Origin of the sequence: Micromonospora sp. NPDC049049 (genome assembly GCF_040649115.1) — a bacterium.
Classification (GTDB): Bacteria; Actinomycetota; Actinomycetes; order Mycobacteriales; family Micromonosporaceae; genus Micromonospora.
In genome coordinates, this window is the sequence record NZ_JBEZEX010000012.1 from 1 (window position 1) to 114556 (window position 114556).

A 114556-nucleotide genomic window follows, 5' to 3' on the forward strand; every position below is an offset into this window, starting at 1 on the left:
AGCCAGCAAAAACTGACCAGTCCGGGGTATAAATCATAATTGGCACTGGCTTTACAAGCACCCTGTTGAGTTCTCAAAGAACAACCACACACCGATCAAAGCACCACACTCAGTGGAACCCATCACGGGGCTTTTACCGCTTCGCGCCCCGCGCTTTCAGCGCCAGGCACTTTTACTACGTTACCCGCTCGTTTCCGCTGTGTCAAACCGATATTTCGCGGTTCGTCATGCTTCAACCCGATAACGCGGGCACCATGTCGCAACCGGCTTGCGCCGCTCTCGTCATGGGTTCGGCAGGCCGGCCGTCGCGATTTCCCGCGACCCGCCCGGTGCCCTGCCGGTTCGTAACCATACCCGGTCGGTTTCGCAGCGCCAAATCCGCCTCGCGGCGTTTCTGGCGGCACCTCCCGGTTGGGGCTCCGGTGGGCGTGCCCACCCGACCCCCAGGCCGTTGGCCTACGCTCCGGCCGCTTCAAGCTTTCGCCTGTTTCGTCCGTTCCGCGTTGGCAGAGAGAAAGTTACGCGTCCGGCGGGATGATCGTCAAATCCGCCGGACGCGTCCCCCGTCACATCGTCGACAGGTGGCTATTCACCCAGCTCAACGCCCGCGAACGAACGCTTCCCCCGGCGCAGCACCAGGTATCGCCCATGCAGCAGGTCGGCCGGCGACACTCCGGCGTCCACAGCGGTCACCCGGTTGTTGTTGACGTAGGCGCCGCCTTCGGCGATCACCCGCCGAGCCTCCTTGAGGCCACTCACCAGACCGGAGTCCCGCAGCAGACCCGCCACATCCGGCAATTCGCCGGTGAGGCGTACGAGGCCCGCCTCGGCCAGGGCCGCGCGCAGGGTCTCCGGCGACAACTCGTCCAACGATCCACGGCCGAAGAGCGCCTGACTGGCGGCGATCGCCTGTCGGGTCTCGTCGGCACCGTGCACCAGTGTGGTCAGCTCCTCGGCGAGCGCCCGCTGCGCCAGCCGGGCCGCCGGCCGTTCGGCTGTCGCCTTGGCCAGCTCTTCCAGCTGGTCCCGGGTGCGGAAGCTGAAGTACCGCAGGTAGCGGTCGACCTCCTGGTCCTCGACATTGAGCCAGAACTGGTAGAAGGAGTACGGGCTGGTCATCGTCGGGTCGAGCCAGACAGCACCGCCCTCGCTCTTACCGAACTTCGTACCGTCGGACTTGGTGACGAGCGGCGTGGTGAAGGCCTGGACCGGCCCCGCGCCCCGTCGGCGTACGTAGTCGACGCCGGCGGTGATGTTGCCCCACTGGTCGGAGCCACCGAACTGGAGCTGACAGCCGTGCCGGCGGTGCAGCTCGAAGAAGTCGTTGGCCTGGAGCAGTTGGTAGCTGAACTCGGTGTAGCTGATGCCGGTCTCCAGCCGGGCCCGCACCACCTCCCGCGCGAGCATCTTGTTCACCGGGAAGTGTTTGCCCACGTCGCGGAGGAACTCGACGATCGACATCTCGCCGGTCCAGTCCAGGTTGTTGACCAACTGCGCCGCGTTCTCGCCGGAGTACGACACGAAGGGCGCAAGCTGGTCGCGGATCCGCTCGACCCAGCCGGCGATCACCTCGGTCGGGTTGAGCGCCCGCTCGGCGCTCTCCTTCGGGTCACCGATCTGCCCGGTCGCTCCGCCGACCAGCAGCAACGGGCGATGGCCGGCGAGTTGCAGCCGGCGGGCCATGAGGACCTGCATGAGGTTGCCGACGTGCAGGCTCGGCGCGGTGGGGTCGAAGCCCACGTAGTACGTGGCGGCACTCCCACCGTCGAGCAGCTCGCGCAGCTCGTCGAGGCCGGTCGAGTCCTGTATCAGGCCACGCCAGAGCAGGTCATCGGTCAGGGAGTCCCGCCCGGGCGGCGGAGGGCTGCTGTCGGTCACGGTCACCGATTCTCCCCCATCGCCGGCACCAACCCGTACCGGGTTTGGCGCAACCCGCCCCGGCTAGGCTTGCGCCAGTTGATCGAGGAGGGCCTTGCCATGGAGATTCCGGACCTGACGGGTGGCTTCGTCGCCCTGCTCGGCCTCAAGTTCGAGGAGGCCAGCGCCGACCGGGTGGTCATCAGCTGGCAGGTCGGCCCGCAGCTGCACCAGCCGTTCGGCATCCAGCATGGCGGGGTGTACTGCTCGGTCGTGGAGACCGCGGCCAGCGTGGGTGGCGCCCTCTGGCTGGCCGACCGGGGCACTGTGGTCGGGGTGTCGAACCAGACCGACTTCCTGCGGGCCGTCCGGGAAGGCGAGCTGAGGGCGATCGGCACCCCGGTGCACCGGGGCCGCAGCCAGCAGCTCTGGCAGGTGGAGATCACCGACGCCGACGAGCAGCTGGTCGCCCGTGGTCAGGTCCGGCTACAGAACCTCTCGCCCGCCTGAGCGACGGCGTTCGCCGCACCGGTCAACTGCGGGCCTCGTCCAGCACCGGCTCCGTGGGCTGGTCGGCGTCGCCGTCGCCGTCGGCTTCATCGGGTACGCGGCTGAGCCGTACCTCGGTGATCGCCCGGTGGTCGATGCCGGCCACCATCAGCACCCAACCGTCGAGCGTGACGTCCTCCCCGGCGACGGTGGGGATGTGCCCGAGCCGGGCCAGCACCAGCCCGGCGACTGTCGTGTAGTCACCGGCCGGGCGCGACGGCAGCTCCACGCCGATGTCCGGCAGGTCGTGCACCGGGAAGGTGCCGGGCAGCACCAGCGCACCGTCGGGGTCACGCCGCACCGAGCGCACATCCCGGTCGGTCTCGTCGTAGATCTCGCCGACAATCTCCTCCAGGATGTCCTCCAGCGTCACGATGCCGTCGACGGCGCCGCGCTCGTCCACGACGAGCGCGATGTGCTGACGCTCGGCCTTGAACTGGCGCAACGCTTCCACCACCGGCAGCGAGTCGGGCAGCAGCATCGGCGGTCGGGCGATCTCGTCGACCGGGCGGTCGTCGGGCACGCCCACCAGGTCACGCAGGTGGATCACTCCGGCCGTGTCGTCCAGGCCGCCGTGGCGCACGACCGGAGCCCGGGAGTGCCCGGTGGCGGCCAGCACGAGCCGCGCGGCCTCCGCCGTGGTCCCGCTGTCGAGCGTGAAGACCTGCAACCGGGGTACGAGGACAGCCCGCAACCGCCGGTCGGCGATCTCCACCGCACCCGCGATGATGGTGCGCTGCTCCTTGGTGAAGCCGTGGTTGCCGGCGACGATGTCGCGCAGCTCGTCCGGGCCGATCTCCTCCGGCTCGTGTTTCGGGTTGAGCCCGACCAGGCGGACCACCACGTCGCTGGTGGCGCCGAGGGCCCAGACGGCCGGCCGGGTGAGGCTGGCGAGCAGGTCGAGCGGGCGGGCCACCAACAGCGCCCACCGTTCGGCGGACTGCATGGCGATCCGCTTGGGCGCCAGCTCGCCGAAGACCAGGGTGACGAAGGTCAGCGCGAGGGTGACCGCCACGATCGCCACCGTCTCGGCGGCGCCACCGAAGACCCCGAGCAACGGCACCAGGGGTTTCGCCAGGGAGACCGCCGCGGCGGCGGAGGCCAGGAAACCGGCGAGGGTGATGCCGATCTGGATGGTGGCCAGGAAGCGGTTCGGGTCCTTGGCGAGCCTGGCCAGCACCCGTCCGGCCCGGCTGGTGCGCTCCAGCCGCTGGATCTGGCTGTCTCGCAGCGACACCAACGCCATCTCGCTGCCCGCGAAGAGCGCGTTGATCACGACCAGGACTCCGACCAGGGCCAGTTGGCTCCCGTAGCTCTGCACGCCCGGTTCGCTCCCTCTCCGGTGGTGACGCCGGTCGGTCCGCGCGGCGCCTGCCGGTCGGTGGACCCGCCCGGCGTAGGCGTTGTCTGTGCCCCGTTTGACCCTGGCCGAATCCTGCCCGGGTGACGCAAACGCCGAGTGCGCGTGGAGGTTATCCGGACGGACTCTCTTGCGCGGATAGGTCTGTAATGCAAAGCTCACTTCATGACAGACGAATCTGCTCCCCAGGCAGACGGGCCTCACGAGCTGTTGGCGGCCGTGCGCGACCTGACACGCCAGGTCCGTGTCGCCCAGCGCGGCACATGGTTTCCGCTGCTGGTCTTCGCGGTGATCACCCTGGTCGCCATACCCGTCTACCGGTACGCCCCCTACGTCGACCTATTCGACACCTGCCGATCCCGCCCGCAGCACACGGTCTGCGTGGCGCCCAACCCGGCGGAGCTCGGGTATTGGACGGTCGCGCTGGTGCTCGCATACGCGGCGATCGCAGGCTTCTACGTACGGCAGTCCCGACGGCGTGGCGTGGGCACCCCGATCCGCCCCTACGTCGTCGTCGGCGTCGCGTTGGCCATTCTGATGGCGGCCGTGTCGATCTGGCAGACGTTCCACCCGCTCATCCCCGTCCCCGCCGACCCCTTCTCCACCGACCCGGTCGATATCGAGGTCGGGCCGGCGGCGTGGCTCATCAACGGGCTGGCCAGTCCGATAGCGGTCATCGCGCTGGCGCTGCTGGTGCTCGCGTGGGTCGAACGCAACTGGGCGCTGCTGGCGTACAGCCTCGTCTACCTGGCGATCGTGATGGTGCAGGGCAGCCAGTTCATCCACTCGGCCTCGCCGTGGTTCTTCCTGCCGCACCTGCTCGTCCCGGCGGCGCTGCTGCTGCTCGGCAGCGCCGCCTTCGCCCTGTTCCGGCCGACCCCCGAGGTTCCGGCGCGATGACCGACCATCCCACCAACGGCCTCGACGACGTGGTCCACCAGCGCGTCCGATTGGGCATCCTGACCATCGCGCACCAGGCCCGCCGGGTCGAGTTCGGTTTCCTGCGCACCACTCTGCAGCTGACCGCAGGCAACCTCGGGCAGCACCTGACCGTCCTGGAGAAGGCCGAGCTGATCCAGATCGAGAAGGGCTACGAGGGCAAGCGCCCACGCACCTGGGTGACTCTCACGGCTGCCGGCGAGGCGGCCCTGCGCGATGAGATCGCCTACCTCAAGCAACTCATCCAACAGGTCGAACAAGCGGAGACGGCGCCGACCGCCGACCGGTGACCGGCGGGCACGGGACCCGGCGCTGCGCCCGGAAGCAACGGCTCCAGCACAGCAAGGTCGGCGTTGCTCAAGTCTCCACGGGCCATACCCGTCTAACGAACGAGGTTCATGATCCCCGAGATAGGCCCTACGCCGTCGCGTTGGTCGGTGACGTCGGCAGGTCGAGGACGTACGAGTCGCCCTCGGGGCGGAAGCCGAGCCGGTGGTAGTAGGGGGCGACCATCCGGGGCGGGCTGACCACCCGGTGGAAGCCGCGTTCGGTGAACAGTTGGCTGCGCCGGTAGACGAACTCACCCGGGGTGAAGTCACGGAACTTCGGGGTCACATAGTCCAGGTCAATCTGGGCGACGCCGGGCGCCTCGGCGTGCGCCAGCACCACCCCGACCACCTCGTCGGCAGTGACCACGAGGAACGCCGAGCGCCCTGACGCCTCCGGATCCCAGCGGAAGCCGGGATTGAACCGGGCGATGTCGGCGGCGTGCACCCGCAGCGTGTGCGCGAGGAACTGGTCGCCGACGCCGACCTCCACCACCTGGTACGTCTTCTCGTCGTGCCGGGTGGCGAGCATCCCGCGCAGGTACCAGATGTTGATCACCGCGAGCACGACGTTGAGCCCGACCATGGGCCAGACCTCGATCGCGGCGTTGTAGCCGATCAGCACGACGCAGCCGACGAGGTTGATCGCGCGCAGTCGCAACACACGCGACTGCAGCAGCGACCAGACCAGCACCGCGGAGCCGGCCCAGCCGACGAGATCCAACCAGTTCACGTCGCGAGACTAGTGCCCGCCCAGGTCAGGGGCGTCGGCGGGCAGCTCCAGCAGCCACTCCTCGACGTCTTCGCCGCGACCGTTGGCGTACCCCGAGTCCTCACCGACCACCACGAACCCGCACTTGCGCAGCACCGCGAGGGAGGCGGCGTTGTCCTTGGCGGCGCGGGCGTGCACCGGCCGGGGCAGCTCGCGCAGCAGGGCGGCCAGGGCCGACGTGGCGTGGCCCCGACCCCAACGTGCCGGGTCGATCCAGTAGCTGACCTCGGTCTGGTCGCCGACCGGGAAGGCGGTCACGTAGCCGACCACCTCGCCGTCGACCTCGGCGGTGCGGACCAGGTTCTGCGGGTTGGTGAGCACCCGGGCCCAGTGTGCGGCGAACTCCCGACGGTCGGACGGGTCCTTCGGGCCGAACGCGGCCATCCGGTTGGCCTCCGGGTCCTGCTGGTGCAGGAAGAACTCGACGAGGTCGTCCTCACGGACCGGGCGCAGCAGCAGATCGGAGGTCATCGGCCGAGGGTACGCAACGGCGGTGACGACACGCCGCGCGTGGAGTCAGCCGACGACGGCCACGACCGCCAGCACGGCGGCGCCCAGGGAACTCGCCACCGACAGCAGTCGACGCCACGGCACCCGCGCGTCGACCACCGGCAGGGCGCGCCACCGGGTCGCCGCCAGGGCCACCCCGGCCGCCGACAGGCCGGCGCCGAGCGGCCACAGCCAGGCCGGCACTATCGACCAGTCCCCCATCCGGTGCCCCAGGCCGAGGTAGGCGAACGCCCAGACCGCCGCCGCCAGCAGCGTCACCTGGTCCAGTTGGCGACGGCGGGCGGTGCCGAGCAGGGAGAGGCCGCCGAGGAAGGTGAAGGCAACCGCGAGGCCGGCGCCGATCCACGGCAGCACCATCGACGTCGCCGAGTCGGCCTCCTTCGGTGGCACCCCGAGCAGCCGCAGCCCGATCGGCTCGACGCCCTTGTCCGTGTTACCGAGCACCACCACCGCCCGCCCGGTCGCCCGTTCGAGGCCGACGTAGGACCGGAAACCGCCGGTAGCGCCGTTGTGCCAGACGATCTCGCGGTCGCCGTGCCGGGTGGTGAACCAGCCGTACCCGATGCGGGTGTCGTCGTCCTCGCGGAAACGGGCGGTGGCGGCGTCGGCACCGGGTGCGGTGCCGGCGAGAGTCGCGGCGAGCAACCTGCCCAGATCCTCGGCCGTCGACCAGGGGCCGGCGCCGGCAGGGGCGTAGCCGGCTCCTGCCCACGGGTCGAGCGGCCGGCCGCCGGCCCGGCTGCCCTGGGCGCGATCGGCCGGCAGGTCGTCGACGCGGGTGGCGACAGTGGTGGCCGTCATGTCGAGCGGCCGTAGCAGCCGGTCGTGCAGCAATTCGGGGTACGCGACGCCGGCATTCGCGGCGAGCGCGTGGCCGAGCACGGACGGCCCGAGGTTGGAGTAGTGGACCTCGCCGCGCTCGTCGTCGTCGGTGTCGACCCGGTCGGTGGCGCTGCGAACGGCGTCGACGCCCTGCCCGGCGTAGGGGTTTGCGCCGGAGACGTTGGACCAGAGGATGCGTGCCCACCCCAATGGGGAGCCGGGGGCCAGCCGGGGCAGGCCGGCGCGGTGGCTGGCGAGTTCGGCGAGCGTGACGTCGCGGGCGGGGCCGGTGATCTCGGGCCAGGTGGCGCCGAGCCGGTCGTCCGGGCCGACGACACCGGCGGCGACCTGGTCGGCGAGGAGCATGCCGGTCAACGCCTTGGTGACCGAGCCGATCTCGAACGGGGTGCCCGGCTCCACGGGTCGACCGGCGAGGTCCCGGTCACCCAGTCCGGCGGTGCGGATCCGGCCGTTCTCGACCAGGGCGACGGCGAGCCCACGCAGCCCTGACTGGTCGGGCGTGGCCGAACGGGCGGCGGCGGCCAGGTCGCGGTCGCCGGTGCTCTGCCCGCCGAGTCGGGGCACCCGGGGCATCAACGCCACCCCGACCAGGCCGGCGATCAGCGCGACGGCGAGGACGGTGACTGTCGTCCGGCGCATGGTGGTTCCTCCGTGGGGTCGTCGGATGGGAGGCCGAGCCGCGTCTGGTCAGCGGCCGGCGGCGGTGAGGATGGTCAGCAGCGGCACCACGCGTTCGGCGGGGACGGCCCACCGACCCCGGCCGGCGCTGCGCAGCCAGCCGGCGGCGGTGATCTGGCGCAGGTGGTGGTGGAGTTGGCCGGTGGTGCCCAGCTCCTCGATCTCGGCGAGCTCGCTGGTGCTGTGCCGGCCGTCGAGGATCTCGCGCAGCAGCCGCAGCCGCACCGGGTGGGCCAACGCGGAGAGCGTGCTGGCCAGCTCCGTCCAGTCCGTGGCGAGCACGTCGTCGACGGTGCGGCCGTACTGCCAGTCGTAGTGCTGCCCGGCGACGCGGACGGTGCCGGTGTAGAGGACCGCGCCGGTGCCCTCGGGTGGCAGGCGCTGCTTGAGGCCGTCGAGGGCCCAGAAGGTGCCCTCGGATGCGGGTGGCGCTGGTGGCGCCGCCGTCAGGCGCTCGTTCAACGCGGCGACCTGAGTCTCCAGCGCGGCGAGCCGCGACTCCGTGGTGGTCATAGGTCGATGCTACGTACAAACGTACTTCCGTACAACCCGGACCCGGGTCTTTGGTCCCGAGCCCGTCGGGCGCAACGCCTCTGCCCTGGGTGATCACGCAGCGGCATGGTGAGACGGACGGCGTGCCGGTGACGCGCCGCGCAGGACGGGGAGGTCACTGGTGGCGAAGACGGGCGGTCCGGGCCGGACGCTGGAGGGCACGATCGAGGTGCCCGTCGCGGTCGGGCTCGACGCGGCAGAGGCCGCCGCCCGGTTACGGGCGAACGGACCCAACGCGGTGGCGCCACCGCCGCGCCGGCATGCGGCCGTACGGGTGCTGCACCAGCTCACCGACCCCCTGGTGGCCCTGCTGCTCGCCGCCGCGGTGGTGACCACTGTGCTCGGCGATTACCCGGACACCGCGGTGATCGTCCTGGTCGTGCTGGTGAACACGATCATCGGGGTGGTGCAGGAGATCCGCGCCGACCGCGCCATCGCGGCGCTGGGCCAGCTCGCCGCCCCCACCGCCCGGGTGGTCCGGGACGGCCGGGACCTGGCCGTCCCCGCCGCCGACCTGGTCCACGGCGACCTCGTCCGGATCGAGGCCGGCGACATCGTGCCGGCCGACCTGCTGCTGGTCGAGGCGAACCGGCTGCAACTGGATGAATCCGCGTTGAGTGGTGAATCGGTACCGGTGGGGCGGACCGTCGGTCAGGAGGCGCTGGCCGGGACGGTGGTCACCACCGGACGCGCGGACGGCACGGTGATCCGGACGGGGCCGGCGAGCGCGTTGGGCCGGATCAGCGCCCTGGTGGCGGGCACGCGGCCTGGCGCCACTCCCCTGCAGCGCCGGCTCTCCGCCCTGGGCCGCACGCTCGGGTTGGTCGCGGTCGTGCTCTCGGGGCTGGTCTTCGCGATCGGGGTGATCAGCGGGCGGCCGGTGGTCGACATGGCCATCACGGCGGTGAGCCTGGTCGTTGCGGCGGTACCCGAGTCGCTGCCGGCGGTGGTGACCCTGGCGCTGGCGCTGGGCGCGCGCCGGATGGCCGCCGCGCACGCCATCCCGCGTCGGCTGCACGCGGTGGAGACACTCGGCTCGGTGACCGTGATCGCCTCCGACAAGACGGGCACCCTCACCGAGGGGCGCATGGCGGTGCAGCAGGTCGCCACCACCGACGGGGCGCGGTACGAGGTCACCGGCAGCGGGTACGCCCCGCACGGCGCCGTGCACCAGGATGGCGCGCGGGTGGCCGTACCGGAGGAACTCCGCCGGCTGGCGCGGGCCGGGCTGCTGTGCAACGACGCCGCCCTGTCACCCCCGGACGACGAACGACGCGACTGGGGCGCCGTGGGGGATCCTCTCGAAGCGGCGCTCGTGGCCTTCGCGGCCCGGTGCGGCCTAGACCCGCAGGACACCCGCGCGGCCTGGCCACGGGTCGCCGAGCACCCGTTCGACCAGGCCCAACGGCGGATGGTCACCGTGCACCGCTCCTGCGACCAGCGTTACCTCGTGGTCTGCAAGGGCGCCCCGGAGAGCGTCCTCACCACGTCCCTGCTCGACGCCACCGACGATGAGATCGCCGCGCTGACCCGCACCGCCCACCGGCTCGCCGGGGAGGGCCTGCGGGTGCTCGCCGTCGCCGCCGCCCTGGCGGACACGTCGCCGGACCCTGCCGCGCCGACCGGCCTGCGCCCGCTCGGGCTGGTCGCCGTCGGTGACCCGCTGCGCGCCGGCGCCCCCGAGATCGCCGAGAGCCTCGACGCCGCCGGGGTACGGCTGCTGCTGATCACCGGCGATCACCCGGCCACCGCCGCCGCGATCGGCTCCCAGCTGGGCCTGTGGCACGACGGTGATCCTCTCGCCCGCGGCGACGACGACTCGACGGCGCACCCGGACACCCGCGTCTTCGCCCGGACCCAACCGGAACAGAAGCTCGACATCATCGCGGGCCTGCAGGCCCGCGGTCACGTGGTCGCGATGACCGGCGACGGAGTCAACGACGCGCCGGCGCTGCGCCGCGCCGACATCGGGGTGGCGATGGGTGGCGGCACCGAGGTCGCCCGGCAGGCCGCCGATTTGGTCCTCGTCGACGACGACCTGTCCACAGTGGCCGCCGCCATCGGTGAGGGCCGCCGCATCTACGACAACATTCGCCGGTTCCTGCGCTACGCCCTCTCCGGCGGGGTGGCCGAGATCCTGGTGATGCTCATCGGCCCGCTGTTCGGGCTGGCCGTACCACTGCAACCCGCACAGATCCTCTGGATCAACCTGCTGACCCACGGGGTGCCCGGGGTGGCCCTCGGTGCCGAGCCGGCCGAACCCGGCACCCTGCGCCGGACGCCCCGTTCGCCACAGGAGTCGGTGCTCGGCGCCGGGCTCGGTCGGGACGTCCTGGTCACCGGCGCGCTGATCGCCGCCGTGGTGCTGGGCGCCGGTGTGGTCGCCGCCGACCGGGACCTGCCCTGGCAGTCGGTGGTCTTCGTGGTGCTCGGGCTGGCCCAGCTCGGCGTGGCACTGGCCGTCCGGGCGCCCCGGCCGGCAGGCGCGCGGCGCGGCAACCCCGGCCTCCTCGTCGCGGTCGCGGTGTCGGCGCTGCTGCAGGTCGGCGGGGTGCTGTTCGCCCCGCTGCGGGACCTGCTCGGCACCGACCCCCTGGCACCGACCGTACTGCTGGCCTGCGCGGTGGTCAGCGCCCTGCCCGGGTTGGTGCTGTTGCTGGCCCGTCGCCGTCCGACCCCGCCGAGCGACCGGGTCGACGGGACCAATGGCCCCCGGTCCCTTACCGTCCGCCCCTGACCGTCCGGCCCGCATTGCAGGAGGATGAAAACGGAACGAAGGAGGACGTGATGACCAACAGATCCGGTGCCCCAGTGGTGGTGGCTGTGGACGGCTCGACATCGGCGCTGGAGGCGGTGCGTGTCGCCGCCCGGGAGGCCGCGACGCGGGGCCGCCCGCTGCGGGTGGTGCACGCGTTCATCTGGTCGCTCTACGGCGTGTCGTTGGAGCCGGCGCCGGGCGCTCCCGTCAACGCCGGGTTCCGGCGCCAGGCGGAGCAGCTGGTCGCCGAGGCGGTGACCGAGGCCGGCAAGGTCGCACCGGAGCTCGCCGTCACCGGCGCGATCGTCGAGGGCGCGCCCACGCCGATGCTGCTGGTCGAGGCCCGGGACGCGGCGCTGCTGGTGCTCGGCAGCCGGGGCCTGGGCGGCTTCGGCGGGCTGCTGATCGGCTCGGTGGCGGTGCAGGTCTCCGCCCGCGCCGACTGCCCGGTGCTGGTCGTCAAGGGTGAGGCGCGCGCCGACGGGCCGGTCCTGGTCGGGGTAGACGGTTCGGACCTGTCCGCCCAGGCGTTGGGGTTCGCCTTCGAGGAAGCCTCGTTGCGGGGCACCGACCTGGTGGCCGTGCACGCCTGGATCATCCCGGTCGCGCCGAGCGACCTCCTGCCGGTGGCCTTCGACGTGGAGGCGCTCGCCGCGGAGGAGGAGCGGGTGCTCGCCGAGGCGATCGCCGGCTGGTCCGAGCGCTACCCCGACGTGCCGGTGCGGCGCCGAGTGGCGTACGGCGCGCCGGCGCGGATGCTCGTGGAGGAGTCGGCCTCAGCGCAGCTCACCGTGGTCGGTGCACGCGGCCGTGGCGCGCTGGCCGGCATGCTGCTCGGCTCGGTGAGTCACACGGTGCTGCACCACTCGCACAGCCCGGTGGTGGTCGTTCGGCACCGCCGCGAGGACCGCAAGGACTGACCCCTCGTCCCGTCCGCGCCGGCCGTTCCCCCCACGGCCGGCGCGGACCCGCGTCCGGTGTCACGTCACCCGCCTGGCCGGTCGGCCGGTGCCGGCGCGTTCGGCGTCGTGACGGCTGCGCACCGCCGACAATGGGCTGACCGACCCAGGGAGTGCCGATGAACCGACCTGTCGTGGTGGGCGTGGACGGATCGCCGTCCAGCCTCGTCGCCGCGGAGCACGCCGCCCACGCCGCGCTGCTCCGGTCCCGGACGCTGCGCCTGGTGCACGGCTACCTGCACCCCTTCGGCTACGGCGTGCCGCTCAACCCGTACGACATCGGGGTGCCGGCGCCCTCCGAGGAGGCGCAGAAGATGCTGGAACGTACCGCCGCGGAGCTGGCCGACCGGTGGCCCGGCCTGGCCGTCGAGGTACGCCAGGTCGCCGGCGGCCCCGGCATCACCCTGATCGAGGAGTCCCGCCAGGCCGACCTCGTCGTGGTGGGCAGTCGAGGGCTGGGCGGCTTCGCCGGGCTGCTGCTCGGCTCGGTCGGCACGCAGGTGGCCGCTCACGCGCACTGCCCGGTGCTGGTGGTCCGCCCCGACGAACAGCCGATCCCGGTGGACGCCCCGGTGCTCGTCGGCGTCGACGGGTCCGAGTCGTCCCGGCTCGCCGCGGGCTACGCGGCCGACGAGGCGGCGCTGCGGGAGGTGCCGCTCGTACTGGTGCACGTCGGCCCGCCGCAGCAGGGCCGGACGGTGCCGGAGGAGATCGAGGAGTCGCAGGCCGCGTACCAGGCCGACACGGTACGGCTGCTCGCCGACGTCTCCACCGCGGTCCGCGCCGAGCATCCCGACCTCGTGGTGCGCGAGCACCCGGTCCGGGCGGACGGCGCGGCCCGAGGGCTCATCGAGGCCAGCGGCGGCGCGTCGCTGCTGGTCGTGGGCACCCGGGGCCGGGCCGGATTCACCGGGATGCTGCTCGGTTCGGTCAGCCAGGCGGCGATCCAGCACGCGCACTGCCCGGTGCTGGTCGCCCACCCGTATCCGGTCAGCTGACCGGCGCGTCGTCTCCTCGGCCGAGCATCTGCAGGAAGTCGGTGGTGAGGGCGAACGGGTCGGCGGGGCCGCCGTTCGGCGGCCGACGCTCGATCTGGTCGGCCAACTCCCCGGCGGCACGCCGGATCCGGGCACGCAACGCGCCGTCGGCGGTGCCGTCGGACCAGTCCTCCGGAGCGGCGAAGACCGCCGTCGGGACGACCACCGACCGAAGGTAGGCGAACATCGGGCGGACGGCGTGCTCCAGTGCCAACGAGTGCCGGGCGGTGCCGCCGGTCGCGCCGATCAGCACCGGCCGGTCGACCAGCGACTCGGAATCCAACACGTCGAAGAAGGACTTGAACAGCCCGTTGTACGAGGCGCTGAAGATCGGGGTGACGGCGATGAGCCCGTCCGCCCCGGTCACCGTGTCGACGACCTCGCGCAGCGCTGCCGGCGCGAACCCGGTGAGCATGTTGTTCACCACGTCGTGGGCGTACTCGCGCAGGTCGACGACGTGCAGCTGCACGTCGGAGCCGCGCCGGACCAACTCGTCGCGGGTGGCCGCGGCGAGCTGGTCGGCGAGCAGCCGGGTCGACGAGGGCTGACTCAGCCCCGCCGAGATCACGGCCAGGGTGCGGTGAGTCATCGGGTCGCCCCCTCCGGCGCCTTGCCCGTCACGTCGTCGACGGCGTGCACTGTGCTGTCCTTGGCGCCGCCCGCGGCGGCGACCAGCGAGGCGTGCGTCGGCGCCGCCGGCACGTGCGCCGGACGTCTCGCGGCGAACTCCTTGCGCAGCACCGGCACGACCTCCTCGCCGAGCAGGTCGAGCTGCTCCAGCACGGTCTTCAGCGGCAACCCGGCGTGGTCCATCAGGAACAGCTGCCGCTGGTAGTCACCGACGTACTCCCGGAAGCCGAGCGTACGGTCGATGACCTGCTGCGGGCTGCCCACGGTCAGCGGGGTCTCCCGGGTGAAGTCCTCCAGCGACGGCCCGTGCCCGTAGACCGGGGCGTTGTCGAAGTAGGGCCGGAACTCCCGGACCGCGTCCTGCGAGTTGCGGCGCATGAACACCTGCCCACCGAGGCCGACGATGGCCTGGTCGGCGGAGCCGTGGCCGTAGTGCGCGTACCGCTGGCGGTAGAGCGCGATCATCCGCTGGGTGTGCTCCTTGGGCCAGAAGATGTGGTTGGCGAAGAAGCCGTCACCGTAGTAGGCGGCCTGCTCGGCGATCTCCGGGCTGCGGATCGAGCCGTGCCAGACGAACGGGGGCACGCCGTCGAGCGGGCGCGGCGTCGAGGTGAACGACTGCAGTGGGGTGCGGTACTTGCCCTTCCAGTCGACCACGTCCTCGCGCCACAGCCGGTGCAGCAGGTCGTAGTTCTCGATGGCCAGGGGGATGCCGGCGCGGATGTCCTTGCCGAACCACGGGTAGACCGGGCCGGTGTTGCCGCGGCCCATCATGAGGTCCACCCGGCCGTCGGAGAGGTGCTGGAGCATCGCGTAGTCCTCGGCGATCTTCACCGGGTCGTTCGTGGTGATCAGCGTGGTGGCGGTGGACAGCAGCAGCCGCTCGGTACGCGCCGCGATGTAGCCGAGCATGGTGGTCGGTGACGACGGCACGAACGGCGGGTTGTGGTGCTCGCCGGTGGCGAAGACATCCAGGCCGACCTCCTCGGCCTTCAACGCGATGGCGACCATCGCGTTGATCCGCTCACGCTCGGTCGGCTCCCGACCGGTGGTCGGATCGACCGTGACGTCACCGACGGTGAAGATTCCGAACTGCATGACCAGCTCCTCGCGTGTCAACCGGGTGCCGTCGTGGTACCCGGACGCAGCTCACAACTTATTTGACGACGCAACTATTCCGTCGGCGGTACGCCTCGCAGTGGCGCCGGTCACCTCCGTAAGCGGACATCAGGTCGATGGCCTCCCCTCGGTGTCGGCCCTCTCAGCCGCCCGCCACCGACGGCAGCACCTGCACCTCCGCGCCGTCCTCCACGGGGGTGGCCAGGCCACCGGAGTGCCGGCAGTCTTCCCCGTCGACGAAGACGTTGACGTAGCGGCGCAGCTCACCACGCTCGTCGCGGATGCGCCGGCCCAGCCGGGGGTGCGCGACGGCCATCTCGTCGAGGACCGCCCGCAGCGTCCCGGCGGCGGTGACGGTCAGCCGACTCGCGCCCCCGGCCTCGCCGCGCAGCGGGCCGGGCAGCAGCACGGTGACCACGCTCAGACCTCCGCGGCGCGGACGCAGAGCACGTCGGGCAGGTGCGCCGCAATCAGGGACCAGGAGTCACCCTCGTCGCGGCTGGCGAAGACCGAGCCGGAGCGGGTGCCGAAGTAGACCCCACCGGGGCTGGCGTCGTCGGTGCACATCGCGTCGCGCAGCACCGCCGGATAGAACGGGCCCTCGGGCAGCCCCACCGACAGCGGCTCCCACTTGCCGCCGGCGTCGACGGAACGGAACACCCGGCAGCGGTGGTCGGTCGGGAACCGCTCGCCGTCGGCCACCAACGGGAAGGTCCACACAGTGCCGCCGCGCCCCGGGTGGGCCACCATCGGGAAGCCGAAGTCGCTGGGCAGCCCGTCGGCGATCGAGGACCAGGTGCGCCCGTCGTCGTCGGAACGGTAGACGCCGTGGTGGTTCTGCGCGTACAGCCGCTCGGGGTTGGCCGCGTCCCGGGCGACCTTGTGCACGCACTGGCCGAACTCCGGCCACTCGTCGGGCATGAAGTAGGCGCGGATGCCGGTGTTGCCCGGCGCCCAGCTCGCGCCCGCGTCCTCCGAGCGGTAGACCCCGCCGGTGGACATGGCGACCAGCAGCCGAGCCGGGTCACGCGGGTGAGGCAGCACCGTGTGCACGGCCTGACCACCGAAGCCGCCCTCCCACTGCGGGCGGTGCGGATGGTCCCAGAGGGAACGGACCAGCTCGAAGCTGCGGCCACCGTCGGTGGACCTGAACAACGCGGAGGGCTCGGTGCCGGCCCAGACCACGTCCGGCTCGTCGGGGCCGGCCGGCGTCAACTGCCACACCCGGCCGAGGGAGACGCCGGTGTCGGCCGGAAACGCGACCGGCGCCTGGTCGGGCTCGTCCCAGGAAGCGCCGAGGTCGTCGCTGGTGGCGACGCTGGGGCCGAAGTGGGAGCTGGTCATGCCCGCGAGCAGCCGCGGGGTGGACCGACGGGTGTCGACGGCGACCGCGTAGACACCCGTCATCGGAAAGTGCGGACCGGTGATCTCCCAACTGCGCCGCTCGTCGGTGCTGGTGGCGAGAAACAATCCCTTGGCTGTGCCGATCGCGAGCAGTGTCGCCATGACGTCCTCCGAACCGTCGGTGAGCAGGTCCGGTGATTATGGCCACACCCTCCGACAACCCCCGCCGCCCACGCCGCGGGTCGGTCAGCTTCGGACGCGCGGCACGTGCCGGCGGTACGCGCTGACCGTCGGGTCGCCGTCCAGCCAGAACCGCCAGGGCAGATCGTGCGCGCCGGTCACCCCGACCCGGGGACCCGCCACCACCGTCTCCGGCGGCACCGGATCGGCCGGCGGCCGCAGGCGGACCGGGCCGTCGCCGAGCAGGTCCGCCCCGTACGCCTCACGGTCGATGCCGAGCGCGGAGCAGAGCCGGGCGGGCCCGCGGGCCAGATCCACCTCCCGCCGGACGGCCGGCCGGCGCTCCCGTGCCGTGGCCAGCCCGTCGACCACCGCGCCGGCGCGCAGCAGCACGGCGGAAGCCTCCCCCTCGACCCCGGTGACCACGTTCACGCACCAGTGCATGCCGTAGGTGAAGTAGACGTAGGCGTGCCCGGCGGGGCCGAACATCACGGCGTTGCGCGGGGTGCGGCCCCGATGGGCGTGCGAGGCGGGATCGCCACCACTGCCCGCGTACGCCTCGACCTCGGTGATCCGGACGGTGACCCCGCCGGCGGACAGCCGGCAGCCCAGCAGCCCACGCGCCGCCGGCAGCACCGGACCGGCGAGCAGGTCCGCCAGCGCCGCCAGGTCGGTGTCGGTGCTGCGGTCACCGGACGACAGGGCCATGTCTCCGACGGTACCCATCCCGGTTTCCCGGCACCCGGCCGGGCGCGCCGACCACTGAGCGCCGGCCCGAACAAGGCTCACGTCGCACACCAGACAGTCGGCCGAACAGTGAAACCGGACCCTCGGCTCGGGAGTGTTCCCGATGTCGTCGCACGGGGCGACGACATCACGGGAGGAATTCACCATGACCGTACGGAGCATCCGGCTACCACTGATCGCCACCGGCCTGATCGCGGCAGCCGCGACCCTGGCCTTCACCCCGTCGGCCAGCGCGAGCGTCCCGCTGCGGGCCGCGGCGCAGGCCGACAACGCGGCGCTGCCCACGATCGCTGTCGGCGCAACGGGCAAGATCGAGGCGAACGGCGCGGCGGCGATCGTGCCGGTCAGCGTGACCTGCTCGAAGGCCCTCGAGTTCGACGTCACTGTCAAGGTCGCGCAGGCGGTCGGCCAGACGATGCGCGCGGGCACGACGGTTCGGAGGGTCACCTGCGCGGAGGGCACCCAGGAGGTGCGGGTCGCGGTGATCCCGGTCGAGCGTCCGTTCGCAGCGGGCGTCGCGTTCGGTGTGGTGACCGCGAGCCCCTGTGACCCGTACTGCACACCCATCTTCGGCGAGCGCCAGTTCAACCTGGTGCGCTGAGGCGTCGCCTGGCGGCACGGCATGCCCGTGCCGCCAGGCTTCAACATTCTGTTGACAACCAGGCGTTCATGCGATGTGCTCGGGGTATGACGACCGAGGACATCTTCACCGCGCCGGACCCGGGCCGGGCCCGCGCCCACCGCACCCACGAGGCATTGCAGCGGATCAGCGAACGGCACGCCGGCACCGACACGCGGCGGGGCCGGTGGGCCCACCCGTACGTGCTCGACCCGTGGGAGGCGGTCGCCCTGGTCACCGCGCTGGCCGCCGGCGGGGCCGAGCGCGAACCCGCTGAGGAGCCGATCGACGCCGCCGACCTGACCGCTGCGCTGACCCTGCTGCCCCACGTCCGCGCCGAACTGGACGCCCTGGAGGCCGGCCTGCTGACGCTGGCCCGCGACCGAGGGCTGACCTGGCAGGCGATCGCGTACGGGCTGGGGTTGGGCAGCGCGCAGGCGGCCCGGCAGCGCTACGAGCGGGTCGCCGCCCGCTCGGCCGAGCAGACCTCCTGACGACCGCGCCCGTCGGACCGGCACGGCGCGTGTGCGCCAGCAGTCGGGCGGGCACACTGTGCGCACGACGAGGAGGCACCCATGGAGCGCGCGGAGATGCTGGCGTACTGCCTGGCCAAGCCGGGAGCGTGGCTGGACCAGCCGTGGGAGGGCGACGAGGTGGTGAAGGTGGGCAGCCGCATCTTCGCGTTCCTCGGCAGTGACAGCGGCAAGCCGACGGTCGGCATCAAGTGCGGGGCGACCCGGGAGGTGGCCGACGAGTGGCTGCACCGGCACCCCGACGACGCCAGCGTGATGGCCTACATCGGCCGATCCGGATGGAACACTCTGCGCCTCAACGGCGGGATCGACGACGACGAGCTGACCGAGGCTGTCGACTCGTCGTACGACATGGTGGTGGCCAAGCTCCCCAAGCGGGAGCGCCCGACGGCCTGAACCGCCGCGGCGCCGGCGGCAGGCGCCGACGCCACGGCACGGCTCAGCGCGGAACGACCCGCTCGGTGGCCCACTCCCGCCAGCCGGCCAGCCGGTCCGCCGCGGCGGCGAGCTGGTCGGCGACCGGGCCGGGGCCGGTGGAACCGGGGGTGGTCCGGGCCGCGAGAGCCGAACGGACCGAGAGCACGTCGCGCACCGACGGGTCGAGGTGCCCGCTGATCGTGGCCAGGTCCTCGTCGGAGACGTCGTTGAGCTCGCACTCCCGAGCAGCGCAGAGCGCCACCAACTGGCCGGTGATCTCGTGCGCGTCGCGGAACGGCACATTACGTCGGACCAGCCAGTCGGCGACCTCGGTGGCGAGGGAGAAGCCGACCGGGGCGGCGGCGACGAGGCGGTCCACCCGGACCGTCATCGTGGAGATCATTCCCGCCAGGGCCGGAAGCAGCAGCTCCAGGGTGTCGACCGCGTCGAAGGCCGGCTCCTTGTCCTCCTGCATGTCCCGGTCATAGGTCATCGGCAGGCCCTTGAGCATGGTGAGCACTGTCATCAGGCCGCCGACCAGACGCCCGGACTTGCCCCGGGCCAGCTCGGCGATGTCCGCGTTCTTCTTCTGCGGCATGATCGACGAGCCGGTGGCGAAGGAGTCGTCCAGCTCCACCCAGCCGAACTCGTGCGAGGTCCAGAGCACCACCTCCTCGCCGAGCCGGGACAGGTGCACCCCGATCAGGGCGGTGGTGAAGAGGAACTCGGCCACGAAGTCCCGGTCGGCGACGGCGTCCATCGAGTTGGCGAACGACGTACGGAAGCCCAACTCCTTGGCCACCGCCACCGGGTCCAGCGGGAGCCCCGAACCGGCCAGGGCGCCCGCGCCGAGCGGGCTGATCGCTGCCCGGTGGTCCCAGTCGCGCAGCCGTTCGAGGTCGCGCAGCAGCGGCTGCACGTGGGCGAGCAGCCAGTGCCCGAAGGTGACCGGCTGGGCGTGCTGGAGGTGGGTCATGCCCGGCGCGGCGGTGTCGATGTGCCGCTCGGCCTGCTCGACCAGCGCCTCCGCCAACTCGACCAGGCGGCTGGCCACGCCCCGGGCGTGGTCGCGCAGGTAGAGCCGCAGGTCGGTGGCGACCTGGTCGTTGCGGGACCGGCCGGCGCGCAGCTTGCCGCCGAGGCTGCCGAGACGCTCCAGCAGACCGCGCTCCAGCGCGGTGTGCACGTCCTCGTCGTCGATGGTGGGGCGGAACGTTCCGGAGGCGCAGGCGGCCTCCAGGTCGTCCAACGCGGCCAGCATCCGGCCCAGTTCCTCCGGATCGAGCAGGCCGGCGCCGGCCAGGACCCGGGCGTGCGCCCGGGAACCGGCGATGTCGTACGGGGCCAGGCGCCAGTCGAACTGCACGCTCACCGACAGTCGGGCGAGCGCCTCGGCGGGGCCACCCGCGAACCGGCCACCCCAGAGGCTCGTCCGGTTGGTGGCGGCGCTGTTCTCGGTCAGGCTCTTGTCGTCCACGTCGCCCATCATTGCGTTGGTTGCCTTCCGCTCGCGACTGCGGGGCCCGCTTGCCGCGTTTGATCAGTCTCCGCGCTCACACGTGTCACTGTCCGCCACCACCCAACCGGGCGTCCCGAGCCGCGGCCATCCGGCTCGGCAGCCCCCACAGCTGCACGAAGCCCTTCGCCAGGGACTGGTCGAAGGTGTCGCCGGTGTCGTAGGTGGCCATCTGGAAGTCGTAGAGGCTCGCCTCGGAGCGCCGGCCGGTCACCGTGGCCCGGCCGCCGTGCAGGATCATCCGCACCTCGCCGCTCACGTGCCGCTGCGCGTCGTCGATGAACGCGTCCAGCGACGCCTTCAGCGGCGAGAACCACAGCCCGTCGTAGACGAGTTCGCCCCAGCGCTGATCGACGCCCTTCTTGAACCGGGCCAGGTCCCGCTCGACGGTCACCGCCTCCAGCTCCTGATGGGCGGTGATCAGGGCGATCGCGCCGGGCGCCTCGTACACCTCGCGGCTCTTGATGCCGACCAGGCGGTCCTCGACCATGTCGAGCCGACCCACGCCCTGAGCGCCGGCGCGCCGGTTGAGCTCCAGGATCGCCTGGTACGGGGTGACCGTCTCACCGTCGATCGCCACCGGCACACCGCCGTCGAAGGTGATCACGACCTCGTCGGGGTCGCGCTCCGGGGTCGGGTCGGAGGTGTACGAGTAGAGGTCCTCGACGGGGGCGTTCCAGATGTCCTCCAGGAAGCCGGTCTCCACCGCGCGGCCCCACAGGTTCTGGTCGATGGAGTACGGCGACCTGGCCGACACGTCGATCGGCAGCCCCTTCTCCTCGGCGAAGGCGATCGCCTTGTCCCGGGTCCAGGCGAAGTCCCGGGCCGGCGCGATGATCTTCAGGTCGGGGGCGAGCGCGTTCAGGCCCACCTCGAACCGGACCTGGTCGTTGCCCTTGCCGGTGCAGCCGTGCGACACGATCGTGCCGCCGTGCGTGCGCGCCGCCGCCACCAGGTGCTTGACGATCAGCGGCCGGGACAGCGCCGACACCAGTGGGTAGCGGTCCATGTAGAGCGCGTTGGCCCGGATCGCCGGCAGGCAGTAGTCGGCGGCGAACTCGTCGCGCGCGTCCACCACCTCGGACTCGGCGGCGCCGCAGTCCAGGGCACGCTGCCGGATGGCGTCGAGATCCTCACCGCCCTGCCCGACGTCGACCGCGACCGCGATCACCTCGGCGCCGGTCTGCTCCGACAGGTACGGAATGGCGACGGAGGTGTCCAACCCGCCGGAGTACGCGAGCACGACCCGCTCGGTCATGACGTGGTGTTCCCTTCAGCGGTGTCGTCCCGGCGGGCCCAACCGGCGAGCTTGTCTCCGAGCGCGGCCCCGCCGACGGCCTCACGGGCCACGACGAGGATGGTGTCGTCGCCGGCGATGGTGCCGACGATCTCGGGCAGGCCTGCCCGGTCCAACGCGCTGGCCAGGTACTGGGCTGCGCCCGGCGGTGTCCGCAGCACGGCGATGTTGCCGCTGGAGTCGACCCCGTTGAGCAGTTCGCGCAGCAGCCGTACCAACCGGGCCGGCGCGGCCTCGGCGTCGCGCAACGGCCGCTGCCCGTCCTCGGGGATCAGGTAGACGGCCGGACCGTCGCCGCCGCGCACCTTGACCGCGCCCAACTCCTCCAGGTCCCGCGAGAGGGTGGCCTGGGTGACGCCGACGCCGTCGGCGGCGAGCAGATCCGCCAGCTCGGTCTGCGACCGGATCGGCCGGTCGCGGATCAGCTCCACGATCCGGGCGTGCCGGGCCGCGCGAGTCAGCGGCGCGGTCATCGTGGCCCTCCGGTGGCGGCATCGCCGTTCGCGGGTTCCAGCAGGAACGTCAGCAGCGCCTTCTGGGCGTGCAGCCGGTTCTCCGCCTGGTCGAAGACAGCGCTCTGCGGGCCGTCGAGCACCTCGTCGGTGATCTCCTCACCGCGGTGTGCGGGCAGGCAGTGCAGCACTATCGCGTCCGGTGCGGCCTGACCGAGCAGCTCCTTGTTGACCTGGTACGGCAGGAACGGGGTGATCCGGTCCAACCCGTCGGACTCCTGCCCCATCGACGTCCAGGTGTCGGTGGCCAGCACGTCGGCGTCGCGTACCGCCTGGGCCGGGTCGGTCAGCACCCGCACCGACCCGCCGGTCTCCGCGGCGATCTCAGCGGCCCGTCGCACCACCGCCTCGTCCGGCGCGAACCCGGCCGGGCCGGCGATCCGCACGTGCATCCCCGCCGTCGCCCCGGCCAGCAGGTACGACTGCGCCATGTTGTTCGCGCCGTCCCCCACGTACGCCAGGGTGCGCCCGGCCGTGCCACCGCACCGCTCCCGGATGGTGAGCAGGTCGGCCAGCAGCTGGCACGGGTGGAAACCGTCGGTGAGCGCGTTGACCACCGGCACGGTCGCGCCCGCAGCCACCTCGGCGATCCGCTCGTCACCGTGTGTCCGCAGCACGATCGCCGCGACGTAGCGGGACAGCACCCGCCCCGCGTCGGCGAGCGACTCCCCGCGACCGAAGTGGGTGACCTGCGTGTCCACCACCAGGGGGTGCCCGCCCAGCTCGGCGATCCCGGCGTCGAACGAGATCCTGGTCCGCAGGCTCTGCTTGTCGAAGAGCACCGCGACCGAGCGGGGGCCGACCAGCGGCCGGTGGCCGAACCGGTCCGCCTTCATGCCCGCCGCCAGGTCAAGGACAGCGGACTGTTCAGCCGGCGAGAGGTCGTCGTCGCGCAGGAAGTGCCGGGTCATCGAGTCGTCCCCGTCGTGGTGGTCAGTGTGGCTGGTGCGGTCTGCGCGCCGGCAGCGGCCGGGGCGGTCGCGTCCAGTGCTGCGGGCAACGCCGCGAGGAAGGTGTCCGCCTGGGCGGCGGTGAGGATCAGCGGTGGGGCCAGCCGGATCACACCCGGCTGCACCGGGTTGACCAGGAAGCCGGCTTCCCTCAGCGCCTCGGCCAGCACCGACGACACCGGCGCGGTGAGCGCCACACCGAGCAGCAGCCCGGACCCGCGTACCTCGCCGATCAGCGGGTGGCCCAGCGCCTCGATGCCGCGCCGCAACCGCTCGCCGACCCGCTTGACGTTGTCGAGCAGGCCCTCGTTGGCGATGGTCGCCACCACGGCGAGCGCCGCCGCGCAACTGACCGGGTTGCCGCCGAACGTGGTGCCGTGCGAGCCGGGCGTGAGCAGGTCCGCGGCGGGGCCGAAGGCCAGCGTCGCACCGATGGGCAGACCGCCCCCCAGCCCCTTGGCCAGGGTGACCACGTCCGGTTCCACACCCTCGGCCTGGTGCGCGAACCAGTGCCCGGTACGCCCGACACCGGTCTGCACCTCGTCGAGGACCAGCAGCGCGCCGTGCCGGGCGGTGATCCGCCGGGCCTCGGCGAGGTAGCCGGCCGGCGGGACCAGCACGCCGTTCTCCCCCTGGACCGGTTCCAGGATCACCATGGCGGTCGCCTCGGAGACGGCCGCTTCAAGGGCGGCGACATCGCCGTAGTCGACGTGGGTCACCTCGCCGGGCAGCGGCCGGAACGGGTCGGCCTTGGCCGGTTGACCGGTCAGCGCCAGGGCGCCCATGGTGCGGCCGTGGAAGCCGCCCCTGGTGGCCACCACCTGGGTGCGGCCGGTGCGCCGGGAGAGCTTGAACGCCGCCTCGTTAGCCTCCGCGCCCGAGTTGGCGAAGAACACCCGGCCCGGTCGGCCGGCGAGCGCCAACAGCAGTTCGGCGAGGGCCACCGGCGGCTCGGCCACGTAGAGGTTGGAGACGTGCCCAAGGGTCGCGACCTGCTTCGACACCGCCGCCACCACCGCCGGGTGGGCGTGACCGAGGGCGTTGACCGCAATGCCACCCACCAGGTCCAGGTACTCCCGGCCGGCGTCGTCGACCACGACGGCGCCCTGACCGGAGACCAACGCCATCGGCGGCGTGCCGTAGTTGTCCATCATGGACTGCTTCCACCGCTGCGCCAACGTGCTCATGTCGCGTCCGTCCCGTCTCCCGGCACCACCATCGTTCCGAACCCTTCCGAGGTGAACACCTCAAGCAACGTGGAGTGCGCCACCCGGCCGTCGACGACGTGCGCGGCGGGCACTCCCCCACGCACCGCTCGCAGGCACGCCTCCATCTTCGGCACCATGCCCGACTCCAGGCTGGGCAGCAGCTTCGCCAGATCGTCCGCGACGATCTCGGAGACCAGGCTGCTGGTGTCCGGCCAGTCCGCGTACAGGCCGGCCACGTCGGTGAGCACGACCAGCTTGCGGGCCTGCAACGCGATGGCCAGCGCGGCGGCGGCGGTGTCCGCGTTGAGGTTGTGCAGCACCCCCTCCACGTCCGGCGCCACCGTGGAGATCACCGGAATCCGACCCGCCTCGATCAGGTCGGTCACCGCGGACACGTCGACCGACTCGACGTCCCCGACCTGACCCACGTCGACCGGCACCCCGTCCACGTACGCCGGACGCCGCACCGCGGTGAACAGCCGGGCGTCCTCGCCGGAGAGGCCGACGGCGTACGGGCCGTGCGAGTTGATCAGACCCACCAACTCCCGGCCCACCTGACCGACCAGCACCATCCGGACCACGTCCATCGCCTCGGCGGTGGTCACCCGCAGACCACCCCGGAACTCGCTGGCGATGCCGAGGCGACCCAGCATGGCGGAGATCTGCGGACCGCCGCCGTGCACCACCACCGGCTTCAGGCCGGCGTAACGCAGGAAGACCATGTCGGCCGCGAACGCCCGTTGCAACTCCGGCTCGGTCATCGCGTTGCCGCCGTACTTGACCACGACCGTCGAGCCGGTGAAGCGCGCCAACCAGGGCAACGCCTCGATCAACGTCTCCGCCTTGACCTGGGCACGAGCCAGATCGCTGCTCAGGCTCACCGCACCGGCCTTTCGTTCGCGACTGCGGGACTCCGCTGCGCTGCGTTCCTCGCGCTCATGTGGAGTACGCCGAGTTCTCGTGCACGTACGCGTGGGACAGGTCGTTGGTCCAGATCGTGGCGGCCGACGTACCCGCGTGCAGGTCGATCCGGATGGCCACGTCCCGCCCGGTCAGGTCGACCTTCGAGCGGTCCTCGGCGGCGGCGCCGCCCCGGCACACCCACACCCCGTTGACCGCCACGTCCACCTCGTCCGGCTCGAACGCGGCAGCGGTGGTGCCGACGGCGGCGAGGATCCGACCCCAGTTCGGGTCGTTGCCGAACAGCGCCGTCTTGACCAGGTTGTTACGGGCCACCGCACGGCCCACCTCGACCGCCTCGTCCTCGTCCGCCGCGCCGACCACGTCGATGGTGATCTGCTTGGTGGCGCCCTCGGCGTCGGCCACCAACTGCTGGGCCAGGTCGTGACAGGCCGCGGTGACGGCGGCGGCCAGCTCGGCCGGCGTCGGCTCGATGCCGCTCGCGCCGCTGGCCAGCAGCAACACCGTGTCGTTCGTTGACATGCAGCCGTCGGAGTCGACCCGGTCGAAACTGACCCGGGTGGCCGCCCGCAACGCCTCGTCCAACGTCGCCGGCCCGGCCACCGCGTCGGTGGTCAACACGCAGAGCATGGTGGCCATCCCGGGCGCGAGCATCCCCGCGCCCTTGGCCATGCCGCCGACCGTCCAGCCGCTCCCCCGGGTCACAGTGGTCTTCGGCCGGGTGTCCGTGGTCATGATCGCCTCGGCGGCGGCCGGGCCACCGTCGCGGGACAGCCGTCGGATCGCCGAGCGGACGCCCGGCAGCAGCTTCGGCATCGGCAGCCGCTCGCCGATGAGGCCGGTCGAGCAGACCGCCACATCACCGGCGCCGAGGATCAACCGGGGGCTGACCGAGGTCAGCACGGCGGCGGTGTGCTCGGCGGTGGCGTGCGTGTCCTGGAAGCCGGCCGGACCGGTGCAGGCGTTGGCGCCACCGGAGTTGAGCACCACGGCGCGGACCACACCGCCCTGCACGACCTGCTGGGTCCAGAGCACCGGCGCGGCCCTGACCCGGTTGGTGGTGAAGACACCGGCGACACCGGCGTCCGGGCCGTCGTTGACCACCAGGGCCACGTCCGCGCCGCCGCCGGCCTTGAGGCCGGCGGCCACACCGGCCGCCCGGAATCCCCGAGGGGCGGTGACACTCAAGGGGTGACCCCCCAGATCGACAGGCCCGTCGTCTCCGGCAGGCCGAGCATCAGGTTGGCGTTCTGCACGGCCTGACCGGCCGCGCCCTTGCCCAGGTTGTCCAACGCGCTGACCACGATCAGACGACCCGAGTCGACGTCGACGGTGGCCTGGAGGTGACACGAGTTGGAGCCGAGGGTCGCGGCCGTGTGCGGCCAGCGACCCTCAGGCAGCACGTGCACGAACGACGCGTCCGCGTACGCCCGGGCCAGCACCTCCTGCGGGTCGGCGCCACGCGCCGGCACCGCTGTGACGGTGGCCAGGATGCCGCGCGGCATCGGCGCCAGAACCGGGGTGAACGACAGCCCGGTCGCGCCGGTGGCCTGCTTGATCTCCGGGACGTGCTGGTGGGTGCCCACCCGGTACGGCGACAGGTCGCCCATCACCTCGCTGGCCAACAGGTGCGCCTTGGCCGCCCGGCCGGCGCCGGAGGTGCCGGAGGCGGCGACCACCACCACGTCGGCGGGGTTGGCCGCGCCGTCGGCGATCAGCGGCGCGAGCGCCAGGGTGATCGCTGCGGCGTAGCAACCGGTGTTCGCCACCCGGGTGGAGCCGGCGATCAGCTCCCGCTGACCGGGCAACTCGGGCAGGCCGTAGGTCCACTGCCCGGCGTGCGTGCCGCCGTAGTACTGCGCCCAGGCGTACGGGTCGGCCAGCCGGTGGTCGGCACCCAGGTCGACGATCCGCACCTCGGCCGGGAGCTGGGCCGCGAGAGCCGCCGACTGGCCGTGCGGCAGGGCGAGGAACACCAGGTCCGCATCGGCCAGGATCGCCGGATCGGTCTCGCCGAGCACCAGGTCGAGCCCGGTGAGCTGCGGGTGCACCACGTCGACGCGGTGCCCGGCCTGGCTGTGCGCGGTGGCGGCGACCAGGTCGAACTCCGGGTGCCCGGCGATCAGGCGCAGCAGCTCGCCCCCGGCGTACCCGCTCGCACCGGCGACCGCGACTCGGATCCCCATACTCACCTCCGCATGACTATGCAGCGAAGGCTAGCAGCAGGACGCGATGACTGCAATTTTATGTGAAGCACTGCATGAAAGTGCAGCCGGTGGGTGCGCTGGGATGACGGTCGAAGAAGTACGGCAGCCAACGCCGACAGAACGCGCCGAACGGCCGGACCGCCGGACAGACCCGCCGGTTGAGGCCGGACAGGGACACCACGTCCCGCCGGTCGGCCTGGTTGAACAGGCCGATGGTGACGTCGAAGACCCCTCGTTGCACGGCTGCCTGGACACCTGCGGCCAGAATATCCGCATCCACCTCGTCGACGGTGGCGTCCCGCCTCAGCAACTCGCCGGCCACGGCCGGCAACAGGTTGTTGCTGATGACCGTGATCAGTTTCGGGTTCGGCGCGAGATCGACGACTGACGACGAGTAGCCCGAGACGTTGACGAAGGCCTCGGTGAAGGGCAGCAGGACCTTCGCCGTGCCCCAACCGTCGACCAGTTCCGCCGCCGACCGCGACACCTCGGAGACCAGGTACAGGTGGGTGGCGAGGACGGCGTACCGGACCCGCGGATCAGCGGCCAGCAACTGCGCGATCCGGAACTCCTCAGCGCTGAAACAGAGCCGGGCGAGCATGTACACGCGGGCCAACTCCCGCGCCTCGGCGGTCGTCAACAACACCTCGGCCGACCCCGCCCCCTGCGCGGGACCGCCCGGCGACGGCCGGCGCGAGCGCCGGCCCTCCTCGCCCGCGACGCCGATCGCGTCGTCAAGCGTCGAGAGGATGCGCTCGGCCGGCAGCGGTACGGCGTCCGGGCCGCCCCGACACCGTCGGGCAAGGTCCGGCCAGTGCGTCGACAAGCGGGTCATGACATCCCGGCACGCCTCGGCGTGAGACTGGCCCCGTCGTGACGCGAGCCGCTCGATGCCGCGGAGCAGGTGCGCGGCCGGCGAGCCCGGGGTGGTCTCCTCGCGTAGCCGAGCGACAGCGTCCGGCAGGCTCCGGCCGGCCGTCAGCCCGAAGTAACCGTCGAGGGTGTCGAGATCCGCAGCGCCGAAGCGCACCGCCACCGACTTCCCGGCCACGACCCGCTCCCAGTAGTACGCGCTGAGCGCGGCGGGATCCGCCAGCAGCGCGCCGAGGTCGCCGGACTCCGGCGAGGGTCGCCCCGGCGGCAACACACCCCGCAGCAGCATGCGAACGAAATCGTCGTTGCGCGCGGTCACCTCGGCTGAAGCGGCCTGAAACCAGACCTCGGATGCCAGCTTGGCGGTCTGCCTCTCCTCGTTCACGGATTCGAGATAGGTGTCCAGCTTCTCCTTCTCCGGATGCGCCGGGCATCGTTCGCCCAGCGAGGGAGCCGCCAACCGGATGTACATCCCGAACAACTCGCCGGTGATTTCGCGGCCCGGGGCGCCCAGGTCGAAAAGGTCGTCGGCCAGCACGGAGCCGAGGGCACCGAACACACACCCGGTGGCCAGGGACGCGTCGTCGGCGATGTCAGCGGCCGCGACGCACAGATCGACGATGAAGCGTCGCAGGGACAGCGCGGCCGCGTTCCCGTCGGTCGAACCCCAGACCGGGCCGGCGGGCCGGGACGCGACCGCCGTCGACAGGAGCTGCCGCAGAGCTACCAGCGCGTCGTGCAGCTCATCGGCGAGTTCGCTGACCGGCCGGCGTGGCGCCGCGGACTCCGCGAGCAGGACCGCACCGAGGTCGTGCCGCGTGACGATGTCCTGGATGTGCTCCGGCGTCATCTCCCGGATCACGATCCGCGCCCGCTTGCGCACCTCCTCCCGCAGGTCGGTGTAGAGCGGCATGTTGAGGGCGCCCTGCAGGTCGTACTGCATGCGCAGGACGAGGCGCTGCGCGATGGGCGTGTCGTCGTCGACGGCCGAGGCCAGCGTGGCGCGGCGCAGTCGGTCGAGGGAGACGCCCGCGCTCTGCCGCTCGTACCAGGCGCGGAAACCCTCGTCGCGCAGGAGATGCCGGTCCGGGTCGACGACGAAACCGGGCCGGGACGCGGCGGCCGCGAGCGCCGCGACGACCCGTGGCATCTCGTCGGCGAGAAGCTCCAGGAAGGAACGCCCGTCCCCGGTCGCCAACAGGAACCGGTCGAGAGCCGACCCCGGAAGGTCATTGGCACCGAGGAAGCCGGTGCCCTCGTCGGTCCGGTGGAACGCCGCCATGATCGCGCTGCGTGGCCCGCCGGCGGACGTACGGTACCGGTGATGGACCAGCCGACTCGCGGCGAAGATCGTGTGACACGGTGCCGGGATGTCCTCAAGGTGGACGACTCGCGGGAGGCCGTCGTCGAAGAAACGGGCCTGGGCGGCGAGCGCCTCGTCCACCCGGGCCTGCGAGGGGAAGATGCAGCTGTCCTCGTCGCTCCACACGGTGCCGTCGTCGTCCACGTAGCACTGGCGCAGGAGCCGATTCGTGCGGGGCAGGTAGGTGAGCCCCTGCCCCGAGGGCCCTCGACCGGTGCCCATCGTCCAGGTGACGATCACCTTGAACTCGTCCATGAAGGGGCTGTTGTCGACGTGCAGGGTGTTGTCCCGCGCCACGACGTCGAGGGGCTGCGTGTCCTTGGCGCGCAAGTCGATGATCTTCACGGGCCCGCCGAGGGCGTGCGCGACGAGAGCGACCAGCAGCGGATGGGAGAACGCCTCCCGGAAGTCCGGGTGCTCGACCAGGGAGCCCGCGTCGGCGACGTTCAGGTAGTTGTGCAGCGAGCCACGGCTGCCCCTGGTGTCGATCGCCGAGTCGTACACCCGCCGCGCGCTGTCGAAACGCTCGGGTGGGACGAGCCCGGCGAAGCTGAGGGCACCCTCGGCCGCGAGGTTCCCGCTCAGCGACGTGAAGGTGTTCCGCAGGAGCGGGCCGTCCGCCCCCGCCCGGCAGGCTCTGTCGACCATCGCTTCGATCTCGCGGCGGAACCTCGTGGCTTCCCGCTCCCGTCGCAGTTGCCGATAGGACGCGGGGCTGGCCAGCTCGTCAGCCGGGACGAGCGGCGCGTACCGAGGACTCATGTCGCCGGACTCCCGACCACCAACGTCGACTGGGTGAGATCCGGGTAGTGCTCCAGGCGGGCCAGTGCCCGTTGGACCTCTTCCACGGCGCTCACGTTCCCGCACTGACCGTACGCCTGCTCGAGCTGACCCAGGATCGTCCGGACGGAACGGAAGTTGCCGAGGGACTCCTCCACCCGCCAGGCCCGCTCCAGCCAGGTGCAGCCCTCCTCCACCTCGCCCGACCGCAGGCCGGTCGCGCCGAGCAGACGCAGGGCCAGAGCCCTGCCGTAGTCGTTGCCGCGCTCCTCGCACATGGCGAGGCTGCGCAGGCCGAGCCCCCGGGCCCACGAATGGTGGCCCGTTTCGTTCAGGGCTCGCGCCGCGTCGTACAGACCCCGGGCCTCGCGGACGACGTTGTTGCCGCTTCTCGATTCCCGGGCCGCGCGCAACCCCCAGCGGAGCGCCTCCCGGTGGTCACCCGACCGGAGGCAGAGCTCGGCCATGGCGTGATGTGACGACGCCCGACCCGAATCGTCGCCGGACGCCGCGTCCAGCGCGATGGAGGCGCGCAACTGCTCCTTCGCCGGCTCAAGCTGGCCGATGTCCGCGAGGGCCCGTCCCAGTGCGCGTCGGGACAGCGCCTCCATCGCCGGGTCACCGGCGGCCGCCGCAGCGACAGCCTCCCGCTGGACGGACAGCGTTCGCGTGACGTCCTGTCGCCAGTAGAGGAACGTGTTGACCGCCCGCGCGAACCGGGTGATGAAGGCGAAGTCGTCGTCGGCCCGGGCCTCCTCGATGAGGTAGGTCATGGACGCGGTGATCGACTCGAACCAGGAGAGGGCCTGCGCCACCGTGAGGCTGACCGATCCGACGACCGCCAGCAGCTCCTGGTCCACCGGCAGGGAGTCCCGGTGCGGATCGATGGCGCGATCGGCGGCGTAGCTCAACGCCAGGTACACGGTGCGGATGCGGCGCGCGGTCAGCTCCCGCTCGGCGGGGTCCAGCACCTGCCCGAGCGTCTCCGCGAGATAGGCCTTCATCAGGTCGTGGAAGCGGTAACGGCCAGGGCTGATCTCGTCGATGAGGGATGCCAGGCACAGCGCTTGAAGAGTGCGGTCACACACCCGCCTGGGCTGGCCGAGGACGAGGCACAGCACCGCGACCGAGCATTCGTTGCTGGGCAGCATGGACGCGACGTAGAGGACCTTCGCCGTCGCCGCGTCGAGGTCGTCCAGTGACCAGGAGATGACGCGTCCGACCTCGATGCCCAGACCGGCGTCGTCGAGGAAGCGAAGTGGGCTCTGCTCCTCCTCGATTCCCCTCGCCGCGTCGTCGATCGTCCACGTGGTCTGGATGGCGAGCTTCGCCGAGACGATCGCCAGCGCCAACGGGTGCCCCTCCAGAAGCTGCACGATGCGCCGGGCGGCGGCCTGCTCCCGTTCGACGCGGACGAACCCCACACGTTCGGCGATGAGCTCCACCCCCTCGTCGAGGGTCAGCAACGGAAGTTTGATGACCCGGGCGTCGTGACGAACGCTCATCTCGGGGATCGCCCGGCGGCTGGTCACCACCAACACCGACCCGAAGCCCGGCACCAGGTCCCGAACCTGCTCGTAGGAACCGACGTTGTCCACGATGACGAGGCACCGCCGGCCTGCGGTGACGGCGCGGAAGACGCCGCCCCACTCCGCCTCGTCGTCAGGAAGGTCGGACCGGTTGATCCCCAGCGTGGCCAGGAAGCTACGCAGGGCGTCCCGGGCTTCGATGCGCGGTGTGCCGGAGTACGCGCGCATGTCGACGAAGAACTGCCCGTCGGGATATTCGGCGATGCGCGAGTTGGCCCAGGCGACCGCGAGGGTGGTCTTTCCCGAGCCGGCCAACCCCCAGAGCATGCAGCAGCGCGAGCCCGGCGTTGTCGTCGCCTCGTCCATCTCGTGCAGCAGGTGGTGCCTGCCGACGATCCGACCGATTCCACCCGGGAGCATGTGCGGTGGCTCGGGCACGCGCGCGGCAGTGCGCGGCTGCTCGACGTAGATCGCGCCGGAGGTGCCCACCTGGAGGACCTGGTGCGCCAACAGGCCCTCGGCCACGTTGTGCGACGAGCTTCCGGAGGCGGGCTCCATGTCGGTCACCTTCCGGCTACATCGTGATGTCGCCGACGCGCTGGGCCTGCACCAGCTTGCCCACGTTGCTGGAGGCCACCACGTTCGTGCTGCCAGCCGGCGTCGCCCCCTGCCGAAGCTCCCGCAGGAACTGCGGATCCTCGGCCGCGAGACGGGCCAGAAGCGCACGGAGCTGAGCCACGTCGTCTGCCGAGGCGTCGCCCCGCGTGACTCGGTCCAGGGATTCGAGCATCCCCGCCGGCTCGTCCCCGCGGACGAATCGCCGCCGGATCATGTCGACGAGAGCCGCCCCGGACCCCTCGGCAATCTTGACGAGCGCCCCGGCGACAATTGCCTCGATCATGCGCTGCTCCTTGACCTGAAGGCCTGCGACAGGCGTCGGCGCTCACCCCTTCGCCAGGCAAGGCTACCGATTCGTGTCGACCTCGGAAAGGCTCGTGAGACGGTCGGCAACGTCGACGCGGAGCCCTCGGCCGGCCACCCGAACGCCGTCTCGTATCGATGTCGACACATGCCATTGGCGACGGATGCCTGGTGCCCAGCCACCGCGACCTGCCAGGGGACGCCATCGCCGGCGGCGAAGGCTGGCGCGGCCTGTCGGAAGCCCGACACGGCCGAGCTGGCGGCGACACAACGACGGCCCCGCTACCCGCTGCCGGGTACCGGGGCCGTCGTGAATCGCGTCAGGCGCCGCGAAGGGTGGCGCCGAGGCGCTCCGCCGCGACGGCGACCGCCGCGTCCCGTGCCGCGACCGCCTCCTCGACGGTGAGCGTCCGGTCCGGTGCCCGGAAGGTCAGCTTGTACGCCAGCGACCGGCGGCCGGCGCCGAGCTGCGCGCCGGAGTACACGTCGAACAGCCGCACGTCCTCCAGCAGCTCACCGGCGCCCGCCTCCAGCGCCCGGCGCACCTGCTCCGCCGGCACCGACTCGTCCACCACCAGAGCCACGTCGATCAACGCCGGCGGGAAGCCGGAAACCGTCGGCGCCGGCGTCACCGGGGTCGGCGGCAGCGCGTCGAGGTTCAGCTCCATCGCGCTGGTACGGCGAGGCAGCTCCAACGCCGCTACCACCACCGGGTGCAACTCCCCGGCGTGTCCGACGACCGAGCCGTCGACCCGCAGCTCGGCGCAGCGACCCGGGTGCCACGGGGCGTACTCGGCGGCACGCACCTCGACACGCTCGTCGGGGATCCCGGCGGCGGCCAGCACGTCACGGGCCGCCTCGATCGCGTCCGCCCAGCCGGCCGGTCGGCCCGCACCCCACCAGCCGGCCGGGTCCAGGTCACCGGAGAGCACCACCGCGACGTGCACCGGTTGCGCCGGCACCACGGCGTCGGCGGCTGCGAACTCCTCGTCGGTGGGGCGACGGTCCACGCCCATCGCCGGCGGGCTGCCGGCGCCGACGCGCGGGTGGAAGACCGCACCGATCTCGTAGAGGGCGAGGTCGCGGTGACCCCGGCCGAGGTTGCGCTTGAGGATGCCGAGCAGCGGGCCGAGCAGCGTGGTGCGCAGCAGCGGCTCCTCCTCGGACAGTGGGTTGGCCAACCGCACCGCGGGCCGACGCGGGTCGTCAGCCGGCAGGCCGAGTTGGTCGGCCAGCTCCGGCGACACGAACGGGTGCGCGAGCACCTCCACGTACCCCCGCTCGGCGAGCGACGTCGCGACGGCCCGGCGGCGACGCTGCCGCGGGGTCAGACCGCGCCCCGCAGGCGCGGTCGGCAACACCGACGGCACCCGGTCGTACCCGTCGAGGCGGACCACCTCCTCGACCAGGTCGGCCGGGTCGGTCAGGTCGGGCCGCCAGGTCGGCGGGGTGACGCTCAGCACCGTCCCGACGCCGCTGGCCACGCCGACCGCGCCCGGGTCCTCGGTCAACCGGTCCGCGCCCTGCGCGACAGTGCAGCCCACCTGCTCCAGCAGGGCGACCACCCGCGCCGGCGGGTACTCGACACCGACCCGCCGGGTCGGCAGGTCCGCCGGAAGACTGATCGGGGTACGCGGCCGGACGTGGTCGATGTCCAGGATCTCCACGCTCGGGGTGCCACCACCGTGCTCGGTGAGCAGCCGCACGGCACGCTCCAGCGCGACCAGCGGCACGGCCGGGTCGACGCCCCGCTCCCAGCGCTTCGCGGCCTCGCTGAACAGCTTGTGTCGACGGGCGGTGCGCCCGACCATCGCCGGGTCCCAGTGCGCCGCCTCGAAGAGCACAGTGGTGGTGACCCCCGTGACGACCTCGCTGGTCTCACCGCCCATCACCGCCGCGAGGGAGATCGGCCCCGTGTCGTCGCAAATCACCATGTCGTCGGCGGTGAGCACCCGGCTGACCCCGTCCAGGGTGGTCAGCTTCTCCCCCGCCTCGGCGCGACGGACCACCAGCGGCCCGGCGATCCGGTCGGCGTCGAAGGCGTGCATCGGCTGGCCCAGCTCCAACATCACGTAGTTGGTGATGTCGACCGGCAGCGAGATGCTGCGAATGCCGGCCGTGACGAGCCGCTGGGCCATCCACGACGGGGTGGGCGCGCCCGGGTCGACGCCCCGCACCAGGCGGGCGGTGAACCGGTCACAGCCGACCGTGTCGCGGACCTCCACCGGGTACGCCGGCGTCTCGGTGCCGGCCGGGGCGGGCACCAGGGCGGGATCACGCAGCGGCACGTCGAACGCGTGGGACAGCTCTCGGGCCAGGCCGCGCAGGCTCAGCGCGTACCCCCGGTCCGGGGTGATCTCCAGCTCGAACACGACGTCGTCGAGGCCGACGACGGGCCGCGCGTCGTCGCCCGGCTTGGCCGCGCCGTCCGGCGGCAGCACGATGATGCCCGAGTGGTCGTCGCCCAGGCCCAGCTCCTTGGCGGAGCAGATCATGCCGGCCGAGTTGTGCCCGTACGTCTTACGGGCGCCGATCGCGAACCCGCCGGGCAGCACACCACCGGGCAGGATCACCACCACCCGGTCACCGACGGCGAAGTTACGCGCCCCGCAGACGATCTCCTGCGGCTCGCCGGTGCCGTTGGCGGCGCCCACGTCCACCCGGCAGAACCGGATCGGCTTCTTGAAGCCGGTCAGCTCCTCGATCTCGCGCACCTCGCCGACGACGAGCTGCCCGGTGACGCTCTCGCGAAGGTCCACCACGGACTCGACCTCGATACCGAGGTCGACCAGGGCCTGCTCCAGGTCACCGGTGGGCAGGTCGGCGGGGAGATCGACGTACTCCCGCAGCCAACTGACAGAAACTCGCATGACTTCAGACCACCGTTCCCGTGTCTCGTACCCGCATCGCCTACGCCCCGGTCCCGAGCGCGCGGCTGAACCGCACGTCGCCCTCGAAGAGATGGCGGATGTCGCTGACCCCGTGCCGGACCATCAGGGTCCGGTCGATGCCCATGCCGAAGGCGAATCCGGAATAGACCTCCGGGTCGACGCCGCAGGCCCGCAGCACCCGCGGATTGACCATGCCGCAGCCACCCCACTCGACCCACTGCGGGCCGTCACGGTGCTCCGGGAACCACACGTCGAACTCCGCCGACGGCTCCGTGAACGGGAAGTAGTGCGGCCGCCACCGGGTCTTCGCCTCCGGGCCGAACATCGCCCGGGCGAAGTGGTCCAGCGTGCCCCGCAGGTGGGCCATCGTGATGCCCTTGTCGACCACCAGGCCCTCGGCCTGGTGGAACACCGGGCTGTGGGTGGCGTCGATCTCGTCCGTGCGGTAGACGCGACCCGGCACGATCACGTAGATCGGCGGCTTGCGGCTGAGCATCGTGCGGGTCTGCACCGTCGACGTGTGCGTACGCAGCACCAGGCCGGAGCCCTCCGGTGCGATGTGGAAGGTGTCCATCAACCCGCGCGCCGGATGGTCGGCGGGGATGTTCAACGCGTCGAAGTTGACCCACTCCAGGTCGACCTCGGGCCCCTCGGCCACCTCGTAGCCCATCCCGACGAAGAGATCGCTGATCGACTCCATCAGGGTGCTCAACGGGTGCCGGGCGCCACGCGGACGCCTGTCGTAGGGCACTGTGACGTCCACCCGCTCCTCGACCAGCACCCGCTCGGCCTGCTCGCGCTCCAGCACCTCGGCGCGGTCGGCGTAGGCGGTCTCGATCGCCCGGCGGGCCTCGTTCACCCGCTTGCCCGCGTCCGACTTCGCGGCCGGCGGCAACGCGCCGATCTCCCGGCGCGCGAGGGAGACCGGAGACCGGTCACCGAGGTGCACCGGGCGCAGCGCGGTGAGCGCGTCCGGGTCGGCCGCCGCCGTGAACGCCTTCGTGGCGTCCGCGACAGCCTCGTCCAAGGCGGCGGGGTCGAGCAGGGCGACCTGCTTCGGGTCGTACGGATCGTTGCGGTAGCTCATGGCGTACGGGCACTCCCTCACGGCGGCGCCTGCCCTCGTCGGGGCGGCGAAGCGAGTCTACGGACGCGCGGCTGCGCCGCAGCCCGCCGGTAGGAGTTGCGCAGGGAGCAGGTCAGGCCCGCCGCCCGCCGACACCGGCGGGCTGGCTAAACGAACGCCGTGTCGCGTTCATGGACGGACGCTCTCCCCTGCTGTCAGCGCGCCGCAGGCGTTCACCCTCAGCGCTGTGCTCTGGCTGAAGCGTACAGGCAGACCGCTGCGGCGGCAGCCAGGTTGAGGCTCTCCGCGCGCCCGTACAGCGGCACCCGCACCATGGTGTCGGCGGCGGTGGTCAACTCCTCGGGCAGCCCGTGCGCCTCGGAACCGAACAGCCAGGCGGTGGGCCCGACGAGCCGACCGTAATCGGTCAGGTCGTCCAGGTCGTTGTCGCCGTACCCGGTGGTGGCGAAGATCGACAGCCCGGCGGCGCGCAGCGCGCCGACCACCGCGACCGGGTCCGGGGCGCGCACCACGTCGACGTGGAAGAGGCTGCCGGCCGAGGCCCGCACACACTTGCCGTTGTACGGGTCGACGGCGTCCCCGGCGAAGATCACCGCACCCGCTCCGGCCGCGTCGGCGGTACGCAGCACCGTGCCGGCGTTACCCGGGTCGCGGATCTCGGCGAGCACCGCCACCAGCCGGGGCGCACCCGCGAGGGCCTGTTCCAGTGAGACGTCCAGGTGCCGGCAGACGGCCACCAGCCCCTGTGGGGCGACGGTCTCGGTCAGCGCCGCGAGGGCGTCGTCGGTCACCTCGGAGACCGGCACGTCGGCGCGGGCCGCCGTGGCGGCCAACTCCGGGTACCGGTCGAGCGCGGTGGTCGTACCGAACAGTTCGGTGACCACCTCCGGCCGCGCGAGGGCCTCGCGGACCGCCTGCGGGCCCTCGGCCAGGAAACGGCCGGTGGCGTCGCGGTCCCGGCGGCGTTGCAGCCGGCGGGCGGCGACAACCCTTGGGGTACGCGGGGTGAAAGCCATGGTGTGCGCTCCTCCGGCACGATTGAGGCGCCCCCCGAACGGCGGTGCCGACACGGGAGACGCCTCGCTCTGGTGCGTGGGGATCAGGCGGCCTGAGCCGCCGCGCCGCCGGTGCCCTCGGCCGTGACCGCAGCCCGGGCCAGCTCGACGATCGCCGCGAAAGAGGCGGCGTCGTTGACAGCCATGTCGGCCAGGATCTTGCGGTCGACCTCGATGCCGGCCAGACGCAGGCCCTGGATCAGACGGTTGTAGGTCATCCCGTTGGCCCGGGCGCCCGCGTTGATCCGCTGAATCCACAGCTGCCGGAAGTCGCCCTTGCGGTCGCGACGGTCCCGGTAGGCGTACTGCATCGAGTGCAGCACCTGCTCCTTGGCCTTGCGGTACAGGCGGGAGCGCTGACCGCGGTAACCACTCGCGGACTCCAGCAGGGTACGACGCTTCTTCTGGGCGTTTACAGCCCGCTTGACGCGTGCCATCTCAACTCCTAATTACGTAAGGTGGCGCGCGTCAGCGGCCGAGCAGCTTCTTGATGCGCTTGACGTCGGCCTTGGCCAGCACGACCGTGCCGGTCAGCCGGCGGGTCTGGGTGGAGGGCTTCTTCTCCAGGTTGTGGCGAAGGCCGGCCTGCTGGGCAACGATCTTGCCCTTGCCGGTCACCTTGACCCGCTTACCCATACCCGTGTGGCTCTTCATCTTCGGCATGTGGAACGTCTCTCCCCTGTTACTCGCCGCTGGTGTCGGCGGCGAGGCCGGTGTCACCGGCTGCTGCGGTCTCGCTGACCGCCGCGGTCTCATCGGCTTCCGGAGCGGCGGACTCGTCCCCTGCCCGGTCCCGAGGTCCACCGCGAGACGCCGTAGCGGCGACCGCGGAGGCCTTGACGGCCCGATGCGGAGCGAGAACCATGATCATGTTTCGGCCGTCCTGCTTCGGAGCGGCCTCGACGTATCCCAGTTCCGTGATCTCGGATTCGAGTCGACGCAGAAGCCGGTAACCCAGCTCCGGACGACTCTGCTCGCGACCGCGGAACATGATCGTCACCTTGACCTTGTCGCCCGCCTTGAGGAACCGCACCACGTGACCCTTCTTGGTCTCGTAGTCGTGCGGGTCGATCTTCGGCCGAAGCTTCATTTCCTTGATGACGGTCTGCTGCTGATTACGCCGCGCTTCGCGCGCCTTGAGTGCGCTCTCGTACTTGAACTTGCCGAAGTCCATGAGCTTGCACACCGGCGGGCGCGCCATCGGCGCAACCTCGACCAGGTCCAGATCGACGTCCGCGGCCAGCTGAAGAGCGCGCTCCAGCGGGACGATGCCCACCTGCTCACCCTCTGGGCCGACCAGTCGGACCTCACGTGCCCGGATCTGCTCGTTCACGCGTGGTTCGACGCTGATGGGGCCTCCTCGAGTCGTTTCTGCTCTGTCGCCGACCCCTGCGGCTCCCGGGAGGGAACCGACCCGAAAAGCAGAAGGCCCCGGCGCATGCCAGGGCCCGCTCGACCGGTCAGCACGATCACAAGGATCGCGCATCCGGCACCGGGACATGCCCGGAACCGGTGACCGGACCCGGCCACCGTAGCGGCGACTCGGGTGGGAGCAGGCGCTCCGCTTTCAAGGCTGCCTGCTCGCACGCGGAGACAGCCTGGTCGACTAGACAACACTACACCGGCGCCCCGGCGACCCCCAAACCGGGCACGACCTGCGGCGAGTCACGAGCGCGGCCGACCATTGCGCCGCGCCGTCGCGCCGTCGCGCCGTCGCGCCGCCCCGGCGCGCTCCCGGCACCGCCTTGGCGCTGCCCTGTCCCGCCTTGCGCGGCTGGCGCCGCCCTGGCGTGCTTGGCGTCCGCTTCAAGATCCGCGCACTTTCCCTGAAACTGCTGCGTCAGGGCGCCGGGAGGCAGCAATTTCAGGGAAGTTGTCCAGATCTTGGCGAGGGGTGCGCGGCAGGCCTGGCCGCTGGGCGGCGACGCGAGGCCAACGGCGGGCGGTCCCAGCCGCGAACCGGCAGTGGCAGTCGGCCGCCAACCGGCGTGGGCGGTTAGGCCGCCAACCGGCAGTGGCGGTTAAGCCGCGAACCGGCGGGGGCGGTGGGCCGCGAACCGGCAGTGGCGGTTAGGCCGCCAACCGGCGTGGGCGGTGTCGCGAGGGTCAGCGGCCGACGGCGCGTTCGGCGAGGCGGACCTGGTGGGCCTCGTGCAGCCGGCGCAGCGCGCGGACTCCGTCGACGGCCAGCTCCTTGTCGGCGGCCTGCAACGCGACCATCGGCAGCAGGTCGTCATCGTGCAGCTCCAGGCTGGCCCACGGCGCGCCCCGGTCGAAGCGGACGCCCCGGACAACCTCCCAGGGCAGCTCGTAGGAGCTGATGACGTTGCGGACCCGAATGCTCCGGGCGTCGGCCTCCACCCGGGGACGGGTGAACAGCAGGAAGCCGAGCGCACCGAAGATGCCCAGGCCGATCATGGCGATCTGGTCGCCGCGCTGGAAGCTGCCGTAACCATCGCCGGTCGGGCCACTCAGCGAGGTAGCGACCAGAGCGAACACCACCACCAGAGCGGCCGCCGCCGACCAGCAGACCACCCGGATGCGGCGGGGCTTCAGGCGGACCAGTTCGGTTTCACTCACCCCACCAGTCTGCCATCCGCGCCCGGTCATCGAACGCACCACCCGCCGAGCCACCACCCCGAGCCCAGCGAAGGCCAGCAACAAGATCGTGCTCGATCCAGGATCCAGTGGCCTCCGTCGAGATCGAGGCCACTACGTCAATGATCGAGCACGATCTTCCGCGTCCAGTCAGCCCCAGGGCACCCGCCGCCGCGTCGATCATGGAGTTGTGGTGGTGGACGTAAGGAGCGAAGGCGGCTGAAACGGCCACCATAACTCCATGATCGACGCCAGCTGGGTGGGGGCGGCGGGGGGCGGGGGGTGGGGGGTGGGGGGGGTTAGAGGCGGCAGGCGTGGATGTTGGTGACGAGGATGGCGCGGGCGCCCAGTTCGTACAGCTCGTCCATGATGCGGTGCACGTCGTCGCGGAGCACCATTGCCTGCACCGCCACCCAGCCCTCGCGGTGCAGCGGCGACACGGTGGGCGACTCGATGCCCGGGGTGAGCCCGCTGGCCCGGTCCAGCAGACCGGCCGGCACGTCGTAGGCGAGCATCACGTAGCGGCGGGCCACCAGCACACCGTGCAGACGGCGCAGCAACTGCTCGGCCTGCGGTTGCGCGGGTGCGCCGGCACGCCGGACCAGCACCGCCGACGAGCGCAGCAGCGGCTCGCCGAAGACCACCAGGCCCGCCTGGCGCAGGGTCGCGCCGGTCTCCACCACGTCCGCGATCACGTCGGCGACGCCGAGGCGTACGGCGTTCTCCACCGCGCCGTCGAGGCGGATCACGTCGGCCTTGACGCCCACCTCGCCGAGGTGCCGTTCGACCAGCCCCGGGTACGCGGTGGCGATGCGGTGGCCGCCCAGCTCCTGCACCGAGGCGATGTCGTCGGGGCGGGCGGCGAAGCGGAAGGTGGCCCGGCCGAAGGCGAGGTCGACGACCTCCTCGGCCGGCGCGGCCGAGTCGATCAGCAGGTCCCGGCCGGTGATCCCGAGGTCGAGGTCACCGGAGCCGACGTAGGTGGCGATGTCCTTCGGACGCAGGTAGAAGAATTCGACGTCGTTGGCCTCGTCCCGGCAGACGAGGTCCTTGGGGTCGGTGCGCTGGCGGTAGCCCGCCTCGCGCAGCATCTGGGCGGCCGGTTCGGCCAGGGTGCCCTTGTTGGGAATGGCGACACGCAGCATGACGGAGTGCTCCTTCGATCCGGTTGGCGATCAACAGGGGTGGGGGCACTCACAGATGTCGGTAGACGTCCTTGAGCTCGAGACCGCTGGCAAGCATCAGCACCTGGACCTGGTAGAGCAGCTGGGAGATCTCCTCGGCGGTGCGCTCCGGCCCCTCGTGCTCGGCGGCCATCCACGACTCGGCCGCCTCCTCGACGACCTTCTTGCCGATGAAGTGCACGCCCTTGTCCAGCGCGGCGACGGTGCCCGAGCCCGGGGTGCCGGCGGCGGCCTTGGCCTGCAGCTCGGCGAACAACTCCTCGAACGTCTTCACAGGGAACGATTCTTCCAGCCACCCCGGCGGCACCCCACGTCCGGGTCTGCCGGAATCCAGTAAGCGGACAATTCCCTACCAACATGGTGGGACAATTGTCGATCGATGCCCATGGAGCTCTACGCTGTCCGCCATGGCCAGCCGCTCACGTCTCCTCACGCTCACCTTCGCCGGTGCCGTCGTCGTAGCCACCGCCGGATGCGCGCCACAGGACGAAAACCCGACCCCCACTGTCACCGCAGCACCGTCCTGCGCCAAGGACAGCCTGCCCACGCGTACGCCGGGCAAGTTGACCATCGCCACCGACCAGCCCGCGTACGAGCCGTGGTTCGCCAAGGACAAGCCAGACAGCGGTGAGGGCTTCGAATCCGCTGTCGCGTACGCGGTGGCCGAGAAGCTCGGCTACACCCGCGCCGACGTCACCTGGACCCGGGTCAAGTTCGACACCGCCATCGCGCCGGGGCCGAAGGACTTCGACTTCGACATCAACCAGTTCTCCATCACCGACGAACGTAAGCAGGCTGTCGACTTCTCCGCGCCGTACTACCTGGTGCGGCAGACCGTCATCGCGTTGAAGTCCTCGAAGATCGCCGGCCGGAAGTCGCTGGCCGAGCTGCGGGACGCTCGGCTCGGCGCGCAGGTGGGCACCACCAGCTACCAGGCGATCACCGACGTGATCAAGCCGGCCGCCAAGCCGCAGGTCTACAACAGCAACGACGATGCCAAGAAGGCCCTTCAGAACGGGCAGCTGGACGGTCTCGTGGTCGATCTTCCGACCGCCTTCTACATCACCGGTGCGGAGATCACCGACGCCGTGATCGTCGGGCAGGTGCCGCAGGTCGGTACGCCCGAGGCGTTCGGGTTGCTGCTGGACAAGAACTCCCCACTGACCTCCTGCGTGAGCGGGGCGGTCGGTCAGCTCACCACCGCGGGGACGTTGAAGGAGCTGGAACAGAAGTGGCTCGCCCAGGTGGCGGGGGCGGCCGAGCTGCGGTGACGCTTCTGGATCGGGTGCCCTCGGAGGCGCAGCTGCGGCGGTCGGCGTACCGGCGTCGGCAGACCGTCCTCAGCGTGCTCGTCGCGGCGTCCTCGACGGCGGCGCTCGGCACGCTGCTGGTGCTCGCGGTGACCGGGGCACCGGGCTGGGACCGGGTCCGGCGCTCGTTCCTGGATCCGGAGATCGCCCGCGACGCGCTGCCGACGGTGCTGAGCGGGCTCTGGCTCAACGTACGGCTGCTGGTCTGCTGTGCGGTCGGCGCGCTGCTGCTCGGGCTGGTGCTCGCCGTGCTGCGGACGCTGCGCGGGCCGGTCTTCTTCCCGGTCCGCGCGCTGGCCGCCGGCTACACCTACACCTTCCGCGGCCTACCGCTGATCATCGTGCTGTACCTGCTCACCCTCGGTGTGCCGGGGCTGCGGTTGCAGGGCATGCCGCCGGTGCTGGTGCTGGGTGGGATCGCGCTGGTCCTCACCTACGGCGGCTACCTCGCCGAGGTGTTCCGGGCCGGCATCGAGTCGGTGCACTCCAGCCAACTCGCCGCGGCCCGCTCGTTGGGCCTGACCCACCGGCAGACGATGCGGCACGTGGTCCTGCCGCAGGCCGTCCGCCGGGTGGCGCCACCCCTGCTCAACGACGTGGTGGCGTTGCAGAAGGACGTCGGGCTGGTTTCGCTGGCCGGGCCGATCGACGCGGTCCGCGCCGCGCAGATCGCCACCGCCCAGACCTTCAACTACACGCCGTACATCGTGGCGGGGGTGCTCTTCGTGCTGCTGGCGATCCCACTGATCGCCGTCACCGACTGGGTGACGCTGCGCGCGGCCCGCCGACAGTCGGGAGGCTGATCCATGGCGTTGCTGCGCTGCCGGGGCCTGCGCAAGGAGTTCGGCGGGCACGCCGTGCTCGACCAACTCGACCTGACCGTCGCCGAGCATCAGGTGGTGGCCCTGATCGGCGCGTCCGGGTCGGGCAAGTCGACCCTGCTGCGCTGCGTCAACCTGCTCGACGAACTCGACGACGGGACCATCGAGTTGGACGGGGAGGACATCTCCGATCCCCGGGTGGACCCGGACCGGGTCCGGCGGCGGATCGGCATGGTGTTCCAGGCGTACAACCTCTTTCCGCACCTGAGCGTGTTGGACAACATCACCCTCGCGCCGCGTCGCGTACACGGGCGGGGCCGGGCGGAGGCCGAGGCGCAGGCCCGGGAGCTGCTCGACCGGGTGGGGCTCGCCGCCAGGGCGGACGCCTACCCGGACCGGCTCTCCGGCGGGCAGCAACAGCGGGTGGCGATCGTCCGGGCGCTGGCCAACTCACCTCGACTGATGCTGCTCGACGAGGTCACCTCCGCGCTCGACCCGGAGCTGGTCGGCGAGGTGCTGGCGATGATCCGCGACCTGAAGGCCGACGGCATGACCATGGTGCTGGCCACCCACGAGATGGGCTTCGCCCGGGACGTCGCCGACGAGGTGTGCTTCCTCGACGCCGGCCGGGTGGTCGAGAGCGGCCCGCCCGAGCAGGTGCTCGGCGAGCCGACGCAACCTCGTACCCGACAGTTCCTGCGCCGGATCATCGAGGCCGGCCGCCTCTGAAGGCGGGCCTTCAGAGGCGTCAGAGGCGGCCGAGGCGTCAGCCGCCGAAGCCGACCCGTTGGGCGTTGCCCGCCGCCACCGTCCGTACGGCCAGCGCCGCGTCGAGCGCCGCCACCGTGGCGGCCCAGCCCTTGTCCTCCGCCGAGCCGGGCAGACCGGCGCGGTCGCGGGCCTGCTCGATGGTCTCCACTGTCAACACGCCGTGCGCCACCGGCTTGCCCTCGTCCAGCGCCACCCGGGTCAGCCCGTCGGTGACCGAACGGCAGACGTAGTCGAAGTGGGCGGTGGCCCCACGGACCACCACGCCGAGGGCGACCACCACGTCGCAGCGGCGGGCGAGGGCCTGCGCGACCACCGGCAGCTCGACCGAGCCGGCGACCCGGGCGACAACGGAACGCGCGCCGCACGCCTCGGCGGCGGCCACCGCACGCTCCAGCATGTGATCGGTCAGTTCGCCGTGCCAGCGGGCGGCAACGACCCCGACGGTCAGCCCCGCGGCGTCGACCGCCTCGACTCCCGGCTCACCGAAACCCGCCATCGTCATGCTCCGATCTCGTCGTTGGCGACCGGACGCCCCAGCGGCGCCTCGGAGACCTCGTCCAACTCGTCCAGCAGGTGACCCATCCGGTCCCGCTTGGTGCGCAGGTAGCGCATGTTCTCCGGGTGCGCGCCGGCCGGCAGCCCCTCGCGGCCGGTGATGGTCAACCCGTACCCCTCCAGGCCGGCCCGCTTGGCCGGATTGTTGGTCAGCAGCCGCATCGACCGCACGCCCAGGTCGTAGAGGATCTGCGCGCCGGTGCCGTAGTCGCGGGCGTCGGCCGGCAGGCCCAGGTCGAGGTTGGCGTCGACGGTGTCGCGGCCCAGGTCCTGCAACTGGTACGCCTGCAGCTTGTGCAGCAGGCCGATGCCGCGCCCCTCGTGCCCACGGACGTAGAGCACCACGCCCCGGCCCTCCTGCCCGACCCGAGCCAGTGCGGCGTCCAGCTGCGGTCCACAGTCGCAGCGCAGCGAGCCGAACACGTCCCCGGTCAGGCACTCGGAGTGCACCCGGACCAGCACGTCCTGGCCGTCACCGATGTCACCCAGCACCATCGCGACATGTTCGGCCGGGTCGTGCTCGGCGCGGTAGCCGAGCGCCCGGAACACCCCGTGCTTCGTCGGCATCCGGGCGTCGGCGACCAGCTCGACCTGCTTCTCGGTACGCCGGCGGTAGGCGATCAGGTCGGCGATGGTGACGAGCGTGAGGCCGTGCTCGGCGGAGAACTTCTCCAGGTCGGGCAGGCGCATCATGGTGCCGTCGTCGTTGACCAGCTCGCAGAGCACGCCGGCCGGACGCAGCCCGGCCAGCCGGGTCAGGTCGATCCCCGCCTCGGTGTGCCCCGGCCGGCGCAGCACCCCGCCCTCGCGAGCGCGCAGCGGCACCACGTGGCCGGGGCGGGCCAGATCGGTCGGCTCGGTCGCCGCGGCGGCGAGCAGCCGGCTGGTGTGCGCGCGGTCGGCCGCCGAGATGCCGGTGCTGACGCCCTCGCGGGCGTCCACCGTCACCGTGTACGCGGTGCCGCGCCGGTCCTGGTTGGTGTGGTGCATCGGCGGCAGGTCGAGCCGGTCGGCTTCGCTCTCGGTGAGCGCCACGCAGACGTAGCCGGAGGTGTAGCGAACCATGAACGCCATCAGCTCCGGCGTGGCCAACTCGGCCGCGAAGATCAGGTCGCCCTCGTTCTCCCGGTCCGCGTCATCGACCACGACGACCGGCCGGCCAGCCGCGATGTCCGCGATCGCCTGCTCGATATCCCCAAAGCTGGTCATGCGACGGCCTCCCGGTAGATGGGCTTACGAACGGTGGCCGTGGCGCGGGAGGTGCGCCACCAGGCGGCGAAGCCCCAGACGCAGAGGGCGCCGTAGATCAGGTACATGACGGCCGAGGGGTAGAACCCGCCGCGCAGCAGCAACGGCACCCCGACCGCGTCCACAGCGATCCAGAGCAGCCAGAACTCCACCCAGCCGCGGGCCATGCCGTACGTGGCCAGCAGGCTGCCGGTGAGGATCCAGGCGTCGGGCAGCGGGCCCCACGAACCGAGGGCCTTGAGCAGCGGGTACGCCGCGGCGGTGCCGACCACGGCGGCCAGCAGCAGCATCAGCCGCTCCCGCCCGGTGGCCCAGCGCGGGACGACAGCGGCCTGCCCGGAATCGCCGCGACGGTTGCGCTGCCAACGCCACCAGCCGTAGACGCTGACCGCGAAGAAGAACACCTGCCGGCCGGCCTGCCCGTACAGGTCGTGCTCCTGCGGGGTGGCGAACACCCCGCCGAGGAAGACGGTGAGCAGGAGCGCGTTACCGACCATGCCGACCGGCCACGCCCAGACCAGCCGGCGCAACCCGAGCAACGCCGAGACCAGCCCGAACGCGTTGCCGACGATCTCCCTGGCCAGCACCGGCGACCCGGCGACGTGCACCTGGGCGTCCAGCAGCCAGCTGAGCGGACCCATCAGGCCACCCCGCCCTGGTCCGAGGCCAGCCCGCGGGCGTCGGCGTGGGTGAGCCGGTCGCCGAGCAGCCGCTCGACGTACTTGGCCAACACGTCGACCTCCAGGTTGACCGGGTCGCCGACGCCTCTCGCGCCGAGCGTGGTCAGCTTGAGCGTGGTCGGGATCAGCCCGACGGCGAACTCGTCCGCGCCGACCGCGGCGACTGTCAACGAGACACCGTCGATGGTGATCGAGCCCTTCTCCACCACGTACCGGGACAGGGCGGCGGGCAGCCGGAACCGGACCGTCTCCCACTGCTCGGCCGGCTCCCGGGAGATCAGTTCACCGACGCCGTCGACGTGGCCCTGCACCAGGTGCCCACCGAGCCGGCTACCGAGCGCGGCGGCCCGCTCCAGGTTGACCGGGTCGCCGGGGCGCAGCGCGCCCAGCGCGGAGCGGCGCAGCGTCTCCCCCATCACGTCGGCGGTGAAGACACCATCGGCCACGTCCACGACGGTCAGGCAGACACCGTTGACGGCGATCGAGTCGCCGTGGCGGGCGTCGGACGTGACCAGCGGGCCGCGTACGCCCAGCAGCGCCGAATCGCCTGCCGTCGGCGCCACCCGGACGATCTCGCCCAATTCCTCAATAATGCCGGTGAACATCTCAGCCCTCCCTTTTCCGGGGCAAAGCAGTGATCCGGAGATCCGGACCGATCTGCGTAACGTCGACGAACTCCAGATCGATGGCCTCAGCGATGGTGGTCACTCCCGCGTCGACCAGAGCCGTCGGGCCGGCGCCGAGCAACCGCGGCGCGACGTACCCGACGATCTTGTCGACCAGGCCGGCCTCCAGGAACGCGCCAGCCAGCCGGGGGCCGCCCTCCAGGAGCACCGCGCGGACCCCGCGCTGGTGCAGCGCCGCGAGCAGCGCCGACAGGTCGACCCGGCCGTCCGGGTCGGCGCCGACCTCGTCGGCGGTCGCGATCCAGGTGCGTGCGGCGCCGTCGCGGACCTTGGCGTCAGCCGGGGTACGCCCCGAGCTGTCCACCACCACCCGCAGCGGCTGCCGGATGGCCAGGCTGCCGTCGCGCAGGTTGCGGGCGGTCAACCGGGGGTCGTCGGCGAGCACGGTGCCCACCCCGGCGATGACCGCGTCGACGGTGCCGCGCAGCGCGTGCACGTCGATCCGGGCCGCCTCCGAGGTGATCCACATGCTGGTGCCGTCCGCCGCGGCGGAGCGACCGTCGAGCGTGGCGGCGTACTTCCAGATCACGTACGGCCAGCCTCGGCGCATCGAGGTCAACCACGCGACGTTGCCGGCCTCGGCCTCCTCGCCGCGTACCCCCAGATCGACCCGGACCCCGGCGGCGCGCAACGTGGCGGCACCCCCGGAAGCGACCGGGTTCGGGTCGGGTACGGCGATGACCACCCGGCCCACCCCGGCCTGGACGAGCGCGGAACTGCAGGGGCCGGTGCGGCCGGTGTGGTCGCAGGGTTCCAGAGTGACGATCGCGGTGCCGCCCTTGGCCCGCCGCCCGGCCTGCGCCAGGGCGACGATCTCGGCGTGCGGCCCCCCGGCGTACGCGTGGAATCCCTCGCCCACGACCTCGCCGTTCTCGTCGAGGAGCACGCACCCGACCACGGGGTTGGGGCTGGTGGTGCCGAGCCCGCGCGCCGCCAACTCGATCGCACGCCGCATCGCCTCATCAACGGAGACGCTGGCCATCGCGCTGCCCCTGCCCTCTCACTCGCCGTCCGCGCGCTGGCGGTCAGGGAGGCGGTGGCCATGGGGCCACGGGCAGGCGGTGGCGGATTCCGGGAACGGCACAGCCGCCCCGGGGGGTCGGCACGGCACGCTGAAGCCAGCGGCCGGCTCGGACCCGTCCGTCCCGCGCGCTGTCTCCCATCCGGACTTTCTGGGCGCGGACGAACCGCCCCCAACCGTCGGCCCCGGATTTTCACCAGGTCCACCGGACGGCAGAGCCGTCCGGGTCGCGGGCTGACCACGGTCAAACCGTGGATCACCGCCGGTTCGGAATTTCACCGAGTCCCGCCAGCGCGTGGTGGGTACACGGGAAGTCTTACACGCCGATCCGCCTCCGTCGCCACCTAGGCGAGCTACTTCACAGCGTTATCACGCTCAGGTGACGCCTCGACGCCGGTCCACCGCCACGTACGAGCCCGGTTGACTCTTGGCCACCGTCTTCATCTCCGAGGCCACCGCGATCGCTTCGAGCGGGTCGGTGAACCGCTTGCCGGCGTCGGAGAGGGACACCCCGATGGAGAGCGTGACCAGGGCCGCCCGCCGGATATTGCCGCGTCGATCCTTCAACTCGACGAAGCCACGCTCCCGGTCGGTCTGGTCGTAGAGCGTGTCGGCGGCGTTCTCGAAGTCGACGACCGCCCGGGACGTCAGTGGGCGCACCTGGTCCGGGGCGCAGACGATGACGAAGTCGTCGCCGCCGACGTGACCGAGGAAGGCCGGTGGCAGCCCGACGCCCACCACCGCCCGGTGCAGGCTGCGGGCCAGCGCGGAGATGAAGTCGTCGCCGCGCACGAAGCCGTACCTGTCGTTCACGCTCTTGAACCGGTCGATGTCGACGTAGCCGACGGCGTAGTCCACGCCGTTGCGGACCCGATCGCTGATCTCCCGACGGATCCGGCTGTTGCCGGGCAGCCCGGTCAGCGGGGAAACCTCCCGGAACTCCTTGTTCCGGCGCAGCGTGGATGAGACCCGGGCCACCAGCTCGGCGGTGTCGAACGGCTTGACCAGGTAGTCGTCGGCGCCGGCGCTGAGCCCGTGCACCTTGTCGACGGTCATCCCCTTGGCGGTCAGCATGATCACCGGAAGGGCGGACGTCATCGGGTCGGCGCGCAACCGGCGGGTCAGCTCCAACCCGTCGATCCGGGGCATCATGAGGTCGACCACCGCCAGGTCCGGCCGTTGGCGCTCGATGACCTCCAGGGCCTCCTGGCCGTCGCTGGCGTGAATCACCTCGAAGCCGTGCAGCCGCAGGTTGAACTCGACGAACCGGGCGATGTCCTCGTCGTCGTCCACGACGAGAATGATGTCCTTGCGGTCGGCCTCGGGCTCCACCTCAGGCCCCGGGCGCCGCGCGTTCCGCCAGTGCCCGCAGGTGCCGTACCGCCTCCGCCGGATCGGCGGCCCCGTACACGGCGGTGCCGGCCACGAACGCGTCGGCGCCGGCCGCCGCCGCCTGCTCGATGGTGTCGGCGGCGATCCCGCCGTCCACCTCGATGCGCAGCTCCAGGTGCCCGGCCGACGCGTGCCGCCGGGCCGTCCGCACCTTCTCCAGGAGCTGCGGAATGAACCGCTGCCCACCGAAGCCCGCCTTGATCGTCATGATCAGCAGGGTGTCGAAGCTGGGCAGCAGGTCCAGGTAGGGCTCGATCGGAGTGTCCCGGTCGATGGCCAGGCCCGCCTTCGCGCCTGCCGAGCGCAGGTCCTTGGCGAGCGCCACCGGGTCGTCGGACGCCTCCGCGTGGAAGGTGACGTTGTACGCCCCGGCGTCGGCGTACCCGGGGGCCCACCGGCGCGGGTCCTCGATCATCAGGTGCACGTCGAAGGGCATCGCCGTGACAGCCCGCAGGCTCTGCACCACGGGCAGCCCAATGGTCAGGTTCGGCACGAAATGGTTGTCCATCACGTCGACGTGCAACCAGTCCGCGGCGTCCTCGACGGCACGGACCTCTTCGGCGAGGCGGGAGAAATCGGCGGCCAGGATGCTCGGCGCGACGATCGGCGGCGGTACGGTCACGGGGCCAGTGTACGAACGTGGCCACCCGCCACCCGCATCGCGGCACCTTTGGGGACGCCCTGTGACCCAGCAGTGACCATTGGTGCAGAATTGGACGCTCCGGGCCCCCGAATCCGGACGAACAGATATCAGCCACTGGCCGATCGACGGAAACGCGACGACACTCCAACCGGGACGGTGCCGTAAGCTGCACGCCCGCCGGGGTCTCGCCGCGGGGCGCGGCGACCGGCCGCCAGCTCCCGGGAGGGCGGACGATGCGACGGTGGCTTCCAGCGCTGGCGCTGGCCAGCGTCACGACGATGCTGCTGGCCGGCTGCGCGCCGGCGCGAGGCGCGGACGGTGATCTCACCGACGACTGGCCGACGCTGCGGGTTCCCAAACCGTTCACCCCCGCCACCGACACCTGCCTGCCACGGATCGCCACTGTCGTGCAGGCCAGCACGTACGAGACGGTGGACTGCGCGCGCAACCACCTGGCCGAGGCCATCCACGTCGGCACCTTCGTCGGGCCCGACGCGCTGACCGAGGCCCGACCGGAACCCGGATCGCAGGCGCTGCGCACAGCTCGCGCCGAATGCGACCAGCGGGCCCGGGAGGTGCTCGGCGGCGACTGGCACACGGCCCGACTCGCGCTGTCCCTCGCCTTGCCGTCCGCGCCCGCCTGGGCCGGCGGCGCCCGCTGGTACCGCTGCGACCTCAGCGAGACCGGCAGCATCGACAACACCCGCCCGGTCAACCGCACCGGCAGCCTGCGCGGCGCGTTGATCGGCGACACGCCCCTGACGCACCGCTGCTTCGACCCCAAACTGATCGGCGACAACCTCAACTACATGGCGCCGGTGCTCTGCACCGAGCCGCACCGCGCCGAGTTCGTGGGCGTCTACGACGAGCGGGACATCAGCTGGGCGGAGTTCGCCAAGTCCGCCGAGCAGGCGCACCGGCGCTGCATGGCGCTGATCGCCGAGTACGCGGCGGTACCCAACAACAGCGAGCTGCCGTACCGGGCCGGGTCCATCTACTACCCGCCGTCGCAGCGGGAGTGGGAGGAGGGCGACCGTGGGGTGCGCTGTTTCCTGTGGAGCGACGACCGCAAACTCACCCGCTCGATGCGCGACGTCGGCCCGGAGGGACTGCCCGCGATCTGAGCATCGGTGCCGTATGCTGCTGCGCCGTGGCGCAATCGACCGGCTGGGTCCGGTCGGAGGCCAGCAGCGGCGGGAGGTCGGGATGCGACGGTGGTTGGCGGCGTTCGCCGGGGGTGGGGCGCTGGCCTTGGCGCTGGCCGGGTGCGGCGCACCCGCCGGAGTCGACAGTGACCTCACCGACGACTGGCCGGCGCCTGTCGCGGCGCAGCAGTTCGTCCCCTCCGCCGACATCTGCCACCAGAGCTCCCAGCAGGTCGGCTTCCTGACCGGCTACAACCCGACGGCGTGCACCGAGGCGCACCGGGTGGAGACCATGCACGTGGGCACCCTCACCGGTCCGGGCGCCGAGGCCGGCACGCCCCCGCAGCCCGGCTCGGCCGGCATGCGGGCCGCGCAGACCGGGTGCGACACGGCGGTCAACAAGGCGGTGGGGGCCGACTGGCGTTCCGGGCGGCTCGGCCTGACCGTCGTCCTGCCGTCGCCGCAGGCCTGGTCGGGCGGCGCCCGCTGGTACCGCTGCGACGTCACCGAGATCGCCAGCATCGACGACACCGCTGTCGACCTGCGCACCGGCAGCCTCCGGGGCGCGCTGTCCGGGCCGGCCCCGCTGGCGTACCGCTGCTTCAACCCGAAGCTGGTCAAGGACGACATCGACGAGATGGTGCCGGTTTCCTGCACGGCCAAGCACCACGCCGAGTTCGTCGGGGTCTGGCAGGCGCCGGACACCAGCTACGCCGAGTTCACCCGCGGCACCAAGCGGACCCACCGGGCCTGCCAGACGATGATCGCCAAGTACGCCAAGGTCCCGGACAACTCCCAGCTCGACTTCCGCGCCGGCACGATCTACTACCAGCCGTACGAGGAAGAATGGCGCAACGGGAACCGGGGCGTGCAGTGCTTCCTCTGGATCTCCGACCGGAACCTGACCCGCTCGATGAAGAACGCCGGCACCAAGGGCCTCCCGGTCACCTAGGCCTCCCGGTCACCTAGGCCTGCGGAAGCCCGGTCGCGCAGAGGGTGAGCGCACGCGTCCGGCCGGTCGGCTGACCGGCCGGACGCGTGGAACGGGTCAGCCTCGGCGCAGGACGGCGAGGAACATCGCGTCGGTGCCGTGGCGGTGTGGCCAGAGCTGCACTGTCGGCCCGTCACCGAGACCGGGCATGCCGGCCGGCGGCAGCGGGCGGGCGTCCACGAAGTCCACCGGAACCCCGCTACGGCGGGCCGCCTCGGTCACCGTCACGTGGGTCTCGACGGTGTGCGGCGAACAGGTCACATAGGCGACCAGGCCACCCGGGCGGACCGCCCGCAGCGCCGCGCCGAGCAGTTCCCGTTGCAGCCGGGTCAGCGGCGGCAGATCGGACGGCTGGCGACGCCAGCGTGACTCCGGCCGACGACGCAGCGACCCCAGTCCGGTACACGGCGCGTCGACCAACACCCGGTCGAAGTGCTGCTCCGGCAGTTTCGGGTCGCCACCGACCTCACGGCCGTCCATGGTCAGCACAGCCACCGGCAGGTCCCGGGTCGCCAGGGAGACCAGCCGAGCGCGGTGCTCGGCCACCTCCACAGCCGTCACCCGGGCACCGCGCTGCGCGGCCAGCGCGCCGAGCAACCCGGCCTTGCCACCCGGGCCGGCGCACAGGTCCAGCCAACGTCCGTCCGGGCCGTCCAGCGGCGCGTCGGCGAGCGCGGCGGCCACCAACTGGGAGCCCTCGTCCTGGACGTGGGCCCGGCCGTCGACCACCGCCGGGATGTCGCCCGGCGAGCCGCCGGGAAGATAGACGGCGTACGGCGAGAAAGCACCGGGCGCGCCGCCGACCTGGTCGGCCAGCTCGACCGGGTCGATCAGGCCGGGCCGGGCGGCCAGGTGCACCGGCGGGCGCTCATTGTCCTCGATCAGGAGGCGCTCCGTCTCACCCAGATCGCCACCGAGCGCCTCGGAGAAGGCCCGCACGATCCACTGCGGGTGGCTGTACGCCAACGCGAGGTGCCCGACCGGGTCGGTCTCCCTCGGCGGTGCGAGCTTCGCCACCCAGGCGTCCGCGTCACGGGTGGACACCTCGCGCAGCACCGCGTTGGCGAAACCGGTAGCGCCCGGTGCGACCGAACGGACCAGGTCCACAGTCGACGAGACCGCGGCGTGCGGCGGCACCCGGGTGTGCAGGAGCTGGTACGCCCCGAGCCGCAGCGCGTCGCGTACCGGCGGGTCGATCCGGGCCACGTCCCGGCCGGCCGCGTCGGTCAGGATCGCGTCCAACGTGCCCAGGTGGCGCAGGGTGCCGTAGGTCAGCTCGGTGGCGAAGGCCGCGTCCCGACCGAACAGCCCCTCCTCCCGCAGGATGATGGGCAGCACCAGGTTGGCGAACGCGTCGTCCCGGTGCACCGCCGCCACCGCCTCGTACGCGGCGCGGCGCGGCCGGTCCATCGGTGGCCGGACCGGGCGGCGGTCCCCGCCACGGCTGGTCGACGGGCCGGAGCGCGTCGGTCGGGTTCCCTCCGGTGCCGTCACGCGAAGTCCTCTCCAGTGCCGACCCGGACGCCGCGCGCCCAGTCGGTCGCGTTCATCGCCCGCTTGCCCGCGGCCCGGACCTCGCCGAGACGTACCGGCACTGTGGCCGTGCCGGCCAGCACCCGTGACTTCTCCACCAGCAACTCCCCCGGCTTGAGCTCGGGGCCGTCGGGCACCGGGACGACCGGGCCGAGCTTCACCCGCTCGTCGCGGAACGTCGTCCAGCCGCCCGGCGCGGGCGTGCAGGCCCGGATCCGCCGGTCCACGGCGAAGGCCGGGTCGCTCCAGCGCACCCGCGCGTCGTCCACTGTCAGCTTCGGCGCCAGCGACACCCCGTCGGCCGGCTGCGGCTCGGCCCGGGCGGTGCCCTCGTCGATCGCGTCGAGCACCGCCACCAGCAGCCCGGCGCCGGAGTCGGCGAGCCTTCCCAGCAGGTCCCCGGAGGTGTCGGTGGCGCGGATCTCGTCGGTCAGCGTGCCGTAGACCGGGCCGGTGTCCAGGCCCTCCTCCAGCTGGAAGACGCTGGCCCCGGTCAGCTCGTCACCGTGCAGCACGGCGTGCTGCACGGGCGCGGCGCCACGCCAGGCGGGCAGCAGGGAGAAGTGCAGGTTGATCCAGCCGTGCCGGGGGATCTCCAGGGCCGCCGGCGGCACCAGCGCGCCGTAGGCGACCACCGGCACGCAGGCCGGCTCCAGCTCGCGAAGCCGGTCGAGGAACTCCGGGTCGCGGGGACGGGCCGGGGTGAGCACCTCGACGCCGTGCTCGTCGGCCCACTCGCCGACCGGTGAGCGGGACAGGCCCCGTCCACGCCCGGCGGGCGCGTCGGGCCGGGTGACAACGGCCACCAGCTCGTGTCGGGAGGCGGCGACGGCGGCCAGGGCGGGAACGGCGACGGCCGGCGTACCGGCGAAGATCACGCGCATCCGGGTCAGCGCCCCAGACCGAACGGGTCGCTGATGTGCGGGCTGAGCTTGACCGTGGGCGGGGCCGCCGCGTCGTACCACTCGGCCTGGCGAATCGCCTTCATGGCTTCCTTGCGCCCCTCCGGGTCCAGTCGGTCCAGGAAGAGCACCCCGTCGAGGTGGTCGGTCTCGTGCTGCACGCAGCGCGCCATCAGGCCGGTGCCGACGATCTGCATCGGGTCGCCGAACGAGCTGAAGCCCTTGGCGATGACGTTCTGCCGACGCTTGGTGTCGAAGTAGAGCCCGGGGATGGACAGGCAGCCCTCCGGGCCGTCCTGCTCCTCCTCGTCGGGGAACTCCAGCACCGGGTTGATCAGGTGCCCGAGGACGTCGTCGACGTCGAAGGTGAACACCCGCAGGCTCACACCGAGCTGCGGCGCGGCCAGGCCGGCGCCGTTCTGCTCACGCATCGTGTCGGTGAGGTCGGCGACGAGCCGACGTAGCTCGGCGTCGAAATCGACCACCGGATCGGCCGGCGTGCGCAGCACCGGATCCCCAAACAGACGGATGGGCTGGACGGTCACGCGGGACGGCTCCTTCTTCGAATGGACGAGCGGTGCCGTACCAGTCTACGGAGTGCCCGGCCGGACGCCGGGCGGCGCACCTCGCTCAACCACCGCCGGTGTGCCCAGCGTCACCGGCGGACTGCCCGGACTGCCCGGCCAACAACTCCCGCACCCGCTCGGCGTCCGGGTGGCCGAGATCGTCGAGGATGACCAGGGCCCGCCGCCAGGTACGCGCGGCGCCGGCCGCGTCCCCCACCGCCTGCCGGCTCTCGCCGAGCCGGGACAGGGTGTCCGCCTCGTCGTAGCGGTCGCTGACCCGCCGATACAGCCCGAGGGCCCGCTGGAAACAGCGGATCGCCGCCGGGTGGTCAGCCAGTCGGGCGTGGATGAAGCCGAGGCTGTCCCAGGTGTTCGCCTCGCCGTGCCGGTCCCCTGTCGTCCGCAGCAGCGCCAACGCCTCCCGGCAGTGCCCGAGCGCCGGCTCGTACCGGCCGAGCTGGGCGTACGCCCACCCGACCGCGTTGCGGGCGCTGGCCTCCCCGGCGACGTGCCCGGCGGCCCGGTACAGCGCCAGGGCCCGCTCGCTCTGCTCCAGGGACTCGGCGTGCCGGCCGAGCCCGTCGAGCATCGCGCCGAACGCCCGGTGGGTGCGCGCCTGCCCGGTGTGGTCGTTCAGCTCCGCGAAGATCGCCAGGGCCTGCCGGTAGTTTCTCGCCGCCTCGTTCACCCGGCCCAGCCGGGACAGCACCCTGGCGAGGTCGCGGTGGGCGTTCGCCTGCCCGGGTCGGTCGCCGGCCCGCTGCGCCCCGGCCAGGGCGTTGCGCTGGGCCACGGCCAGGTCCGGCCACCGCCCCCGGCGTTGCAGGAAGTCCACCAGGGTCCAGGCCAGTTGCCACGCGTGACCGTCGAACCCGGCCCGCCTCGCGTGGGCGACGGCCGCGAGCAGCACCGGATACTCGACGCTGAACCAGGCGAGCGCCTGACCGAGGTCGGTGATCTCCTCGGGCAGCACACCCGGCGCAGCGGCGGTGAGGGTGACCGGGTCCCGACCCGGTTGCAGCAGCAGTGCCGCCGCGTGGGCGGTGTGCAGGTAGTGGTCCAGCCCACGCCGGATCGCGGCCCGCCTGGCCTGCCCCGGTTCGAGACGTTCGACCTGCTCGGCCGCGTACGCCCGGAGCAGGTCGTGCGCGCCGAACCGACCGGGGGCGTGCTCGGTGACGAGGTGCGCGTGGGCCAGCTCGGCCAGCAGTCGGGGCACCTGGGCCCGGGGCAGCCCGGCCAGACTGGCCGCCGCGGCGAACCCGATGTCCGGTCCGGGATGGCAGCCGAAGAGCCGGAACAGGCGGGCCGCCGCCGGGGTCAGGCTCCGGTACGACCAGGAGAAGACGGCCTGCACGTCGGTGCCGGCGTCCCCTCCGTCGAACGAGTCGAGTGGTCGCGGCGCCGCCCGCAGTTCGGCGGCGAGGGTGGCCAGCGGGAACGTCGGCTTCTCCGCACCTCTCGCGGCGAGCACGGCCAGCGCCAGCGGCAGCCGCGCACACCGCTCGATGATCTCGTCCACCGCCTGTGGCTCGGCCGCCAACCGGTCCGTGCCGAGCCTCCGGGCCAACAGTTGCCAGGCCTCGGCGGTGCTGAGCAGGTCGACGCCGATCGGCCGGGCGCCCTCGGCCGCGATCAGCCCGACGAGCCGGTTGCGGCTTGTCACCAGGACCAGGCAGTTCGGGCTGCCGACCAGCAGGGGTCGGATCTGGTCGGCGTCGCGGGCGTTGTCCAGCAGCACCAGCATCCGGCGGCCGGCGAGCAGGCTGCGGTAGAGGCCCACCTGCGCGGGCAGGTGGGTGGGGATGCGTTCGGGCGGTACCTCGAGGGCCTCCAGGAAACCTCGGACCGCCTCGACGGCCGTCACCACCGATCCGGTGGCGTCGAACCCGCGCAGGTCGACGTAGAGCTGGCCGTCCGGGAAGCGGTCGGCGACCCGGTGCGCGAAGTTGACAGCGAGGGTCGTCTTGCCGACCCCGGCCGTACCGGACAACGTCATGACGGTGACCGACGCCATGCCCTCGTTCCCGGGTGCCACGGCGCGAGCGCATTCGGCCTCGAGCTGGGCGAGTTGGGTCGCCCGCCCGACGAACCCGGGCAGCGCCGGGGGCAACTGGCGGGGTATCGGGAACCGGGGGGACGTGGTGCCGGCGCGCGGGCCGCCGACCCCGGCCCGCGCGACCGCCCGCCCGCTGGTCGCGTGCTCCCGGTTCGGGCGTCGGCGTCGCTCTTCGACCCGGTCCCGCGCGGTGGCCAGCACCCCCTGTTCGGCGGGGCTGGCCCCGAGCAGTCGGATGAGGACGTCGAACCGCTCCGGTGGCGGCAGGATGTTGCCGGCGAAATACTCGCCGATGATCCCGCGTGACCAGCCGGTCTTCGCGGCCAACTGTCGGTACGTCAGCAGGGTCTCGCCCTGTTGCCGGGCTTCGCGGCGGCGCAGCTGGCGCAGCAACCCGGCCAGCTCGGGCAGTGTCTGCGTCTCGGTGCAGACGCGGACCAGCTCGGCTGACCCGTGTGACGTCTGATGAGTGCCGGACGGTATCCACTGCTCAGACATGCGACCCCCACCCCGGTCATCCGGCCCCCCGGATGCGCACGGGCAGGGTAATTCCGGCCCTACGCCGATCGATAGACGGCTGCCAATGTATGACAGTTCCACTACGGACAGTCGCCCCGTCCAACAGTGTCCAGCGGTGTCCAGTCCCGTCCAGGATCCGCCCCATGGCGTCGACGCCCCTGCCACCGTCCTGGTGCGGGCACGGCCCGCTCCACGACCCCTGGGGGAAGAGGTACCCGATGATCCGTCCACACCCGACCACCCGGCGCCCCGTGGCGATGCTGCGTCGCGTCGCCGTCACCGCGATCAGTCTCACGCTGCTCGCCGCCGGCCTGACCGCCACACCGGCCACCGCCGCACCCGGGGGCAAGGCCCCCGCCACCGGATCGTTCATCGACAGCACGCCGGTGCCCGGCGGCTTCGCCTCCTGGTCCGAGCTGCTCCGGGTGCAGCAGCGCATGAACAACGCCGCCGCCCAGATCACGAACGCGGCGCAGCGCAGCGTCAACTCCGGCTTCGCCGGCATCGTCGCCGACCCCACCACCCGCCACCTCCAGGTCTACTGGAAGGGTGAGCCGCCGGCCAACCTGGTGGCCAACGCCCGGGCCACCGTCGCCACCCAGGTGCTGCCCGCCGCGTACTCGCAGCGGGAACTCATGGCCGCGGCCGACCGGCTGCGGGCCTCCGCCGGTGACAAGATCACCACGGTGGGGCCGCGCGCCGACGGCGCCGGCCTGCTCGTCGGCACGCAGGACGGGCTGCTCGGTGCTACCGCGCTGGCCGGTGTGCCGGTGACCGTGCAGACCAAGGTCGCCGCCGCGCCGGCGACCCGATGGGACGACACGGCGCCGTGGTGGGGCGGTGCCGCCTGGCGCAACGCCACCACCGGCGGCGGCTGCTCGACCGGCTTCGGGGTCTTCCAGGGCGGGTCCGCGCGGATCCTCTCCGCCGCGCACTGCGGCAACATCAACAACGCCGCGACCGACCCGACCGGGCAGTCGATGGGCATCGTCGGCACCCGCAACGCCGGCACCGACACCCTGCTGCTGTCCGGCGCCTCGGGCGGCCGGGTCTTCAACAACAGCACCGACGCGCAGGGCAGGGTGGTCAGTGAGTTCAGCAACCAGGTGATCGGCGCGTCGGCCAGCCAGGTCGGCAACTGGGTGTGCACCTCCGGCGCGTACTCCGGCACCCGCTGCTCGATCCAGGTGAAGGCCCGCAATCTGTGCATCAACGTGCGCGACTTCGGCCAGGTCTGCGGTCAGGTCCAGGCGGAGAACACCACCGGCGCCAACGCCGTCGGCCAGGGTGACAGCGGCGGCCCGGTGGAGATCGTGAACGCGGCGAACACCCTCCAGGTCTGGGCCACCGGCACCAACACCGCCATCGACGACACCTTCACGTCGACGGGCTGTACCGGCTACCGCCCCGCCGGCCGGGTCTGCGCCTGGCGGTTCTACTACGAGGACATCTTCTCCGGCATGGCCGGCGTCGGCGCCTCGGGTGTCGTCCTCGGCTGAGCCGTACCAGCTATCCGCCGTACGACTCGGTGGCCGGGCCGGCGCGCGTACCCCGCGCGTCGGCCCGGCCTCGCTCAGACGCCGGCGGCCGGGTCCCCCGCGAGCACCGCGTCGCCGCGGAGCAACGCCGGCTCGGGCAGCGGCAGTTGGATCTTGTGAGCCGCCTCCCAGTCGTAGATCAGGCCGGGGCGCACCTGGGCGGCGAAGTAGTCGATCGCCGTCATCCCGCCCACCACCGGCTCGTCGACCTCGGCGACCAGCTGGGCGGGGACCAGGGAGAACCCGTTCTGCAGAGCGGCACTGAGGCGGCGATGGCCGTCGACGACGAAGAAGTACTCGCCGGTGAACCCGATCTTCAGCGGTTCGAGGGCCTCGTCGCCGGCCTCGGCCACCCCACCGACGAAGTCGGTGTCCCACAGACCACGCAGGGTGGCGATGTCCTCGGTCGGGTAGACCCGGGCCGGGTCCAGCAGCAGTAGCGGAGGGCCGTCGCGCAGCACCTCGGCGCCGAGCGTGCCCTCGTACGCGGCCACGATGTGTTCGATCACCTCGGCGGCGGACGCCCGGGTGGTGTCGCAGATCAGGTCATAGTTACGCAGCCGGGCCTTGTCCACCCCGTACCGGATGATGAACCGACTGCGCTCGCTGGCGCTGCGCTCCCGGAGCTTGGCCTTGGCCTCCTCCAGCGAGGCGTAGCTCTCGGCCGGCCCGGAGGGGCGGGCGAGCACCCGGCGGGCCGCCTCGCCCGGCTCGGTGATCATGTGCACCTTGAGCGCGTCGGTGAAGAAGTGCCACGCCAGCCGGGAGTCCATGATGAGGGGCTCACCGGAGGCGGCAATGTCCCGCTGGAGCTGGTCCACGTAGCCGTCGACGGCCTGATCCAGCTCGGCGTGAAGGTTGAGCTGCAGCGCGGTCATCTGCCGCTGCTGCGCCATCTCCCGGTAGAGGTCCCCCACGCTGACCCGGCGCATGCCGAGCCGCTTCGCGATCTCGACCGACACGGTGCTCTTGCCGCTGCCGAGGTCGCCGTTGAAGACGATCGATTGTCCAACGGTCACGACTGGTCCACCCCTGATCACCGGCTCATTGACATCATCGACCTCGCGCCCGACTGACGCGTTCCCGCCATCGTCGCGCCATCCCGCGACGGCCCCAGCTCGGCGTGGCTGACGCCCCCTCGAAACCTGGAGCCCGTCGTACGCCTTGGCATGACGGGCGATGCTACCACTCGGACGCCACCGCTTTGCCGGACGCGGTGTGCGAGGGCCCCCGTCAGCGGGTGAGGTCCGCGACCGTCAGTACCGGCCGAAACACCTCAGAACAGGCTGAGCGGATCGACCTGGAGACGAACCGGATCGGCGGCCTTGCGAGCGGCCCGGACACCGGCGGCCGAGTGCAACGCCTCGGCGAGCGCTGCGGCGCGGGCCCGGGGCACCCGGACCAACATCCGTTCCCGGCCCTCCTCGGCCGGCACCGGCCCGAGCACCTCGGCGTCGTCCGGCAGCCGAGCCGCCGCCAGCAGGTCCGCCACCGCCTCGGCCACCCCGGTGACGCTCGCCATCCGCACGGCCGGCGGGAAGCCCAACTCGCGGCGCTCGGCCAGCTCCCGACCGGCGAACCAGCCGGCGTCCCAGCGCAGCAGCGCCTGCACGGGGGCGAGCGCGCCGTCGGCGACCACCACCACCCGACCGGCCGGCGCCGGGCGGGCCAGCGCCGCCGCCGCCAACCAGCGGCGCAGCGACTCCTCGCCGGCGCGCAGGTCGGCCCGGGTCAGCAGGGCCCACGAGTCGAGCAGCAGCACCGCGCCGTAGCCGCCCTCGGCGACCGGCTCGGCGCCCGGGGTGGCCACCACCAGGGCCGCGCCGCCTGGCACGTCGGTCAACACCTCCTCGCGCCCCGAGGTGCGCACCGGCACGTCGGGGAACGCCCGGCCCAGCTCCTCGGCGGTCCGCCGGGCGCCGGTCACCGCGGCCCGCAGCCGCCGCCCACCGCACTCCGGGCAGGCGTACGCGGCCGCCACCCGAGCGCACCACCGGCAGGCCGGGGTACCACTGGCCGAGGGCAGCGCGAGCGGGCCGGCGCAGTGCGCGCAGCGGGCCGGGGTGCGGCACTCGGCGCAGGAGATCGACGGGACGTAGCCGCGGCGGGGCACCTGCACCAGCACCGGCAGGTCCTGGCGGAGCGCGTCGCGGGCAGCCGTCCAGGCCAGGCTGGGCAGCCGGGCGGTGGCGGCCCCGGGGTCGCGGGCCAGTTGCGGGTCGTCCCCGGTCGGCGCGATGGCCGGGATCCGCGCCCGTACGGTGGCCCGGTCGGCGACCACCTCCGGGGCCCAACCGGTCTCCACCAGCAACTGCGCCTCGGCCGTCCGGGCGTACCCGCCGACCAGCGCGCCGGCCTCGGCGAGGTGGGCGCGGGTGAGCAGCACGTCGCGGGCGTGCGGGTAGGGCGCCCGGGGCTCGGAGTGCAGGTCGTCACCGTCGTCCCAGACGGCGACGAGGCCGAGCCGGGCCACCGGGGCGAACATCGCCGCCCGGGTGCCGATCACCACCGGCACCTGGCCACGGCGAGCGGCGAGGAACGCCCGGTACCGCCGGGCCGGGCCGAGCGCGGCGGAGAGGCTGACGTGCCGCCCCGGGCCGAGGACGCCGGTGAGCGCCGCGTCGAGACGGTCGAGGTCACGCGCGTCGGGCACCACGACCACGGCCCCGCGCCCACCGGCGACGGTGGCCGCCACCGCGTCGGCGTACCGGGCCGCCCAGTCCTCACCGGGCAGCGCCGACCAGACCGCGCGGGGCGCCCGGCCGTCGGCGAGCGCCCGCAGCAGAGCCGGACCGGTCGGGTAGTCGCGCCACCCGCGCGGGTCGACCGCTCCGATGGGGGCCGCCGGGGTGGGCGGCTCGTCGTGGGGCTCCTTCTCCACCCGCGCGTGCCGGGGCGGCACGGCGAGCCGGAGCACGTCGGCGAGGCTGCCCGCGTACCGGTCGGCGACCGCCCGGGCCAGCCGGGCGACCTCCGGGGCCAGCACCGGCTCCGGGGAGACCACCTTCTCCAGGTACGCGAGACGGCCGGTGTGCCCGGAGTCGTCGGCGCGCGACAGCAGCCACCCGTCGACGAGTTGCCCGGCGAAGCGCACCTTCACCCGCGTACCGGGCACCGCCACCTCGTCCAGCTCCGCCGGCACCAGGTAGTCGAACGGCCGGTCCAGGTGCGCCAGTCCGACGTCCACGCAGACGCGCGCGACCGGCGACCCGTCCGCGGGTCGCCGGTCGCTGCGCTTGGTGGCGGTCAGGCTCCCGCGGCCGACTTGAGGTCGGCGGCCCGGTCGGTGCTCTCCCAGGTCAGGTCCGGCAGCTCCCGGCCGAAGTGGCCGTACGCGGCGGTCTGCTGGTAGATCGGGCGGAGCAGGTTGAGGTCCCGGATGATCGCGGCCGGACGCAGGTCGAACACCTCGGTGACGGCCTTCTCGATCGAGGAGACGGGCACGGTCTCGGTGCCGAACGTCTCGATGAACAGGCTCACCGGGTGCGCCTTGCCGATGGCGTAGGCCACCTGCGCCTCGCACCGCTCGGCCAGACCGGCGGCGACCACGTTCTTGGCCACCCAGCGCATCGCGTACGCGGCCGAGCGGTCCACCTTGGACGGGTCCTTGCCGGAGAACGCGCCGCCACCGTGGCGGGCGTACCCGCCGTAGGTGTCGACGATGATCTTGCGGCCGGTCAGTCCGGCGTCGCCCATCGGGCCGCCGATCTCGAAGCGGCCGGTCGGGTTGACCAGCAGCCGGTAGCCGTCGGTGTCCAGGCCGAGGCTCTCCAGCTCCGGGGCGATCACGTGGTCGCGCACGTCCGGGGTGAGCAGCGAGTCCAGCGAGATGTCGGCGGCGTGCTGGCTGGACACCACGACGGTGTTCAACCGGACCGGACGCAGCCCCTCGTACTCGATGGTGACCTGGGTCTTGCCGTCCGGCCGCAGGTACGGGATCGTGCCGTCCTTGCGCACCGCCGAGAGGCGGCGGGCCAGCCGGTGCGCGAGCGCGATCGGCAGCGGCATCAGCTCGGGCGTCTCCGAGCAGGCGAAGCCGAACATCATGCCCTGGTCGCCGGCGCCCTGCGCGTCCAGCGCGCTCTCCGAAGCTCCGGTGCGCAACTCGAAGGCGTTGTCCACACCCTGCGCGATGTCCTCGGACTGCGCACCGATGGAGACGCTGACCCCGCAGGAGGCACCGTCGAAGCCCTTCTTCGACGAGTCGTAGCCGATGTCGAGGATGGTCCGGCGGACGATCGTCGGGATGTCGGCGTACGCCTTGGTGGTCACCTCACCGGCGATGTGCACCTGACCGGTGGTGATCATGGTTTCCACTGCCACGCGGCTGTGGGGGTCCTCGGTCAGCAGCGCATCGAGGATGCCATCGCTGATCTGGTCAGCGATCTTGTCCGGGTGGCCTTCCGTGACCGATTCGGACGTGAAGAGACGGCGTGTCACGGCACTCCCTAAGCGTATGAAGTCGTTCCGCGGAAGTTTAATCACCACTGCGGTCCGTGTCGGGTTCGGTTGTGCTCTGTTCCACCCGTCAGGAGCGGCCAGGCAGCCGCGCGACGACGAGATCCCACACGGCGTCGGCCACAGCTTCCTTGGCCTGCTCGGGCAACCGGCTGACCGAGCCGTCCGCGCCGATGACCGTCACCGTGTTGGTGTCGGCACCGAAGACCAGGTCCGGACCGACCTCGTTGACCACGATCAGGTCGGCCCGCTTGCGGGCGAGTTTCGCCCTACCGTTGGCCTCGGCGTCGCCGGTCTCGGCGGCGAACACCACCAGCACCTGCCCTGGCCGTTTGCGCTGGCCGAGCTCCGCCGCGATGTCCGGGTTCGTGACGAGCTCGATGGTGGGTGCGACACCGTCGTCCGACTTCTTGATTTTGCCAGTCGCGTACGTCGCGGGCCGGAAATCGGCTGGCGCCGCCGCCATCACCACCGCGTCGGCCTCGACGGCGGCCTTGACTGTCGCCTCCCGCAACTCGGCGGTGGTGCCCACCCGGATCAGGTCGACCCCGGCCGGGTCGGCGAGGCCGACGTTGGCCGAGATCACGGTGACCCGGGCACCCCGGGCGACAGCCGCGCGGGCGAACGCGTACCCCTGCTTGCCCGACGAGCGGTTGCCCAGAAAACGCACCGGGTCGAGAGGCTCACGGGTGCCACCGGCGGTGACCACCACCCGGCGACCGGCCAGGTCGGCGGGGGCGGAGTCGCCACGGGCCAGCAGCCGACCGGCGACGGCGAAGATCTCCGCCGGGTCGGGCAGCCGGCCCTTGCCGGTGTCGGCGCCGGTGAGCCGGCCGACGGCGGGCTCGATGACCCGGACCCCACGGGAGCGCAACGTGGCCACGTTCGCCACTGTGGCGGGGTGCTCCCACATCTCGGTGTGCATGGCCGGGGCCAGCAGGACCGGGCAACGGGCGGTCAGCAGGGTGTTGGTCAGCAGGTCGTCGGCGAGGCCGTGGGCGGCCTTGGCGAGCAGGTCGGTGGTGGTCGGCGCGACCACCACCAGGTCGGCCTGCTTACCGAGCCGGACGTGGGGCACCTCGTGGACGTCGGTCCAGACGTCGTCGGCGACCGGTTGACCGGAGAGCGCGGCCCAGGTCGGCGCTCCAACGAAGCGGAGCGCCGACGCGGTTGGCACCACCCGAACCCGGTGACCCGATTCGGTGAAGAGTCGCAGCAGCTCGCACGCCTTGTAGGCGGCGATGCCGCCACCGACCCCGAGGACGATCGAGGCGGACATCGGCCAGCGGGGGCTTACGGCTGGTCGGTCGGCTCGGCGGTGAGCAGGCCCGAGTTGATCTCGCGCATGGCGATGGAGAGGGGCTTCTCCTGCGGGGTGGTCTCGACGAGCGGGCCGACGTACTCCAGCAGACCCTCACCGAGCTGGCTGTAGTAGGCGTTGACCTGGCGCGCGCGCTTGGCGGCGAAGATGACCAGCGCGTACTTCGACGTCGTCTTCTCGAGGAGCTCGTCGATCGGCGGGTTGGTGATGCCTTCGGGGTTGGCGATGGATCCCACGAATTAACCTCTGCGTCTTTCGAGCCGCGCGGACGCGGTGCTGAGTCTCAACGGCGGCCGACCGTCAGCCACGCACGCGTGACCAGGCCGGATCCGGATAAGAAGAACCGAGTAAGCCTACCAGCTCCTCAACCACCCGTTCGGTGTGGTCGTGGGTCAGCGCGTACGCGACGGTGGCGGCCACCGTGGCGTCGGGCGCGTACCCGGGTGGGCTCAGCAACACCAGCCGGGCATCGGGCAGGCGCGCCCGGACCAGCGGGACGCCGCGCAGGTCGAGCGGGAGCAGCACCGGCTGCCCGGCGTCGAGCCGGGCGCGCAGCGGTGGGTACGGGGTGCCCCGGCGGTGCGAACCGATCCGGGACCACTCCAGCAGCTCGCCGTCGACGATCCGTCGATCGAACTCGGCGGGGGCGAGGAAGACGCGGTCCACCCCGTCGATCTCCGACTCCCGGCGCGGCCTGGTGGTTGCCGCGACCGGGATCCACACGGACGGAGAACGCGCCCGGACAAGCTCGACGACACTCTCCCTGCCGGAACCCGAAGGTCCAGCCAGGACAGTGAGCCGAGCCGCCGGGCGCGCCTCGTCATCCGTGCTCACTGCTTGTTTCTACACGCTGCCAGGTTCAGTTGGCGGCGAACTCTCCAAGCAGTGCCTTGCGCTGCTGCTCGCCGAGGCCACGCAGGCGACGGCTGTCGGCGATCTTGAGCTTCTCCATGATCTGGGTAGCCCGGATCTTGCCGATGCCCGGCATGGCCTGCAGGACGGCCGACACCTTGAGCTTGCCAACGACGTCGTCGCTCTCGGCCCGCTCGAGGACAGCACCGAGGGTGGTCTTGCCCTGCTTGAGCTGCTCCTTCAGCTGAGCACGGGCCTTGCGGATCTCCGCGGCCTTCTCGAGCGCGGCAGCGCGTTGTTCGGGGGTCAGTGACGGGAGCGGCACCAGTTCTCCTCAGGTCCCTATCGCGGCGGGCGGGGCGCACCGCCGCATCTGTGAAACGTGGTGTCGCTGTGAACCAAGGGGTCCATGGTTCCCAGCGCGGGGAAAACTAGCGGCCAACGGAGCTTTCGGCAACGTGGGGGCCGCATGATCACCGTAGAGTGACCGACCCGTCAGTCAGTCACCGGGCAGGCAGAACGGCCCGGCAGTCGACCAGAACGCGGTCCGCGGCGGCCCGCAACGCGGCCACATCAGGGCCGGCCGAGAGCACTTCCCGGGAGTACGACGGGAGCACCGAGGCGAGGCTCGAACCGAAGACGGTCCGCAGATCGGCCGCACCGGCACCCTGTGCGCCGAGCCCCGGAGCGAGCAGTGGGCCGCCCACACCGGAGAGGTCGTGACCGGTGTCACCGATGGTCGCGCCGACCACCAGACCGAAGCTCCCGAGTGGGGACGCACCCCTGTTGAGCTGGGAAATCTCGTCGATCACGGTTTGCGCCACGGTGCGGCCGTCGGCCGTGACGGCCCGCTGCACAGCGGCACCCTCGGGGTTGGAGGTGAGGGCCAGCACGAACACGCCGCCGCCGTGCTCGGCAGCCAGTTCGAACATCGGCGCCAGCGAACCGACCCCGAGGTAGGGGCTCGCGGTGACCGCGTCGACATACACGGGGCTGGATGGATCAAGGTACGCGGCGGCGTACGCGCTCACCGTCGAGCCGATGTCGCCGCGCTTGACGTCGAGCAGAACGAGCGAGCCGGCATCCCGTAACTGTCGGATAGTTGACTCAAGAATCGCCACACCTCGGGACCCGAACCGCTCGAAAAAGGCCGACTGAGGCTTGACTACCGCAACCCGGTCACCGAGGGCTTCCACCACGGTTCGGCTGAACCGGTCGAGCCCCTCAACGTCGTCCGGGAGGCCCCACTGAGCCAGCAGACCCGGATGCGGGTCGATGCCCACACAGAGTGGGCCCCGCTCGGTGATCGCCCGGTGCAGCCGGGTACCGAAGCTCTCCATCGGAGTGTTCCCCTCTTCTCGTCCGGGCGGCTGACCCGCCCGGGTAACCCGTCGACCCGGTGGCCGGGCCGACTCAGCCAGCCGCCACCGCCGCCGCCACGCCGGTAGCGATCCGGGCCACGTCGGCATCGTCGGTGACGTACGGCGGCATGGTGTAGATCAGGTCGCGGAACGGGCGCAGCCACACCCCCTGGGCGACCGCGGCAGCCGTCGCCGCGCCGAGGTCGACCTCGTGATCGAGCTGGACCACGCCGATCGCGCCGAGGACCCGTACGTCGGCCACGCCCGGCATGCCGCGCAGAGGCTCCAGACCGGCGCGCAGGCCGGCGCCGACCCTGGCGACCTGCCCGGCCCAGTCTCCGGCCCGCAGCAGCCCGATGGAGGCGTTCGCCACCGCGCAGGCCAACGGGTTGCCCATGAACGTGGGCCCGTGCGCCAGCACACCGGTCGCCGAGATGCCCCGGGCGACCTCCGCGGTGCACAGGGTGGCCGCGAGCGTGAGGTAGCCGCCGGTCAGTGCCTTGCCCACACAGAGCACGTCCGGCGTCACCCCGGCGTGCCCGGCGGCGAACATCTCGCCGGTACGGCCGAACCCGGTGGCGATCTCGTCGAAGATCAGCAGAATCCCGTGCGCGCGGGTCACCTCGCGCAGCACCCGCAGGTAACCCGGGTGGTGGAAGCGCATCCCGCCGGCGCCCTGGACGACGGGCTCGACGATCACGGCGGCCAACTCGTCGGCATGCCGCTCGACCGTCTCCACCAGCGCCGCCACGTACCCGTCGTCGGGCGGATCGGTGAAACCGCCCGGCGGCACCGGGGCGAACACCTGCCGGGGCAGCACGTCGCCCCACAGGTGGTGCATCCCGCCCTCCGGGTCACAGACGCTCATCGGATGGAAGGTGTCGCCGTGGTAGCCACCCCGCCAGGTCGCCAGCCGGCGCCGCTGGGGCCGCCCGACGGCCCGCTGGTACTGCAGGCACATCTTCACCGCCACCTCGACGCTGACCGAGCCGGAGTCGGCCAGGAACACGTGCTCCAGGCCGTCCGGGGTCAGCTCGACCAGGCTTCGGGCCAGCCGTACCGCCGGTTCGTGGGTGAGCCCGCCGAACATCACGTGGCTCATCCGGCCGAGCTGGTCGGTCACCGCCGCGTCGAGCACCGGGTGCCGGTACCCGTGGATCGCCGCCCACCAGGACGACATCCCGTCCACCAGCTCCCGCCCGTCGGCCAGGGTGAGCCGTACCCCCTCGGCGCCGCGCACCACGTAGGGCGGGTTGGCCGGCGGCAACGCGGCGTACGGGTGCCAGACGTGCGCCCGGTCAGCGGCCAGGATCTCCTCGGGTGTCACGCGTACTCCTCTGCGCCTCGAACGGTCCGGACGGCGGACGTCCCGCGGCCGGGTCGGACCTCTCCCCCCGCCGTGGCCGCCGCTTCCATGTCCGCCGCCTTTGCTCTGCACCCGCGGATGCGCCACCCGGTGGCGGCCGCGTGTCGCGCGCCGCGTGGTGCACCCACGGGTGCAGAGCAAAGGGGCAACAACGGGCGTGGTGTCGTCGACGCGGAGCGGGCCCGGCACCCGGTTGCGCCGGGCCGGCACCGCACCGGCGGCGGTCACCGGCCGGCGACCGCTTCCGGTGCCGCCGTTGCGGCCGCCGCGCGGGCGGCGGCGCGGACCAGGGCCGGTCCGCGGTAGATGAAACCGGTGTAGAGCTGCACCAGGTCGGCGCCCGCATCGAACATCCGCGCCGCGTCGTCCGGGTCCAGCACACCCCCGACGCCGACGATCGGCAGCCGGCCGCCGGTCTCGGAGTGGACGAAGGCGACCACGTCGCGGGCCCGCCCGGTGAGCGGCCGACCCGAGAGGCCGCCGGCCTGCCCGCCACGCTCGACGTCGACGTCGGCCAGCCCGTCCCGGGACAGCGTGGTGTTGGTGGCGATCACCCCGGCGGCGCCCCGGGCCAGGCAGACCTCCAACAGCTCGGCGATCGCCGCCTCGGTCAGGTCTGGCGCGATCTTGACCAGCACCGGCTTCTCCCCCACCAACGCGCCGAGCAGCGCGTCCAGGTGGGCACGGTCCTGCAACGACCGCAGACCCGGGGTGTTCGGTGAGGACACGTTCACCGCGAAGTAGTCGCCGTGCCCGCGCAGCGCCCGGTACGAGGCGAGGTAGTCCTCGACCGCCTCGTCCAGCGCTGCCACCTTGGACTTGCCCAGCGAGATGCCCAACGGCACCCCGAGCGGGCGCGGCAGCGCCGCCAACCGGGCGGCCAGCGCGGCGGCCCCGGCGTTGTTGAAGCCCATCCGGTTGACCACCGCCTCGCTGGCCGGCAGCCGGAACAGCCGCGGCCGGGGGTTGCCCGGTTGGGCGTGCGCGGTGACCGTGCCGACCTCCACGAAACCGAAGCCGAGCGCCGGCCAGGCCGGCAGCGCCGCGCCGTCCTTGTCCATCCCGGCGGCCAACCCGACCGGGTTGGGGAACCGCACCCCGAACACCGTGCGCGGCGCGTCGACCGCGTAGCGGGCCCGCAGCGCGGCGAGCGCGGCCGGCCGCCGCGACAGGGCCGCCAACCGCCGCAGCGTCCACTCGTGCGCCGCCTCGGCGTCACCGCCACCGATCCGGAACAAACCGGGTCGTACGACCTGCTCGAACAGTGTCACTGGGCCGCCCGCAGAGTGGCGTGCAGGTCCTGCAGGGGGCGGACCTGCATGTCGCCGCGGATCCGCGCCTCGATGCCCATCACCGCCGCGGCGGCTCCGGGAACCGTGGTGATGCACGGGATGTCCGCCGTGACGGCCGCGCTGCGGATCTCGTAGCCGTCGGAACGGGCGCTGGCACCCGAGCCCTGCGGCGTGTTGATCACCAGCGCCACGTGGCCGCCGCCGATCAGCGACACCGCGTCGTCGCCCGCACCGGCCTGGTAGTGCTTCCGGATCTGCTCACAGGCGATGCCGTGCCGGCGCAGCACCTCGGCCGTGCCGGCGGTGGCGACGATCTCGAAGCCCAGATCGGCCAGCCGCTTGATCGGGAAGATCATGCCGCGCTTGTCCCGGTTGGCCACCGAGACGAAGATCTTCCCAGCGGTCGGCAGCGACCCGTACGCGGCCGACTGGCTCTTGGCGAAGGCGTGCCCGAAGTTGGTGTCGATGCCCATCACCTCGCCGGTCGACTTCATCTCCGGCCCGAGCAGCGAGTCGATCCCCTTGCCCGCGCGGGTCCGGAAACGCTTGAACGGCAGCACCGCCTCCTTGACCGCGACCGGCGCGTCGGCCGGCATCGTGCCCCCGTCCCCCGTCGCCGGCAGCAGACCCTCGGCGCGCAGGTCGGCGACGCTCGCACCAAGCGCGATCCGGGCCGCCGCCTTGGCCAGCGGCACCGCCGTGGCCTTGGAGACGAACGGGACGGTCCGCGACGCGCGCGGGTTGGCCTCCAGCACGTACAGCACGTCGTCCTTGAGGGCGTACTGCACGTTGAGCAGGCCACGGACCCCGACGCCACGCGCGATGGCCTCGGTGTAGCGGCGGACCTCGGCCAGGTGCGAGCCCGCGAGGGTGATCGGCGGCAGCGCGCACGACGAGTCGCCGGAGTGGATGCCCGCCTCCTCGATGTGCTCCATCACGCCACCGATGTAGACCTCGCCGTCGGCGTCGCACAGCGCGTCCACGTCGATCTCGATGGCGTCGTCGAGGAACCTGTCCACCAGCACCGGGTGGTCCGGGGAGATGTCGGTGGCCCGGCCGATGTAGTCGCGCAGCGTCGGGTCGTCGTAGACGATCTCCATGCCCCGCCCGCCCAGCACGTACGACGGCCGGACCAGCACCGGGTAGCCGATCTCGTCGGCGATCGTCTTGGCCTCGTCGTACGAGGTGGCCATGCCGTGCGCCGGTGCGCGCAGGCCGGCGCGGGCCAGCACCGCGCCGAACGCGCCGCGCTCCTCAGCCAGGTGGATCGACTCCGGGGAGGTGCCCACGATCGGCACACCGGCGTTCTTGAGCCGCTGCGCCAGCCCCAGCGGGGTCTGCCCGCCGAGCTGGACGACCACCCCGACCACGCCCGGCCCGCCGGCCGCCCGGCCGGACGAATCCTCGGCGTGCCAGACCTCCAGGACGTCCTCGAAGGTCAACGGCTCGAAGTAGAGCCGGTCGGCGGTGTCGTAGTCGGTGGAGACCGTCTCCGGGTTGCAGTTGACCATGACCGTCTCGTAACCGGCCGACCGCAGCGCCTGCACGGCGTGCACGCAGGAGTAGTCGAACTCGATGCCCTGCCCGATCCGGTTCGGGCCGGAGCCCAGGATCAGCACCTTCGGCCGGTCCGACGGCACGACCTCGGTCTCCAGGTCGTACGTCGAGTAGTGGTACGGCGTGGTCGCCTCGAACTCGGCCGCGCAGGTGTCCACGGTCTTGTAGACCGGGCGCACGTCCAGGCGGTGGCGCAGGGTCCGCACGCCGTCCTCGGCGGCCAGCTCCGGGCGCAGCGCGGCGAGCTGCCGGTCGGACAGACCGGCCCGCTTGGCACGACGCAGCAGGTCGGCGTCGAGCACCGGCGCGTCGACGATCTCGGCGCGCAGCTCGATCAGCGCGGCGATCTGGTCCAGGAACCACGGGTCGATCCCGCCGGACGCCTCGGCCACCTCGGCGATCGACGCCCCGAGCCGCAGCGCCCGCTCCACCGTGTACAGCCGGCCGTCGTGCGGGATCCGCAGCGCCGCGAGGGTGTCGGCCAGGGTGACGCCGGCAGGGTCCGGCACACTCCAGAAACCGGCCGACTTGGTTTCCATCGAGCGCATCGCCTTGTTCAGCGCCTCGGTGAAGTTGCGTCCGAGGCTCATCGCCTCGCCCACCGACTTCATCGTGGTGGTCAGCTCCGGGTCCGCGCCGGGGAACTTCTCGAACGCGAACCGGGGGATCTTCACCACCACGTAGTCCAGGGTCGGCTCGAACGCCGCCGGGGTCTTCAGGGTGATGTCGTTGGGGATCTCGTCGAGGGTGTAGCCGATGGCCAGCTTCGCGGCGATCTTCGCGATCGGGAAACCGGTCGCCTTGGAGGCCAGCGCCGAGGACCGCGACACCCGGGGGTTCATCTCGATGACGACGATCCGGCCGTCGACCGGGTTGACCGCGAACTGGATGTTGCAGCCGCCGGTGTCCACCCCGACCTCACGCAGCACGGCGATGCCCAGGTCACGCAGGTGCTGGTACTCCCGGTCGGTGAGCGTCATGGCCGGGGCCACTGTGACGCTGTCACCGGTGTGCACGCCCATCGGGTCGATGTTCTCGATCGAGCAGACCACCACCACGTTGTCGTGCCGGTCGCGCATCAGCTCGAGCTCGTACTCCTTCCAGCCGAGCACGCTCTCTTCGATGAGCACCTCGTGCACCGGGCTGGCGGACAGGCCGTCGCCGGCGATGCGGGCCAGGTCCTCCGGGGTGTGCGCCATGCCGGAACCCAGGCCACCCATGGTGAACGACGGCCGGATCACCACCGGCAGGCCCAGCTCGGCGACGGTCGCCTCGACCTCGTCCATCGAGTGGCAGACCCGCGAGCGGGGCACCAGCCCGGTCGGGTCCTCGACACCGAGCCGTACGCCGGCCTTCGCGACGATCTCCTTGAACAGCTGCCGGTCCTCGCCGCGGTTGATGGCGTCGATGTTCGCGCCGATCAGCTCCACGCCGTACTTCTCCAGGACGCCGGCCTCGTGCAGGGCGACGGCCGTGTTCAGCGCGGTCTGCCCGCCGAGGGTCGCGAGGATCGCATCCGGGCGCTCCTTGGCGATGACCAGCTCCACGAACTCCGGGGTGATCGGCTCGACGTACGTGGCGTCGGCGAACTCCGGGTCCGTCATGATCGTCGCCGGGTTGGAGTTGACCAGGCTGACCCGGATCCCCTCGCTGCGCAGCACCCGGCACGCCTGGGTGCCCGAGTAGTCGAACTCGCAGGCCTGCCCGATGACGATCGGCCCGGAGCCGATCACGAGGATGTGCTGGAGATCGGTCCGCTTAGGCATTGCTGCGCCCCTTGCTGTGGTTCCGACCTTCGATCAAGTCGGCGAAACGGTCGAAGAGGTAGTCGGCGTCGTGCGGGCCGGCCGCCGCCTCCGGGTGGTACTGCACCGTGAACGCGGGCACGTCGATCGCCCGCAGCCCCTCGACCACGTTGTCATTGAGGCAGACATGGGACACCTGAACGCCGCCGAAGTCGGTGTCGATCACCTGGTCGGGAACGACGGCGCCGACGCCGGCGCCGGGCACCTGGACCGCGAAGCCGTGGTTGTGGCTGGTCACCTCGACCTTGCCGGTGACCCGGTCGAGCACCGGCTGGTTGATCCCCCGGTGGCCGTAGCCCAGCTTGTAGGTGCCGAAGCCGAGCGCCCGACCGAGGATCTGGCTGCCGAAGCAGATGCCGAACAACGGGATCCGCCGGGTCAGCACCTCCCGGGCCAACGCCACCGGCGCGTCGGCGGTCGCCGGGTCACCCGGGCCGGGCGAGAAGAAGACCGCGTCCGCACCGGTGGCGAGCAGGTCGTCGATGCTCGATCCGGCCGGCAGGACGTGGGTGGTCACCCCGCGCGCGGCGAGCCGGCGGGGCACGTTGCGCTTGATGCCCAGGTCCAGTGCCGCCACCGTGAACCGGTGCTCGCCGACAGCCTCGACGACGTACGGCTCGGCGGTGCTCACCTCGGCGGACAGGTCCGCGCCGACCATCTGCGGCGCCTGACGGACCCGGGCCAGCAGGCTCTGCGGGTCGTTGTCGATGCTGGAGATGCCCACCCGCATGGCGCCCCGCTCGCGCAGGTGCCGGGTCAGCGCCCGGGTGTCCACGCCACTGATGCCCACCACACCCTCGGTGGCGAGACGGTCCTCGAGACCACCGGTGGCCCGCCAGTTCGAGCCGATCCGGGCCGGGTCGCGTACGACGTAGCCGGCCACCCAGATCCGACCGGACTCGTCGTCCTCGCCGTTGACGCCGGTGTTGCCGATGTGTGGCGCGGTCTGCACCACCACCTGACGGTGGTACGACGGGTCGGTGAGGGTCTCCTGGTAACCGGTCATGCCGGTGTTGAAGACCGCCTCACCGAAGGTCTCTCCGACGCTGCCGTACGCCTCGCCGGGGAACGTACGCCCGTCCTCCAGCACCAGGATTGCGGGTCTGCGCTTGACCATTACTTGACAGCCTTTCCGTCCAGGACCGTCGGCTCGCCACGCAGGAAGGTCGCCACGATGCGACCTGGCAGCGTCATGCGGGCGTACGGGGTGTTGCGACTGCGACTGGCCAGCTCCGCCGGATCGATGGTGCGGTGGGCGGCCGGGTCGATCAGGGTCAGGTTGGCCGGCACACCCGGCGCGGGGTCGACCCCGTGCCCGGTGAGGCCGGCGATCCGTGCGGGGGTGCGCGACATCCGCTCGGCGATCAGGTCCCACTCGGGGCCGAGCACGTCCAGCGCGATGGAGAGGGCCGTCTCCAGACCGAGCATCCCCGGTCGGGCGTACGCCCACTCGCACTCCTTGTCCTCCACGGCGTGCGGCGCGTGGTCGGTGGCGATCACGTCGATCACCCCGTCGGCGAGGGCGGCGCGCAGCGCGGCGATGTCCGCGGCGGTGCGCAGCGGAGGGTTCACCTTGTAGACCGGGTCGTAGCTTTCCGCCCGTTCGTCGGTGAGCAGCAGGTGGTGCGGGGTCACCTCGGCGGTCACGCGTACCCCGCGCGCCTTCGCCTGGCGCAGCACCTCGACGCTGCCGGCGGTGGAGACGTGGCAGACGTGCAGTCGGCTGCCCACGTGCTCGGCGAGCAGCACGTCCCGGGCGATGATCGCCTCCTCGGCGACCGCCGGCCAGCCGATCAGGCCGAGCCGGGTGGAGACCTCACCCTCGTGCATCTGGGCGCCCTCGGTGAGCCGGGGCTCCTCGGCGTGCTGGGCGATGATCCCGTCGAACGCCTTCACGTACTCCAGTGCTCGGCGCATCAACTTCGGGTCGGCGACGCAGTGCCCGTCGTCGGAGAAGATCCGCACCCGGGCCGCCGAGTCGGCCATCGCGCCCAGCTCGGCCAGTCGCTCGCCGGCCAGCCCGACGGTGACCGCGCCGATCGGCTGCACGTCGACCAGACCGGCCTCGCGGCCGAGCCGCCAGACCTGCTCGACCACGCCGGCGGTGTCCGCCACCGGGGAGGTGTTGGCCATCGCGCAGACCGCCGTGTAGCCGCCCAGCGCGGCCGCCCGGGAACCGGACTCGACGGTCTCGGCGTCCTCCCGGCCGGGCTCGCGCAGGTGGGTGTGCAGGTCGACGAGGCCGGGCAGGGCGACCAGGCCGGTGCCGTCGACGACTGTGGCGTCCGGCGCGGTCAGGCCGGGGCCGACCTCGGCGATCACGCCGTCGCGGATCAGCAGGTCGGTCGGCGCGGCGCCGACGACACTCACGCTGAAGATCAGGTACGCGGTCACCGGTTGTTCCCTCCGAGCAGCAGGTAAAGGACAGCCATCCGCACGGAGACCCCGTTGGTGACCTGTTCGACGATGGTGGAGCGGGGTGAGTCGGCGACCTCGGGGGTGATCTCCATCCCCCGGTTCATCGGGCCGGGGTGCATGACGATCGCGTGCTCGGGCAGCCGGCGCATCCGGGGCCCGTCCAGACCGTAGCGGCGGGCGTACTCGCGCGCGGAGGGGAAGTAGGAGTCGTTCATCCGCTCCCGCTGCACGCGCAGCATCATCACCACGTCCACGTTCGGCAGGACGGAGTCGAGGTCGTAGGAGACGTCGGTGCCGGGCGCGAGGGCGCCCGCGATGTCGACCGGGATGAGGGTCGGCGGGCCGACCAGGGTGACCTTGGCGCCGAGGGTGGAGAGCAGCAGCACGTTGGAGCGGGCCACCCGGGAGTGCAGCACGTCCCCGACCACCGCGACCGACAGGCCGGCGAGCCGGCCCAGCCGGGCCCGCATGGTGTACGCGTCCAGCAACGCCTGGGTGGGGTGCTCGTGGGTGCCGTCGCCGGCGTTGACGACCGACCCGTCCACCCAGTTGGCCAGGCGGTGCGGCGCGCCGGAGGCGGGGTGTCGGACGACGACGGCGTCCGCGCCCATGGCTTGCAGGGTCAACGCGGTGTCCTTCAGGCTCTCACCCTTGGTGACGCTGGACCCCTTCGCGGAAAAGTTGATCACGTCGGCGCTGAGCCGCTTCGCCGCCGCCTCGAAGGAGATCCGGGTACGCGTGGAGTCCTCGTAGAAGAGGTTCACCACGGTCCGTCCGCGCAGCGCGGGAAGCTTCTTGATCTCCCGGCCGGCGACGGTGGCCATCTCGGCGGCGGTGTCCAGGATCTCGGTGGCGGTGTCGGCGTCCAGGTCCCCGCCGGAGAGCAGGTGCTTGATCATGAGGCAGTTCCCCCGTACAGCTTGACCTCGTCCGTCCCGTCGATCTCGGCGAGCGTCACCTTCACGCTCTCGGCGAGCGAGGTCGGGATGTTCTTGCCGACGTAGTCGGCGCGGATCGGCAACTCCCGGTGGCCCCGGTCGACCAGGACGGCGAGCTGGACCGAGGCCGGGCGGCCCACGTCGTTGAGCGCGTCGAGCGCGGCCCGGACGGTGCGGCCGGAGAAGAGCACGTCGTCGACCAGGATGACCCGTTTGCCGTCGATCCCGCCGGGGGGCAGCTCGGTCGGACCCACCGCGCGGGTGGCGTGCCGACGGAGGTCGTCGCGGTACAGGGTGATGTCGAGCACACCGACCGGGACGGCGACGTCCTCGAAGGTGCTGATCCGGTCGGCGAGCCGCCGGGCGAGGGGGGTACCCCGGGTGGGAATCCCCAGCAGCACCGTGTTGGCGGCGCCCTGGGTCTTCTCCAGGATCTGGTGGGCGATGCGGTCGACCACGCGTTGCACGTCGGCGCTGGCGAGGATCACCTTCACCGAGGGTTGTTGCGGTGGTGACGAGCGGGCAGCCTGTGGGTACGCCACGGCGGACCTCCTTCCCCGCCTCACGGGACGGGTCGTTAAAGGATGTCGGGCACCTCCGGCCGGACCGCACAGCGGACCTGGACCGGGGCTTCCGCCACGTTACCAGTGGTCACCGGGGTGATGGCCGGCGGCCACTGACCACCGGGTCAGGTACCGGAAAAGGAGAAAACTCCCCGGACGCTCCGCAACGGTAGGGGCACGACCACTTGACCACGTGTCGCATTCCCCGTACCGTCACGCTCCGTAGCGATCGACGGGAGAACCCCGAGCAGCACTGGGAGTGTCCGAATGCCCTCTGAATACGCCAAGTCTCTGGGCGCCCGCCTGCGCTCCATCCGCCAGCAGCAGGGTCTCTCCCTGCAGGGTGTGGAGGAGAAGTCGAACGGGCGGTGGAAGGCCGTGGTGGTCGGCTCTTACGAGCGTGGCGACCGGGCCGTGACGGTGTCCCGTCTGGCCGAGTTGGCCGAGTTCTACCGCGTACCCGTCTCGGAGCTGCTGCCTGACGGCAGTGGCGTCCGTCACGAGCCCACCAGCAAGATTGTCCTGGACCTGGAGCGGCTCTACGACGAGGCCTCCGAGGACCTGGCCTACGTCGCCCGCTACGCCCGCGCCATCCAGCAGCAGCGCGGCGACTACAACGGCCGGGTGCTCTCCATCCGCGCCGACGACCTGCGGGCGCTCGCGATCGTCTACGACGCCTCACCGTCGGGCCTGATCGAGCGGCTCACCGAGCACGGCGTGCTGGTGGCCGACCCCCGGGCGTTCTTCGCCTCCTGATCTGCCGTTCCACCTGATCTGCCGCTTCACCGAAGGGCCCGTGCCGGCTGGCACGGGCCCTTTCGGATCAGCTGTGTCCGGTGCGGACGCTCAGCGGGTGGCGTACTCGGCGATGCGGCCGAGCACCCCGTTGAGGAAGCGCGGCGAATCGTCCGTCGACATCTGCCGAGCCAGCTCGACGGCCTCGCTGATCGCCACCGCGTCGTCGATCTCGTCGACGTAGAGCAACTCGTAGACGGCGATCCGGGCCAGATTACGGTCGACGACCGGCATCCGCTCCAGCGTCCAACCCTCGGCGTAGCTGGCGATCAGCTCGTCGATCCGGTTGAGGTGCTCGGCAACCCCCTCGACCAGACCCACCGCGTAGCCGAGGTGCTCCGGCCGGGGCTGCTCGATCCGCTGCACGTAGCCGGCGAGCACCTCCACCGGAGGCTTGTCCCGCAGGTCGGCCTCGTAAAGGACATCCAGCGCCCGCTTGCGCGCCTTGCGGCGCGCCGGCATCTGCTGCTTGGAACCCTCAGCCATCAGGCGCGGCCGAGGTAACGGCCGTCGCGGGTGTCGACCTTGATCTTCTCGCCGGTGGTGATGAACAGCGGAACCGGCACGGTGGCGCCGGTCTCCACGGTCGCCGGCTTGGTGCCGCCGGTCGAACGGTCGCCCTGCAGGCCCGGCTCGGTGTAGGTGACCTCCAGCACGACGCTGGTGGGCAGCTCGATGTAGAGCGGCACACCCTCGTGCTGGGCGACGGTCGCCTCCGCCTCGGGCAGCAGGTAGTTGGCTGCCTCACCGACGGTGCCACCGGGCACGGTGATCTGGTCGAAGGTCTCCAGATCCATGAAGACGAAGTCCTCACCGTCGGCGTACAGGTACTGCATCGTGCGCTTGTCAACGGTCGCGGTTTCGACCTTGGTGCCCGCGTTGAAGGTCTTGTCGACCACCTTCCCGGACAGCACGTTCTTCAGCGTGGTGCGCACGAAGGCACCACCCTTACCGGGCTTGACGTGCTGGAACTCGACGACGGCCCAGAGCTCGCCGTCAAGGTTGAGTACCAGGCCGTTTTTGAGGTCGTTGGTGGAGGCCATTTCCTGCCTTGATCATCAATTGGCGGACAGACCTGGCAAGTCTACAAGCTGCGTCGAATCGGTCGGCCCCCCGTTCGGAGCGCCCAGTCGGTGGGCCCTCAGCGGGTGGCCAGATGGTGCAGAGCGAGACGATATCCGTCGATACCGAGACCGCAGATCACCCCGGTCGCCACCGCCGAGACCACCGAGTGGTGCCGGAACTCCTCACGGGTGTGGATGTTGGAGATGTGCACCTCCACCAGCGGCCCGCGCAGCATGGCGCAGGCGTCGCGCACCGCGTACGAGTAGTGCGACCAGGCGGCCGGGTTGAGCACCACCGCGGCGCCCTCGTCGGCCGCCGCGTGCAGCCAGCCGAGCAGCTCGTGCTCCGCGTCGGTCTGCCGGACCGTCACCGCCAGCCCCAGCTCCCGACCCGTCCTCTCGCAGAGCGCCACCAGGTCCGCGTAGCTGGTCGCGCCGTACACGTCGGGCTCGCGGGTGCCCAGCCGACCCAGGTTCGGCCCGTTCAACACGTAGACCTTCAAGGGGTTGCCACCTCCCGGTAGGCAGCCTCCAGCAACGCGTCGTCGGGGCCCTCCAACATCGCCGGGCGGGCCAGCCCGTCGAGCACCACGAAGCGCAGCCGACTGCCCCGGGCCTTCTTGTCCACCCGCATCGTGGGTAGCAGCTTCGGCCAGGCATCGGCCGGGTAGCTCACCGGCAGGCCCAGCGCGCTCAGCGTGACCCGGTGCCGGTCGGCGGTCGGCGCGTCCAACCGCCCGGCGAGCCGCGCCAGCGTGGCCGCGTACACCAGACCGACAGCGACGGCGTGGCCGTGCCGCCAGCGGTAACCCTCGTTCTGCTCGATGGCGTGGGCCAGGGTGTGACCGTAGTTGAGCACCTCCCGCAGGCCCGACTCGCGCAGGTCGCCGGCGACCACGTCGGCCTTGACCCGGATGGCCCGCTCGATCAGCTCCCGGCTCACCGGCCCACGGGGGTCGGTGGCGGCCTCCGGGTCGTTCTCGATGAGATCCAGGATCGTCGGGTCGGCGATGAAACCGCACTTGACGACCTCGGCCAACCCGGCCGCCAGGTCGACCGCGGGCAGGCTGTCCAGAGTGGCCAGGTCCGCCAACACCCCGACCGGCGGGTGGAACGCGCCCACCAGGTTCTTGCCGGCGGCCGTGTTGATGCCCGTCTTGCCGCCCACCGCGGCATCCACCATGCCCAGCAGCGAGGTCGCCACCGGCACCCAGCGCACACCCCGCAACCAGCAGGCCGCGACGAAGCCGGCCAGGTCGGTCACCGCGCCGCCGCCCACCCCGACCACCGCGTCGGTACGGGTGAAGCCGGCCGCTCCGAGCCGGTCCCAACAGGCGGCGGCCACCTCGACGTGCTTCCCCGACTCGGCGTCGGGCACCTCGATCGGCAGTGGCTCGACGCCGGCGGCGCGCAGGCGTTCGCCGAGCGCGTCCGCGAGGGCCTTGAGCGGAGGCGCGTGCAACACCGCCACCCGGGTCGCGCCGGGCAGCAGGCCAGGCAGCGCACCCAGCAGGTCACGTCCCACCAAGACGTCGTACGGCCGCTCGCCGCCGACCGGAATTCGGGTCACCTCGTCCATCGCCGGCAGCCTAGTCCAGCGGGCGGCGCGGGGAGGGCGGCTGTCCACCTGCTGGCCGAGCGGCCCAGTCCGCCAACCGGCGGGCGTGCTCGGCCACCGCGGCGCGTAGCGCGTCCGGATGCCGCACGGTGAACGGACAGCCCAGCCCGGCGAGCAGCGCCGCCATCCCGGGCAGGCTCTCCGCTCGGGCCCGCAGCAGCACCCCGTCGGTGGTGGCGGTCAGCTCGGCCACGCTGGGCGGGATGCGGCGGCGGGCGGCGACCAGGTCGGTCTCCAGCACGACCTCCACCTCGTGCCGGTACGGCACGCCGGCCAGCGACCGGGTCACCCAGGCCACCGCCTCGAAGCCGTCGGGCACCGTGAACGTTGCCACGCCGGGCGTCACCGCGCCGATCCGGTCCAGGCGGAAGGTCCGAATCTCCCCGCGTCGGTGGTCGTGGCCGGTGACATACCAACGGCCGGCGTGGAAGACGAGCCCGTACGGGTCGAGTTCGCGCTGCGACCGCTCGCCCCGCCAGGAGCGGTAGTCCAGTGCCACCCGCTGCCGGTGCCGGGCGGCCGAGGCCAGCGCGAGCAGGGTGCCGGACGCTGGCCCGCGCTCCGCCTCGGGGCGGCGCAGGGTGAAGCCCAGGTGTTCCTGGACGGCGGCGAGCCGGTCGGCGAGCGCGGCCGGCAGCACCCGGCGGATCTTCGCCAGCGCGGTGGCGGTGGCGGGCTGCTCGGTGGCGAGCCCGACCCGTTCGGCGACGACGAGGCCGAGCAGCACGGCCACCGCCTCGTCGTCGGTGAGCATCAGCGGCGGCAGCTTGTAACCGGGGTGCAGCCGGTAGCCGCCGTGGCGGCCCCGGTCGGCGGTGACGGGAATGCCCAGCTCGACGAGCGTGGTCGCGTACCGGCGCACGGTCCGCTCGTCCACCCCGAGGTGGCCGGCGAGTTCTGCGGCCGTCGACCGGTGCCGGGTCTGCAGCAGTTCGAGCAGGGCCAGCACCCGCCCCGCGGGATGTGACACGGGCCATTCCTCCAAACCGGGCGGATCCTGTCCGGAATAGATCGTACGGTCTGTCGGTAACCGAGAGAAGGAGCCACAGATGGCGACATTCGTGCTGGTGCCGGGATTCTGGTTGGGTGCCTGGGCGTGGCGGGACGTGACCGTCGCGCTGCGGTCGCAGGGGCACGAGGTCTATCCGATGACGCTGACCGGGGTGGCCGAACGCGACCACCTCGCCGGGCCGGAGGTCGGCCTGGACACGCACACCACCGACATCGTTCGACTGATCGAGGTCGAGGACCTGCGCGACGTACTGCTGGTCGGGCACTCCGGCGGTGGGAAGCCGGTCGCCCAGGCGGTGGACCGCATCCCGGACCGGATCGCCCGGGTCGTCTACGTGGAGAGTGGGCCGTTGCCGGACGGCACGGCACAGTTCGACACGCTGCCGCCGGACGAGCAGCAGCGGCTACGCGAAGCGATCGGCACCGGGCACCTGCTGCCGCCGCCGGCCTGGGACCCGGCCGCCGACCCGACGAACCTGGCCGGCCTGGACGAGCCGACGCTCGCGCTGCTGCGTACCCGGGCCACCCCGCAGCCGCTGCGGACCGCCACCGACCCGGTCCGACGCACCGGCGGGCACCCCGTTCCGACCGCGCTGGTCGCCAGCACCTTCCCGCTCGGTGTGGTGCGGCAGATGATCCAACAGGAGCATCCGTTCTTCACCGGCCTGGCCGACGGCCAGCTGCACGAGTTGCCCACCGGGCACTGGCCGATGCTCAGCGAGCCGAAGGCCCTGTCCGACGTCCTGGACCTGATAGCCCAAACCTGACCCCGCTGCCTTTGCCCCCGCGCCCGCGCCCCCGCCCGAGCCCCGCCGATCTTGCACTTTCTGTTGCCGAGCTGCGATGAATGCCCCTTAAGTCAGAGCAGCAAGTGCAAGATCGGCGCAAAGGGGGGCGCGAGGGCGCGGGGCCTGACGTCAGCGCGGAAGCAGTGCGGCGACGTCCGCGACGACCTGCGCCGGGGCCCGGCCGTCGGTGACCACCGTCTCGGTGGCGACCTCGGCGTAGAGCGGCCGGCGCTGGTCCAGCAAATGCTTGAGGGTGGCCCGTGGGTTGATCGCCAGCAGCGGCCGGCCGGCGCCGAGCCCGACCCGCTTGACCGCGTCAGGCAACTCGACCGAGAGGTGCACCACCCGGTGCCCGATCAGGGCCGCCCGGGTCTCCTCGGCCAGCACCGCGCCGCCGCCGAGGGCGAGCACGCCGGTGGCGCCGGCCAGCGCCGCGGCCACGGCGGCCCGTTCCAAGGTACGGAAGTGCGCCTCACCCTCGTCGATGAAGATCTCCGGGATCGGCTTCCCGGCCATCTGCTCGATGTCGGTGTCGGTGTCGCGGAACTCCACGCCGAGGGTGGCGGCGAGCGCCCGGCCGACAGTGGTCTTGCCGCAGCCGGGGGCACCGACCAGCACGACGACCGGTGCCATCAGCGGATGACCAGCGCGTCGAGGTACCCGGCCAGGTTGCGGCGGATCTCGGCGATCGAGTCTCCACCGAACTTCTCGGTGGCCGCCTCGGCCAGCACCAGCGCCACCATCGCCTCGGCGACGACCGCCGCTGCGGGCACCGCGCAGACGTCGGAACGCTGGTTGATCGCGGTGGCCGGCTCACCGGTGGTGACGTCCACGGTGGAGAGGGCCCGGTTCAGCGAGGAGATCGGCTTCATCGCGGCGCGGACCCGCAGCGGCTCGCCGGTGGTGATGCCACCCTCCAGCCCGCCGGCCCGGTCGGTGACCCGGCGGACACCGGTGGCCGACGGAATGATCTCGTCGTGCGCCTCCGAGCCGCGGGACCGGGCCTGCTGCCAGCCGTCGCCGATCTCCACGCCCTTGATCGCCTGAATGGACATCAGCGCGGTGGCCAGCCGGGCGTCGAGCTTGCGGTCCCACTGCACGTGGCTGCCCAGCCCCGGTGGCACCCCGTACGCCAGCACCTCGACCACGCCGCCGAGGGTGTCGGCGGCCTTCTTCGCGGCATCGACCTCGGCGACCATCAGGGCGCTGGCCTCCGGGTCGAGGCAGCGCAGCGGGTCGGCGTCGATCCGCGCGGCGTCGGACGGCGTGGGACGCAGCCCGGGCTTCGCGGCCACCGGGCCCAGCTCGACGACGTGCGAGACGATCTCGATGCCGAGCGCCTGACGGATCAGCGCCTTGGCCACCGTGCCGACAGCCACCCGGGCGGCGGTCTCCCGTGCGCTGGCGCGCTCCAGGATCGGCCGGGCGTCGGTGTGGCCGTACTTCTGCATGCCGGCCAGGTCGGCGTGGCCCGGCCGGGGGCGGGTCAGCGGGGCGTTGCGGGCCTGCCGGGCCAGCTCGTCGGGGTCGACCGGGTCGGCGGCCATCACGGTCTGCCACTTCGGCCACTCGGAGTTGCCGACCCGGATCGCCACCGGGCTGCCGAGGGTCACGCCGTGCCGCAGGCCGCCGAGCAGCTCGACCTCGTCCCGCTCGAACGACATCCGGGCACCCCGCCCGTAGCCCAGCCGTCGACGGGCCAGCTCGTCGGCGATCTCGGTGGTGGTCACCTCGATGCCGGCCGGCACCCCCTCCAACATCGCGACGAGGGCGGGACCGTGCGATTCACCTGCAGTCAGCCAGCGCAACACAGCGGTCAGTCTGTCACGGCGGGCCACCGACGCGGCGCGCTCCCCGGGGCGTCCCGCCCAGCGGACGCCGCCGCCCGCTGAACAGGACATCCGTTGCTCTGCACCCGCCGCCGCGACAACCCGCGACGCAACCACCGGACGGCCTTTGCTCTGCACCCGCCACTGCGACGCGACACGCGACACGCGAGGCGCGACGGTGGCTCAGATCCCCCGACCGCGCTTGTGCAGGGTGCGCAGCACCGCGTCAGCCCGGACCACCCGACCCGCGACGGCGAGGGCCAGGTAGGCGCGCGGCTCGCGGGGGTTGCTCCGCAGGGTGCGCCGGGCCCAGCGCAGCGCGCCCCGGCGGTCGCCGGAGGCGGCCTGGGCGAACGCGATCTGCCCGGCGACACGGGCCTCGCCGGCCGGTTGACTGGCGAACTCCGGGTAGCGCTGGAGCAGCCACTGCAACGCCTCGGAGATGGTGTCCCACCGCTGCGCGAAGTACGAACGCTTGTGCCAGCGGACCAGCACCGACGGCGTCCGCAGGTTGATCAGAGGCGCGCTGCGCGCCGCCCGCAGCAGGAACTCGTAGTCCTCCGCGTAGCTGCCCGGGATCTCCTCGTCGACCAGCCCGAACCCGTCGCGCAAGGCGGTGGCGCGGATCAGGAAGGTCGACGGGTGCAGCTCCGTCATCCGATCGCGGAGCAGGTCGTCCAGGGTGATCCGGTCCTTGTCGAGCACCCGGTCGACGCTGTGCCCGTCGTAGTTGACCCGGATGCCGCAGCAGACGAACTCGGCGGCCGGGTCGCCGGCCAGCGCCTCGACCTGGGCGGCCAGTTTGCCGGGCAGCCACTCGTCGTCGTCGTCGCAGAACGCGACAAGCTCGCCCTCGGCGGCGAGGGTGCCGCTGTTGCGCGCACCGGCCAACCCGGGGGTACGGACGTTGCGGATCACCCGCACCACGCGGGCCGGGCCGCTCCCCAGCTCGGTCAGCGACTCGTCCGGCACGGACTGGTCGAACACCACGACGACCTCGATCAGGGCCGGGTGCTCCTGTGCCAGGATCGCGCGCACCGCGGCCCGCAGCAGCTCGGGGCGGTCCCGGGTGGGCACCACGACGCTGACGGTCGGCTGCTGGGTCATCGAATCTCCTCCGTACCCGGGCGCGGCCGGGACCAGGCCCGCCACCGGGGTGGGCGCGGGGTCGAACGGGCCACCAGGTCGTCGACGATCTGCCCGACCCGGGCCACCGCCGCCCGTCGTGCCTCGTGTGCCTCCGGGTCGGCGGCCACCGCGTACCGGGACGGGTCGGCCAGCCCGGCGGCCAACGCGTCGTGCAGGGCCTCCCGGGTCTCGCAGAGCGCCACCAGCCCGGCGGCGCCGAGCCGGCGGGCGAAGAGGAGCTGGTGGTTGTCGACGTGCTCACCGCGAGCCGGGTCGCGGGGCACCACGATGGGCAGGTGGCCGTGCCGGCGGGCTTCCAGGATGGTCGCCGGGCCACCGTGGCAGACCACCAGATCCGCGTCGATCATCGCCTGTTGCAACGCGTCGTGGCCGAGGAACGGCACCGCGCCGCTGAGCTGAGGCGCGGTCGTGTGCCCGTGCTGCATGGTCAGCCCGATCGGGCCGGCAGCCTGCGCGTGCCACTGCGCCAACCAGTCGACGAGCCGGTCGAAGGGGTGCTTGTCGGTGCCCACCGCGACCAGCAGTCGGAGCTGGGCGACCGCCGAGCTGTCGCGCTGGCGCGGCAGGCGGGCCGCCTCGGTGCCCGGTCGGGGTTGCGGACGCCGGGCGGTGCCCGTCTCCCCGGTCACAGAAGCGTCCCGACGACTGTCGCCTCGGGGTACTGCCGGCGCTGCTCGTCCCACTGCACGAGCATCGCGGACAGGAAGGGCCGGCAGAGCCGAGCGGTCAACGTCGGGGTGTCGATCCGGTCGTACACCTCGATGTAGACGGTCGGGATGCGCCGCAGCCGGGCCAGCACCACGAACGGCACCGCCACCCCGGCGCCTGTGGTGACCACGGCGGCGACCCGCCGGGCCCGCAGCACCCGCCAGGCCAGCAGCGCGTTGCGCAGCAGGTTCGGCACGTTGCGGGTGGTCGGGTGGTGCGCCGGCACCAGGTCCTCGCCGGCCAGCAGCGACACCGCCTCCGGGGTGTCGAAGGTGACCCAGCAGCGCCGCCACTGTTCGTACCAGGGCCGCAGGGCCAGTAGTTGGGCCAGATGGCCACCGCTGGAGCCGACCAGCAGCAGCACCGGTGCCCCACTGTCGTCGTTGTTCGTGTCCACGCGACTCCCCACAAGTTCGCTTGGAATTTCAGTTCACGCCAGGCAGAAGCAGATCACACGATTCCCGGTCGTTGAATAGCGCGACCGGCCGAGCCGACGATCTCCACAGCGGGCGGTTCGGTGCACCGAACGTCCGAGGTCCATCGATCGTCATCACCACCTGCGATTATGTCGTCACTCTGCGGCGCACCGTCGTCGCCGCGATTCCTCCAGATCAGCCGCTATGTCTTTTCTCGATGACGTCCAAGAGTGCGGGATGCAGGGCGGCGTTCCAGCCCGCGCCCGCGTCGGCCAGCCGCCACGTCCGCAACCACATCTCCACCAGGTACGCGTCGGCGACGAGCCGGCCCTGCGCGGCGTCGAGGCCGAGCCGCTCGCCGTGCCGGCTCAGGTGTCCGTCCACAGCCGAGGCGGCGGCGTCGGCCGGCTCCCCGCGCAGCACGAGGGCCCGCTGGAACGCGTCGTGCGCCAGGTCGAAGCCGACCGGCACGTCCGGCCCGCTGTGCTCCCAGTCCCAGGCGACCAACCGGCCGGCGTGCCAGCCCAGGTTCCACGGCACCCAGTCGCCATGCCAGTGACCGAACTCGACGCTGGTGTCGCCATGCATGCGGGCCAGCGCCGAGACCGCGGCGACCGCCCGCGCACCGGCCGGCTCGGTCGCGGCGGCCCGGCCGGCCTGATCGGCCAGCCGACGCAGGAAGGTCGAGTTGACCAGCGGTCGAGGTGTGCCCTCCGGGCCGCCCCGCCGGGCGACCGCGAGCAGCGCCGCGATCCGCGGCGGGTCGTCCACCGGCACCCCGCGTACCGCCGGGGGCAGCGGCTCGATCACCGCGACCACCTGACCCGCCCACGACGTCTCGGTGAGCAGCCGCGGCGGCGTCGGATGATCGGCGACGCCGACCACCTCGCGCAACGCCCGCAGCGCCGCCGCCTCCGCGCTGACCAGCGCGCGGGTCGCGTCGTTCCAGCCGATCTTCGCGTAGCCGCGCGGACTTCCGTCGGCACTGAAGAGTTGCAGAGTGGGCTTGCCGTTCGGGTCGGGTGGGCGGACCCCGAACGCGGCCAGCAGCGGCGTGTCACCCAGGTCGGCGGAGAGCCGCTCGCTCAGCAACAGCTCCGCGGCCGGCACCCCGGCCGGCACCGAGACGGTCAAGGTGGGAAAGGGCGCGAGCCCCGCCCGACCGAACCGGGCCAGCCCGCCGAGCACCGCCCGCAGCGCGCGCACCTTCGGTGGCCGCAGGGCGTTGTACGCCAACAGGGACGCCGCCCCGGCCCGGGGCGCGCCCAACGGCACCAGGAACCGGGCCCGGGCGACCGACGGCACCACCGCGTACCGGGCCACCGCCTGGTGACCGGCCGGCGGGGCACCCGCCATGGTCAGGCCGACCCGATCGTCCGGGAAGACCGCGCGGCTCACCCAACCCAGGCCGTCCACCCGCGAACGCGGGTCGGTGGCCGGGCCCACCCCTGTCGTCACGCCGCCCGGTCCGCCCAGTCGAGGTCCAGCCCGAGCCGTTGCCGCAACGCGTCGTTGTACGGCCGGTAGTAGTCGGTCAGCTCGGCGCGCACGCTCGGCTCCAACGGTGCCGAGCGCCGATCGTTGTAGACCTTGAAGTTGGGCAGGTCGTACGCCGGCAGACCGAGGAAGTCCAGGGTCCGTCGGTAGGTCGCCCGCGAGTCGCGGTACAGGTCCTCGCTGGGCAGGAAGAGGATCTGCCCGGAGTCGAAGCGCTCCAGCCACGGCTCCAGGTGCTCCAGGTAACGCCCCCGGGCCCGGTACGTGTACCAGTCGTACGGCTCGCTGAACGACTCCGGCTCGGCGATCAACCGCTCCCGCTCCCCCGCCGTGCGTTCCGGCTCGGCGGCGAGGGCGGCGGCGAAGTCCAGTGGTTCGATGCCGTGGGTGCGGCGTTCCTTCCAGTGCGAGTACGCCCGCTCCACCGGGTCCCGCAGCAGCACGATGAGCTTCACCGACGGCATCAGCGCGGAGACCCGCTCCGCGGCGAGCGGGTGGAACATGTACAGCGGGGCGGCCTCACCGACCCGGACCGGCCCGCCGTGCCGCTTGGCCAGGGCCTCGCGCTGCCGCTCGGTCGGGAAGTGCGAGCGGTACCAGGCTTCGCCGCGACCCCAGTGCTCCTCGAAGTAGTGCGCCGACTTGGTGTTCCACGCGGGAAAGAGCCGGGGCACCAACGGGTGCTGGATGAGGTAGTTCCACAGCGAGGTGGTGCCCCCCCGTTTGGTCCCGATGATCAGGAAGTCCGGCAGCGGCCGGCGGTCGCTGGTGCGAACGCCGTAGTCGACGAGCGACTCCCTCACCCGGGTGGTCACCTGGGTCGGAACCAACTGCTTGACCCGGTCACGGATGGACACCACGACGAACCTCACCTGCCTCTCGTCGATGCCGAGGTGGGTTCGGCGGCCGCGGCCGCGTTGTCCCCTCCACGGATCTGCCTCATGGTCCCCCGGATGCCGGCGCGCACCCGGGGCAACGTCAACATGCCGACGCAGCCGGTCAGCAGCACCGCCAACGCCACCGCGAGGCCGGGCAGGCCGCGACCGCCCACCAGCACGCCGGCCCCGGCGGCCAAACCCACACCGGCGATCGTGGCCGCCGCGGCACGCACCATCGCGGCGTCGAACAGCGGCTCCCGAACCACCGACCGGGCGAACCCGGCGGCGGTGAGGTTCTCGGTGGCGATGCCGGCCGCCCAGGCCACCGCAGCGCCCGTCGCGCCGTAGCGGGGAATCAGCCAGAGACCCAGCGAGACGGTCACCGTCAACCCGGCAACGGTGGCGACCAGGTGCAGCCCGCTGCGCCCGCCCATCAGGAGCAGGCTCTGCACGTTGCCCACTCCGGTGTTGACGAGCATCGCCAGCGCCAGCACCGTCATCGCCGGCACACCGGCGGTGAACTCCGGCCCGAACAGTTGGAGGAAGGCCAGCGCGAAGACCGCCAGCAGCAGGTACACCGGCCAGGACAGCACCAGCCCCCAGGTGGTCAACTGCCGGTGCACGGCCGCCGCCGCGGCCCGCTCACCCCGCCCGAGCAGCCGGGACAGCTGCGGCGACACCGCCACCCGCAGCCCCTGCATGGCCAACTGACCGGCCAGCACATACCGGCCGACGGCGCCGAAGACACCGGCGTCCGCCGGCCCGGCCAGCACCGAGGTGAGCAGCACGCCCACCCACATGCTGCCGGCGTCGATGGCCGCCGAGGCGGCCCGGGGCAACGCGAAGCGCCAGAACGTGGACCAGTCGGCGCGGTGCGGACGCAGCGTCGCGCCCCGACCCAGCCCGAGCGGGCCGGCGACGAGGGTGAGACAGGCCAGCAGCGCCAACGCCGCCGGCACCAACCAGCCGGTCATGCCGGCGAGCAGGCCACCACCGGCCAACGCGGCCGCGCCGACCAGCACCGGGCGGGCGACCGGCAGCAGCAGGAACTGCACCCCGACGTACGCCCGGATGGGCCGCACGCAGCGCAGCGCGGCCAGCAACAGGGTCATGGCGACCACCACCGGCACCGCGGCGAACGTGACGGTGAGCAGAGCATCGCCGCTCGCGCCGGAGCCGCGCAGCAGCCGGGGCGCGAGGGCGTCGGCGGCCAGCACGCCCGCGCCGGCGACCAGCAGCCCGGTCAACAGCGGCGGGATCAGCGCCACCGGGAGCACCCGGGCGGCGTCGCCGCGCACGCCGGCGGTGCGGCGGGGCAGAGCCCACATCAGACCGGTCTCCGCGCCGAGCGTGCAGATCGCGGTGGCCACTGTGACGACCCCGATCGCGGCGAAGAACGCTCCCGCGCCGGCCGGGCCGTAGCCGCGGGTGATCACGACCGCCAGCACGAACCCGAACAGGCCACTGGTGGCCGCGCCGAGCAGCCCGGCCACGCCGCTGCGCGCGCTGCGGCGGGTCTCGGCCGAGCCGGTGTCCTCGGCGGGCGACGGCGTTGCCTGATCCTCGGCGGAGGTGGACGTGGGCTGGCCCTCGTCGGCACCGGCCGACGGTCGGGTCGCGGCGGTCACGCGGGCACCGGCGCGGTCCGCGCGGGCGTCGGCGACGACCCGGCCAGCCGGGTCAGCCGTTCACGTTCGGTCAGCGCCATCGCGAAGGCCACAGCGAAGAACGCGACCGCCAGGTTCTGGTTCGCCATGCCGTAGAACGGGACCTGCACGAGGCAGACCACCGGCACCACCGCCAGCCACTGCCCGGCCGCCGACGTCGCCCGCGCGCAGATCACCGCCGCGGCGACGAACCACGCCAGGAAGCAGATCAGCGCGGGTACGCCGTGGCTGAACAGCACCATCCACAACTGCCCCTGGGTGCCGATCGGCGCGGCCGCCGACACCGTGTCGACGTTCACCGGAGCCCCGTAGCCCAACCAGGGCGACTCCTGCACCCGGCGGATCACCTCGGTGTAGAGCGAGAGCCGGTCGGTGTTCGTGTCGCTGGAGTCGACCCGCTTGCTGATCAGCTCGGTGATCGGGATGAACAGGGTGGCCAACCCGCCGATCACCACGACCCCGACGATGGAGGCGGCCACCCGGACGTTGCCGCGCAGGCTGGCCCGCACCCCGAGCACCGCCAGCCCGGCGCCGAGGCTGAGGAACATCGCCCGGTTGAGGGTGAGGAACGCCGGCGCCAGCGACAGCGGCAGCGACGCCAGCAGCGCCCAGCGCAGCAGCCCCTGCCGGCGCAGCATCGCGAAGGCCACCACGCAGGGCAGGGTCATCGCGTAGGCGCTGCCGTAGTTGTTGGTGTACGCGAACGGCGCGGCCGGCCGATAGATCGGGTTGAGCGATCGGGCGCTGTATTCAGCGGTGGTGAGGTGCACCATGTCCTGGATGAACGGGGTGCCGGCCACCCCGCCGGGCAGCAGCACCTCCATCGGGGTCGTCATGGCCAGCCGGGGCACGAGCACCCCGAGCCAGCCCAGTGCCACCAGCCCGAACCAGAACGCGCAGAGCGGGGTGAGCACCGCCACCAGGCTGGCACGTTCCCGGGCGGCCGCGTAGACGTAGACGCCGACCACCAGCGCGGTCAGGTAGAAGGCCAGCCGCAGGGCGAACGTGAGCAGCGAGGCGGGCGACGACAACTGGGTGGCGCTGACCACCACGATGGCGAGGAAGAGCAGCCAGATGCCGGCCGCCGGCGGCAGCGGCACGCGCCCCCGGGTCAGCAGCAACGCGAGCAGCAGCGCGCCCAGCAGCGGCCAGCCGAGGTAGAACGCACCGAGCAGCCACCAGAGCGGCACCAGGCCGAACATCAGTGACAGCGGCCAGAGCGGCAGGTGCGGCGGCGCGGACGGCGGCACCGGCGCGGGCTCCTGCGGAGCGCCTCCGGGTGGTGGTTCGGTCGCCGGGGCGCGGGTCACCGACACGCTCAGGCCCGACCGTTTCGGGTAAGGACGAAGCCCAGCGGGGTGACCCCGGCGGCGCGCAGCCGCTCCACCAGGCGTCGCAGGTCGCTCTGCCGGGTGCGGTCGCGCTCCACGACCACCACCGCGCTGCCCTGCCGGGCCACGGCCACGCCACGCTCGTCGGACTCGGCCGGCGGGGCGTTGAACAGAACCAGGCCGTGGTCGGCGCCCTGCCGCCAGGTGCCGAACCGGACACTGCCCACACCCACGACAACCTCGTCGGGGGTGACGACGCGACTGTTCTCCGGGCGGGCGGACGCCACTCTCGGCAGCGTCAGGGTGGCGTCGGGGTCGGTGGACGGGCGGGCGCCGGGCGGGTGCGGGGAGGGCCGACGGGCGGGCGTGCTCTCCGTGGTGGCACCGGCGGCCGGTGTGCTGCCGGCCGGCCGGGGCTTGGGCACCAGTGGGCGGGACGGGTCGATGGGCAGTCGCCCCCGGTCGGCGAGGACGCTGGCCCGTAGCCGGTCGATCCGTCCGCTGTCGTCGGCGACGAAGACCTCCCGGCCGTCGACGGCGAGCGCCACGGCGAGCCCGGCGGTGAGCGGGGTGGCGTCCTCCCGGGCGGTGACCAGGGCCACCCGGGCCGGCTGCCGGACCCGCTCGGCGACCGCCATCGCCACGTACCGGATGTCCGCGTCGACCGCCCGGGGGCTGCCCCGGAACGCCGGCCGGCGCACCGTGCCGAGCAGCGGCAGGCCGGAGGCCTCCCGGCCGTCGGCGACCGAGCGGACCCGCCGGTCGGTCGACTCCCAGAGGTACGCCAGGACGACGCCGACCAGCGCGCCACCGAGCAGGCCGGCGACCAGGTAGAGCGGCCGGTGCCCGGCGGAGGTGACCAGCGCCTTTTCGGCGGTCTGGGTGACCCACCCGGGGTTGACGTCGACCGCGGCGATCTCGGTACGGGCGGCGTTGAGCTGGGTGAGCTGGTTGTTGATCCCGGCCAGTTCGGCCACCAGCGCGTCACCGGCGGCGCTGTCCTTGGCGGTGTTCGCCCGCTTCTGCAACGCGGTCTGCTGGGCGGCGACCTTGGTGATGCTGGCGTCGTAGGAGCGCAGCATCTCGGCGCGCTGCTGCTCGTACATGGTCCGGCGCACGCTCAGGTACGCCTCGGCGGCCCTGTTGGCGCTCTGCACCGCCTGGTGCGCCTCGCGCGCCTGGTAGGTGAAGCGCAGGATCTGCCCACCGGTGGGCACCTCGACCTCGAGCGCGTCACGGATGTCGCGCGGGTCGCCGCCGGCGAATTCGGCGAGCTGCTGCACCACCTCGGTGCCGGTGGCGATGCCGCTCTCCACGTTCATGTTGACCGCGCGGTCGGCGCCCGCGCCGCTGGGGGTGAAGGCGTCTGTCACGACCGGCCGGACCGCGACCACGGCGCTCGCGGACAGCGCCGCTGGGACCAGCAGCACGTAGCCGAGCGCGGCGAGCAGGCCGACCATGGCGACCGCCGCGACCAACCGCAACCGGTGCATCGGCACCCGCAGCAGGTCGGTCAGTGTCACGGCACGTGAGGTGCCGGAGGACGGGCCGTCCGTGGGCCAGGGGGCGGGCGCTGCATCAGTCATGGAACTTCTTCACCGTCTGTTGAGGATTGCCGACGACCACGACGCCGGGCGGTACGTCCGTGCGGACCACAGTCGCCGCGCCGACGACGCTGTCCCGGCCGACCCGCACGCCCTTCAGGACCAGGGCGTGCGCACCGACCCAGACGTTGTCCTCGAGAACGATCGGAGCACGGGTGAGCGGGCCGGGCGGTGCGTGCCGCTGCTCGGGGGGCAGGTTGTGGAAGTCGTTGTCGAGCAGCTCGCAGTCCGACAGGAGGCACCGGTCCCCCACCGTCACCGACGTCCAGGTGCCGATCCAGGTGGCGTTGAGCAGACAGTCCGCGCCGACGCGTACCTCGCCGGGACCGGCGAAGCGGACGAGTTTGTTCAACCGGGTGCGGTCACCGATGGTGACCCGCACACCGCGCCGCAACCGGATCCGGCCACGGATCTCCACGTTTCGACCGAGCGTCAACCGTCGGTAACGGAGCTGATACCAGCCGCGTTTGACCGCGAAGACCAGACGCACCGCGCGTCTCGTTCGGATGCCACCGGCGCCGAGCAACGACCCTCCCCCACCGTCGCGGGCCGGCGGCGGTGGGTACCCGCCACCGGCCCAACGTGAACAATCTACCGATGCTCCGTTACGAACGGTTGACCCTTACTGTACGGAGAAGAATGTCGATGGGGTAGACCAGGACAACTCGGGCGTCGCGCTGCTGATGACCGTCGCCGTGGTGCCGTTGACCACCGCCGTCGGCGCGGCCGTCGGGTCGAATGGCACGCTCCGCAGAGTGCCGTCGGTGGAGCCGTAGACGATCCGGCCGCCCACCCAGGCCATGCCCCGCACCGTGGACCAGGTCACGCCCGTGGTCGGCAGGGCGAACTCGGTGGCACCGAGGTAGTTGCCGTCGATCTCGAAGTACCGGTAGTAGAGGTTGTTGGCCCCGGTACGGGTGTAGTAGAGCCGGCCGTCGAGGAAGAAGGCACCGGTCAGCAACGCCGGGTTGTACCAGTCGTTGTAGCCGGACGCCTCCCACGGCGAGCCGATCGCGCCCCCGTTGAAGAGCGAGATGTCGATCCGACTGCCGGTGGGCGTGCCGGCCACCGTGTGCGACCAGTAGATCCGGTCGTCCACCCGCCACGTCGCGCCGGCCGCCGTGTACGTGGGCTGGCTGACGCTGGTCGCGGTGCCCAGCTCGGTGCCGTTGAACGGCACCTTCGCCACGGTGCCCGAGGCGGTGCCGACGTAGAGGTTGCCGGTGGTGGCCGACGGCGGGTTCTTCGCGGTGAAGGTGCGCCCGCCGGCGAGCGGGAACATACCGAGCCGGCCGTGGTACTCCTCGCCCATGCCATCGGAGTTGTGCCCGAAGTAGAGGCCGTCCGAGCCGCGCCAGAGCACCGGCACCGACGAACCCCAGCTGCTGGTGCCCGACGGCATCGAGGCGCTGCCGCTACGGCGTGGGTTCCAGTTCACCGGCATGCCGGTCGCCGGAGTGACGGCGGCGATGCCGAGCCGGTCGATCGCGCCCGAACCCGCGTTGTCGCTGGCGTTCGGGTTGTTGAGCCAACGGAAGTGCCCGCCGAGGTAGATGACGTTGTCCGCGACCTCGACCGAGGTGATGGTGTCGTTGCCGGTGAAGTCGACCCAGGTCGCGAGCAGGCCGCTGCCCCGCGCGGCGGTCTCGAAGCGGACCAGGGCGTCGCAGTACGCGGTCGGCCAGCCGGCGCCGCCGTTGGTGCCGACCACGAACCAGCTGCCGTCCTCACCGAACTTCACGTCCTGCACGTAGTGCACGAAGGTCGTCGGCGAAGCGCACGGCGGGGTGAACTTCTCGGTGCTCCAGTCGAGCAGGGTGGGAGTCCCGGAGACGTCCACCAACGCCATCTGGTTGCGCGGCAGGTCGTTGACGAGCGTGAAGTTGCCGCCGACGACCAGGGTGCCGCCGTCCGGCGCGACGTCGATGGTCCAGACGTACGACGTGGTGCCGTGCCGTCCCACAGTGGCGTCGATGCTGAAGCTCGGGTCGATCGCGCCGGTGGTCGCGTTGAGCCGGCCCAGACCGGCGTGCGCGGTGCCGTTGAGCCAGTTGAACGCGCCGGCCACGTACAGCCAGTTGCCGTGCAGCGCCAGGTCACGGACGGTGCCGCCGTCGGAACGCCCGACCCAGCTGTCGATGATCGCGCCGGTCGACGGGTTGAGCGCCACCAGGTTCTTCCGGGAGACGCCGTTGACGTTCTTGAAGGTGCCGCCGACGATCAGCGTGCCGCCGGGGCCGGCGAGGAGCGTGTTGACCGCGCCGTCGAGCACCGGCAGGAAGGTGGTCGACATGGTGCCGGTGGTCCGGTCGTACGCGAAGAGGTAGCGCTGCGTCACCCACGCGGAACTCGCGGTCTGCCGGAGCTGGGTGAAGCTGCCGCCGACGAAGACCGTGTTGCCCACCTGCGCGAAGGCACGGGTCTCACCGTCTCGGGCGTGCGGGGTCGTGTCGGCGGGGTTCGCCGACACCAGAGTCGCCGTGGCCGGGACCGGTACCACAGCGGCCGACGCGGTCGTGGGCACGCCCAGAGCTGCGGCGATGATCGCCAACGCGACCATCCCCGCCCGAGTACGACGTCGTCCTGCAAAACGCCACAAGTGCGAGAGTTTGGGCACGCTGCGCCTCCAGATTGGATGAGAACCCGAGGTAGCGTGCCTCGTCCAGCCTGGTAAACAAAATCCGCCGATTGGGCGGTGCATGAATCCGCAAGCCGACAGAACGCCGGAGGATCGGCTGTGCGACCCCCGGCGAACGTCGTCCGGTCAGCCCATTTCGAACGTCAGCGGTTACCTCCGGTGGGTTGCCGCAGGTAGGGGTCCTGGCCGGCCTTCGCGAAGCCGGCCACCGCCGCGGCGTCGTGGTTCATCGTCATGTCGCAGGTCGACGTGCGGCTGGTCATGCCGGCCGAGTTGAAGTAGATGGCCGCCTTGATCTTCGGGTGCTCCTTCAGCGCCGCCGGGAAATCCTGGAACCAGCGCTGCTTGGCGCCCAGGTCGGCGGAGTTGAAGTTGGTGCCGAACTCGGCGAGCATCCGAGGCTTGCCCGCGCCGATGCCGTTGTCGTCCAGCCACCGGTAGAAACCGCCGACCGTCGTGCTCGGGCTCTTCCACACCGTGCTGCCGTTGCAGACGTGGAAGTTGTACGGGTCGTAGGCCACCCAGTCGACGTACCGGTCACCCGGGTACAGGCCGGCGTACCGGGAGTAGTGCCCGGACCAGCCCATCATCGTCCAGACCCAGACCGCGTTGGTCGCGCCGGCGCTGGCGAACCGCTCGTGGACGTAGCGCCAGGCCCGGACGAAATCGGCGTCGCTGCCCTTGTTCGGCTCGTCCTCCGGCTCGTGGTCGAATCCGATGAAGACCGGCACACCGGCGGCCTTGATCCGGCCCGCGACCGCGTCGATGGTGCCGTCCTGCTTGCCGCCGTAGACGTCCGACCACTTCAGGGTGGTACCTGCGGAGAAGTCCCGGGACTCCCAGGCGAAGAACATCAGCCGGCCTTCGCGCATCTGCTGCTGCTCGTACATGTCGGGGAAGGCGCCGTTACTGCCGGCGTTCGAGAAGTCGTGGTAGCGGTGCACGATGTCGAACTTGCGCCCGACCTGAGTCTCCACATCGGTGACAGCCTTGCCGTGGTCCCAGCCGCCGGCCGCACCGGCGGGCGAATACATGCCCCACCAGGCGCCACAGGACGGGACGAGCTTGTCCGAGACGGAACCACACTTGCCGGACGGAACGGTGCCGCTGGCGCTCGGGGTCGCCGTCCGGGTCGGGGCGATGGTCGGCGACGGCTTCGGCGAGGCGGTGGTCGGCGACGCGCTCGGCGACGGCGGCGGTGCCGGCCGCGTGGACGACGGCGGCGACGGCCGGGACCCGAGGTCGTAGCTGATCAGCAGGCTGGGCCGCAGGTCCGGGTTGCGATTCTCGACCGACGCCCAGTAGATCCGGCTCTCCAGGCCGCTCTGCGCCAACGAGACCGTCCAGGTGCCGTTGCCGGTGACCAGTTTGGAGACGTCCCACTCGTTGAAGCCCTTGGACACGCTGGTCACGCTGTCCAGTGCGGCACCGGCCGACGTCAGCGGCGGCCGCGACTCGCGGGCGCTCAGCGGCGAGGCGTGCGCCGTCACCGTGGCGGGGAACTGCTGCCAGGCGTGCACCCGCAGCGTCGCCCGGATGTTGACCGCGGTGGACGGCACCGTGGTCACCGCGAACTCGATGACCGCCTCGCGGCCACCGCGCGGGTTGCCGTCGCACCGCGTCGCGCAGGTGGCCAGCGTCGACTTCGCCGCGTTGTCACCGTCCTGCGACACCGCGGTGGCGGTGGTGTCGGCCGCCGCCCGGATCGACAGGTCGTCGCTGGCGAGCAGCGGCATCATCGTCGCCACGATGCCGGCCACCACCGAACCGCCGACCACGCCGATGGCAATCGCCTTACGCCGGGGCCCGGAGCGGAACCGGGCGATGCGGTGCAGTCCGTGCCTGGTCAAGGAAACTCCCTGTGTCTGCGTCCGTAACGGTGAGCAGCGTATCGATGACCAGGACATGTGGCAGGTAGGACAGTTTTCCGTAAGCGCGTCTTAACCGTCAGCTAAGGAACCGCCTCGGGGAAATCAGGGCCTCTGGCCAGGGGCGCGACCGAAGCCCGCCACACACCTTGCCCGTGGAGCACGCGCGCAGTCAACGGAACCAGTGGAAAGCTGCCGCCTCCAGGACGTTGCGGCTGCCTGTTCGGTCCGTCAGCCGGCGCGAGCGGCAGTCAGCGCGGCGGCCATCGCCGCCTTCGGCGCGGTCACGCCGGTGAACTGTTCGAACTGCCCGACCGCCTGGGCCAGCAGCAGATCCAGACCGGAGACGATCCGGCAACCGGCCGCGTCGGCGGCCGTCGCCAACGGCGTCGGCCACGGGTCGTAGAGCGCGTCGAACAACACCGCGCCCGGCCGCCAGGCCACCGCGCCGGCCAGCGGGTCGGCCACCCCCTTTGGCACCGTGGCGACGACCACGTCGGCGGTGCCGAGCCGCCGGGGCGCGTCGGCCCACGAAGCGGGTGTCAGCGCGACACCCACCGCGTCCGCCACCGGGCGCAACTCGTCGACCGCCTCGGGTCGGCGGGCCACCACCGTCACCGCCGAGCAGGCCAGTTGCGCGGCGGCGGCGAGCGCGGCGCGGGCCGTCCCGCCGGCGCCGAGCACCGTCACGGCGGCACCGGCTGTCACACCGGCGTCGGTGAGCACCCGCACCATGCCGGCGACGTCGGTGTTGTCCGCGTACCAGGAGCCGTCCGGACGGCGTACCAACGTGTTGGCCGCACCGACGGCGGCGGCGACCGGCGACGCGGCGTCGGCCACGGCGAGCGCCGCCTCCTTGCCCGGCATGGTCACCGACAACCCGGCCCACTCCGGGCCCAGGCCGGCGACCAGATCCGGCAGCTCCGCCGCCGCGCACTCGATCCGGGTGTACGACCAGCCGGTCAGCCCGGCGGCGACGTAACCCGCCGTGTGGATCACCGGGGAGAGGGAGTGCGCGATCGGCTTGCCCAGCACCGCGGCCCTACGGCTCGCCTCGGTCACCCCGCACCACCCAGCGCTGCTGTCGTGTTCCGCATCACGTCTCCGTCCTCACGGACCCTCGGATCGACCCTACCCAGCAGGCAGATCGAGCCACCAGAGACCCACAGTCGAGGACCACGCCCGGAGGCGGCCAGCGCTTGACGCTCATCGATGGGAGTGAAAGCATTTCGGCGACGGTACGACCGATCTGAAAATGGGGGGGACCCTTGAACAAACGCATTCTGCGTGCCCTGGTCGCAATTGCCGCAGCCTTCAGCCTTTCGCTGATGATCGGCGCGCCCGCCAAGGCGGACGCCGCAGCGGGCAGCTGGTCGGACAACCACGAGCTGTGCAATTCCAGCTCCTGCGTGCGCTCGGGCAACATCGTGCGGCTCTGGCAGGCCATCGTCTGGGCCGACGACCTGAGCGGCACCGTCGGCACCAGCTTCATCGACGGGGAGTTCGGCTCCAACACCGCCGCCAAGACCAGGACCTGGCAGGACGTGATGAACATCGGCATCGACGGCTCCGTCGGGCCGCAGACCTGGGGCAAGGCGTACGGCGCTGTCAACCGCAACACCGGGTTCGACACGAGCACCCAGACCGGCTACTTCTACTACGGCTACAACCGCACGTTCGGTCTGCGCAAGCAGAACAGCAATGGCGTGTGGACGTTCCTCAACCCGCGCACCGGCACGTGGACCGGCACGAGTCACTGACAATGACGCAGTAATTGCGCGTCAGGACTGAAGACGTAAAGGCCCCCTTCCCGGCGACGACCACGATTGCGGTCGCAATGGGAAGGGAGCCGTTACGGCGCGATTCGGCCGGTCAGATGATCCCGGCCTCCCGAGCCTTGTTCTCATTGCGCTGGTGCTGCTCGTACGTCTCGGCGAACTCCGAGTGGCCTTCCTTGTCGATGGCCACGAAGTAGAGCCACTTGCCGGTCGGCGTGTCCATCGCGCCTTCCAGGGCCTGCTTGCCCGGGTTGTTGATCGGGGTGGGGATCATGCCCCGCAGTTTGCGGTTGTACGGGTTCTTCGGGTCGTCCAGCTCGGCCGCCGTCATCTGCTTGGACGACTTGGTCGGCTTACCGATCGACTCCAGGTAGTAGTTGACGGTGACGTCCATCTCCAGGCAGTTGCACGGGAACTCGCCGTACGCGCGGTTGTAGGCGACCCTGGCGACCTTCCCGAGGTCGTCCTTGTTGCCCGCCTCGGCCTGGGCCAGCGAGGCCACGATCAGCGCCTCGTACGGACTGACCTTGCGTTCCTCCTGCACCCGGTCGGCAAACTTCATCTCACCGGTCACCGACAGGAAACGGTTCACCATCAGCTTGAGGATGCTCTCGGCGGTGGACTTCGGCGGGATCTCGTAGGTGTCCGGGAAGAGGAAACCCTCGATGGACTTGACGCTCTTCTTGCCGTCACCGCGCGTGTACCACCAGTCCGGGACGCCCAGCCCCTCCGGGTCCTTCGCGGCGGCCTGGAAGTCCTTGACCGGGATCTTGGTCTTCTCGGAGAGCAGCTTGTAGATGTTGAAGCTGGTGCGGCCCTCGGGGATGGTGAGCCCGTTGACGATCTTGTTCTTCAGGTCGAGCATCGCGGTCACGGCGTTCGCGCCGCTCATCTGCTTGCGCAGCTTGTACGTGCCCGGCTGGATGTTCTTGCTGCGCGAGTTGGCCTCGGCCGCCTCGATGAACGCCTTCTGGCTCTTGACCACGTCGGCCGCCACGAGGGCGTCGGCCATGTCGGCGAGCAGCGCGCCGCTCTTGATCTCGACGGTGATCTCACCAGCCCCGCCACCGTCGTAGTCGGGGGTGACGAAGTAGTTCTGGATACGGTCGAAGCCGTAGAACGCGCCACCGCCGATGCCGCCCAACAGGAGCAGGGCCATCAGCAGAGCCAGGAACGTCTTGCCCCGGCCGCCGCCGGACCCGCTCTTGCGCTTGCGGAAGCCGCGCCGGTGCCGACCCTTCTCCCCCCGCTCCGCATCGTCGAACCCAAGATCCAGATCGTCGATCATTACGTCCGCCTCCGCTGCGCGTCCAGCCAGCTCTGCAGGATCTCCACCGCGGCCGCCTGATCGACAACCGCACGTTGACGTTTACCTCGGACGCCACGCTCGGCAAGCCTACGAGAAGCGACCACGGTCGACATCCTCTCGTCAGTGAGCGTTACCGGGACAGGCGCTATCACATCGACCAGTCGGTCAGCGTACGCCTTCACATGGACGGCCGCAGGGCCATGCTTGCCGGCGAGATTGACCGGAAGACCGACGACAACCCCGACGGCCTCGTGCTCGGCCACCAACGCGGCCAACTCGGCGAGGTCACTCGGCACCGCGTCCGGCGCCGCCGTGAGATCGCGGGCCAGCGTGACCAGCGGCGTTGCCAAGATCCCGTCCGGATCCGAGCGGGAGATGCCCACCCGCACCTGACCAACATCCACACCGATCCGCACACCGCGCGTCAGCTCAGCCACCGACGGTCACCCCCGACCGGGTACGAACCAGGGCGGACCAATCGGCCCGCCCTGACTCACAGTGATGATCGGTCACGCTTCAGTAATCGCCTTCTCGACGGTGAGCAGCAGGTTCGGCGCCTCGGCCGCGGGCAGACCGCCGCCCTGGGCCAGATCGGGGCTGCCACCGCCGCGCCCGGAGAACGCCGCCTTCACCAGATCCGACGCGGCCAGGCCCCGGCTGCGCGCCGCCGCGTTGACCGCGACCACCAGGGACGCCTTGCCGTTCGACCGCGCCGCCACCGCGACGACCGCCGGCCGCGCCGGGTCGATCTTGCCGCGGATCTCCTGAGCCAGGGTGCGCACATCGTTACCGGCCGCGCCCTCCGGCGCCTCCGTGCCCACGTACGCGACCCCGCGCACGTCCTTGGCCTGCGCCGCGAGCGCCGCCGCGCCACCCAGCACCAACTGGGCGCGCAGCTTCTCCAGCTCCTTCTCGGCGTCCCGAAGCTGGGTGACGGTCTGCTCCACCCGGTCGGCGACCTGATCGTTGGGCACCCGGTACAGCTCGGCCAACCGGGAGACCAACAGGTGCTCCTTGGCCAGGAAGCCGAAGGCGTCCATGCCGACCAGCGCCTCCACCCGGCGGACACCGGAGCCGATCGACGACTCGGAGAGGATCTTCACGAGGCCGAGTTGGGCCGAGCGGGCCACGTGCGTGCCGCCGCACAGCTCCCGGGCGTAGTCACCCACCTCGACGACCCGCACCTCCTCGCCGTACTTCTCGCCGAAGAGCGCCATCGCGCCGATGCGCCGCGCCTCCTCCAACGAGGTGATGAAGGCGTGCACCTCCAGGTCGGCCAGCAGCACCTCGTTGACCTGCTGCTCCACGTCACGCAGGACGCTCGGCGACACCCCCGTGGGGGTGTTGAAGTCGAACCGGAGCCGACCCGGGGCGTTCAGCGACCCGGCCTGCGTGGCCGACTCCCCGAGGAAATTGCGCATTGTCTGGTGCACCAGGTGCGTGGCGGTGTGCGACCGGGAGATCGCCCGACGCCGAGTCGTGTCGATCTCGGCGAAGCCGGCCTCACCGGCGCGTACCTCGCCCCGGATCACCCGAGCACGGTGCACGATCAGACCGGGCACCGGCTGCTGCACGTCGAGCACCTCGACCTGCCCGCCACCAACCGTGATCATGCCCTGGTCGGGCTGCTGCCCACCGCCCTCGGCGTAGAACGGGGTGGTGTCCAGCACCAGCTCGATGGTGTCGCCCTCGGTGGCCGCCTGGCGCGGACCGTCGGCGCCGAGCAGCGCCCGCACCGTCGACTCGCGGGACACCTCGCTGTAGCCGGTGAACGTGACCGGGCCACCCGAGTCGAGCACCGACCGGTACGCCGACAGGTCCACGTGCCCGGTCTTGCGCGCCTGCGCGTCCGCCTTCGCCCGGGTCCGCTGGTCCGCCATCAACCGGCGGAAACCCTCGTCGTCGACGGTGAGACCCTGCTCGGCCGCGATCTCCAGGGTCAGGTCGATCGGGAAGCCGTACGTGTCGTGCAACTGGAACGCCTTCGCCCCGGACAACGCCGAACCACCCGCCGTGCGGGTCTCCGCGATGGCGGTGTCCAGGATCGTCGTTCCCGCCCGCAGCGTGGACAGGAACGCCTCCTCCTCCGCGTACGCGTAGTCCGCGATCCGGTCGAAGTCAGTCGCCAACTCCGGGTACGACGGCGCCATGCAGTCCCGCGCCACCGGCAGCAGCTCGGGCAACGCCCGCTCCTGCCACCCCAGCAACCGGATCGACCGGATCGCCCGACGCATGATGCGCCGCAACACGTACCCACGGCCCTCGTTCGACGGGGTCACCCCGTCACCGATCAGCATCAACGCCGTCCGCACGTGATCCGCGATCACCCGCAACCGCACGTCGTCCGGGTGCGACTCACTCGCCACGTGCCCCGAGTGCGCCCCGTACCGCTTCCCGGTCAGCTCGGCCGCCCGCGCCAGGATCGGCCGGACCTCGTCGATCTCGTACAGGTTGTCCACACCCTGCAGGATCGACGCCATCCGCTCCAGGCCCATGCCCGTGTCGATGTTCTTCGCCGGCAGGTCACCCAGGATCGGGTAGTCCTCCTTGTTGGTGCCCGGCCCGCGCTCGAACTGCATGAACACGAGGTTCCAGTACTCCATGTACCGGTCCTCGTCGACCGCCGGGCCACCCTCACGCCCGTACTCCGGGCCCCGGTCGTAGAACAGCTCCGACGACGGACCACACGGCCCGGGAATGCCCATCGACCAGAAGTTGTCCGCCTTGCCCCGACGCACGATCCGCTCCGCCGGCACACCCACCGACCGCCAGATCTCGTACGCCTCGTCGTCGTCGAGGTAGATCGTCGGCCAGATCCGCTCCGGATCCAGCCCGTACCCACCCTCGGCGATCGGCTTCGTGGACAACTCCCACGCCAGCGGAATCGCACCGGCCTTGAAGTAGTCACCGAAGGAGAAGTTGCCATTCATCTGGAAGAACGTGCCATGCCGGCTCGTCTTACCGACCTCGTCGATGTCCGGCGTGCGGATGCACTTCTGCACACTCACCGCCCGCTGGTACGCGGGCGTCTGCTGACCCAGGAAGTACGGCACGAACTGCACCATGCCGGCATTGACGAACAGCAGGTTCGGATCGCTGATGGCGGGCAGCGGAGCGGACGGCACCACGGCGTGCCCATTCGCCTCGAAATGCGCGAGGTACCGCCGCTTGATCTCCGCCGTCTTCATCGCTGGTGTTCCTCCGGAAAGATTTCTCGATCGCCGATTCGCGGGTCTTCCCGCAGATCGGCGAACTTGTCGTCGAACGCCTCGCCCTGGGCGAACGCGTGGTGGATCTCCTGCTCGCGTTCGGCCATCCCGACCCGGACGTCCTCCACGAAACTACGCAGCGACTCGACGAGCCCGCCAGCGGATTCCGTCAACGAGCTGGCGATACCCGCCGGCGTGTACGCCTGCGCGGTCCGGGTCGCCTTGCGGACCACGATCACACCGACGGCCACCCCGATGCCGAGCCAGAACAAGCGCCTCATGTCCCGCTACCTCCTGGTGCGCCGGGCCGGTCAGCTGTTGCCGCGTCGCGCGGCCCGTCGCTGCTGCTTGATGGTGTCGCGTACCTCGCGCTCGGTCTCGGCGTGCCGGCGGCCGGCGGCGGCCTTCCGCACGCCGTAGCCGAACGCGGCCACCTTCACCAGGGGGTTGGCGGCCGCGGCGGAGACCACGGTGGCCAGGTTGGCGACGTTGGCGGTGACGTTCTGCGCGTGGCTGGTCATGGTGTCGACCTTCGCCAGCTGGAGATTCACACCGTCGAGCGAGATCTGCACCTGCTCCAGCGCGGTGTTGACGTTCTTCACAGTGGTGTTCACGTCACCGAGCAGCGGTGCGGTCCGATCGTTCAGGTCGTTGATCATGCGGGTGGTGGCGTCAACCGTGTGCCGCAGCCGCAGGATGGGCAGCGTCAGGATGAGCACCAGCACCGCGAACGCGGATGCCGCGATCAGCGCCGCTATCGCTCCAATGTCGCCCACGCCTGTCCTCCTCAAGCAGAGTTCCGCAGGACCCGACGTCCCCGGAACGCACAACCATGCCACCCGTACCGGCCGCCGAGCCGTCGGCGCTCACCGGTAGCGGGCGTGCCCGCCAGCCCCAGACCCTACCGTCCGTGATGGAGACCGGCTCAGGACGGTGAGGGTGTCAGCTCACCCAGCGGATCCGCACTGACCGTCGGGAACGGATCCTCACCGGTCAGTGACGGGTCGGTGGTCGGCTGCGGCCTGGTCCGCTCGTCGTCGATCGCATTGCGCACCTTCACCGACACCAACGAGCCGGTGCACTCAGTCGCAGCGGCCGACGGGTCGCCGGACGGCACGGTCGCCGGCTCGCCGTCCACCGGCGGCGGCACACAGGTCGGCTCGCGTACCCACAGGTCGAGGGTCAACTCGTCGCGACGCCAGCAGGTGTAGCTGCCCTTCGTCTCCTGCTCCGGGCAGCGGCTCACCTTCCACGGCTGCCACCCGTCCCGCCGCAGCGCGTCCTCGTAGACCTGCGCCGTCTCCTTGGGCGCCTTCTCCGAGGTCACGGTGCGCTCACGCAGCCGGCAGTCGAGCAGGCACCAGCGGCTGCCGCTGACGTCGTCGACCGTCTTCGCGGCCGCCCAGGCGGGCACGCCGAGCTGGTCCAGGTTGTCGAAGACCGGGTCACGGCTCAGCGTCCGGAGCCCGAAGAAGAGCGGCACCGCGCCGAGCAGCACGACGCTGACCAGCACCAACACCGCCGCACGCAGGCGACGTCGTTCACGGGTCTGTCGGCGTTCCTCGGAACGGGCATTCGGTGCGGCGTCGTCGTCCGGCGCGTCCTGACCGGCCGAGCGCAGCGCCGGCCCGTCGGAGGGCTCCGGTTCCGGCCGGTCCACCGGGCCGGCCGCGGCGGGCACCGCGGCGGCGGCGCGGGCCACGCCGACTGGCTCGCCGGCGCGTCCGGGCGGCGGCACGGGCGCGACACCGCTCGGCTCGGCACGGCCGGGCTCCCGGTTCGGCGGCAGGGCGCGGCCGGCGGCGCGGTCGGCCGGCATGGGTCGCCCGGCCGGCGCAGCACCACGGGCCGGGCCGGGCTCACCGGGCCGGCCGTCGGCTGGCGGCTGCCCGCCGGGTGGGCGGACAGCGGCACGAGCCGGACCATCTGGACGGGTACGCGGCGGACCGTCCACACCCGGCGGCACGGCGGCACGAGCCGGACCATCCGGACGGGTCGCGTCCGGGGGTGCCGCATCGCCACCCGGGCCGGGACGCGGTGGGCCGTCGGCGCCACGGCGCCCGGTGCCGGGTGCCGGCGCGTCGCCCGGAACGGGGCGGGCCCGCCCGGGTGGGACGGAGCGGGCAGCGCCCCGAGCAGCGGGACCGACGCCGGGTCGACCGCCGGCGTAGGGGTCGTCGCCACTGTCGCTCGCTGTCCCCGGTCGACCGGGGACAGCCGTACCGTCAGGGCCGGGCTCGGCCGGTCCACGTCGTCGTCGGCCGGTCGGATCCGGGGCGGGCGGTGCGTCCGGGCCGGGCCCCGCCACGGCACGGCCGCGCCGAACAGTGGGGTCCGGAGTGGGGGGCACCGCCGCAGCGCCCCGCCCACGGGCGGGCCGGTCACCGGGCGGCGAGGGGTAGGTCAGGGCCTGCTCTCCGGTGGATCCCGACCCGTCGGGCCGGACGGCGCGACGACCGGTCGGTGCGTCCGCGCCGGGGTCGACCGGCGGGCCGGCAGGCCGGCGGGCGGCGGTGTGTTCCGCGGCCGGGTCGGGCACGGCGAGCCGACCGGACGCCTGGTCGGTGAGGTCTACCGGCCCGGTGGGCGGCGCCGGACGGCGTCCCCCGGCCGGCGGACTGCCGTCTCGACGGTTGACCACTCGGAGGGCCGGGTCGGTGTGTGGCAGGCGGCCGGCCTGGCGCAGCCAGTCCGCTGGCCGCTCCGGGCGGTCCGGCCGGTCCGGGCGGGGTTCGCCGCTGGGCGGCGTTCGGCGTTCCGGTTCATCGGAGACGACCCGGCGGCGACCGGTGCCGTCGGCGGGGCCGGTGGTGGGCAGGGCGCCACTGTGCGCGCCGGTCGCCTCGGGCACCGACGACGCGTTCCCCGAGCGGGGCACGGGTGGCGCGTTCCCCGAGCGGGGCACGACCGGCTCGTCGGGTTCCGCGGCGCGGCGACGCCCGCCGGCTGTCGGACGGGCGCCCTCGGACGCGCGCCCGGCGGGTTCGGGTGCTCCGGGGTCGGCCGGGCCCGGACGACGCCGGGCGGTACGCGGGTCACGGTCGATGGCGGGGTCGGGCCGCAGGCCGTCCGCTGCCGACGGCACGACGTCAGCCGGCGCACCGTCGAAGCGGGCCGGCCCGGGGGCGGCGGGAGCCCCGGCGACCTGCGTCGGGTCGGGTGCCGAGCCGGCGGCGCGGCGACCGGCGGGCGGGCCGCCGGCGGGAGGCCGGGCACGGCCGGGTTCGACCGGTTGCTCCGGGCCGGGTCGGCGGACCGGCGGACCGGCGTCCGGACGGCGCAGCGGCGGCATGGAGTCGGGTTGACCGCCGGGTGCGGCGGGGTCCTGATGACGGCCCGGCGGAACAACGGCGTCCGGACGACGGGCCGGCGAAGCGGCGGCGTCCGGGCGACGACCGGCCGGGGGGCCCGAGGTCGGTGGGCCCACGGGTGGGCCGGGAGGGGCGGCCGCACCGCGCGGACGGGCCGGGCCGCCGGGCGCGTCGGGTGCCGGACGAGGCCCCGCCGGGCCGGCCGGGTCACCCCCGCCCGGGCGAGCGGGGGGCGGGGACTGTGGTACGGCAGCGCGGGCGCCGGGCACCGGCTGAACGCCTCGGCGTGGCGGCTGCCCGGCTGCGGGGCCGGCTGCGGGCGGCCGGTTGTCCGGGCGACGACCCGCTGGCGGCGTCTCCCCGGGCCAGGGCCCGTCGACCGGTCGACGGCCGGCGGCACCGCCCGGTTCACTCTGACGCGGAGCCGGCGGCGCCGAGGGCTCCGGCGCACTGCCGCGCGCACCGGGCGGCTCTCCCGCCGTACGCGGGGCGGCGGGTTGTGCCGGAGGCCCGGCCGGGTCTGCCGGCGGCATACCCCCGCGGGGCCGGTTCGGCTCCGCCGGAGCGCCGTCCGGGCCCAGCTCGGTGCGTTGCTGCTTGGCCGAACGAAGATCGTCGATCCAGCCGAACTCCTCGCCGGCGACCGGCTCCTCCGGCTCGGGCTCAGCAGCCCGGCCGCGACCCCAACGGCGGGTCTTGGCGCGGGGATCGCGCCGCTCGTCCGGGCCCTCGTCCGGGCGGTCCCCACCACGCGATCTCACTGTTGACCCTCTCCTGCGGCGTCGGTGCCGCTGTCCTGCATCGTGCCGGGGGCATCCGTGCCCGTCGTCGGACGGGCGGCCCCCGGGGATAGCGCTGGCGCGGTCTGCGCCGTTACGGACGGCTCGGATGTCGGCGTCTGCGGGCGCACGGCCGGAGCCGGCAGACCACGCACGATCCGGCGCAGCAGCGGCAACCTGGTGGCCACCGCCCGCTCCGCGCCGTGCGGGCTGGGCTGGTAGTAGTCGGTGCCCACCAGGTCGTCCGGGACGTACTGCTGGGTGACCACGCCGCGCTGGTCGTCGTGCGGGTAGCGGTAGCCGGTTCCGTGGCCCAGCCCTCGGGCGCCGGAGTAGTGCGCGTCGCGCAGCCCTCGCGGCACCGGGCCACCGCGACCGGCCCGGACGTCGGCGATGGCGGCGCCGATGGCGGTGGTGGCCGAGTTCGACTTCGGCGCGGTGGCCAGGTGGATCACCGCTTGGGCGAGGTTGAGCTGTGCTTCGGGCAACCCGACGTACTCGACCGCGTGCGCGGCGGCCGTCGCCACGCTCAGCGCACCGGGGTCGGCCATGCCCACGTCCTCGCTGGCGAAGATGACCAGGCGACGGGCGATGAATCGGGCGTCCTCACCGGCGACCAGCATGCGGGCCAGCCAGTGCACCGCAGCGTCCACGTCCGAGCCGCGCATGCTCTTGATGAAGGCGCTGACCACGTCGTAGTGGGCGTCGCCGTCGCGGTCGTAGCGCACCGCCGCCACGTCGACGGCCTGCTCGGCGGTGGCGAGGTCGATCCGCCCGCCGCCGAGGGCCGTCGCGGAGGCGGCCGCCGCCTCCAGGGCGGTGAGTGCCTTACGGACGTCACCGGCGGCCAGCCGGACCAGGTGATCCTCGGCCTCGGTGGTCAGCACCAGCGCGCCGTCCAGGCCACGCTTGTCGGCGACCGCGCGGCGCAGCAGGCCCCGCACCGCCTCGTCGTCCAACGGTTGGAGGGTGAGCAGCACGCACCGCGACAGCAGCGGTGAGATGACCGAGAAGTACGGGTTCTCGGTGGTCGCCGCCAGCAGGGTGACAGTGCGGTCCTCGACGGCGGCGAGCAGCGAATCCTGTTGGGTCTTGCTGAAGCGGTGCACCTCGTCGATGAAGAGCACGGTCTGCGGGCCACCGGAACGACGCTGGCGGCGAGCCGCCTCGATCACCGCCCTTACGTCCTTCACGCCGGCGGAGAGCGCCGACATGGCGACGAAGCGGCGGTCGGTGGCCCCGGCCACCAGGTGCGCGATCGTGGTCTTGCCGCTGCCCGGCGGGCCCCAGAGGATCACCGACATCGGAGCCCCGCCGGAGACCAGTTGCCGCAGGGGTGCGCCGGGAGCGAGCAGGTGCTCCTGCCCGACCAACTCGTCGAGGGTCACCGGGCGCATCCGGACGGGCAGGGGCGAATCGTCGGCCACCGCGGTGAAGCCGTCGACACCGGCGGGACCGTCGGGCGCGCTGCGCGACCCGGCGGGTTCACCGAGGGAGAAGAGGGCGTCGGACTCCATCACGAAGACAGTACCGGGCCGGGCCCACGACGCCGGAATCGCGCCGCGGGCCCGCCACCGGTGATCGGTTCCGGTCAGCCACGCCCGGGGCGACGGCCCCGGTACCAGCGGCCGCCGCCACCGCCGCGCGGGCCGCTGCCCACGCCGGCCAGGTAGAGCGAGAGCAGAAGCAGCCCGATGAGTACGAGGGTGTTCCAGTTGAACAGGTCCGGCGCTCCGAAGTCGGTGCCGAGCAGGTCGAGCAGCAGAGCAAAGCCAAAGACGATGGCCGCGAGAATGGCGAGCATGTCGGTCCTCCGGTGGGGGTTCCCAGTAGGTCGGCGCGTGATGTACCCAATCGGTCGACTCGCCAATCTCCACGGTGGAGGTGGCCACGCCGCGACGGCCCGGCGGAGGCATTCGACCCCCGGCTCCTAGGCTGGACCACATGATCACCGACGACCAGGTGCTCCAGGACCGGAGCGCCGTCCTGGCCGCCGTCGGGCACCACCCGTTCGCCCGGCACGCCCTCGGACGGGCCGGGCCGGTGCACGCGTACCAGCGTGGCGGTGCCGTGCTGTGGGTGGTGCCGCCGGGACACGGGCCGGCCGGCTGCGCGATCGGCCCGGCCGAGCCGGCGCTGGAGATCTGTGTCGCCCTCGCCGCCGACGGGATGTTCCAGTCCGGACAGCACCTGCACCTGCCTCGACACGATCGCGGTCTGCTGGTCGACCGGCTGGCGGTGACCGAACACAGCGACTGGGACTTCCACTGGACCGACACGGCGCCGCCGGCGCAGCCGGACGAACAACCAGTGGTCCGCCTCACCGCCGCCGACCAGCCGGCGCTGGCGGCACTGGTCGAAGAGTCGTTCCCCACCAGCACCTCGCGGCCGGGCGACCCACGGGTGGTCGACTGGTACGGCATTTGGGCCGACAACCGGTTGGTGGCGTGCGGCGCGGACCGCAGCCAGGGGGACATCGGCTTCCTGGCCGGCCTGACCGTCGCCCCCGACCAACGTGGTCGGGGGCTGGGCGCGTCCCTGACCGCCGGGATGACCCGGGCGCTGCTGGCACGTCACGACCTGGTCGGGCTCGGCGTCTACACGCACAACGTCGGTGCGGGGAGGCTCTACCGTCGGCTCGGCTACACCAACACCCTCCCGCTCAGCTCGATCCGCCTCGCCTGACCGGCCCGCCGTCCGGCCAGGCGAGGGGGCTATCGCCAACGGTCGGTGGCGGGCACAGGGACCGCGGTCGGCTCGCCGGCCGGGGCGGCCCGACGGCCGGCCAGCCAGGCGGGCAGGTAGAGCGGGGCGGCGACGGCCAACACCACAGCGCCGACCACCATCGCGGTGCTGACGCTGGTGGCGGCGGCGAGCGCGGTGAGCACCACCCCGCCGAGCGCACCGGCCGGTTGCCCCATCATCGAGTTCAGCGAGAGCACGCTGGTCCGGTACGGGCCGTCGACCTGCCGGTGCAGCAGCCCACTGTGCAACGGGTTGGACGCGCCGTGCACCGCGTAGCAGGCGAGGTAGGCCACCAGCACGCCGACCGGCCCGGCGAACAACCCCATCCCGACCACAGTCACGCCCTGCAGGACGCGGAGCAGGGCCGCACCCGGAGCGGCGCCGAACCAGCGCAGCAGCAGTGGGGTCAGTGCCGCGCCGGCGGCCGAGGCGAGCCAGGCGGCCGAGTTCGCCGGCCCGAGCAGCACCGCGGCGCGTTCCGGATCACCGATCACCTCGGCGAGTCGGACCGGCAGCAGCGACTCGAAGGTGACCATGCCGAAGCCCCAGAACAGCTCGACGGCCACCAACGCCAGCAGCACCCGGGAACGACGCAGCAGCCCGACGGCCTGACTGATCATCCGGGGCGCCTGCACCACCGAGGCGCGCAGCGCCGCGACCCCGGTGGCTGGCCGCTCCTCGACCAGCAGCACCACGAGCGCGACGAGCGCCGCCGCCTGCGCCACGATGGCGGCCAACACGGGCACCGTGAGCGCGCTGACCGGCCCGATCGGGCCGAGTGCGATGAGACCACCGCTGACCAGCGCGCCTCCGCCGATGGCGCCGCCGACGACGGTGCCGGCGTAGCCCAGGCCACGCTCGTACTCGGCCTCCGGGTCGGCGGCCAGCGTGGCGTCGACGTACCAGGACTCCAACGGGCCGCTGTCCAACGCCCGGTAGATGCCCTGCAGAGCCCAGACCACGAAGAACAGCCAGAACGAGTCGGCCACCGCGAACAGGGCCAGCGAGGCGAGATTGAGCACGCCGGCGGCGAGCAGCACCGGTCGACGACCGAGCGCGTCGGCCAGCCCACCGGTGGGCAGCTCCAGTGCCAGCACCAGCAGCCCCTGCGCCGTGCCGACCAGGCCGATCTGCGGCAGCGACAGGCCGCGCTCCTGCATCAGCAGGATCATCACCGGGATCATCAGACCCGTGGGCAGCCAGCGCAGGCCGTAGAGCGTGAGGTAACGACGCCGAACCTGACGTACGGTCAACGTGCTCACAGTGCCTCCTCGATTCGCGGCTGCTGGGCCGGCCCGACCTGCGCGCTGCTCGCGTTCACCATCGCTGGTCCAGACGCGGGAAACCGGCCAGGAAGACGTGCACGGGCTTGACGTCCGGGGCGTCGCGGACGGCTTCGTCGCGGTAGCGAAGGAGCACCGCCAACAGGTCGTCGTTGAGCGCACGCAGTCGGGCAGGGTCGAGCGGCAGCACCATGTCGCCCATCCCCGCGGCGTCGCGCCAGGCGGAAGACTGAGTGTGCTCGACGGCCATCCACCGCTCGGCCAGCTCACCCATCAGCCGCACCTGGTCGGCCTGGATCCACTGCACCGCGGCGCGGGCGTCCGGGTCGTCGTCGAAGTCGGTGGGCTCGAAGTGGCTCATGTCGTGCGCGGCCTGCCACCATCGCTGCCGACCGGCGCCCCGGTCCGGATCCTCGGCCACCAGCCCCACCTCGGCGAGTTGCCGCAGGTGGTAGCTGGTCGCGCCGGTGTTGGTGCCCAGTTTCTCGGCGAGGGCCGTCGCGGTGGCCGGGCCGTCGATGCGCAGCGAGCCGAGCAGCCGCATCCGTAGCGGGTGAGCCAGCACCCGAACCTGCCGCGCGTCCAGATCGACGCGGCGGTGCTCGCTGTGCTCGGCGGGTGGGGAACTCTCCATGAGTGCACACTATCTCTGCACACTTCTTATGCACAAGAGTTGTGCATAAGAAGTGTGCACAGGTGCTGGGTCGGCGGGAGTGCCGTTCTCAGACGCCAGGAGTTCGCGCACCCCGCGCAGCCGGGTTCGCAGCAGGCCGGTCGCGCGAGAGGAGTCCAGGCGGACATCCAGCGGTCGGACCACACCGGTGGCCGCGCTGGTGGCGGTCTTCAACCCGGCCGCGTCCAGGCCGTCCCGGCCGGCGACCAGCAGACCCAGCTCGGCCCGGCTCACCGCGTCGGGACCGGCCACGTTGAGCACACCGGCGTACGACGAGACGACCAACTCCAGCACGGCGTCGGCGAGGTCGGTCACGTCGACCGGGCAGCGCAGCTCGTCGCTGAACAGGGTGGCCCGGCCGGCGAGCGCGTCCCGGCAGAGCTGGATCTGTTTGCTGCCCTCCCCCAGGATCAGCGAGGTGCGAACCACCGCCGCGCTGGGGTCGATCGCCCGCACAGCGGTCTCGGCGGCGGCCTTCGCGGCACCGTACGCGTGCACCGGGGTGGGCGGATCGTCGTCGGCGTACGGAGTGGGACGGCCGGCATGCAGCGCGTCGCTGGACACGTGCACCAGCCGGGCGCCCGCCTCGGCGGCGGCGACCGCCACGTTCGCTGCCCCGTCGGCGGTGACCGCCCAGTCGTCGTACCGGTAGGGGGTCCCGACCACGGCGTCCGGG

At 72.1% G+C, this 114556-nt stretch carries 106 protein-coding genes and 1 riboswitch (1 of these 107 cut by a window edge); of the genes, 19 read left to right on the top strand and 87 right to left on the bottom strand.

The window, feature by feature from the left end:
- Window positions 1-585: 585 nt before the first annotated feature.
- Window positions 586-1878: a tyrosine--tRNA ligase gene (gene tyrS / locus AB0B68_RS14510; RefSeq protein ID WP_357260420.1), complete on the bottom strand. Its 1293-nt coding sequence runs from the start codon at window positions 1876-1878 to the stop codon at window positions 586-588.
- Between the two features lie 99 nt (window positions 1879-1977).
- On the opposite strand from tyrS, the gene AB0B68_RS14515 reads away from it, so the two are divergent.
- Window positions 1978-2367 carry a PaaI family thioesterase gene (locus AB0B68_RS14515; protein ID WP_355009142.1) on the top strand — a complete coding sequence of 130 codons (390 nt, stop codon included), beginning with the start codon at window positions 1978-1980 and terminating at the stop codon, window positions 2365-2367.
- Between the two features lie 22 nt (window positions 2368-2389).
- On the opposite strand, the gene AB0B68_RS14520 is transcribed toward AB0B68_RS14515, so the two are convergent.
- A complete protein-coding gene (locus AB0B68_RS14520; protein ID WP_357206798.1) occupies window positions 2390-3727 on the bottom strand; it encodes a hemolysin family protein in 1338 nt (445 codons plus the stop codon).
- A 204-nt stretch (window positions 3728-3931) separates the two neighbouring features.
- Between AB0B68_RS14520 and AB0B68_RS14525 the strand changes: the two genes are divergently transcribed.
- Together AB0B68_RS14525 and AB0B68_RS14530 are read left to right on the top strand one after the other, a co-directional pair.
- The gene (locus AB0B68_RS14525) at window positions 3932-4666 is read left to right on the top strand and encodes a hypothetical protein (RefSeq protein ID WP_357260282.1); all 735 of its coding nucleotides are present in this window, start codon (window positions 3932-3934) and stop codon (window positions 4664-4666) included.
- The gene (locus AB0B68_RS14530; RefSeq protein ID WP_357206802.1) at window positions 4663-4995 is read left to right on the top strand and encodes a transcriptional regulator; all 333 of its coding nucleotides are present in this window, start codon (window positions 4663-4665) and stop codon (window positions 4993-4995) included. Before AB0B68_RS14525 ends, AB0B68_RS14530 begins: the two co-directional genes overlap by 4 nt.
- 127 nt (window positions 4996-5122) lie before the next feature.
- On the opposite strand, the gene AB0B68_RS14535 is transcribed toward AB0B68_RS14530, so the two are convergent.
- From AB0B68_RS14535 to AB0B68_RS14550, 4 genes are read right to left on the bottom strand one after another with little or no spacing between them, the layout of a single operon-like run.
- Complete coding sequence (locus AB0B68_RS14535; RefSeq protein ID WP_357206804.1) at window positions 5123-5764, bottom strand: hypothetical protein; 642 nt, start codon at window positions 5762-5764, stop codon at window positions 5123-5125.
- 9 nt (window positions 5765-5773) lie between these two features.
- A complete protein-coding gene (locus AB0B68_RS14540) occupies window positions 5774-6274 on the bottom strand; it encodes a GNAT family N-acetyltransferase (protein ID WP_357206806.1) in 501 nt (166 codons plus the stop codon).
- 45 nt (window positions 6275-6319) lie between these two features.
- The gene (locus tag AB0B68_RS14545; RefSeq protein WP_357206807.1) at window positions 6320-7795 is read right to left on the bottom strand and encodes a serine hydrolase domain-containing protein; all 1476 of its coding nucleotides are present in this window, start codon (window positions 7793-7795) and stop codon (window positions 6320-6322) included.
- Window positions 7796-7843: 48 nt separating this feature from the next.
- Window positions 7844-8347: an ArsR family transcriptional regulator gene (locus AB0B68_RS14550; RefSeq protein WP_357206809.1), complete on the bottom strand. Its 504-nt coding sequence runs from the start codon at window positions 8345-8347 to the stop codon at window positions 7844-7846.
- Window positions 8348-8507: 160 nt separating this feature from the next.
- Between AB0B68_RS14550 and AB0B68_RS14555 the strand changes: the two genes are divergently transcribed.
- The 3 genes from AB0B68_RS14555 to AB0B68_RS14565 all read left to right on the top strand — a co-directional run bounded on the left by AB0B68_RS14555 (window position 8508) and on the right by AB0B68_RS14565 (window position 13101).
- The gene (locus tag AB0B68_RS14555; RefSeq protein ID WP_357206811.1) at window positions 8508-11123 is read left to right on the top strand and encodes a cation-transporting P-type ATPase; all 2616 of its coding nucleotides are present in this window, start codon (window positions 8508-8510) and stop codon (window positions 11121-11123) included.
- 50 nt (window positions 11124-11173) lie between these two features.
- On the top strand, window positions 11174-12064 hold the full coding sequence (locus AB0B68_RS14560; RefSeq protein ID WP_357260285.1) for a universal stress protein: 891 nt from the start codon (window positions 11174-11176) through the stop codon (window positions 12062-12064).
- Window positions 12065-12216: 152 nt separating this feature from the next.
- On the top strand, window positions 12217-13101 hold the full coding sequence (locus AB0B68_RS14565; RefSeq protein WP_357201277.1) for a universal stress protein: 885 nt from the start codon (window positions 12217-12219) through the stop codon (window positions 13099-13101).
- Here the strand turns inward: AB0B68_RS14565 and AB0B68_RS14570 are convergent.
- The 5 genes from AB0B68_RS14570 to AB0B68_RS14590 all read right to left on the bottom strand — a co-directional run bounded on the left by AB0B68_RS14570 (window position 13094) and on the right by AB0B68_RS14590 (window position 17121).
- Complete coding sequence (locus AB0B68_RS14570) at window positions 13094-13729, bottom strand: FMN reductase (RefSeq protein ID WP_357201280.1); 636 nt, start codon at window positions 13727-13729, stop codon at window positions 13094-13096. The two genes, AB0B68_RS14565 and AB0B68_RS14570, sit on opposite strands and share 8 nt — an antisense overlap.
- Complete coding sequence (locus AB0B68_RS14575; RefSeq protein ID WP_357260288.1) at window positions 13726-14868, bottom strand: LLM class flavin-dependent oxidoreductase; 1143 nt, start codon at window positions 14866-14868, stop codon at window positions 13726-13728. The genes AB0B68_RS14570 and AB0B68_RS14575 overlap by 4 nt, the downstream gene beginning before the upstream one ends.
- Before the next feature lie 163 nt (window positions 14869-15031).
- Entirely contained in the window at window positions 15032-15307 is a 276-nt protein-coding gene (locus AB0B68_RS14580) for a ubiquitin-like small modifier protein 1 (RefSeq protein WP_357201284.1), read from the bottom strand.
- A 2-nt stretch (window positions 15308-15309) separates the two neighbouring features.
- The gene (locus AB0B68_RS14585) at window positions 15310-16395 is read right to left on the bottom strand and encodes an exo-alpha-sialidase (protein ID WP_357260291.1); all 1086 of its coding nucleotides are present in this window, start codon (window positions 16393-16395) and stop codon (window positions 15310-15312) included.
- Between the two features lie 84 nt (window positions 16396-16479).
- Complete coding sequence (locus tag AB0B68_RS14590) at window positions 16480-17121, bottom strand: DNA-3-methyladenine glycosylase (protein WP_357260294.1); 642 nt, start codon at window positions 17119-17121, stop codon at window positions 16480-16482.
- A 184-nt stretch (window positions 17122-17305) separates the two neighbouring features.
- Here AB0B68_RS14590 and AB0B68_RS14595 point away from each other — a divergent pair, with 184 nt between their 5' ends.
- From AB0B68_RS14595 to AB0B68_RS14605, 3 genes are all read left to right on the top strand, one after another.
- Window positions 17306-17761 carry a hypothetical protein gene (locus AB0B68_RS14595; protein WP_357201293.1) on the top strand — a complete coding sequence of 152 codons (456 nt, stop codon included), beginning with the start codon at window positions 17306-17308 and terminating at the stop codon, window positions 17759-17761.
- An 86-nt stretch (window positions 17762-17847) separates the two neighbouring features.
- Window positions 17848-18273, top strand: coding sequence for a DNA-binding protein (locus AB0B68_RS14600; protein WP_357201296.1), 426 nt, complete (start codon window positions 17848-17850; stop codon window positions 18271-18273).
- 81 nt (window positions 18274-18354) lie between these two features.
- The gene (locus AB0B68_RS14605) at window positions 18355-18708 is read left to right on the top strand and encodes an MmcQ/YjbR family DNA-binding protein (RefSeq protein WP_357201299.1); all 354 of its coding nucleotides are present in this window, start codon (window positions 18355-18357) and stop codon (window positions 18706-18708) included.
- Between the two features lie 43 nt (window positions 18709-18751).
- Here AB0B68_RS14605 and argH read toward each other — a convergent pair whose 3' ends face one another.
- From argH to AB0B68_RS14705, 20 genes are all read right to left on the bottom strand, one after another.
- A complete protein-coding gene (gene argH, locus AB0B68_RS14610) occupies window positions 18752-20215 on the bottom strand; it encodes an argininosuccinate lyase (RefSeq protein ID WP_357201303.1) in 1464 nt (487 codons plus the stop codon).
- Window positions 20216-20291: 76 nt separating this feature from the next.
- Window positions 20292-21503, bottom strand: coding sequence for an argininosuccinate synthase (locus AB0B68_RS14615; protein ID WP_357260297.1), 1212 nt, complete (start codon window positions 21501-21503; stop codon window positions 20292-20294).
- Window positions 21500-22015 (bottom strand): arginine repressor, encoded by a 516-nt coding sequence (locus AB0B68_RS14620; protein WP_355009159.1) that lies wholly within the window; start codon window positions 22013-22015, stop codon window positions 21500-21502. Before AB0B68_RS14620 ends, AB0B68_RS14615 begins: the two co-directional genes overlap by 4 nt.
- Entirely contained in the window at window positions 22012-22965 is a 954-nt protein-coding gene (gene argF, locus AB0B68_RS14625) for an ornithine carbamoyltransferase (protein WP_357260300.1), read from the bottom strand. The genes AB0B68_RS14620 and argF overlap by 4 nt, the downstream gene beginning before the upstream one ends.
- Window positions 22962-24191, bottom strand: coding sequence for an acetylornithine transaminase (locus AB0B68_RS14630; RefSeq protein ID WP_357201315.1), 1230 nt, complete (start codon window positions 24189-24191; stop codon window positions 22962-22964). The genes argF and AB0B68_RS14630 overlap by 4 nt, the downstream gene beginning before the upstream one ends.
- Window positions 24188-25093, bottom strand: coding sequence for an acetylglutamate kinase (argB, locus tag AB0B68_RS14635; RefSeq protein ID WP_357201318.1), 906 nt, complete (start codon window positions 25091-25093; stop codon window positions 24188-24190). Before argB ends, AB0B68_RS14630 begins: the two co-directional genes overlap by 4 nt.
- Before the next feature lie 55 nt (window positions 25094-25148).
- Window positions 25149-26321, bottom strand: coding sequence for a bifunctional glutamate N-acetyltransferase/amino-acid acetyltransferase ArgJ (gene argJ, locus AB0B68_RS14640; protein WP_357260303.1), 1173 nt, complete (start codon window positions 26319-26321; stop codon window positions 25149-25151).
- Complete coding sequence (gene argC, locus AB0B68_RS14645; RefSeq protein WP_357201324.1) at window positions 26318-27319, bottom strand: N-acetyl-gamma-glutamyl-phosphate reductase; 1002 nt, start codon at window positions 27317-27319, stop codon at window positions 26318-26320. Before argC ends, argJ begins: the two co-directional genes overlap by 4 nt.
- Window positions 27320-27377: 58 nt before the next feature.
- Window positions 27378-30338, bottom strand: coding sequence for a hypothetical protein (locus AB0B68_RS14650; RefSeq protein WP_357260306.1), 2961 nt, complete (start codon window positions 30336-30338; stop codon window positions 27378-27380).
- Window positions 30335-32443 carry an NB-ARC domain-containing protein gene (locus tag AB0B68_RS14655; RefSeq protein ID WP_357260309.1) on the bottom strand — a complete coding sequence of 703 codons (2109 nt, stop codon included), beginning with the start codon at window positions 32441-32443 and terminating at the stop codon, window positions 30335-30337. The genes AB0B68_RS14650 and AB0B68_RS14655 overlap by 4 nt, the downstream gene beginning before the upstream one ends.
- A 16-nt stretch (window positions 32444-32459) precedes the next feature.
- Window positions 32460-32786, bottom strand: a complete 327-nt coding sequence (locus AB0B68_RS14660; protein ID WP_357201333.1) for a hypothetical protein — start codon at window positions 32784-32786, stop codon at window positions 32460-32462.
- Window positions 32787-33126: 340 nt separating this feature from the next.
- The gene (gene pheT / locus AB0B68_RS14665; RefSeq protein WP_357201336.1) at window positions 33127-35676 is read right to left on the bottom strand and encodes a phenylalanine--tRNA ligase subunit beta; all 2550 of its coding nucleotides are present in this window, start codon (window positions 35674-35676) and stop codon (window positions 33127-33129) included.
- Window positions 35677-35716: 40 nt separating this feature from the next.
- On the bottom strand, window positions 35717-36784 hold the full coding sequence (pheS, locus tag AB0B68_RS14670) for a phenylalanine--tRNA ligase subunit alpha (protein WP_357201339.1): 1068 nt from the start codon (window positions 36782-36784) through the stop codon (window positions 35717-35719).
- 218 nt (window positions 36785-37002) lie between these two features.
- Complete coding sequence (locus AB0B68_RS14675) at window positions 37003-37800, bottom strand: RNA methyltransferase (protein WP_357260312.1); 798 nt, start codon at window positions 37798-37800, stop codon at window positions 37003-37005.
- Between the two features lie 83 nt (window positions 37801-37883).
- Entirely contained in the window at window positions 37884-38276 is a 393-nt protein-coding gene (gene rplT / locus AB0B68_RS14680; protein WP_030488429.1) for a 50S ribosomal protein L20, read from the bottom strand.
- A gap of 31 nt (window positions 38277-38307) precedes the next feature.
- Entirely contained in the window at window positions 38308-38502 is a 195-nt protein-coding gene (gene rpmI, locus AB0B68_RS14685; protein ID WP_007458415.1) for a 50S ribosomal protein L35, read from the bottom strand.
- 19 nt (window positions 38503-38521) lie between these two features.
- A complete protein-coding gene (gene infC / locus AB0B68_RS14690; RefSeq protein WP_124818759.1) occupies window positions 38522-39172 on the bottom strand; it encodes a translation initiation factor IF-3 in 651 nt (216 codons plus the stop codon).
- Between the two features lie 773 nt (window positions 39173-39945).
- On the bottom strand, window positions 39946-40419 hold the full coding sequence (locus AB0B68_RS14695) for a PH domain-containing protein (protein WP_355009173.1): 474 nt from the start codon (window positions 40417-40419) through the stop codon (window positions 39946-39948).
- A gap of 317 nt (window positions 40420-40736) precedes the next feature.
- Window positions 40737-41582 (bottom strand): ATP phosphoribosyltransferase, encoded by an 846-nt coding sequence (gene hisG, locus AB0B68_RS14700; RefSeq protein WP_030488425.1) that lies wholly within the window; start codon window positions 41580-41582, stop codon window positions 40737-40739.
- Between the two features lie 49 nt (window positions 41583-41631).
- Window positions 41632-41895 carry a phosphoribosyl-ATP diphosphatase gene (locus tag AB0B68_RS14705; RefSeq protein WP_030335709.1) on the bottom strand — a complete coding sequence of 88 codons (264 nt, stop codon included), beginning with the start codon at window positions 41893-41895 and terminating at the stop codon, window positions 41632-41634.
- 133 nt (window positions 41896-42028) lie between these two features.
- Between AB0B68_RS14705 and AB0B68_RS14710 the strand changes: the two genes are divergently transcribed.
- The 3 genes from AB0B68_RS14710 to AB0B68_RS14720 are packed head-to-tail and all read left to right on the top strand — an operon-like array spanning window position 42029 to window position 44481.
- A complete protein-coding gene (locus AB0B68_RS14710; RefSeq protein ID WP_357204687.1) occupies window positions 42029-42892 on the top strand; it encodes an ABC transporter substrate-binding protein in 864 nt (287 codons plus the stop codon).
- Between the two features lie 5 nt (window positions 42893-42897).
- Entirely contained in the window at window positions 42898-43734 is an 837-nt protein-coding gene (locus tag AB0B68_RS14715) for an amino acid ABC transporter permease (RefSeq protein WP_357204708.1), read from the top strand.
- A 3-nt stretch (window positions 43735-43737) separates the two neighbouring features.
- Window positions 43738-44481, top strand: a complete 744-nt coding sequence (locus AB0B68_RS14720; protein WP_357204689.1) for an amino acid ABC transporter ATP-binding protein — start codon at window positions 43738-43740, stop codon at window positions 44479-44481.
- Window positions 44482-44518: 37 nt separating this feature from the next.
- On the opposite strand, the gene ribH is transcribed toward AB0B68_RS14720, so the two are convergent.
- The 7 genes from ribH to rpe form a co-directional block, all read right to left on the bottom strand.
- Entirely contained in the window at window positions 44519-45019 is a 501-nt protein-coding gene (ribH, locus tag AB0B68_RS14725; RefSeq protein ID WP_030335701.1) for a 6,7-dimethyl-8-ribityllumazine synthase, read from the bottom strand.
- A 2-nt stretch (window positions 45020-45021) separates the two neighbouring features.
- On the bottom strand, window positions 45022-46287 hold the full coding sequence (locus tag AB0B68_RS14730) for a bifunctional 3,4-dihydroxy-2-butanone-4-phosphate synthase/GTP cyclohydrolase II (RefSeq protein ID WP_357260315.1): 1266 nt from the start codon (window positions 46285-46287) through the stop codon (window positions 45022-45024).
- Complete coding sequence (pnuC, locus tag AB0B68_RS14735; RefSeq protein ID WP_357204693.1) at window positions 46284-46967, bottom strand: nicotinamide riboside transporter PnuC; 684 nt, start codon at window positions 46965-46967, stop codon at window positions 46284-46286. Before pnuC ends, AB0B68_RS14730 begins: the two co-directional genes overlap by 4 nt.
- Window positions 46967-47611 (bottom strand): riboflavin synthase, encoded by a 645-nt coding sequence (locus AB0B68_RS14740; protein WP_357204695.1) that lies wholly within the window; start codon window positions 47609-47611, stop codon window positions 46967-46969. Before AB0B68_RS14740 ends, pnuC begins: the two co-directional genes overlap by 1 nt.
- A gap of 1 nt (window position 47612) precedes the next feature.
- Window positions 47613-48674 (bottom strand): bifunctional diaminohydroxyphosphoribosylaminopyrimidine deaminase/5-amino-6-(5-phosphoribosylamino)uracil reductase RibD, encoded by a 1062-nt coding sequence (gene ribD / locus AB0B68_RS14745; RefSeq protein ID WP_357204697.1) that lies wholly within the window; start codon window positions 48672-48674, stop codon window positions 47613-47615.
- A 165-nt stretch (window positions 48675-48839) separates the two neighbouring features.
- Window positions 48840-49010: riboswitch (FMN riboswitch) on the bottom strand.
- Between the two features lie 78 nt (window positions 49011-49088).
- Window positions 49089-50045, bottom strand: coding sequence for a response regulator (locus AB0B68_RS14750; RefSeq protein ID WP_238686775.1), 957 nt, complete (start codon window positions 50043-50045; stop codon window positions 49089-49091).
- Between the two features lies 1 nt (window position 50046).
- Window positions 50047-50727 carry a ribulose-phosphate 3-epimerase gene (gene rpe, locus AB0B68_RS14755; RefSeq protein WP_357204699.1) on the bottom strand — a complete coding sequence of 227 codons (681 nt, stop codon included), beginning with the start codon at window positions 50725-50727 and terminating at the stop codon, window positions 50047-50049.
- A gap of 254 nt (window positions 50728-50981) precedes the next feature.
- Between rpe and AB0B68_RS14760 the strand changes: the two genes are divergently transcribed.
- A complete protein-coding gene (locus tag AB0B68_RS14760; RefSeq protein WP_357204700.1) occupies window positions 50982-51872 on the top strand; it encodes a septum formation family protein in 891 nt (296 codons plus the stop codon).
- A gap of 82 nt (window positions 51873-51954) precedes the next feature.
- Window positions 51955-52845: a septum formation family protein gene (locus AB0B68_RS14765; RefSeq protein ID WP_357260319.1), complete on the top strand. Its 891-nt coding sequence runs from the start codon at window positions 51955-51957 to the stop codon at window positions 52843-52845.
- 96 nt (window positions 52846-52941) lie between these two features.
- Here the strand turns inward: AB0B68_RS14765 and AB0B68_RS14770 are convergent, their stop codons facing one another.
- The 4 genes from AB0B68_RS14770 to AB0B68_RS14785 all read right to left on the bottom strand — a co-directional run bounded on the left by AB0B68_RS14770 (window position 52942) and on the right by AB0B68_RS14785 (window position 58442).
- Window positions 52942-54294, bottom strand: a complete 1353-nt coding sequence (locus AB0B68_RS14770; protein ID WP_357260423.1) for a transcription antitermination factor NusB — start codon at window positions 54292-54294, stop codon at window positions 52942-52944.
- 80 nt (window positions 54295-54374) lie between these two features.
- Window positions 54375-55301, bottom strand: coding sequence for a methionyl-tRNA formyltransferase (fmt, locus tag AB0B68_RS14775; RefSeq protein WP_357204704.1), 927 nt, complete (start codon window positions 55299-55301; stop codon window positions 54375-54377).
- Between the two features lie 5 nt (window positions 55302-55306).
- Window positions 55307-55864, bottom strand: coding sequence for a peptide deformylase (gene def / locus AB0B68_RS14780; protein WP_357189739.1), 558 nt, complete (start codon window positions 55862-55864; stop codon window positions 55307-55309).
- Window positions 55865-55949: 85 nt separating this feature from the next.
- Window positions 55950-58442, bottom strand: a complete 2493-nt coding sequence (locus tag AB0B68_RS14785; protein ID WP_357260322.1) for a tetratricopeptide repeat protein — start codon at window positions 58440-58442, stop codon at window positions 55950-55952.
- A gap of 239 nt (window positions 58443-58681) precedes the next feature.
- Here AB0B68_RS14785 and AB0B68_RS14790 point away from each other — a divergent pair, with 239 nt between their 5' ends.
- Window positions 58682-59962: a hypothetical protein gene (locus AB0B68_RS14790; RefSeq protein WP_357260325.1), complete on the top strand. Its 1281-nt coding sequence runs from the start codon at window positions 58682-58684 to the stop codon at window positions 59960-59962.
- Between the two features lie 74 nt (window positions 59963-60036).
- Here AB0B68_RS14790 and AB0B68_RS14795 read toward each other — a convergent pair whose 3' ends face one another.
- From AB0B68_RS14795 to pyrR, 15 genes are all read right to left on the bottom strand, one after another.
- The gene (locus AB0B68_RS14795; protein WP_355009189.1) at window positions 60037-61020 is read right to left on the bottom strand and encodes an AAA family ATPase; all 984 of its coding nucleotides are present in this window, start codon (window positions 61018-61020) and stop codon (window positions 60037-60039) included.
- Between the two features lie 257 nt (window positions 61021-61277).
- The gene (locus tag AB0B68_RS14800) at window positions 61278-63188 is read right to left on the bottom strand and encodes a primosomal protein N' (RefSeq protein ID WP_357260328.1); all 1911 of its coding nucleotides are present in this window, start codon (window positions 63186-63188) and stop codon (window positions 61278-61280) included.
- 59 nt (window positions 63189-63247) lie between these two features.
- The gene (metK, locus tag AB0B68_RS14805; protein ID WP_091401916.1) at window positions 63248-64441 is read right to left on the bottom strand and encodes a methionine adenosyltransferase; all 1194 of its coding nucleotides are present in this window, start codon (window positions 64439-64441) and stop codon (window positions 63248-63250) included.
- Between the two features lie 88 nt (window positions 64442-64529).
- The gene (gene coaBC / locus AB0B68_RS14810) at window positions 64530-65738 is read right to left on the bottom strand and encodes a bifunctional phosphopantothenoylcysteine decarboxylase/phosphopantothenate--cysteine ligase CoaBC (RefSeq protein WP_112641759.1); all 1209 of its coding nucleotides are present in this window, start codon (window positions 65736-65738) and stop codon (window positions 64530-64532) included.
- Window positions 65739-65752: 14 nt separating this feature from the next.
- Complete coding sequence (gene rpoZ, locus AB0B68_RS14815) at window positions 65753-66016, bottom strand: DNA-directed RNA polymerase subunit omega (protein WP_030335666.1); 264 nt, start codon at window positions 66014-66016, stop codon at window positions 65753-65755.
- Between the two features lie 64 nt (window positions 66017-66080).
- Window positions 66081-66614 (bottom strand): guanylate kinase, encoded by a 534-nt coding sequence (locus AB0B68_RS14820; RefSeq protein ID WP_355009192.1) that lies wholly within the window; start codon window positions 66612-66614, stop codon window positions 66081-66083.
- A 25-nt stretch (window positions 66615-66639) separates the two neighbouring features.
- A complete protein-coding gene (gene mihF, locus AB0B68_RS14825; protein ID WP_030335662.1) occupies window positions 66640-66957 on the bottom strand; it encodes an integration host factor, actinobacterial type in 318 nt (105 codons plus the stop codon).
- Between the two features lie 178 nt (window positions 66958-67135).
- Window positions 67136-67972 (bottom strand): orotidine-5'-phosphate decarboxylase, encoded by an 837-nt coding sequence (gene pyrF / locus AB0B68_RS14830; RefSeq protein ID WP_357196230.1) that lies wholly within the window; start codon window positions 67970-67972, stop codon window positions 67136-67138.
- A gap of 73 nt (window positions 67973-68045) precedes the next feature.
- On the bottom strand, window positions 68046-69320 hold the full coding sequence (locus AB0B68_RS14835) for an adenosylmethionine--8-amino-7-oxononanoate transaminase (RefSeq protein ID WP_357260331.1): 1275 nt from the start codon (window positions 69318-69320) through the stop codon (window positions 68046-68048).
- Window positions 69321-69583: 263 nt separating this feature from the next.
- Window positions 69584-70630, bottom strand: coding sequence for a quinone-dependent dihydroorotate dehydrogenase (locus tag AB0B68_RS14840; protein WP_357196224.1), 1047 nt, complete (start codon window positions 70628-70630; stop codon window positions 69584-69586).
- Window positions 70627-73974, bottom strand: a complete 3348-nt coding sequence (gene carB, locus AB0B68_RS14845; protein WP_357196221.1) for a carbamoyl-phosphate synthase large subunit — start codon at window positions 73972-73974, stop codon at window positions 70627-70629. Before carB ends, AB0B68_RS14840 begins: the two co-directional genes overlap by 4 nt.
- On the bottom strand, window positions 73967-75130 hold the full coding sequence (gene carA / locus AB0B68_RS14850) for a glutamine-hydrolyzing carbamoyl-phosphate synthase small subunit (protein ID WP_357196218.1): 1164 nt from the start codon (window positions 75128-75130) through the stop codon (window positions 73967-73969). Before carA ends, carB begins: the two co-directional genes overlap by 8 nt.
- Window positions 75130-76407, bottom strand: a complete 1278-nt coding sequence (locus AB0B68_RS14855; RefSeq protein ID WP_357196215.1) for a dihydroorotase — start codon at window positions 76405-76407, stop codon at window positions 75130-75132. Before AB0B68_RS14855 ends, carA begins: the two co-directional genes overlap by 1 nt.
- Window positions 76404-77330, bottom strand: a complete 927-nt coding sequence (locus tag AB0B68_RS14860; protein WP_030335650.1) for an aspartate carbamoyltransferase catalytic subunit — start codon at window positions 77328-77330, stop codon at window positions 76404-76406. The genes AB0B68_RS14855 and AB0B68_RS14860 overlap by 4 nt, the downstream gene beginning before the upstream one ends.
- On the bottom strand, window positions 77327-77911 hold the full coding sequence (pyrR, locus tag AB0B68_RS14865; protein ID WP_357196210.1) for a bifunctional pyr operon transcriptional regulator/uracil phosphoribosyltransferase PyrR: 585 nt from the start codon (window positions 77909-77911) through the stop codon (window positions 77327-77329). Before pyrR ends, AB0B68_RS14860 begins: the two co-directional genes overlap by 4 nt.
- 288 nt (window positions 77912-78199) lie before the next feature.
- Here pyrR and AB0B68_RS14870 point away from each other — a divergent pair, with 288 nt between their 5' ends.
- Window positions 78200-78688 (top strand): transcriptional regulator, encoded by a 489-nt coding sequence (locus tag AB0B68_RS14870; protein ID WP_007458348.1) that lies wholly within the window; start codon window positions 78200-78202, stop codon window positions 78686-78688.
- 90 nt (window positions 78689-78778) lie between these two features.
- Here AB0B68_RS14870 and nusB read toward each other — a convergent pair whose 3' ends face one another.
- The 5 genes from nusB to AB0B68_RS14895 all read right to left on the bottom strand — a co-directional run bounded on the left by nusB (window position 78779) and on the right by AB0B68_RS14895 (window position 82379).
- Complete coding sequence (gene nusB / locus AB0B68_RS14875; protein WP_184188983.1) at window positions 78779-79189, bottom strand: transcription antitermination factor NusB; 411 nt, start codon at window positions 79187-79189, stop codon at window positions 78779-78781.
- Window positions 79190-79212: 23 nt separating this feature from the next.
- The gene (gene efp, locus AB0B68_RS14880; protein ID WP_007458344.1) at window positions 79213-79770 is read right to left on the bottom strand and encodes an elongation factor P; all 558 of its coding nucleotides are present in this window, start codon (window positions 79768-79770) and stop codon (window positions 79213-79215) included.
- A gap of 98 nt (window positions 79771-79868) precedes the next feature.
- Complete coding sequence (aroQ, locus tag AB0B68_RS14885; RefSeq protein ID WP_357196207.1) at window positions 79869-80294, bottom strand: type II 3-dehydroquinate dehydratase; 426 nt, start codon at window positions 80292-80294, stop codon at window positions 79869-79871.
- The gene (gene aroB / locus AB0B68_RS14890; RefSeq protein ID WP_357260334.1) at window positions 80291-81370 is read right to left on the bottom strand and encodes a 3-dehydroquinate synthase; all 1080 of its coding nucleotides are present in this window, start codon (window positions 81368-81370) and stop codon (window positions 80291-80293) included. The genes aroQ and aroB overlap by 4 nt, the downstream gene beginning before the upstream one ends.
- 10 nt (window positions 81371-81380) lie before the next feature.
- On the bottom strand, window positions 81381-82379 hold the full coding sequence (locus AB0B68_RS14895) for a YafY family protein (protein WP_357196201.1): 999 nt from the start codon (window positions 82377-82379) through the stop codon (window positions 81381-81383).
- 79 nt (window positions 82380-82458) lie between these two features.
- Between AB0B68_RS14895 and AB0B68_RS14900 the strand changes: the two genes are divergently transcribed.
- On the top strand, window positions 82459-83187 hold the full coding sequence (locus tag AB0B68_RS14900) for an alpha/beta hydrolase (protein ID WP_357196198.1): 729 nt from the start codon (window positions 82459-82461) through the stop codon (window positions 83185-83187).
- Between the two features lie 150 nt (window positions 83188-83337).
- Here AB0B68_RS14900 and AB0B68_RS14905 read toward each other — a convergent pair whose 3' ends face one another.
- From AB0B68_RS14905 to AB0B68_RS14970, 14 genes are all read right to left on the bottom strand, one after another.
- Complete coding sequence (locus AB0B68_RS14905; protein ID WP_357196195.1) at window positions 83338-83841, bottom strand: shikimate kinase; 504 nt, start codon at window positions 83839-83841, stop codon at window positions 83338-83340.
- Window positions 83841-85019 (bottom strand): chorismate synthase, encoded by a 1179-nt coding sequence (gene aroC, locus AB0B68_RS14910; protein ID WP_357196238.1) that lies wholly within the window; start codon window positions 85017-85019, stop codon window positions 83841-83843. Before aroC ends, AB0B68_RS14905 begins: the two co-directional genes overlap by 1 nt.
- A 201-nt stretch (window positions 85020-85220) precedes the next feature.
- Window positions 85221-86144, bottom strand: coding sequence for a glycosyltransferase family A protein (locus AB0B68_RS14915; protein WP_357196192.1), 924 nt, complete (start codon window positions 86142-86144; stop codon window positions 85221-85223).
- On the bottom strand, window positions 86141-86815 hold the full coding sequence (locus AB0B68_RS14920; protein WP_357196188.1) for a glycosyltransferase: 675 nt from the start codon (window positions 86813-86815) through the stop codon (window positions 86141-86143). Before AB0B68_RS14920 ends, AB0B68_RS14915 begins: the two co-directional genes overlap by 4 nt.
- Window positions 86812-87291, bottom strand: a complete 480-nt coding sequence (locus AB0B68_RS14925) for a UDP-N-acetylglucosamine--LPS N-acetylglucosamine transferase (protein WP_124821238.1) — start codon at window positions 87289-87291, stop codon at window positions 86812-86814. The genes AB0B68_RS14920 and AB0B68_RS14925 overlap by 4 nt, the downstream gene beginning before the upstream one ends.
- Window positions 87292-87505: 214 nt before the next feature.
- Entirely contained in the window at window positions 87506-88768 is a 1263-nt protein-coding gene (locus tag AB0B68_RS14930) for a hypothetical protein (protein WP_357260338.1), read from the bottom strand.
- Window positions 88765-89667, bottom strand: coding sequence for a sulfotransferase domain-containing protein (locus AB0B68_RS14935; protein ID WP_355009240.1), 903 nt, complete (start codon window positions 89665-89667; stop codon window positions 88765-88767). Before AB0B68_RS14935 ends, AB0B68_RS14930 begins: the two co-directional genes overlap by 4 nt.
- A gap of 8 nt (window positions 89668-89675) precedes the next feature.
- Window positions 89676-91313 carry a lipopolysaccharide biosynthesis protein gene (locus tag AB0B68_RS14940; RefSeq protein ID WP_357260341.1) on the bottom strand — a complete coding sequence of 546 codons (1638 nt, stop codon included), beginning with the start codon at window positions 91311-91313 and terminating at the stop codon, window positions 89676-89678.
- On the bottom strand, window positions 91310-92602 hold the full coding sequence (locus AB0B68_RS14945; RefSeq protein WP_357196177.1) for an O-antigen ligase family protein: 1293 nt from the start codon (window positions 92600-92602) through the stop codon (window positions 91310-91312). Before AB0B68_RS14945 ends, AB0B68_RS14940 begins: the two co-directional genes overlap by 4 nt.
- Before the next feature lie 68 nt (window positions 92603-92670).
- Window positions 92671-94269 carry a lipopolysaccharide biosynthesis protein gene (locus AB0B68_RS14950; protein ID WP_357260344.1) on the bottom strand — a complete coding sequence of 533 codons (1599 nt, stop codon included), beginning with the start codon at window positions 94267-94269 and terminating at the stop codon, window positions 92671-92673.
- Window positions 94262-94777 carry a DapH/DapD/GlmU-related protein gene (locus AB0B68_RS14955; protein WP_357196171.1) on the bottom strand — a complete coding sequence of 172 codons (516 nt, stop codon included), beginning with the start codon at window positions 94775-94777 and terminating at the stop codon, window positions 94262-94264. The genes AB0B68_RS14950 and AB0B68_RS14955 overlap by 8 nt, the downstream gene beginning before the upstream one ends.
- 132 nt (window positions 94778-94909) lie before the next feature.
- On the bottom strand, window positions 94910-96847 hold the full coding sequence (locus AB0B68_RS14960; protein ID WP_357196168.1) for a hypothetical protein: 1938 nt from the start codon (window positions 96845-96847) through the stop codon (window positions 94910-94912).
- Window positions 96848-97068: 221 nt separating this feature from the next.
- A complete protein-coding gene (locus AB0B68_RS14965; protein WP_357196165.1) occupies window positions 97069-98775 on the bottom strand; it encodes a glycoside hydrolase in 1707 nt (568 codons plus the stop codon).
- Window positions 98776-99024: 249 nt separating this feature from the next.
- On the bottom strand, window positions 99025-99855 hold the full coding sequence (locus AB0B68_RS14970) for a shikimate dehydrogenase (protein ID WP_357260348.1): 831 nt from the start codon (window positions 99853-99855) through the stop codon (window positions 99025-99027).
- Between the two features lie 266 nt (window positions 99856-100121).
- Here AB0B68_RS14970 and AB0B68_RS14975 point away from each other — a divergent pair, with 266 nt between their 5' ends.
- A complete protein-coding gene (locus tag AB0B68_RS14975) occupies window positions 100122-100553 on the top strand; it encodes a peptidoglycan-binding protein (protein ID WP_357196159.1) in 432 nt (143 codons plus the stop codon).
- A gap of 112 nt (window positions 100554-100665) precedes the next feature.
- On the opposite strand, the gene mltG is transcribed toward AB0B68_RS14975, so the two are convergent.
- The 8 genes from mltG to AB0B68_RS15015 form a co-directional block, all read right to left on the bottom strand.
- Complete coding sequence (gene mltG / locus AB0B68_RS14980; RefSeq protein WP_357260351.1) at window positions 100666-101859, bottom strand: endolytic transglycosylase MltG; 1194 nt, start codon at window positions 101857-101859, stop codon at window positions 100666-100668.
- Window positions 101859-102317, bottom strand: coding sequence for a Holliday junction resolvase RuvX (gene ruvX, locus AB0B68_RS14985; protein WP_184184558.1), 459 nt, complete (start codon window positions 102315-102317; stop codon window positions 101859-101861). Before ruvX ends, mltG begins: the two co-directional genes overlap by 1 nt.
- 72 nt (window positions 102318-102389) lie before the next feature.
- Window positions 102390-105068, bottom strand: coding sequence for an alanine--tRNA ligase (gene alaS, locus AB0B68_RS14990; protein WP_357260354.1), 2679 nt, complete (start codon window positions 105066-105068; stop codon window positions 102390-102392).
- Window positions 105065-105370: a hypothetical protein gene (locus tag AB0B68_RS14995; protein WP_091401860.1), complete on the bottom strand. Its 306-nt coding sequence runs from the start codon at window positions 105368-105370 to the stop codon at window positions 105065-105067. Before AB0B68_RS14995 ends, alaS begins: the two co-directional genes overlap by 4 nt.
- A 30-nt stretch (window positions 105371-105400) precedes the next feature.
- Window positions 105401-105865 carry a DUF948 domain-containing protein gene (locus tag AB0B68_RS15000; RefSeq protein ID WP_124823092.1) on the bottom strand — a complete coding sequence of 155 codons (465 nt, stop codon included), beginning with the start codon at window positions 105863-105865 and terminating at the stop codon, window positions 105401-105403.
- A 149-nt stretch (window positions 105866-106014) separates the two neighbouring features.
- Window positions 106015-106710: a hypothetical protein gene (locus AB0B68_RS15005; protein ID WP_357196234.1), complete on the bottom strand. Its 696-nt coding sequence runs from the start codon at window positions 106708-106710 to the stop codon at window positions 106015-106017.
- A 2447-nt stretch (window positions 106711-109157) separates the two neighbouring features.
- Window positions 109158-110696 (bottom strand): replication-associated recombination protein A, encoded by a 1539-nt coding sequence (locus tag AB0B68_RS15010; RefSeq protein ID WP_357196148.1) that lies wholly within the window; start codon window positions 110694-110696, stop codon window positions 109158-109160.
- Window positions 110697-110770: 74 nt separating this feature from the next.
- Window positions 110771-110983, bottom strand: coding sequence for a hypothetical protein (locus AB0B68_RS15015; RefSeq protein WP_124855015.1), 213 nt, complete (start codon window positions 110981-110983; stop codon window positions 110771-110773).
- A gap of 140 nt (window positions 110984-111123) precedes the next feature.
- Here AB0B68_RS15015 and AB0B68_RS15020 point away from each other — a divergent pair, with 140 nt between their 5' ends.
- On the top strand, window positions 111124-111864 hold the full coding sequence (locus tag AB0B68_RS15020; protein ID WP_357196144.1) for a GNAT family N-acetyltransferase: 741 nt from the start codon (window positions 111124-111126) through the stop codon (window positions 111862-111864).
- A gap of 29 nt (window positions 111865-111893) precedes the next feature.
- On the opposite strand, the gene AB0B68_RS15025 is transcribed toward AB0B68_RS15020, so the two are convergent.
- The 3 genes in view from AB0B68_RS15025 to AB0B68_RS15035 are tightly spaced (at most 55 nt apart) and all read right to left on the bottom strand, a layout consistent with a single transcriptional unit that may run on beyond the window.
- Window positions 111894-113186 (bottom strand): MFS transporter, encoded by a 1293-nt coding sequence (locus AB0B68_RS15025; protein ID WP_357196141.1) that lies wholly within the window; start codon window positions 113184-113186, stop codon window positions 111894-111896.
- 55 nt (window positions 113187-113241) lie between these two features.
- A complete protein-coding gene (locus AB0B68_RS15030; protein WP_357196138.1) occupies window positions 113242-113841 on the bottom strand; it encodes a helix-turn-helix domain-containing protein in 600 nt (199 codons plus the stop codon).
- A 9-nt stretch (window positions 113842-113850) separates the two neighbouring features.
- A protein-coding gene (locus tag AB0B68_RS15035) for a sugar nucleotide-binding protein (RefSeq protein WP_357196136.1) crosses the window boundary here: on the bottom strand, window positions 113851-114556 show its 3' portion. Its footprint extends 185 nt past the window's final position; 706 of the gene's 891 nt are visible here — the last part of the coding sequence; its start codon lies beyond the right edge, outside the window — the gene reads right to left on this strand; its stop codon occupies window positions 113851-113853.

Coding starts and splice junctions, on each gene's coding strand:
- AB0B68_RS14515 (WP_355009142.1), top strand. CDS start 1,978: ATGGAGATTCCGGACCTGACGGGTGGCTTCGTCGCCCTGCTCGGCCTC.
- AB0B68_RS14525 (WP_357260282.1), top strand. CDS start 3,932: ATGACAGACGAATCTGCTCCCCAGGCAGACGGGCCTCACGAGCTGTTG.
- AB0B68_RS14530 (WP_357206802.1), top strand. CDS start 4,663: ATGACCGACCATCCCACCAACGGCCTCGACGACGTGGTCCACCAGCGC.
- AB0B68_RS14540 (WP_357206806.1), bottom strand. CDS start 6,274: ATGACCTCCGATCTGCTGCTGCGCCCGGTCCGTGAGGACGACCTCGTC.
- AB0B68_RS14545 (WP_357206807.1), bottom strand. CDS start 7,795: ATGCGCCGGACGACAGTCACCGTCCTCGCCGTCGCGCTGATCGCCGGC.
- AB0B68_RS14550 (WP_357206809.1), bottom strand. CDS start 8,347: ATGACCACCACGGAGTCGCGGCTCGCCGCGCTGGAGACTCAGGTCGCC.
- AB0B68_RS14560 (WP_357260285.1), top strand. CDS start 11,174: ATGACCAACAGATCCGGTGCCCCAGTGGTGGTGGCTGTGGACGGCTCG.
- AB0B68_RS14570 (WP_357201280.1), bottom strand. CDS start 13,729: ATGACTCACCGCACCCTGGCCGTGATCTCGGCGGGGCTGAGTCAGCCC.
- AB0B68_RS14575 (WP_357260288.1), bottom strand. CDS start 14,868: ATGCAGTTCGGAATCTTCACCGTCGGTGACGTCACGGTCGATCCGACC.
- AB0B68_RS14585 (WP_357260291.1), bottom strand. CDS start 16,395: ATGGCGACACTGCTCGCGATCGGCACAGCCAAGGGATTGTTTCTCGCC.
- AB0B68_RS14590 (WP_357260294.1), bottom strand. CDS start 17,121: ATGGCCCTGTCGTCCGGTGACCGCAGCACCGACACCGACCTGGCGGCG.
- AB0B68_RS14595 (WP_357201293.1), top strand. CDS start 17,306: ATGACCGTACGGAGCATCCGGCTACCACTGATCGCCACCGGCCTGATC.
- AB0B68_RS14600 (WP_357201296.1), top strand. CDS start 17,848: ATGACGACCGAGGACATCTTCACCGCGCCGGACCCGGGCCGGGCCCGC.
- AB0B68_RS14605 (WP_357201299.1), top strand. CDS start 18,355: ATGGAGCGCGCGGAGATGCTGGCGTACTGCCTGGCCAAGCCGGGAGCG.
- argH (WP_357201303.1), bottom strand. CDS start 20,215: ATGGGCGACGTGGACGACAAGAGCCTGACCGAGAACAGCGCCGCCACC.
- AB0B68_RS14615 (WP_357260297.1), bottom strand. CDS start 21,503: ATGACCGAGCGGGTCGTGCTCGCGTACTCCGGCGGGTTGGACACCTCC.
- AB0B68_RS14620 (WP_355009159.1), bottom strand. CDS start 22,015: ATGACCGCGCCGCTGACTCGCGCGGCCCGGCACGCCCGGATCGTGGAG.
- argF (WP_357260300.1), bottom strand. CDS start 22,965: ATGACCCGGCACTTCCTGCGCGACGACGACCTCTCGCCGGCTGAACAG.
- AB0B68_RS14630 (WP_357201315.1), bottom strand. CDS start 24,191: ATGAGCACGTTGGCGCAGCGGTGGAAGCAGTCCATGATGGACAACTAC.
- argC (WP_357201324.1), bottom strand. CDS start 27,319: ATGGGGATCCGAGTCGCGGTCGCCGGTGCGAGCGGGTACGCCGGGGGC.
- AB0B68_RS14650 (WP_357260306.1), bottom strand. CDS start 30,338: ATGAGTCCTCGGTACGCGCCGCTCGTCCCGGCTGACGAGCTGGCCAGC.
- AB0B68_RS14655 (WP_357260309.1), bottom strand. CDS start 32,443: ATGGAGCCCGCCTCCGGAAGCTCGTCGCACAACGTGGCCGAGGGCCTG.
- AB0B68_RS14660 (WP_357201333.1), bottom strand. CDS start 32,786: ATGATCGAGGCAATTGTCGCCGGGGCGCTCGTCAAGATTGCCGAGGGG.
- pheT (WP_357201336.1), bottom strand. CDS start 35,676: ATGCGAGTTTCTGTCAGTTGGCTGCGGGAGTACGTCGATCTCCCCGCC.
- pheS (WP_357201339.1), bottom strand. CDS start 36,784: ATGAGCTACCGCAACGATCCGTACGACCCGAAGCAGGTCGCCCTGCTC.
- AB0B68_RS14675 (WP_357260312.1), bottom strand. CDS start 37,800: ATGGCTTTCACCCCGCGTACCCCAAGGGTTGTCGCCGCCCGCCGGCTG.
- rplT (WP_030488429.1), bottom strand. CDS start 38,276: ATGGCACGCGTCAAGCGGGCTGTAAACGCCCAGAAGAAGCGTCGTACC.
- rpmI (WP_007458415.1), bottom strand. CDS start 38,502: ATGCCGAAGATGAAGAGCCACACGGGTATGGGTAAGCGGGTCAAGGTG.
- hisG (WP_030488425.1), bottom strand. CDS start 41,582: ATGCTGCGTGTCGCCATTCCCAACAAGGGCACCCTGGCCGAACCGGCC.
- AB0B68_RS14710 (WP_357204687.1), top strand. CDS start 42,029: ATGGCCAGCCGCTCACGTCTCCTCACGCTCACCTTCGCCGGTGCCGTC.
- AB0B68_RS14720 (WP_357204689.1), top strand. CDS start 43,738: ATGGCGTTGCTGCGCTGCCGGGGCCTGCGCAAGGAGTTCGGCGGGCAC.
- ribH (WP_030335701.1), bottom strand. CDS start 45,019: ATGGCGGGTTTCGGTGAGCCGGGAGTCGAGGCGGTCGACGCCGCGGGG.
- AB0B68_RS14730 (WP_357260315.1), bottom strand. CDS start 46,287: ATGACCAGCTTTGGGGATATCGAGCAGGCGATCGCGGACATCGCGGCT.
- pnuC (WP_357204693.1), bottom strand. CDS start 46,967: ATGGGTCCGCTCAGCTGGCTGCTGGACGCCCAGGTGCACGTCGCCGGG.
- AB0B68_RS14740 (WP_357204695.1), bottom strand. CDS start 47,611: ATGTTCACCGGCATTATTGAGGAATTGGGCGAGATCGTCCGGGTGGCG.
- ribD (WP_357204697.1), bottom strand. CDS start 48,674: ATGGCCAGCGTCTCCGTTGATGAGGCGATGCGGCGTGCGATCGAGTTG.
- AB0B68_RS14760 (WP_357204700.1), top strand. CDS start 50,982: ATGCGACGGTGGCTTCCAGCGCTGGCGCTGGCCAGCGTCACGACGATG.
- AB0B68_RS14765 (WP_357260319.1), top strand. CDS start 51,955: ATGCGACGGTGGTTGGCGGCGTTCGCCGGGGGTGGGGCGCTGGCCTTG.
- AB0B68_RS14770 (WP_357260423.1), bottom strand. CDS start 54,294: ATGGACCGGCCGCGCCGCGCCGCGTACGAGGCGGTGGCGGCGGTGCAC.
- fmt (WP_357204704.1), bottom strand. CDS start 55,301: ATGCGCGTGATCTTCGCCGGTACGCCGGCCGTCGCCGTTCCCGCCCTG.
- AB0B68_RS14785 (WP_357260322.1), bottom strand. CDS start 58,442: ATGTCTGAGCAGTGGATACCGTCCGGCACTCATCAGACGTCACACGGG.
- AB0B68_RS14790 (WP_357260325.1), top strand. CDS start 58,682: ATGATCCGTCCACACCCGACCACCCGGCGCCCCGTGGCGATGCTGCGT.
- coaBC (WP_112641759.1), bottom strand. CDS start 65,738: ATGTCCGCCTCGATCGTCCTCGGGGTCGGTGGCGGCATCGCCGCCTAC.
- pyrF (WP_357196230.1), bottom strand. CDS start 67,972: ATGGAGAGCTTCGGTACCCGGCTGCACCGGGCGATCACCGAGCGGGGC.
- carB (WP_357196221.1), bottom strand. CDS start 73,974: ATGCCTAAGCGGACCGATCTCCAGCACATCCTCGTGATCGGCTCCGGG.
- carA (WP_357196218.1), bottom strand. CDS start 75,130: ATGGTCAAGCGCAGACCCGCAATCCTGGTGCTGGAGGACGGGCGTACG.
- AB0B68_RS14860 (WP_030335650.1), bottom strand. CDS start 77,330: ATGATCAAGCACCTGCTCTCCGGCGGGGACCTGGACGCCGACACCGCC.
- AB0B68_RS14870 (WP_007458348.1), top strand. CDS start 78,200: ATGCCCTCTGAATACGCCAAGTCTCTGGGCGCCCGCCTGCGCTCCATC.
- nusB (WP_184188983.1), bottom strand. CDS start 79,189: ATGCCGGCGCGCCGCAAGGCGCGCAAGCGGGCGCTGGATGTCCTTTAC.
- efp (WP_007458344.1), bottom strand. CDS start 79,770: ATGGCCTCCACCAACGACCTCAAAAACGGCCTGGTACTCAACCTTGAC.
- aroB (WP_357260334.1), bottom strand. CDS start 81,370: ATGGACGAGGTGACCCGAATTCCGGTCGGCGGCGAGCGGCCGTACGAC.
- AB0B68_RS14900 (WP_357196198.1), top strand. CDS start 82,459: ATGGCGACATTCGTGCTGGTGCCGGGATTCTGGTTGGGTGCCTGGGCG.
- AB0B68_RS14905 (WP_357196195.1), bottom strand. CDS start 83,841: ATGGCACCGGTCGTCGTGCTGGTCGGTGCCCCCGGCTGCGGCAAGACC.
- AB0B68_RS14915 (WP_357196192.1), bottom strand. CDS start 86,144: ATGACCCAGCAGCCGACCGTCAGCGTCGTGGTGCCCACCCGGGACCGC.
- AB0B68_RS14950 (WP_357260344.1), bottom strand. CDS start 94,269: ATGACTGATGCAGCGCCCGCCCCCTGGCCCACGGACGGCCCGTCCTCC.
- AB0B68_RS14960 (WP_357196168.1), bottom strand. CDS start 96,847: ATGGTCGCGTTGGCGATCATCGCCGCAGCTCTGGGCGTGCCCACGACC.
- AB0B68_RS14975 (WP_357196159.1), top strand. CDS start 100,122: ATGATCGGCGCGCCCGCCAAGGCGGACGCCGCAGCGGGCAGCTGGTCG.
- mltG (WP_357260351.1), bottom strand. CDS start 101,859: ATGATCGACGATCTGGATCTTGGGTTCGACGATGCGGAGCGGGGGGAG.
- alaS (WP_357260354.1), bottom strand. CDS start 105,068: ATGAAGACGGCGGAGATCAAGCGGCGGTACCTCGCGCATTTCGAGGCG.
- AB0B68_RS14995 (WP_091401860.1), bottom strand. CDS start 105,370: ATGAGGCGCTTGTTCTGGCTCGGCATCGGGGTGGCCGTCGGTGTGATC.
- AB0B68_RS15010 (WP_357196148.1), bottom strand. CDS start 110,696: ATGGAGTCCGACGCCCTCTTCTCCCTCGGTGAACCCGCCGGGTCGCGC.
- AB0B68_RS15015 (WP_124855015.1), bottom strand. CDS start 110,983: ATGCTCGCCATTCTCGCGGCCATCGTCTTTGGCTTTGCTCTGCTGCTC.
- AB0B68_RS15020 (WP_357196144.1), top strand. CDS start 111,124: ATGATCACCGACGACCAGGTGCTCCAGGACCGGAGCGCCGTCCTGGCC.
- AB0B68_RS15030 (WP_357196138.1), bottom strand. CDS start 113,841: ATGGAGAGTTCCCCACCCGCCGAGCACAGCGAGCACCGCCGCGTCGAT.